Source organism: Sphingobium fluminis (assembly GCF_037723805.1).
Classification (GTDB): domain Bacteria; phylum Pseudomonadota; class Alphaproteobacteria; order Sphingomonadales; family Sphingomonadaceae; genus Sphingobium.
The window spans coordinates 113211-226237 of record NZ_JBBJUK010000004.1 but is presented as its reverse complement, the minus strand read 5'-3'; the positions used below and the strand labels follow the sequence as shown (position 1 = coordinate 226237).

Genomic DNA, 113027 nt, shown 5'->3' with positions numbered 1-113027 from the left:
GCCGCGCCATTTCCTGAGTGACGGCGCGCTGCGGCCTGAATATCCGATCCTGATCCTGTTTTCGGCGATCGGCATGGGCATGATGGTGTCCGCCGGCGATCTGCTGACACTCTATGTCGGGCTGGAGATGCAGAGCCTTGCCGCCTATGTGCTGGCGAGCTTCATGCGGCAGGATGAGCGCTCCTCCGAGGCTGGCCTCAAATATTTCGTGCTGGGTTCGCTCGCGAGCGGCATTCTGCTCTACGGCGTGTCGCTGCTCTACGGCTTCACCGGCACGACCAGCTTCGATGGGATTGCGGTCGCACTCGGCGACGGGGTCGGCAAGGGCGAATTGTTCGGCATGGTGTTCCTGCTGTCGGGCCTCGCCTTCAAGATGAGCGCCGTGCCGTTCCATATGTGGACGCCCGACGTGTATGAAGGCGCGCCGACGCCGGTCACGACCTTCTTCGGTTCCGCGCCCAAAGTCGCGGCGATGGGCCTGACCATCCGGGTCGCGATCGAGGCACTGGGTCCCGCGGGCCTCGACTGGCAGCAGATCGTGATCTTCGTCGCACTCGCCTCGATCCTGTTCGGCGCGGTCGCCGCGATCGGCCAGACCAATATCAAGCGGCTGATGGCCTATTCGTCGATCAACAATGTCGGCTTCGCGCTGATCGGTCTCGCCTGCGGCACGCCGGCGGGCGTCGCGGCGACGCTCAGCTACCTCGCCATATACGTCGTGATGACGATCGGCGGGTTCGCCTGCATATTGCAGATGCGCGATTCCGACGGCAAGCCGGTCGAAACGATCGCGAGCCTCGGCGGCTTGTCGCAGTCGCGCAAGGGGCTGGCAGCCGCCTTCGCGATCACGATGTTCTCGATGGCGGGCATTCCGCCGCTGTTCGGCTTCTGGGCCAAATTCCTGGTGTTCGATGCGGCAGTCGCGGCGAATCTAACCGCGCTTGCTGCCTTCGGCATCGCGATGTCGGTGATCGGCGCCTATTATTATCTCAAGATCATCAAGACGATCTATTTCGATGAGCCGGCGCAACCCTATGAGGCGAAGGGCGGTGCGGTCGAGAATATCATCATGGCGGCCTGTTCCGTGGTGCTGGTCTTTGGCTATCTGCTCAATCCACTGCTCGACAGGGCCAGCGCGGCGGCGGCGGCGTCGCTATTCTGACTCATCTCCTGTTCGTCGAGGAGACCGGCTCCACCAACGCCGACATGCTGGCGCTGGCGGAGGAGGGGGCGGCTGAAGGAAGCTGGCTGCGAGCGGGCCACCAGACCGGCGGCCGGGGACGGATGGGGCGGCACTGGGAAAGTCCGCCCGGCAACCTCTATTGTTCGACGCTGGTACGGCTGCGCGCAGGCGATCCCCCGGCCCACAGTCTCGCGCTGGTGGCCGCCAATGCGGTTCACGCGCTGGTCGCGCCGCTCTGCGCGGGGCAGGTGCGGATCAAATGGCCTAATGACATACTGGTCGATGGCGCGAAGATCGCGGGCATATTGCTGGAGCGGACGGGCGACGCGGTAGTCGTGGGCATGGGCGTTAACGTGACCGGGCATCCCACGGGACTCGATCGCCCCGTGACAAGCTTATATGCGCAAGGCGCGGACGACGCCGAGGCCGGCCGGCTATTGGAGCGGCTGGCCAGTCTATTTGCCCATTGGCTGTCGATCTGGCGGGCACAGGGGCTGGAACCGGTGCGGATGCACTGGCTGGCCAACGCCCACCCGTCCGGCGCGCCGATGCGGGTCAACCTGCCCGATGGCGCTACGGTCGAGGGCCGATTCGACACGCTCGACCGGCAGGGCATGCTGATCCTGCGCTTGGAGAATGGCGACAGCCGTGCCATTCATGCCGGCGACATCCTTCTCATTTGAATCCGGGGGAGCCGGCCATGCTTCTCGCTATCGACGCGGGCAACACCAATGTCGTTTTTGCGCTGCTCGACGGGCGGGACATCCGCGCGCGTTGGCGCATCGCGACCGATCCGCGCCGGACGGCGGATGAATATGCGGTGTGGCTGAACCAGCTGCTGATGCTGGAAGGCTATGCGCTGGCCCAGGTCGATGCGGTGATCATCGCCACGGTCGTGCCCAAGGCGCTGCATAATCTTCAGGTCTTGTCCGAGAAATATTTCAAGGTCGTTCCGCAGGTCGCGGGGCAGGGTGCGGTCGAATGGGGCATCGATCTGGACGTGCAGGAGCCGGCATCGGTCGGCGCCGATCGGGTTGTAAACGTCATCGCCGCGCACCATCTTTACGAGGGCGATCTGATCGTCATCGATTTCGGCACGGCAACGACCTTCGACGTGGTCGATTATCGCGGCGCTTACAAAGGCGGCATTATTGCGCCGGGTATCAACCTCTCGCTCGATGCGCTTGTGGCGGCAGCGGCGAAACTTCCCCGGATCGCGATCGCTCCGCCCGAGAGCCGCTCGGTCATCGGCCGGACGACCGAATCGCAGATGCTGATCGGCGTATTCTGGGGCTATGTGGCGATGATGGAGGGGCTGGTCGCGCGGATGCGGAGCGAGATCGGCCGTCCGACCAAGGTAATTTCGACGGGGGGCCTCGCGGTCCTCTTCAACGACAACAGCGATATTTTCGATGCGATCGCGCCGGACCTGACGATCCAGGGTCTCGCGTTGCTGCACGAACGGAGTTTGAAAATATAATGACACCCGGAAATGAGTTGCTCTTCCTGGCCCTTGGCGGGTCGGGCGAGATCGGCATGAACGTCAATCTGTACGGTTGCCAGGGCAAATGGGTCATGGTCGACCTTGGCCTGACCTTTGCCGATCCGACCTATCCCGGCGTGGACCTGATCCTGCCCGACCTCTCGTTCATCGAGGAGCGGCGCAAGGATCTGCTTGGCATCGTCCTGACCCACGGTCATGAGGACCATATCGGCGCCATTCCGTACCTCGCCGCCGACCTTGGCGTGCCGCTTTACGCGACGCCCTTCACCGCCGGACTGATCCGGTTGAAGCTGGAAGAAGAGGGACTGAGCAAGGACGTCAAGCTGCACGTCATCCCGAATGAAGGCAGTTTCGCGCTTGGCCCGTTCGGCTTTCGCTATTTTCCGCTGGCGCATTCGATCCCCGAGGGCAATGCGCTGCTGATCGATACGCCTTATGGCCGCATTTTTCATACCGGCGACTGGAAGCTGGACGACCGGCCGCTACTGGGCGTGCCATCGACCCCGGCGCAGTTGACGGCGCTGGGTGATGAGGGCGTGCTGGCGCTGGTGTGCGATAGTACGAACGTCTTCAACGAACAGGCGAGTGGCTCCGAAGGCGATGTCCGCGAAGGGTTGATGCAAACGGTTGCGGGGGCCAAGGGGCGCGTGCTCGTCACCACCTTCGCCTCCAACGCCGCGAGGGTGCAGACATTGGGCGAGGTCGCGGCAGCGTGCGGACGGCAGGTCTGCGTCGCAGGGCGCTCGCTCGATCGCATCATCAAGACGGCGAAGGCGGCGGGCTACCTTAAGGATTTTCCGCCTACAGTGGACTGGGACGACGCCATGGCGCTGCCCCGCGACGAAGTGATGATCATCGCGACCGGTGGGCAGGGCGAGGCGCGGGCAGCGCTTGCGCGTGTCGCGTTTAACTCCCATCCGATAAAGCTCGTCGAGGGCGACCTCGTCGTCTTTTCATCCAAGCAGATACCGGGCAACGAGATCGCCATCGGCAACATCCAGAACGCGCTGGCAACCAAAGGCGTGCTGATGGTCACGGACCGGCAGGCCGAAGTCCATGTATCGGGGCATCCTGGTCGCCCCGAATTGCAGGCGATGTACGGCTGGATCCGGCCGGAGATATTGCTGCCCGTGCATGGCGAGCGGCGGCATATGGCGGAACAGGCGCGGCTTGGCCTTGCCAGCGGCATCGGCCAGGCGGTGGTTCAGTCCAACGGTGATCTGCTACGGCTCGCGCCCGGCCGGGCGGCGATCATCGGTCATCAAGAATCGGGGCGGCTGGTGCTGGACGGCGACGTCATCCTGCCGGCGGACGGGGCGACGATGAACGAGCGGCGCAAGGTCGGACTCCACGGGCAGATCAGCGTGGCGCTGGCGGTCGACGGCAAGGGCAAGCTGATCGGCCGACCGACGCTGCGCACGCTGGGCGTGCCGGTCGAGGAGGATAAGGACGCCTTTCTGAAGGAAGCGGCGACCGATGCTGCTGGCGTGGTCGGCAAGGGATCGCTGGAGGATGAGGCATTGCGCGAGCGGGTACGGCTGGCTGTGCGTCGCACGGCGACCCGCTGGACCGGCAAGAAGCCAATCGTCGACGTTCTGCTGATTCGCGCCTGAAAGGAAGCGCCGCCGAACCTGCCCGATTAGATCGCGGCAAGTTTCGGCATGGGCACACGGGTTTTGCTTCAATTGGCGGGCAATCCGCTTTACGGGGCATCTTATGAACTGGTACGCCATCTTCGCCATTTATGTGCTGTTCTGGACGATCAGCGCGTTCGTCGTCCTGCCCTTTGGCATTCGCACGCCCGATGAGACGGGCGAGCTGTTGCTCCGGGGGCAGGCGGACAGTGCGCCCAGCAATTTCCAGCCTGTCCGCGTGATGATCCGTGCGACGATCCTTTCGACCATCTTCTTTGGCCTTTATTACGCCAATTATGTCGAAGGATGGATCACGGTCGAAAATCTGCCGGGATATCACGCCGCAGACTAAGGACTGTATCGGATGGTTTGCGACCCGGGGATCGTATCGCTAGAGCATCGCGCCTCAAATCGAGATCGCTTTTTCTCCGTTCGGGCTGAGCGAAGTCGAAGCCTTCCACTGACCCCGGACTTGATCCGGGGGAAGTGCGCATCGCGTCCGCTCAGCAGGGCCCCCTTCGACTGCCTGCTTGCAGCAGGCGCTCAGGACAGGCTTCGACTTCGCTCAGGGCGAACGGCTCACATTTTACGCACGGTGCTCTAAACGAAAAACGGCGCCCGAGGGCGCCGTCTTCCTGTTCATCGCAATTCGTTCAGCGCTGCGTCAACGGCACATAGTCGCGCTGGCTGGGGCCGGTATAGAGCTGACGCGGGCGACCGATCTTTTGCGCGGGGTCCGATATCATTTCGTTCCATTGTGCCACCCAGCCGACGGTGCGAGCGAGCGCGAACAGCACGGTGAACATTTCGGTCGGGAAGCCGATCGCCGACAGGATGACGCCCGAATAGAAATCGACGTTCGGGAACAGCTTCTTTTCGATGAAGTAGGGATCGCTGAGCGCGATCCGTTCCAGCTCGCGTGCCACGTCGAACACGGGATCGGTGACGCCCATGGTCTTGAGCACGTCTTCGGCAGTCTTCTGCATGACGGTCGCGCGCGGATCGTAATTTTTATAGACGCGATGACCAAAGCCCATCAGGCGGAACGGATCGTCCTTGTTCTTGGCGCGGGCGATATATTCCGGAATGCGATCGACCGTGCCGATCTCGCGCAGCATGTTGAGCGCGGCCTCGTTCGCCCCGCCATGCGCGGGCCCCCACAGGCATGCGATGCCTGCCGCGATGCACGCGAACGGATTGGCGCCCGAAGACCCGGCGAGACGTACGGTCGACGTCGAGGCATTCTGTTCGTGGTCGGCGTGGAGAATGAAGATCTTGTCCATCGCGTCCACGATCACCGGATCGGGCACATATTCCTCGGCAGGCACGCCAAAGGTCATGCGCAGGAAATTGGCGGTGTAGGACAAATCGTTACGCGGGTAGAGGAAGGGCTGACCGACCGAATATTTAAAGGCCATGGCCGCGATCGTCGGCATCTTCGCGATCAGGCGATGGCTGGCGATCCGGCGCTGATCGGGATCGTTGATGTCGGTCGAATCGTGATAGAAGGATGACAAGGCACCGACCACGCCGCACATGATCGCCATGGGATGCGCGTCCCGGCGGAAGCCGCGATAAAAGGCTGTCAGTTGCTCATTCACCATGGTGTGGCGCGTGATCGTGTAAGTAAAGTCGTCCAGCTGCGCCTTGGACGGCAGTTCGCCGTTCAGCAGCAAATAGCTGACTTCCATGAAGCTAGACTGTTCGGCCAGCTGACCGATGGGATAGCCGCGATGCAGCAGTACGCCTTCGTCGCCGTCGATATAGGTGAGGCCGGAATCGCAACTGGCGGTCGAGGTGAAGCCCGGATCATAGGTGAACATGCCAGTATTCGCATAAAGCTTACGAATATCGATGACCTGAGGCCCGACAGTGCCGCTGAGCACCGCATAATCTTTCGTTTCTTCCCCCACGGTCACGGTGACATTAGTGTCGGACATCATGTTCTCCCTTACTGCCCTCGGCCAATGAAGGCCGCATGGCGATCGTCAGCCGATTTAAGCTCTCCTCTTTCCCCAAAAGGAAAAGCACATCGAAAATTCCTGGCGAGGTTGTTCGCCCCGTGAGCGCCGCGCGCAACGGTTGCGCCACCTTGCCCAGTCCCAAACTGGCATCCTCCGCCACGCGACGTATTGCGTCTTCGATCGCTTCGGCCGTCCAGGACTGGACAGCGACAAGAGCGTCGGCTGTCGTTCCCAGCAGCGCGCGCGCGGAGTCGTCTAGCAGAGCCAATGCCTTCTCGTCAAAATCCAACGGGCAATTTTTGAACAGAAATTCGGCACCCTCGGCAATTTCGTTAAGCGTCTTCGCGCGCGGTTTTAGCGACGGCATAGCGAGTGTCAGCAACGCATCGGCATTATCGGGCAGCGGCTCGTTCAGGCGATCCGCCACGCGCGGGGCGACAAGCGCCGCAAGGCGGGCATCGTCCGCTTCGCGCAGATAATGGCCGTTCAGATTTTCCAGTTTCCTGATGTCGAAACGCGAAGGCGACCGGCCAACCCCGCCAATGTCGAACAGTTCGACGGCGCGATCCCGGCTGATCATTTCCTCATCGCCATGGCCCCAGCCGAGGCGGAGCAGATAATTGATCACCGCTTCGGGCAGCATTCCCATCTCGTCGCGATAGGCGTCGACGCCGAGCGCCCCGTGCCGCTTGGAAAGCTTGGCACCGTCCGATCCGTGAATTAGCGGAATATGGGCGTAAACGGGCTCATCCCAACCCATTGCCCTGATGATCGCCAACTGGCGAAATGCGTTGTTCAGATGATCGTCGCCCCTGATCACGTGGGTGACGCCCATGTCATGATCGTCAACGACGACGGCGAGCATATAGGTGGGCGTGCCGTCCGAACGCAGCAGGATCATGTCGTCCAGTTCGGCATTCTGAACGACGACGCGGCCCTGCACCGCATCCTCGATCACCGTTTCGCCGGTGCGGGGCGCCTTGATCCGGATGACGAATGGCGCGCCGTCGGGCGCCTCCGCCGGATCGCGATCGCGCCAGCGGCCATCATAGCGCATCGGCTGCTTGGCGGCGCGCTGTTCCTCGCGCAGAGCGGCAAGCTCCTCGGTCGTCGCATAGCAGCGATAGGCGTGGCCGCCCGTGAGCAAATGATTGGCGACTTCGGCGTGACGCGGCGTACGGGCGAACTGGAAAACCGGCTCTTCATCGCCGCCAAGCCCGAGCCAGTCCAGGCCGTCGAAGATCGCGGCCACGGCATCATCGGTCGAACGGGCGCGATCGGTGTCTTCGATGCGCAGCAAGAACTTGCCACCATGGTGGCGCGCGAACAGCCAGTTGAACAAAGCCGTGCGCGCGCCACCGATGTGCAGATAGCCTGTCGGTGATGGCGCAAAACGGGTCACGACCTGCTTGTTCAATCCCGTTGCACTCACTCAGTTATTCCCCGACATTCGTCGCTGCGACCATGGATGCGACGCCCCCTAGCATGGCTTTTCGGCCACGACAAACCTACGTTCCGGCGGGGGTAAAGACGCTTGTCCGTGACATCGCCGCACGGGTGGAGAAGTGGCTGGAGATCGAGCGCGAACAGGCCGCGCTGTGGGTGCCCGTAGCGCTCGGCGTCGGGATCGCGGCGTGGTTCATGCTGCCCGATCGCAATGCCTGGCTTGGATTCGCCTGCGGGTCGCTGGCGCTGGTTTTTTGCGGCGTCATGCTGCCCGCTGGCATGCGGCTAAGGCACATGATCGTCGCCGGAGGACTGCTCGCATGCATGGGGTGTCTGCTCGTCTGGGGAAAGGCGATGCTGGTCGGCGAACCGCCCCTGGCACGAGCCATATTCTCGCAGGTTTCGGGAGAGGTGCGGTCGGTAAGCGAAATACCCGCGCAGGGGATAGTCCGTGTGCTGCTTCGGCCGGTGGGAGATCCGGCCTTGCCGTCAACGATCAGGGTCAATATCGCGACCGCAGACGTGCCCAAAGGCCTGGGCAAAGGCGCGCTGATCCGATTTCGGGTACGGTTGATGCCGCCTGCTCCCGCAAACGTGCCGGGCGGCTATGATTTCGCGCGCCGCGCCTATTTTCTGGGGATCGGCGCGACCGGCAAGGCGCTGAAACCTGTTGTCGTGCTGCGCGCGGCGACGGTCGGGCCATCGCTTCGCGCGCGACTGCTGGCGCATATTCGCGAGCGGATCGATGGCCCGCCCGCAGGTATCGCCATGGCCCTGGCAACCGGGGATCAGGGATCGATTTCGCAAGCGGATGCAAACGCCATGCGGCGAAGCGGCCTTGCCCATCTGCTGTCGATCAGCGGCCTGCATGTCACAGCCCTCATCGGGGCAGTCATCTTCCTGCTGTTGCGCGTGATGGCGATCAGCCGACAAGCGACACTGGGCCTGCCGTTGATGATGATCGCGGCGGCCGGCGGCGCACTGGCCGGGATCGGTTATACGCTGCTGACCGGGGCGGAGGTGCCGACGGTACGATCGTGCGTCGCGGCGCTGCTCGTACTGGCGGGGCTGGCGCTGGGGCGCGACGCGATCACGCTGCGCCTCGTTGCGGCGGGCGCTTTGGTGGTGCTGGCGTTGTGGCCCGATGCGCTGGTCGGCCCCAGTTTCCAGATGAGTTTCGCCGCGGTAATCGCGATCGTCGCGCTCGGCGAACATCCCCGCTATCGGGCGTTCGTTGCCGCGCGCGACGAAAGCGTATCGCGCCGCATCGGTAGGGCGCTGTTGGCGCTGCTCGCGACGGGCTTCGCGGTCGAACTGGTCTTGGCGCCGATCGCCCTGTTTCATTTCCACAAAGCGGGATTGCTCGGCGCCTTTGCCAACCTGATCGCCATCCCGCTGACGACGTTCGTCGTGATGCCGCTGGAGGCGCTCGCGCTTCTGCTCGATATCGCAGGGCTGGGCGCGCCGGTGTGGTGGCTGACCGGCCAAGCACTGCGGCTGCTGCTGTTCATTGCCCACAGTGTCGCAGCGAGCCCGATGGCGGTAATGCTCGCGCCAGCCACCTCGCCTTGGCTCTACGGGATCATGGTGATGGGCGGGCTTTGGGTGCTGTTGTGGCGTACAAGCCTGCGCTGGCTGGGTCTGCTCGCCATCCTGCCGGGGCTAATCGCGATTTTTACTGCTTCTCCGCCCGACATATTGGTGACTGGCGACGGGGGCCATGTTGCGGTCCGGACGGCTGGCGGCGGCATGGCGATCCTGCGTGATCGAGCGGGCGATTATGTGCGCGACTCTCTATCGGAGAGCGCTGGTTTCGACGGCGCACTGGCCGCTATTGCGGCGCTTCCCGAAGCCCGTTGTTCCGCCGACATGTGCGCGTTGCGCATGGTTGCGGGTGGGCGCCCGTGGCGCATTCTGGTCACTCGATCCGATATGCTGGTCGACAGGGCAGCCATGGAGCGCGACTGCGCGGCGGCGGATATCGTTCTGAGCAACCGCCGCTTGCCTAACTGGTGTCGGGCACGCTGGTTGAAAGCCGACCGTGCCTTGCTGCGCCGCACCGGCGGGATTGCGATCAACCTTGAGAGCGCCACCATCCAGACGGTCCGGTCCCCCGGCGACGCGCATCCCTGGGTTCCGGTCCCACCCCGCAGCCGGCCACCGTATCAATTATATCGGCGCAGCAGCCCCGCAAGCTTACCTTGAATCCGCACCTGCCCGGTATCGTAGATTTGCGGCTGATAGGCGCTATTGGCGGGGTCGAGCCGGACCTTTGGCCCCTCTCTACGGAAATATTTGAGCGTCGCTTCATGCTCGTCGATCAACGCCACGACGATTTGCCCGTCGCGTGCCACCTCGGTGCGCTGGATGAGGGCAAAGTCGCCATCGAGAATACCGGCCTCGACCATCGAATCGCCGGATACTTCAAGCGCATAATGGTCGCCTGTTCCAAGCAGCGCGGCGGGGACGGATAGCATAGTCTGCCCCTCCATTGCCTCGATCGGTACGCCGGCCGCAATCCGCCCGTGCAGCGGAATTTCGATGACGTCATTCGCCGCGACCGGCAAGCTCGGCGCAAGCTGGGGCTTGGCAAATGGCGGCTTGACGCTTCGGCCAACGGCCTCGGGAAATTTAAGAACCTCGAGCGCCCGCGCGCGGTTGGGCAGTCGTCGAATGAATCCCCGTTCCTCGAGCGCGTTGATCAACCGGTGAATGCCGGATTTCGAACGCAGATCGAGCGCGTCCTTCATTTCCTCGAACGAGGGGGATACACCACCCTCTTCGAGCCGGCTGTGAATGAAGTTCAGCAGTTCCTGCTGTTTGGGCGTCAACATGCCACTTGCCTCCATGGAACGGATGGAGAACACTTAGGAAACGAATTGAGGCAAGTCAAGCGGCACCGACATCCCCGGTGGGCAGGATCACTCGCTAAATCGGAAGGATCGTTACGCTCTCGCCCGGTTGGCCGACAGGCGAACCGGCCGGGCGCAGGATCAGGCAGTCGGCCGCCGCCAGCGAAACCATGGCGGCACTATCCTGCGAGGTGACCGATACGACGCCCGCATCGCTTCGAAACGCCCGCAGATATTCGTCGCGCTCGCCGGTGGCTGGCAAGATGGAACCCAGATTTGCACGGATGGTGGGCGGCCCCGGAGCAGCAGCGCCGGCCATGCTCCGGACCAGCGGCAACAGAAAGAGCGTCGCCGTAACGAAAGCCGAAACGGGATTGCCGGGCAAACCGAGGAATATTGCCTGCCCGATGGTGCCTGCCATTAACGGCTTGCCTGGCCGCATGCGGATTTTCCAGAAATCGAGCGTGCCCCCTGCTGCGAGAAAGGCGGGGCGCACCAGATCATGGTCGCCGACCGATGCGCCGCCGGTCGAGACGATTATATCCGCCCCGGCGGCGCGAGCAAAAGCGTCGGTTTGGGCGGGAAGATCATCCGGAACGATGCCTAGGTCGATGACATCGCAGGGCAGCGCGGACAACATCGCCGCAAGCATCGGTGCGTTCGAACTGGGCAGCCTGCCGGGCGGGGTAAGGGCGCCCGGCGGCACCAACTCGTTACCTGTGGATAGCAGGGCGACGCGCGGCCTTCCGCCCACGGGGAGACAGCCGTGCCCGGCCAGAACGGCCAGCGCGATTTGCGGGGGGCCGAGCCACGAGCCGGCCGGGAGCAGCGAATCGCCTGTCCTGAAATCCGACCCGGCGGGCCGGACGTGACGGCCTGGCGTCAACGCATCGTCAAGGCCCGACAACCGGCCGTCCTCAACCCGTGCATTTTCCTGAATGAGGATGGCGTCGGCACCAATAGGCATCGGCGCGCCGGTGAAGATGCGGCAAGCGGTGCCCTGAACAAGCGGATCAGGCACGCCCCCGCCAGCAGCGCTCGTCGCCGTGACCGTCCAGGGGCCGGGCCATTCCGACGCGCGGACGGCATAGCCGTCCATGGCGGACAGGTCGACCCAGGGTTGATCGCGTAAGGCGTGGAGATCGCGCGCAAGCCAGCGCCCGGCGCAATCGACGGCCGCCAGTTCTTCAGCCGGCAGTGAGGATGCGAGTGCGAACAGGCGCGCTTGCGCTTCGTTCACGGGGATCAGACTCATGATGCGCGCCAGTCACCCGATTTGCCGCCAGACTTGGCGAGCAGACGGACGTTACCGATGATCATGCCCTTATCCAACGCTTTGGCCATATCGTAAATGGTGAGCAGCGCGACGCTGGCTGCGGTAAGCGCTTCCATCTCGACGCCCGTCCGACCGGCGCTCCGCGCTGTCGCGGTGACGTCGACTCCATCGACGTCGAGCGTGAAATCGATCGTGACTGCGCTGAGCGCGACCGGATGACAGAGCGGAATGAGGTCGGCGGTGCGTTTCGCGGCCATGATGCCTGCCACGCGGGCGACAGCGAGCACGTCGCCCTTTTTGACCAGCCCTTGCCCGATCGCGGCGGCGGCCTCCTGCGCCATGGAGATGCGACCGGCGGCGATCGCTTGCCGTACCGTCGTCGCCTTGGCCGAGACATCGACCATGCGCGCTGCGCCATCTTCGTCCAGATGCGTAAGGCCGCTCATGCGCCGGTAAGCAGGGCGCGAGTCGCCGCTTCGACATCGGCCTGCCGCATTAGCGATTCCCCCACCAGGAAGCAGCGTACGCCGTGGTCCGCCATCGCCACGAGATCGGCATGGGAGCCAAGGCCGCTCTCGGCGACGAAGGTGCAGCCTGCGGGCGCGCTGCCCACGAGTTCATATGTGCGAGCAAAATCGACGGAGAAGTCCCTGAGATCGCGATTATTTACCCCGATAAGTCGCGAGCGCAGATTAAGCGCGCGCTCCAGCTCATGGGCATCATGGACCTCCACCAGCACATCCATCCCAAGGCCGATCGCCGCATCCTCGATCTCGACCATCTGCGCATCATCGAGCGCGGCCACGATGATCAGTATGGCATCGGCGCCAAGCGCCCGGCTTTCCAGTATCTGCCAGGGATCGACCATGAAATCCTTGCGCAGCACCGGCAGTGCGCAGGCCGAACGCGCCGCCATAAGAAAATCATCATGTCCCTGAAAATAGGGCTTGTCGGTCAGCACCGACAGGCATGCGGCACCGGCGGCGGCATAGGCCTGCGCATGGGCAGGGGGATCGAAATCGGCACGGATCAGGCCTTTGGAGGGGCTCGCCTTCTTGATTTCGGCGATCAGGCCGTAACCGGAGCGGGCGGCGGCGTCGAGCGCCTGACGAAAACCGCGCGGCGGCGTCTGTTCGGCGGCGCGGGCATGGAGCGATGAAATGGTGGCCGCTGCCCTGCGCCGGGCTACATCTTCGCGCTTGGCGTCCAAAATCTCGGTCAATTTATTGGTCATGTATAGGCAATCCAGCGGTTTAGGAGCGCATTGGCAAGGCCGTAGTCGATGGTTTCCGCGGCTAATCCTGCCCCTTCGCGCAGATCGGCCGTCTTACCGGCGACGAAAAGGGCGGCGGCGGCGTTCAGCAGCACGGCGTCGCGATAGGCGCCAGACTTGCCTTGCAGCAGGGCGCGCAGGGCGGCGGCGTTGTGCGCCGGGTTGCCACCCCGAATCGCGTCGATGGGATGCGCGGGGAGGCCGGCGTCGGCGGCGGTGATACGCCGCATCGCCACCAGTCCGTCGGCATTCAGTTCAGCCACATCATTGCCGCCGGCGAGCGACAGTTCGTCCAGCCCTTCATCGCCCGATACGATCATCGCCCGGTCGACGCTCAGGTCGGAAAGCGCCTGAGCATAGATGGGAACATAGGAAGGTCTTGCAATTCCAACCAGTTGCCGCCGAACATTGGCAGGGTTTGCGAGTGGGCCCATCAGGTTGAAGATGGTTCGCTGGCCAATCGTCCTGCGGATGGGACCGAGCCTTTTAAGCGCCGGGTGATGGTTCTGCGCGAACAGAAAGCAGATGCCGAGGTCGGCGAGCGTTGCTTCCGCAGTGGTAGCGGCGCGATCGAGGTCGAGACCGAGCGCTTCGAGCGTGTCCGCCGCACCCGCTTTTGAGGAGGCGGCGCGATTGCCATGTTTGGCGACCGGCACGCCGCTTGCGGCCACGACCAGACTGACGGCGGTGGAAACATTGAGGGTGTGATGGCCATCGCCACCCGTGCCGCATACGTCGATCGCGCCCGGTGGGGCGGCGATGGGGATCATGCGCGCGCGCATGGCGCGGGCGGCGGCGGCGATCTCGACCGCACTCTCGCCGCGTTTTGCCATGGCGACCAGAAATGCAGCGATCTCGTCCTCGGGCAGATCGGCATCGAACAGCAGATCGAACGCGCGAGCGGCGTCTTCGGGAGAAAGCGGCAGGGACGGGTCGGGGAGGCGAGACATGGTTGCCGCCTTAATCATGCGGGCCGTCCCGAGTCGAGGCCCTCTTATCCAAGGCGTCCGGTAAGACCCTATTCTTCGTCATCCTCAAATCTTGCCATAGGAGGATGCAGCCGCAGCCGGGACACTCGACGCCCGTCGCTTGCCAATATTTCCAGCTTCCAGCCGCTTTGCCGATGTTCCAATATTTCGCCCGGTTCCGGTACGCGGCCGGCCAGCACGAAGGCGAGGCCACCAAGCGTGTCGACATCTTCCTCGACATCGGCCAGCTTCTCGTCGATTTCTTCGGCGACATCGTCCAGTTCGGCGCGGGCATCGGCCTCCCACATGCCACCCTCCAGCAGCGTCAGCATCGCTTCGGGCGCATCGTCATGTTCGTCCTCGACCTCGCCGACGATTTCCTCGACCAGATCCTCGAACGTCAGAAGCCCCTCGGTGCCCGAATATTCGTCCAGCACGATCGCCAGATGGGTGCGCTTGGCGCGCATTTCGGCGAGCAGGTCGAGCGCGCCCATGCTTTCAGGCACGAACAAAGGCTGACGGATCAGCGGCTCCAGCGAATCCGGCACCGGGGCCGCGCCGGCGAGGATCGCGAAGGCATCGCGGATATGGACCATGCCGATGATGGTATCGAGCGTGTCGCGATAAACGGGAATCCGGCTGTGTCCGGCTTCGGCAAACAGCGCGGCGAGCTCCGCGAAGCTGGCCTTCTCCTCGATCGCAATGATGTCGGCGCGCGGTACGGCCACGTCATCGACGGTATGTTCGGAAAAATGCAGAAGATTGCGGACCATCTGGCGCTCGATCGCTGAGAGGTCGCCCTTGGTCGGTGCAGCGGCGCCCTCTTCTTCGGCGTCCTCGTCATATTCATCGAGCGCCTCTTCCAACTCCTTGCGGAGACTATGGCCCTCATCTTCGCCGAAGAGCAGCGCCTTGATGCCGCTCCATAAACCGCCTTCGTGGCCGCTACTGTCCGATTCTTTCGAACCGGCACTGTCCTTCGGGCTGCCTTCAGCCATGTCGCGTCCTATTCCCCTGTTCGTCGATCCCCATAGGGATCGGGAAGGCCAAGCATGCCCAGCGCGCGAATTTCCAGCGCTTCCATGGCCTCGGCCTCATTGTCGTCCATATGATCATATCCGAGCAAATGAAAAGTGCCATGCACGATCAGATGCGCCGCATGATCGGCGACGGAAATGCCTTTTTCCGCCGCTTCCGACGCGCAGACGCCTTCCGCCAGCACGATATCACCCAGCAACACCTCGCCATCGTCAGTATTGGCGGTCGCTTCCAGCAAGTCGTGCTGGACCATGGGGAAGGACAGGACGTTGGTGGGCTTGTCCTTCTGGCGATAGGCACGGTTCAGTTGGTGCACTTCCTCATCGGACGTCAGTTTCACCGCGACTTCGTACAGGGTCTGGTCGGTGGTGAAGCCGACATAGGGACTGTGCGTGATCGCAGCCACGACCGCTCGCTCGGCGAGCGACTGCCAGTCTGTCCCGGGCCAGCCCGTATCATGCAGAACAGCGACCTCAATCACCGCCGACAATCCGGCTGCAGCTCGTTCTGATTAATAGTGTCACGCATCAGGTCCTTCATAAGCCTGAACAATCCGCCCAACCACCGGATGACGAACTACGTCCCCGATCCCGAACGGCACCATGGCGATGCCCTCCACGCCGGTCAGCCGCCCGACGGCGTCTGCCAGACCCGATGCGCCCGGCTGGGGGAGATCGACCTGTTTGGGATCACCGCAAATCACCATGCGGCTGCCTTCGCCAAAGCGGGTGAGGAACATCTTCATCTGGGCGATGGTCGTATTCTGGGCCTCGTCCAGCACGATGAAGGCGTTGGCCAGCGTGCGTCCGCGCATGAAGGCGAGCGGCGCGATCTCGATCTCGCCGCTGGCGATGCGGCGTTCGACCTGCTCGGCGGGCAACGTATCGTAGAGCGCGTCATAGATCGGGCGGAGATAGGGGTCGACCTTCTCCTTCATATCGCCAGGCAGGAACCCGAGCCGTTCACCCGCCTCGACTGCGGGGCGGGACAGGATCAGCTTGTCGACCGTTCCTGTGATAAGCTGCGCGACCGCCTGTGCCACGGCAAGATAGGTTTTGCCGGTGCCTGCCGGGCCAAGCGCAAAGATGATGTCATTGCGGGTCAGCGCTTCCATATAGGTGACCTGGGTCGCGGAGCGCGGCACGATCGTCTTCTTGCGCGTGCGGATCATCACCTTGGGCGGTTCGGCGACGTCGTGACGAATGATGCCGTCGAGCATCGGCTCCGACGACATGGCGATGACCGCCTCGACCGCGCCGGTGTCGATTTCCTGGCCTGCGACGATTCGGTTGTAGAGGCCGGTCAGCACGTCCCGGGCACGGGCGGCGGCGTGAGCCTCGCCCTCAATCTGAAGCTTGCCGCCGCGCGCGGCGATATAGACGCCCAGGCGATTTTCGATAGCGACGAGATTCTGGTCATATTGTCCGAATAACGCGCCCAGAAGATGGGGCTTTTCAAATGTGACTTCCAGCCGGGCGCGCTCGGCAGTGTCGATACGGGATTGCGGTTTCTTGCCCATTTTCAGCAACTCCCCCCGCTCACCGTCCATTTCCTGCCAATTATGTCCGGCGGGGATTGGCAGAGATGGCTTCCCGACGATGCGGGAATGACGAGGCGTTGGTTCAAGCGGCTTTCCTCCTGCTGGGCTGTCCGGCGAGACTGTTCGGGCCGGCGCTGACGATATCGACATCGACCATATCGCCGATCGAAAGTTCCGGCGCGGTAATATGGACGGACTGGAGCCAGGGCGTCTTGCCGATCAATTGCCCCGCATGGCGACCCTTGCGTTCGAGCAGAATATCGGTTTGCCGACCGACGGTGGCCGCGTTGAACTCCTGCTGGTGCGCGTTGATGAGCGTTTGCAGGCGAGCCAGCCGCTCATCCATGATGGCAGAGTCGATCTGGCCGTCCATGCCGGCGGCGGGCGTGCCGGGGCGGGGGCTGTATTTGAAGGAATAACATTGCGAATAACGAACTTGCGCGACGATCTTCAGCGTGTCTTCGAACTCCGCGTCCGTTTCGCCAGGGAAGCCGACGATGAAGTCACCCGACACGGCGATGTCGGGGCGGACGGCGCGAACGCGCTCAATGACGCGCAAATAGCTGTCGACGTCATGGCTGCGGTTCATGGCCTTGAGAATCCGGTCATTGCCCGACTGTACCGGCAGATGCAGGAAAGGCATCAGCTTTTCGACATCGCCATGCGCGGCGATCAGCCCCTCGCTCATGTCGTTGGGATGGCTGGTGGTGTAGCGAATACGTTTGAGGTCGGGAATCGCGGCCAGTGAACGGACGAGGCCCTCCATACCCTGAAGACGCCCCTTGTCGTCCTCGCCGGTCCAGGCGTTGACGTTCTGACCCAGCAGGGTGATTTCGCGGACGCCGCCATCGACCAGCGCCTTCGCCTCGTCGATGATCGCGCACCAACTGCGGCTGATCTCCGCCCCCCTTGTATAGGGCACCACGCAATAGGTGCAGAATTTGTCGCACCCTTCCATGATGGTGAGGAAAGCGGTCGGTCGCGCCTGCTTCGTGCGGCCGGGCAGGGCGTCGAATTTCGAGAAGGCGGGCATGTCGGTGTCGACTGCTTCCTCGCCCCGCACGGCCTTGCTGATAAGGGCAGGCAAGCGATGATAGGCCTGCGGGCCGACGACGATGTCGACGCTTTTCGCGCGGCGGCTGATCTCCTCGCCTTCCGCCTGAGCGACGCAGCCGGCGACCGCGATCATGGGTCGCGTGCCGTCGTCGCGGACCATGCGGCCGATGTCGGAATAAACCTTGTCCACCGCCTTTTCGCGGATGTGACAGGTGTTGAGGATAACGAGATCGGCCTGCGCGCCGTCCGTCGAGGCGGTCATGCCTTGACCGGCCAGCATTTCCGCCATCCGCTCGCCATCATAGACGTTCATCTGGCATCCGAAAGATTTGACGTGGAAGGTTTCGGGGGTCTTGCTGGGGACGTCTTTTCGATTCATGCCGACCAGCTATATAGACGGCGGCCCGCCAGCGGAAGATGGCTGCTGCGCCCTTATGCTTGCCGCGATCTTTTCACGCGCCTCGGCCGAAATCGCCTTGCGATCCGGGTGGCGGGCGGGATCGAACGGTTCGAGGAAGCGCAGGGTGACGGGCAGCGTGCCCTTGCGGGCGAAGATGCGGGCGGCGTTCGCGCCGGCGGATTCGTCGCCGTGCCAGGCGATCTCCGCTGTCGCCGCGCCATAATCAATATGAACCGGTTGGACCATCACCGCGCGGGGCGGGGGAAGCAGGACCGAGAACAGGGTCGGCTTGAAGGGGAGGAGGCTGCGCCCGTTACTGGTCGTGCCTTCGGGGAAGAGCGCGACCGGCTGATTCCCGGCCATGGCGGCACGCAGGCCGTCGATCTGACCGCCAAGTGCGCCGCGCCGGTCACGGGCGATGAACAGCGTATTATTCTGCGCAGCGAGCCAGCCTATGATGGGCCAGCGAGCGATGCCGTCATGCGCGACGAAAGCGGCTCCGGTCGCGCCGCCCAGCGCCAATATGTCTATCCAACTGACATGATTGGCAATGATGAACATGTCTCCTTGCGATGGCCGCCCCTCGATCCGAACGCGTGCCCCCACCGAGCGCGCGGCGAGGCCGAGGAAATGGTGCGGCCAGGGCGATGGGCGGCGCATAAGGCGCCAGAGAAGATGAAATGGGAGGCACAGGAAAAGGCTCAGCGCGAGCGCGGAAACGCGCCTCAACTGGCGGATCGCAGCCAGCCGGTCAGCCCTTCCGATCGAGCGAGACGCCGTATAGTTCCATCCGATGGTCTACGAGCCGGAAGCCGAGTTTTTCGGCGATCTGCTTCTGCAACTGTTCGAGTTCGGGATCGACGAATTCGATGACGTTGCCGGTTTCGACATCGATCAGATGATCGTGATGCGCCTCGGGCGCCGCTTCGTAACGCGCGCGGCCGTCGCCGAAATCATGCCGTTCGAGAATGCCGGCTTCTTCGAACAGTCTAACGGTGCGGTATACCGTGGCAATGGAGATGCCCGGATCGATCGTGGCGGACCGGCTGTGCAGTTCCTCGACATCGGGATGGTCCGACGCGTCGCTGAGCACCTGAGCGATGACCCTGCGCTGTTCTGTGATACGCAGCCCCTTTTCATGACACAGGGCTTCAATATCGATCTTGCGGTTCATGCAGACGTGCTCGCTGATGGCGGGATAAAGATGGTAGACTAGACGCTTTTCCGCGCATGCGAAAGGGGCGCATCAGCGATGCGCCCCTGTCTCATTTTTTTCGGCAGGCTATTTGGCGGCGCGCGTCGTGCGGCGGCGCTTGGTGCCCAGGCCGATTTTTTTCGCCAGCGAGCGACGCTGTTCAGCGTAGTTCGGCGCGACCATCGGGTAATCCGCAGGCAGAGCCCATTTGGCGCGATAGTCATCAGGCGTCATCTGATAGTGGGTCATAAGATGCCGCTTGAGCATCTTGAGTTTTTTGCCGTCTTCCAAGCAGATGATATAGTCCGGCTTGATCGATGAGCGGACGGATACTGCCGGTTCCGGCTTTGCTTCTGGCGCGGCCGCCGGTGCGTTCAGACCGGCAAGAGCGGCATGAACATTTTGGATCAGTGACGAGACGTCGGAGACCGCTACGCTGTTGTTGGAGACATGAGCTGCAACAATGTCAGACGTCAAAGTGATGAGCAATTCGCTCTGCGCCGATTCAATTTCCATATTTCTTGTTTCCTGCGAAGGCTTTATCTTAGTGCGACCCGCCCAAGGAAAGTCATTTCACAGGCGGTTTGAAACCGCTATACCCGTAATGCAAGATTAGCAAGCGCCTAATTCCGTTATAACAGCATATCCAGTCGGAAACTTAGGGCATCGTGAAGTTGACCATCATTACCGCGATAGTAACCGGGACGCCGATGAACATATTCAAAGCCGGCATCCTCGTATAATTTGACCGCACCATTGGACGCTCGCACTTCCAGGTTCATGGAAGTAATGCCCCGGCGTCGCGCCACCGCCAGGCTGTGATCCAGTAACTGCCGCCCGATCCCCCGGCCGCGCCACAAGGGGTCGACCGCAAGTAGCAGAAGCTCGCATTCGTCCAGTACCGACCGCACCAGCGCGAAGCCCAATATGGCCGCGTCGATCCGCGCGACGGTCAACCATGTGCCAGGCATCAGCATGACGCCGCCCAATTGCCCCAGCGTCCATGCTTCACCGAACAGGGGATCGAAGGCGCGGGTCATGACCTGCATCGCGTCGGACAGGGCGTTGCGATCCCCATCGTCATAAGTGGCAAGCGTCAGCCCCGGGATCATGGCTGCGCCTGGGGTCGCAGCGGGCGCGCGTCGGCCCCGCGTCCGTAGATGGGGGTGGCGGGCAGGGTGTCGAGATCCGCGATCCAAGGATAATCGGCGGCATCGGGATACAGGCTGATGGCGGAACCATGGCCGCGCGCGGTCACAAACGCTTCCGCCCCGGTGCCATATAATAGTGGGACATCCAACTGCAGCGCAAGCAACGGGATCGGCGTCGATGCGATCGGCGTGGTCGCGACGCGGCCATCGGCGGTGAAGCATTGCCAGAAAAGTTCACCATGGCCGCCGGTGATGGTAACGGCGATCGGTCCCTCGCCATGATTGCGCGCGGCCGCCGCGGCGATGATGGCTGGCGCACTGTAGCCGCTCACGGGAATGGCCCAGGCGAGGGCGAGCCCCCGCGCGGCGGCGACACCGATGCGAACGCCGGTAAAGCTGCCAGGCCCGACATCGACCGCGATCGCGTCGGCGCGACCGCCGTCCGGCAGTGAAGCGATCGCGGGCAGCAGCGCTTCGGCATGACCCCGTCCTACGATTTCATGGAACCGGCCGACCGGAACGCCATCGTCCAGCAGCGCCACGGACAGCGCCTGGGTAGCCGTGTCGATAACCAGTAAACGCAATCAGACCCCCGTCAGCCGCCCGCGCAAAGCGCGATTCCAGCGGCGGTTAGTCGATCCGCTGCGAATTGCCAAATGTCACGCGATATGTGGGAAATGCCGGCGAGATTTGCCCGACGCCAGGCCACTTCAGACCGCGCGAACCTCGGTCACTTCCGGAACATAATGTTTGAGCAGTTGCTCGATGCCGTTCTTGAGCGTGGCCGTCGAGGAGGGGCATCCGGCGCAGGCGCCCTGCATCTTGAGATAGACCGTGCCCTTGTCGAAACCGCGATAGATGATGTCGCCGCCGTCATTGGCGACGGCCGGCCGAACGCGGGTGTCGATGAGATCACGGATCTGCTCAACGATTTCCGCATCCTGCGGGTCATCGGCAAATTCCTCTTCAGCGGCGGGCACGCTGATCCCGGCCGCCGATCCCGATGCGAACAGGGGCATGTTCGCGGAAAAATGTTCGAGCAGCAGGGCCAATATGTCGGGCTTTACATCGGTCCATTGCGCGCCGGGAGCAATCGTCACGGAAATGAAGTCGCTACCGAAAAACACGCCAGTAACGTCGCCCAGGTCGAACAGGGCCTCGGCCAATGGTGAGGCCTGGGCTTCCTCGGGAGAAGCGAAATCCCGCGTGCCGGCGTCCATCACGATGCGGCCGGGCAGGAATTTTACGGTCGCCGGGTTGGGTGTGTTTTCGGTCTCGATCAGCATGGCTGCTATGTGGCGTGAAGCGGGGCCGATATCAAGCCGCGCGTCGCCTTTTGCGGAACTTCCCCTTGTTCCAGCGATTGACGGCGGGAGAGTGAAGGAGATCATCGATGAGCACCGAAACCGACATCCGTGACCGCTTTTGGACGCAATTGTCGCAAAGCCCCTTTCTGATGGTGGGCCTGAACGGCGCGTCCGGCCACAGCCTGCCGATGACGGCACAGCTCGATCCTGACGCCAACCATGCTTTCTGGTTCTACACCAGCCGCGACAACCGTCTTGCGCCGGGCGGCCCGGCCATGGCCCAGTTTGCTGCCAAGGATCATGATCTGTTCGCTTGCATCGCTGGGACGCTGGTGACGGAAACCGACCCGGCCCTGATCGACCGTTACTGGTCGAAGGAGGTGGAAGCCTGGTACCCCGGTGGTCGCAATGATCCCAATCTTTTGATGCTGCGCTTCGATTTGGGGACGGCCGAAATCTGGCGGGCGGACATGTCGCTGACCGGGGTTTTCAAACAATTGTTCGGCGGCGATGTCACCGAAGAAATGAAGGGCAAGCACGCGGAAATATCGCTTTAACGCAATCCTCATACGGATTCCCCCCAAGCGATCCGTGCCATGGTGTACGGATCGCTTGCCTTTTGCGTGCATCTGCGCCATACGCGCCGCAGCGCAGCAAGCGGACCCATGTCCCCCTCAGCGATTGGCAGCGTGATCGTCCCGACCTCCGAAGGGTTCTGGACCGGCCAATGACAGCCTGCGCAAGCTTTTGAGGCTTCCCTATTCACGCGGGTCGTTTCGTAACCCGCCTTGCGCCCGAACTGCGTCTTGCAGCTGTCCGGCGTCGTGGCCAGACATGTGAGTTTTTCATGCAGTTTACCGACTTCGGCCTCGCCGAACCTATCGTCAAAGCCCTTATCGCCAAAAAATATGTCGATCCTACCCCCATTCAGCAGCAGGCGATCCCCGAACTGATGAAGGGCCGCGACCTGTGCGGCATCGCTCAGACCGGCACGGGCAAGACGGCGGCGTTCGCCTTGCCCAGCCTCGACTATTTCGCCCGCAATCCTAGGGAACCGGCGCTCAAGGGCTGCCGGATGCTGGTTCTCTCGCCGACGCGCGAACTCGCCGCGCAGATCGCCCAGAGCTTCCGCGACTATGGTCGCTTCATGAAGCTGTCGGTCGAAGTCGTATTCGGCGGCGTGCCGATCAACAAGCAGATCCGCGCGCTGAGCCGCGGCGTCGACATCGTCGTCGCAACCCCGGGCCGGCTGCTCGACCTGATCGACCAGCGCGCTTTCACCATCAAGGACACGGAAATCTTCGTTTTGGACGAAGCCGACCAGATGATGGACATGGGATTCATCCAGCCGTTGAAGCGGGTCGCGAAGATGTTGCCGGCACAGCGCCAGAACCTCTTTTTCTCTGCCACCATGCCAAAGGAAATCGAGGCGCTCGCCGCCCAGTTCCTCAACGATCCGGTCAAGGTCAGCGTCGCGCCGCAGGCGACCACCGCCGAGCGCATCCGTCAGCAGGCGATCTTCGTCAATCAGGTGGAAAAGCAGGCGCTGTTGACCATCACGGTCAAGGATGAGGCGATCAACCGCGCACTCATCTTCACGCGGACCAAGCACGGTGCCGACAGGGTCGTGCGTTTCCTCGAAGGCGCGGGCATTCAGGCGTTCGCCATTCATGGCAACAAGAGCCAGGGACAGCGCACCACCGCGTTGCAGGCATTCCGCGATGGCCGCGTCAAGCTGCTCGTTGCGACCGATATCGCAGCGCGCGGTATCGACGTGTCGGGCGTCAGCCATGTCATCAATTTCGAACTACCCAATGTGCCTGAACAATATGTCCATCGTATCGGCCGTACGGCGCGTGCCGGGGCAGAGGGCATCGCGATCAGCTTCGTGGCGGATGACGAGCGGCCCTTCCTTAAGGCGATCGAGCGGACGACGCGGGTGAAGCTCGACATTGCGCCGCTCCCTGAGAATTTCATGGAGGCGGTACGCAATCTTCCCAAGCCCGCCGCGCCGCGCAAGCCCAAGGAGCAGTCGCCCGATCAAAAGGCGAAGCGCGCCGATGGTCAGCGTCGCTATCAGGATGGGCAAAAGCAGCAGCGCGGTACGCCCGACCGCGCCCACCGCCCCGATGGCGATGCGCCGGCGAAACGGCCGTTCCACCGCAAGCGCAGCGGGAGTGTGGGTGCGCACAAGGGCGCGGTCCAGCGCACTGGCGCGCCGCGCGGCTGAATAGCTTCGCAGAGGATAAGGCCGGGCCGCACGCGCGCCCGGCCTTTTTCGTGGCCGCGATTGTCAGTGGCCATTCAGGAAAAGGGCGCTAGGCTGCATCGCCTATGAGCCTTTTATTTCGGCGCTCCGCCGCTTCGCTGCCTGTCCTTGCGCTTCTGCTGGCCGGCTCCTCCACCATAGTATGGGCGAGGACGGCGCCAGCGACGGCGTCCGTCACGCCTGCATCGAGCGAGACGCAGGGCCGGCCCTGGCTTTACGAAAATAGCGATGTGCCGATCGACGCCGCCTGGCGTTTTGGGACATTGCCCAATGGCCTGCGCTATGCGGTCCGTCGCAACGGCGTGCCGCCGGGGCAGGTGTCGGTGCGCCTGCGCATGGATGCAGGATCGTTGATGGAGCGGCCCGATGAACTAGGCTACGCGCATTTCATGGAGCATCTGACCTTCCGGGGTTCGCGCCATGTGCCCGACGGCGAGTCCAAGCGGATATGGCAGCGGCTCGGCGTGACCTTTGGCAGCGACAGCAACGCGCAGACGACGCCGACCGGTACGACCTATGCCCTCGATTTGCCGCAGACCACGCCTGCGGGCCTGGGCGAGAGCCTCAAGATACTGGCCGGCATGATGGCCGAGCCCAATATCGTCGATGGCGCGGTTGCGGCGGAGCGCGCCGTGGTGCTCGCCGAACGACGCGAAGGGGACGGGCCGCAGATGCGGATATCCGACGCCAGCCGCCTGCATTTTTTTGCTGGTCAGCCGCTTGCGGATAGAAGCCCCATCGGTACTGTAGCGACGCTGAACGCGGCGACCGCCGCCAAAATGGAGGCGTTTCACGACCGCTGGTACCGGCCGGAAAACGCCGTGATCGCGATCGCCGGCGATATCGATCCGGCTGCGGCTGAGCAACTCATCAGAGATAATTTCGGCGCATGGACGGTGCCGGGCAAGGGCGCGCAATTGCCGGACTTCGGCATGCCGGACCCTAAATTGCCGGCGACCCGGGTCGCTGTGGAAGCGGGCGTTCCCACCGGGCTGACCATGGCCTGGCTGCGGCCGTGGAAGCCGCACGCCGACACGATCGTCTATAATCAGGATAAGCTGACGGACATGCTGGCGTTGCAGATCATCAGCCGGCGGCTGGAGCAGGCGGCGCGGGGCGGGGGGAGCTTCCTCCAGGCGAGCGTAGACCAGCAGGATGTCAGCCGCTCCGCCGACGGGACGTTCGTGACCATCGTACCGACTGGCGAGAATTGGGACAAGGCGTTGCAGGATGTGCGCGCGATCATCGAGGACGCGAAGAGCACCCCGCCCAGCCAGCAGGAAATCGACCGCGAATATGCGCAGATCGATACGGCGCTCGCGATCCAGATGGAAAATGCCGATACCGAACCAGGGTCCAAGCAGGCGAGCGATCTGGTGAGCGCCGTCGACATTCGCGAGACCACGGTCAGCCCGCAAGCGGCCGTCGAAATTTTCCGGTCGGGCAAACCAGCGATGACGCCCCAGAAGATCATGGATTCGACCCGGCGGCTGTTTTCGGCCGGGGTGTTCCGCGCATTATTGGTCACGGGCAAGGCTCTGCCGGGGCAGGACAAAAAGCTCGCATCGGCCGTCGCCGCGCCGGTGCGGGCCGCAGCCAACGCCAGGCTCGCGAGCGGGACCGTGACCATGGACAGCCTTCCCGCGCTGGGCGCGCCCGGCAAAATCGTGTCGAGGTCGCCGGTGGGTTTGCCGGGGATGGAGACCGTCACCTTTGCCAACGGCGTGAAACTCACATTGTTCGCGAACGATGCCGAGACGGAGAAGGTCCGCATCAACGTGCGTTTCGGGCATGGCCAGCAGAGTTTTTCGCCGACCAGACCGGCGCCGAGCTGGGCAGCCGATTATGCTCTGGTGGCGAGCGGTATCGGCAAGCTCGGGCAGCGGGAGTTGGACGACCTCACCAATGGCCGCCGCATGGGCATGAATTTTTCCATCGACGACGATGCGTTCGAAATGCAGGCGGTGACCCGACCCGCCGATTATAAGGACCAGTTGCGCCTGTTTGCGACCAAACTCGCTGCGCCGGGGTGGGACCCGGCACCGATCGCGCGGGTCAAAACGGGTGCGATGGTCGCTTATGACGCCATGTCGCGATCGCCCGATTCGGTGCTGGGGCGTGATCTGGGCTGGCTGCTCCATGACAAGGATGTGCGTTTCCGCACGCCGTCGCGGCCGGAGATCGAGGCGCTGACGCCGCAGGCCTTCCGCGCGACATGGGAGCCGATACTGGCTTCCGGCCCGATCGAAGTGCAGATCTTCGGACAGGTGAAAGCCGACGATGCGATCCAGGCGGTTGCGGCGACGTTCGGCGCTCTGTCTCCGCGCGCCGATGAGCCGGTGCCTGCGGCCAATCGCATCATGCGGTTTCCCGCTCATGTCGAAACGCCCGTGATCCTTCGCCATGACGGCGACAAGGAGCAGGCGGCGGCTGTCATGGCCTGGCCCACGTCCGGGGGTTTCGATGCGCTTAAGGAAGCGCGTCAGTTGGAAATACTGACGCAGATCTTCAACGATCGGCTGTTCGACAAATTGCGATCGACCGAAGGCGCGGCCTATTCGCCGAGCGTGTCGAACAACTGGCCTTTTTCCTATGTCAGTGGCGGCTATGTGCTCGTGTCGAGCCAGGTCCGGCCGGATCGGGTCCGCTTCTTCTACGACGTGGTCAGGGACACCGCGGCCGACCTCGCGAAAACGCCGGTCAGCGAGGATGAACTGCAACGCGCGGTCGCTCCCATGCGCCAGATGCTGATGCGTGCGAGTACAGGCAATGCGTTCTGGATGAACCAGATGGAAGGGGCGACCCATGATGCGCGCTATGTAAAGGCCATGCAGACCATGGCGCAGGACATGCTGACCGTGACGCCTGCCGATATTCGGGCGTTGGCCGCCAAATATCTGGTTCCCGCCAAAAGCTGGTCGGCGGTCGTGCTCCCGCAGGGGGTGAACGCCAAATAGCGTCGGCCGCAGACGCATCTGGCAGTTGGCGACGTCGCGCGTTATAACCGTACTATGTAGCCGGACAGCGGGGGTAATATCTCGCCATCCGCTGCATCGTCCAGCGCGACGAGCATGGATGCCTTATCCCTCGGTCGGGCGGCTTGCAAAGGCCGGTCGGTCAGGTTGAACACGCATAGCAGGGTTTCGGCATCTGCTTTGCGTTCGAACATCAGCAGATCGGCAGGACCGTCGATAATGCTGATCGCGCCGTGGCGCAGCGCCTTGCTCGCGCGCCGGATCGACAGCAGGTTTTGCGTCCAATGCAGCATGGACGCGGCGTCGTGCTTCTGCTCCGCGACGGAAAGCGGCAGATGCGCTGGGTCTATTGGCAGCCATGGGTCGCCGGTTGAAAATCCGCCGTTAGGCACTTCGGCTGTCCATGGCATCGGCGTGCGCGCGCCATCGCGCCCCAGCGTTTGCGGCCAGTTCGCGATCGCCTCCGGATCTAGCAATCGCTCGAACGGAACATGCGCCTGCGGCAAGCCCAGTTCCTCGCCTTGATACAGGAAGATGTTGCCGCGCAACGCGACCAGCAATAACATGGTGAGGCGGGCGAGCCGGTCGCGATTGCCCGCCTTCCCCCAGCGGGTCACATGGCGCGGGGCATCATGGTTGGAAAAGGCCCAACTGGGCCATCCTTCGCCCGGTTTGCCCGCCCATTCGCGGATCGCCGCGCGAACGACGTCGGCGGTCAGTTTGGGCGCATAAAGATAGGTGAAACCATAGGCGCTGTTCAGCCGGTGAGGCGGCATGGTGAAAAGCTTCATTTCGCGATCCGCATCCTCGCCACCGATTTCGGCCACGGTGAAATACACGCCATGGGCATCGATCGTGGATTGCAGCGATTCGATGAATGTCACGACATCGGCATGCCCCTGATTATAGAGCCGGCGCTGAAAATCGAACGGGCGGGTGCGCGGGCCGGGCTTTGTTTCCGGTGGATTGTCGCGCAACGCCGGATCGTGCATCGCGAAATTGAGCGCGTCCAGCCGGAAGCCGTCGACGCCCCGATCCAGCCAGAAGCGGGCGGTGTCGAGCAGTTCCGCCTGCACGGCGGGATTATGGACATTGAGTTGCGGCTGTTCCTTCAGGAAATTGTGCAGATAATATTGGCCGCGTCGCGCATCCCATGTCCATGCCGGGCCGCCGAACACCGATTGCCAGTTGCTTGGCGGTGATCCCTCTGATCTGGCGTCCGCCCAGACATACCAGTCGGCATAGGCATTGCTCCTGCTCGCACGGCTTTGTTTGAACCAGTCGTGCTGGTCCGACGTGTGGGCGTAGACCTGATCGATGATGACTTTGAGGCCGAGGGCATGGGCATGGGCCACCAGCGCGTCGAAATCGGCGAGTGTCCCGAAGATCGGGTCGACATCGCGATAATCGGCCACGTCATAGCCGAAATCCGCCATCGGTGAGGTGAAGAAGGGTGATAGCCAGATCGCATCTACGCCAAGGCGCGCGACATGATCCAGCTTGGCTGTAATACCGGGCAGATCCCCGATGCCGTCGCCATCGGCATCGCCAAAGCTGCGCGGGTAAATCTGGTAGATGACGGCACCACGCCACCAGGGTGTTTCGATATCGGCAATGCTGTCGGGCATGACAATTCCCATTGAATATGGTGGCGGCTTCGAGGGGGAGAGGACCGGCAAATCGCGCAACAAACTCTAAAGACCTATCAGCTTTTTTCCCCTACGCCAGCACCGGCCGATATTCGCTTTCAGTCGCACCGGCGTGAAAGCCGGCCGCGAATGGAGGATGACGACGAATGAGGTTGGCAGTCGGGCAGGTACGGCAAGCCTGCGTGGGAAGCCGTCGGTGACGCTGAAGGTCATCCTTTCCGTCGAAGCGCTGGAGCCGCAACTATCGGGCATCGGCCGTTACAGCTGGGAGCTTGCTTCACGACTTGGACGCGACATGGGCGTCGACGCACTGCGCTTTTATCGCAACGGCCATTGGGTTGCCGACCCTGCGACGCTTCTTCGTCCCTTATCGATGCATCCGTTGAGCAGGACAAGCCGGTGGTTTCAGCGCAGGACACGGCCCCCTCAGTGGTTGCGCGAATGGTGGGATCGTCCCGTCTGGCGGAGCCATATCTTCCACGGTCCCAATTATTTCCTGCCCGAAGAGGGTGAGGGTGGCGTCATTACGGTCCATGACCTGTCGATATTCCGCTATCCCGAAACCCATCCGGCCGAGCGACTGCGCTATTTCGAGCGCCATCTCGCCCAGTCGATTGCGCGCGCCTCGCATATCATCACCGACAGCGAAAAAATCCGGACCGAGGTTGTCGCGGACCTGAATGTCGATCCGGCGCGGGTCACGAAAATACCGCTGGGTGTGAGCCCATCCTATTTTCCGCGCCCCGATGCGGAGCTTGCAACCGCCCTTGATCGCTACGGCCTGACCCCGCGAGGCTATGCCCTCTGCGTGTCGACCGTCGAACCGCGCAAACGGATCGCCGAATTGTTGCAAGCGTGGGAAAAGCTCCCGGTCGCGATCCGCCGGCGCTGGCCGCTCATGGTGACCGGGGGGGGCGGCTGGCTGAGCGGCGCGGTCACCGACCGGATGGCAAAGGGTGCCCGGGAAGGCTGGGTTCGGTATCTCGGCTTCGTGCCGGAACAGGATTTGTCCCTGCTTTATGCGGGGGCGAGCCTGTTCGTCTATCCGTCTGTTTACGAAGGGTTTGGCCTTCCGCCGGTGGAAGCCATGGCGAGCGGCGTTCCGGTCGTCGTTGCAAATGCCTCCTGCCTGCCCGAAATCACGGGTGGAGCGGCGATGCTCACTACGCCCGAAGATGTGGATGACTTCACATATCGGCTTGAGCAAGCCTTGACCGACGAGGCGTGGCGCTCCACGGCGCGGCAGGCAGGGCTGTCCGTAGCAGCAGGATATAGTTGGGATCGATGCGCTCGGGAGACTGCTGCCCTGTATCGCCAGGTCCGGGGGGAAGCGACCCGCAAGCCGCACCCAGCCTGTTCAACCAACTGAAATCCGGGTATGCTGCGCTGCAACGATTTTGCCGCGCTTGCGACCAACGTCGCCTTGAACAACCCGTTGCAGATTACTACTTGCATGCGAACGGGACCAGATGGTCATTCCTGGCGCATGGCGTCGATTTTCAGAAGCGGACTTGATGATGCATAAGGGGAAATCCGCCGGCCTGCTGTTGTATGTTGCGACCGGCATGCTGACGGGATGTGGTAAGAGCGCCCCCGAAGCGCCCCCGCCTGCGGCCGTTGGCGTCGTCCCGATAAAATATGAATCGGCGGTGTTGACGATAGATCTGCCGGGCCGGATTACCGCCTCCGAGACGGCCGAAGTCCGGCCTCAGATCAACGGCGTGATCCGTCGCCGGCTGTTCGCGGAGGGTGGTTTTGTCCACGCCGGCCAACTGCTTTATGAGATCGAGGATGCGCCTTATCGGGCCGCGCTGGCACAGGCACGGGGCGCCCTTGCACGGGCGCAGGCATCCATTCGGGCGACTGGTCTTCAGGCGCAGCGTTATCGCGATCTCGTGGCGATAAACGCGGTCAGCCGGCAGGAATCTGACAATGCATCCGCCGCCGCGCAGCAGGCTCGCGCCGATGTTGCAGCGCAAGGTGCTGCGGTCCAGGCGGCTCAGGTCAGCCAGGGTTTTACCCGCGTGCGCGCACCGATTTCAGGCCGGATAGGCCGTTCGCTGTTCACGCCCGGCGCGCTGGTACAAGCAGGACAGCCCGATCCGCTGGCGACTATCCAGCGGACGGATATGGTCTATGTCGATGTGACCCAATCCGCCGCGCAAATCCTTGATCTCAAACAGGCAATGCGCAGCGGCGGCGTAAGCGAGGCGTCTGGTGCCCGGGTGCAATTGCTGCTGCCAAATGGCACCATATACCCGGTAGAAGGGCGGCTGCAATTTTCCGAAGTGACCGTGGACCCGAGTTCAGGCGCGGTCACGCTGCGTGCGACCTTCGCGAACCCTGACGGATTATTGCTCCCTGGCATGTTCGTGCGGGCACGACTGATAGAGGGGCAGCGCAATCAGGCGATCCTCGCGCCACAGCAGGGCATCACGCGCGACCCGCGCGGGCGTGCGACCGCCATGGTGGTCAATGCGCGGAACAAGGTCGAGCTTCGCCAGGTCGTTACGGATCGTGCGGTCGGCGACAAGTGGATAGTCACCCGCGGCCTCAAGCCGGGCGATCGCCTGATCGTCGAAGGTCTGGTGAACCTCAAGCCCGGCGCAGTCGTACGGCCGGGACCGCCCCAGCAGGTGACAGCCGAGCCCGGCGCTACACAAGAGGCGACCGCGTCCGGCGGGGCGAAGTAGACTATGGCGCGCTATTTCATCGACCGACCCATCTTCGCATGGGTCATCGCCATCGTCATGATGCTCGCAGGCCTGCTGGCGATCCGATCCTTGCCGGTCGCGCAATTTCCGGAAATCGCGCCGCCTTCGGTCATCATTTCGACCAGCTATCCAGGCGCGAATGCGCAAACGCTGGAAAGCACGACGACCCAGATTATCGAACAGCAGCTCAAGGGCATCGACAATCTCCGGTACTTCGCTTCGAGCAGCGACAGTGCCGGCAACTTGACGATCACGCTGACGTTCGAACAGGGAACGAATGCCGATATCGCGCAGGTACAGGTGCAGAACAAGCTGGCGCAAGCGACGCCGCTATTGCCGCAGGAAGTGCAGCAGCAGGGCCTTCGCGTCACGAAATCGACGTCCAGCTTCCTGATGGTGGTAGCCGTTTATGCCGATGACGGCATCCACGATCAGCAGGACGCCGGCGATTTCATCGCATCGACGCTCGCAGATCCCCTCAGCCGCGTGCCGGGCGTCGGTGACACCCAATTGCTGGGTGCGCAATATGCGATGCGCATCTGGCTCGACCCGTACAAGATGGCGACGCTCGGCGTCACGACTGGCGATGTGAAGGCCGCTATCCGGGCGCAGAATGCCCAGGTTTCTGCCGGTCAGATCGGAGGTACGCCCTCGCCCAAGGGGCAGGCGCTAAACGCAACGGTCACGGCACAGTCCCGGTTGCGCACGCCCGAAGAGTTTCGCGCCATCCGTTTGCGCAGTGGCGGCGATGGTTCGGTGGTGCAACTTTCCGATGTTGCCCGGGTGGAACTTGGATCGGAAAATTACAGTTTTTCGGCGCGCTTCGTTGGCCATCCGGCGGCTGGTTTCGGAATCAAACTCGCGCCCGGCGCAAATGCGCTCGACACTGTAAAGGGCGTCAAGGATCAGCTGAAGGCATCGTCGAAAAATTTCCCCAGTTGGGCGAAATATGATTTCCCGGTTGATAACTCCACATTCGTAAAACTGTCCGTCGAACAGGTGATCCATACGCTGGTAGAGGCCGTTCTGCTCGTCTTCGTCGTCATGTTCCTGTTTCTGCAAAATTGGCGCGCGACGTTGATCCCGACGATCGCCGTGCCGGTGGTGCTTTTGGGATCGCTCGCGATTCTCCACGCCGCGGGCTTCACCATCAATACGCTGACGCTATTCGGCATGGTGCTGGCGATCGGTTTGCTTGTCGACGACGCGATCGTCGTCGTGGAAAATGTGGAACGGCTGATCCAGGACGAGGGCCTCAGCCCGAAGGACGCAGCGAAAAAATCGATGGACGAGATCAGCGGCGCCCTGATCGGCATCGGGCTGGTCCTGTCCGCTGTGTTCCTGCCCATGGCGTTTTTCGGCGGATCGACCGGGGTGATATTCCGGCAGTTTTCGATCACCATCGTGTCGGCGATGATCCTTTCGGTCCTCGTTGCCCTCATCCTGACGCCAGCCTTGTGCGCTACGATCCTGAAACCATCGCATCAGGGTCATGCGGATCGGAAGGGCTTTTTCGGCTGGTTTAACCGGACCTTCGACAAGGGTGTCGAGCGTTATGGCGAGCGCGTAGAGAAGATCGAGCGAAGCTGGGGCCGGACCATGATCGTCTATGGCCTGCTCGCGATCGGCATGGCTGTCATCTTCCTGCGTCTGCCGTCGGGTTTTCTTCCCGAGGAAGATCAGGGCCGCATTCTTAATCAGGTGTCGCTGCCCGCCGGTTCCACGATCGAAGAGACACAGCGCAGCCTGGAGAAAATGCGCAATATCTATATGACCCAGGAAAAGGATAATGTGTCGGTTCTGTTCACCATTTCGGGCTTCGGCTTCGTGGGGCAGGGTCAAAATGTCGGCATCATGTTCGTGCGCCTGAAGGACTGGAAAGAGCGCAAAGGGAAGGAGAATACAGCCACGGCGATCGCTCAGCGAGTCAACAAGGCCTATCGCAAAATCTCCGCGGGGATGGCGATTTCGCTGGTGCCGCCGGCGGTGCAGGAACTGGGGAACGCGTCCGGCTTCGATTTCCAGCTGCTCGATAATGGCGGTGTGGGTCATGACAGGCTGCTCGCCGCGCGCAACCAGTTGCTGGGGATGGCAGCGGCCGACAAGCGGCTGGCGCAGGTCAGGCCCAATGGCCTTGAAGACACGGCGCAACTCAAGCTGGATGTCGACCAAACGGCCGCCGGCGCGCTGGGCATCGCCCAGACGGACGTCAACGATACCATCAGCACGGCGATGGGCAGTGCCTATGTCAATGATTTCATCGATCGCGATCGCGTGAAAAAGGTGTTCGTCCAGGCAGACCAGGCGTTTCGCACGTCCCCCGAGTCGATCGGCGCGCTTCATGTGCGGGGCAGTACCGGCGTCATGGCGCCCCTGTCGGCCTTTTCGACTACGGAGTGGATCAAGGCCCCGTCGAAACTGGAGCGGTTCAACGGCGTGCCGTCCATGAACATTCAGGGGTCGCCCGCGCCGGGCGTCAGCAGCGGCACCGCGATGCTGGCGATGGAAGAACTGGCGGCGAAGCTGCCAGCGGGTGTCGGCTTCAGCTGGAGCGGCATTTCCTATGAGGAAAGAACGTCCGGCGGTCAGGCACCCTATGTCTATGCGCTGTCGATGCTGATCGTCTTCCTGTGCCTCGCGGCCCTGTATGAAAGCTGGTCCGTACCGATTGCCGTGATGCTTGTCGTGCCGCTGGGCGTGCTCGGCGCGGTGATCGCGGCGACGCTGGCGGGGCTCAACAACGACATCTATCTTCAGGTCGGCCTGATCACGACTATCGGTGTATCCGCCAAAAATGCGATCCTGATCGTGGAATTCGCCGAAGAACGGATGCGCGAAGGCATGTCTGCGCCACAGGCCGCGCTGGAGGCGGGCAAGTTGCGTTTGCGTCCGATCATCATGACGTCCTTCGCTTTCATCTTCGGCGTTTTGCCGCTGGCGACGTCCACTGGCGCGGGTGCTGGCGGGCAGAATGCCATCGGCTGGGCCGTCGTGGGCGGTATGCTGTCGGCGACCGTTCTTGCGATCTTCTTCGTGCCGGTATTCTTCACCGTCGTGAAGCGGCTGTTCCGCCAGCATGGACGGAGCAGCGATCCGGCAGGGCATCATGCAACGCCGCAGGCGCAGGAAGGGTAATCCAGATGCCGCGTTTGTTTGTAAAATCTGCTGCTGCGTTGGGTCTGGCGTTTACGCTAGCGGCCTGTGACATGGCCCCCAAATATGTGCGTCCCATGCCTCCTGTGCCGTCGTCCAGTCCACAGGGGCCGTCCTATCTCGAATCAGGCGGCGGGGCAGCGATCGTTTCGGCCGATACGGCCTGGCGCGATTTCTTCGTCGATGTTCGGCTCGCTCGGGTCATCGATACGGCGCTCGCCAACAATCGGGACCTGCGTCTGGCGGTCGCCAATGTCGAGCGCGCGCGGGCCCAATATCGCGTGCAGCGCGCGGATCAGTTGCCGACCGTCGCCGCGAATGGCGGGGCGACCTTTCAGAAGTCGCCCTTTGCGGCCTTCGGCGGGGCGGGGGCTGGCGGAAGCGGGCGGACCGATATCTACTCCGCTTCTCTCGGGGTCTCCGCCTGGGAGATCGATCTGTTCGGGCGTGTACGAAACCTTACCAAAGCGGCGGAGGAGCAATATTTCGCTTCGGTGGACAACCGCAATGCGGCCCAAACAGCGTTGATCGCCGAGGTCGCTACGACCTGGCTGACCATGGCCGCCGATCAGGAACGGCTTCGCATCGCGCGGGATCTGGAGGGTGCGTTCAGTAAGACGCTGGAGCTCACGCGGGCGCGCTTCACGCGAGGCATCGCGTCGGAACTGGAAGTCCGGCAGGCGCAGACCAGCCATGATCAGGCCCGCTCCGACATAGCACAGGCAACAACGCTTGTGGCGCAGGATCAGAATGCGCTCAACCTGCTGGCCGGCACGACCGTGGGTGCGGCGGACCTGCCGGGCGCGATGCCCGATAGCGACGTGACGATCGCCAACCTGCCCTCGGACCTGTCCTCGGACCTGCTGCTGCGCCGTCCCGATATCGCCGCAGCCGAACATGATCTGCGCGCGGCCAATGCCAATATCGGCGCGGCTCGCGCCGCATTCTTTCCGACGATTTCACTCACCGCTGCTTTGGGCACATTGAGTCAGGGCCTTTCCAACCTGTTCGCTTCCGGCAGCGGCACCTGGTCGGTCGCGCCATCGGCAAGCGTGTCGATCTTTGATTTCGGGCGCAATAAGGGCAATCTGCGTTTCGCCAGAGCGAGTTACGACGCCATGCTCGCGACTTACGAAAAGAGCGTTCAGACCGGCTTTCGCGAAGTCGCGGACGCGCTGGCGCGCCGGGGCACGATGACGGATCAGCTTGAGGCGCAGACGTCGCTTCGTGCGTCAGCGCGCATTGCCTATACCCTTGCGCACGCACGGTTCAGGGCGGGGATCGATCCGTTTCTGACGACGCTCGACGCGCAGCGCACGCTTTATAGCGCGGAGCAGAGTCTGTTGGCGACGCGTCTTACGCGCGCTGCCAATATGGTCGAACTGTATCGGGCGATGGGCGGCGGATTGCGCTGAGGCAGGGCTTTGGCCGCAAGGGTCGGGAAGTCGTGGCTGCTATTCCCGCTTAAGTCTCGCCCGACAATGGAGGAAACGGCTCATGACCCTTGCATACAGAATGTTCGCGTCACCGGTCGGCGAACTGACGCTGGTGACAAGCGATTCCGGGCTGGTTGCGATACTTTGGGAGGATGATGATCCGGGGCGGGTTCTGCTCGGGACACGGATTGAGGCGCTCGATCATCCGGTGCTGGTGTCGACGCGCTTGCAACTGACTGAGTATTTTGCTGGCGAGCGACATAGCTTCGATCTGCCGCTCGATTTTCGCGGCACGGATTTTCAGAGGCAGGTTGGTCCGCGCTGCTGGCGATCCCGTTCGGCGAAACCCGCAGCTATGCACAGATCGCGCATGCTATCGGCCGACCTATGGCCTGTCGTGCCGTCGGCGCAGCCAACGGCCGCAACCCGATTTCGATCGTCGCGCCATGCCACCGCGTCGTTGGCGCTAACGGCGCGCTGACGGGTTTTGCGGGCGGGCTGAGCGCCAAACAGCATTTGCTGGCGCTGGAACGTCGTCATTCCGATGCGTGGCGGTCATCACTGGCCGCCACGCAGGAATATCAATTGAACTTGTAGGCGAAGCTGACACCAAACGTGGCCGGCATGCCGGTGAAGCGCGTTACGGTGTCGGCGAACTTCACGACATTGGTCCAATAATATTTATTGGTGATATTGTTGCCAAAGACCCATGCTTTCCACCGTCCGTCGCTGTCCTCGACGCCGAGCTGGGCGTTGACCAGCGTATAGGCATCGATATCGTAGAGCGAAGATGCGGCAAGCTGCGCCGTCGTCTTGCTGCGATAAGCCAGGCCCGCGCCTCCGAATAATTTGAGGTTCGACGTGATTGGCGTGGCATAGTTGGCGTCGAGATTAACGCTCCATTTGGGCGAGAAATTGAGCGGCAGGCCCGCCATGTTCACCAACGGCCCCTCGATGCTATATCCTGTATAGCTCTTGATCTTCGTGTCGATATAGACCGCCGATCCCGACAGCGTCAGGCCTTCGACAGGGCGAAGTCCGACGGACAATTCCGCGCCGTCGATCCGGGATTTGGGAATGTTCACCTGGGTCGCCACCAGTCCGAACGGGAAGCCGGTATCCTTGCGTCCGCGCTGCTGCTTGTCGGTATAGTCATAGCGGAAAAGCGCGCCTTCGATGGACAGGCCTTCGATCGCGTTGGAACGGAACCCCATCTCATAGGCCAGCAGCGCTTCTTGCGACACCGGGGTGAAGGAAGCATTGTTGCCCGCACTCAATGACGGATAATTGCCCGCCTTAAAGCCTCGGCTGACACGGGCATAGAACAGGGTGCGGTTGAAGGGCTTGAGGTTTATGTTGATGTTCCAGGGCGTATTGGACTGTTCCAGACGATCGACCTTGAAACCGGGAATGAGATCCGCGTTGGATGTCAAGCATCCGCCGGGGGCGATGCGTTGCGAGGCAGGCAGAGGCGACAGGCCTCTGCCGGCCCGCAGGAAGTTGGTGAAATTATTGTACCCGGCGGCGGCGTTGCCGTTGCCGGCGTCGGCACTGCATCCTTTGAAATCGCGCGTCTCATTATTGATGCGCAAGCCGCCCGACACCGTCAGAAAATCCGTCAGATCGGCCTCGAGGTTTGCGAACACGCCATAGCTGCGGACCCGTTGATGATTAATATTGCGGGTTGTGTTGATATCCACGCCGAAGAAGTTCGAAATGACTGAGAAGTCATCGAAATGGCCCAGCTGAAAATCATCCACATTGTCGCGCTGGTAATTGGCGCCCAGGACGAAATTGATGTTCGAAAATCGGGCCGACAGGCGCACTTCCTGCGTGAAGCTGTTGGCGGCCGAGGCAAGGTCGTAACGCCCGTCGATTATGTCCCTACCCAGTGCGGGAGAAAAGCCGATGCCGTCCGCCTCATGCGCGGAGCGGTTGTGGAATTTGGAATAGGCCGTGAGCGAGGTCAGCGTCACATCGTCGGCGATATCATATTCCAGGCGGAGCGAGCTTTGATAGAACCAGGCATTCTGGTCGAAATCGGTATCCCTATCCCAATCTGCCGACCGGTCGTTCCCCGAGGCAAATGGTGCCGAGGTCACGAACGGAAAGGGAAGTACGGCAGGATTGCCAGCCACGATCTTGATGAGCTGCGGCGCCTGCGTGTCCGACCGATCCTTCCAGCCATTGACGTTCAACAGCGCGCGGAAATTGTCGCCGGGCTCCCATTCGAGCATCGCCCGTCCGGCCAATTTACGCACCTTGCCGAGGTTGTCGTCTCGTGTGAAGCTCTTTTGCCATCCGTCGCCGCGTTCGCCACGCACCGCGATGCGGCCCTTGAGCGAATCCGACAGGGGTCCGCTGACGAAGCCTTCCAGCGATGCGGTGTTGAACCGGCCATAGCTGCCCTTGATGCCGGCCTTGAAGCTGTCCGTCGGCTTGGCCGCGATATAGTTGATCGCGCCGCCGGTGGCGTTCTGGCCGTACAGTGTGCCCTGGGGGCCTTTGACGACTTCGACCCGATCCAGATCGAATGACGCGCCACGCGTGAAAATGGGCAGGGTCAGCGGGACTTCGTCAACATAGACGGTTACGCTCGACCCGGCCCCGACGGTCGGTTCGTTCACGCCGACGCCGCGCAAGCTGTAGATCGGTGTGGCGTAGCCGCTGTTGCCGATGGACAGGCCAGGCACCAGGGCGGCAAGATCGTTAACGCTGGAAACCTGGCGGTTTTCAAGCTGCGAATTGTCGAGAACGCTGATCGCCAGACCGACATCCGTAAGCGCCTGCGCTCTTCGATTAGCGGTGACCACGATTTCAGCGCCCTCATCCGCTGGTGACACGTCGCTGGCTTGAACGGCTGCGGCGCCGTTTCCCCCACTCAAAGGCGCTTGCGCCGCCGCCGCAGCCGTGATCATCGTGGCACTGCATGCCGACGTCAGCCAAATCAAGCGAACCATTTTGGTCAAGCTATCCCCTCCCAGGATTGATATTCACGATTATTTGTTCCAACCGACCTATTGATTTTAGTATCAATTTCCTAGCTGGTGCCAGTTTGCCTATCATCTGGTCAGGAAACGGTCAATACGAGCGGTAGGGCCGTAATCTTTTCGGAGTTGCGGCGATCTGGCTGGTGCAATGATCCAATAATCGGCAATAGCGATCATAAGGAATTGCGGGCTTGTGCCCGTCCGCGAAGCGGGGAGGGACTGAATGGACACCGACACAGCGGCACGCCGGGACGATCGCACTCTGGGCACTGCCTATCGGATGCTGGGCGTGCTCGTGCTCGCCTATATCATTGCCTTCCTGGACCGTCAGATCATCGCCTTGCTGGTGGCGCCGATAAAGGCGACGCTTCAGATCAGTGATTTCGAGATCGGACTATTGCAGGGGCCAGCCTTTTCGCTGGCCTTTTGCTTGGCGACGATCCCGGCAGGAATCATCGTTAGCAGGTACAACCGACGCAATGTGCTGATCTGTGGCATTCTATTTTGGAGCATCGGGACGATATTGTGCGGACTGGCGAATAATTTTCAGATGCTGTTCGCGGCGCGCGTGATTGTGGGGCTTGGCGAGGCGATCCTGTCTCCCGCAGCCTATACGATGATTACCGACGCTTTTCCTAAGGAAAGGGTCGTCCGCGCCCTTTCGATCTTTACGATGGCGGCGACCCTGGGGGTAGGCGCTGCCTTTGTGGCCGGCGGCGCGGTCATCCATCTTGTCAACAATCTGCCAACGATCATCGCAGGATATGAACGCTGGCAAGTGGCCTTCTGGATCATCAGCCTGCCGGGTTTCGCCGTCGCCATGCTGCTGCCGTTGATCAAGGAGCCTCGCAGGGCTGGCGTTGCCACAGATGCCCCAGCGCGGCTTAGGGATGCACTTGCTTTGCTCTGGCACCGTGCGGGCGCATTCGCGCCTGTCTTCCTCTGCTCGGGATTGCTGGGCATCGTCTATTATGCTGGCTTTGTTTGGTATGCGACGCATCTCATCCGCGCATTTGATTTCTCCCCGAGCCAGGCAGGATATCTCCTAGGTATTCTGTATCTCTGTTCCAGCAGCACGGGAACGATATTGGGCGTGGCCCTGGCCGAGCAGCTGCAACGGCGCGGCTTTACCGATGCACCGCTCATTGCCGTAGCGCTTTTCTCCTGCATTGCTTTGGTGATGAGTCCCTATGGATCGGTGGACAATCTGTACCTGTCGCTTTGCATGTTGATTTTGCAGTCTCTCGCTCTGGCGTCCTTTTACGGTAATCTCGTCGCGGCGCTCCAGCTGATCACGCCGCCAGCGCTTCGTGGCGTGAATTCCGCGATCTTCATACTGTGGAACAACATCATTTCCCTGTCCGCAGGAGCCACCATCATCGGCGCGCTTTCGACGACGCTGTTCGCGGGGGACGCGATGGGGCTGGGGCACAGCATAACGCTCGTCTGCCTGATTTGTTCGGCCGCGTCTCTGCTGGTGGCGGTCCTAGGACGAGCGCGATATCGGGCGGCCGTGTCCGGCCGGTAGTGGATACGTGGGCGCAAGGCCGCCGAATGCCGGTCACCAAGGGCGGCATTCGCATTCTGAGGATAAATTGAAAAACTGGTGCACCCAAGTGGATTCGAACCACTGGCCTTTGCCTTCGGAGGGCAACGCTCTATCCAGCTGAGCTATGGGTGCATGTCGCCAGTGCGAAGGGCCGCTTAGCAAAGGCGGTTCGCAGGCGCCAGCGCAAATGAGCCGGGCTCAGCTCTTATTTGGGCGTTTTTTGCATCGGCTGGAATTTGCCAAGGCCGCAACTAGCCCCACGCGAGAGACCGGGGCCGCCTTGAAGCACGGTTATGATATCCACCGAACAAAGCTGTGAAATGCTGGTTTTGTAGAGGAAGCGCTTTTCAAAGCCTAGGCTGGGACAGCTGTTGGGAAGGGTGTTACGATAGATCCGGCTCGCACCGGTGACAAAGTCTATGGTTCTATCGTCGCGGACATTGGTCGATCGAATAGTGCTGGTCTGGATGCAGTTCACCGCTTTGCCGGCGGGGACATAAGGATCGGGCGCGGCTTTTGCGAGCGCGGGGGAGGCAGCGCAGCAAAGCGTCGACAGGATGGCGAGACGAAGACTGGTCTGGGCGGCGGACATTTTACTCTCCTATTCTACAGTGAAAGGACGACGAGCGGGCGCGATATCCGTTCCATGCCAGTAGCCCTGTCTGAATAGCAGAAGAATCGTTGATATCAGGGGGTCGTTTCAGGTGCCGGCGTCTTGGGCTTGTAGCGGCACAGATCCGCGACCGCGCAGCGCCAGCATTCAGGCCGGCGCGCTTTGCAGATATAGCGGCCGTGCAGAATCAGCCAGTGATGCGCATCGCGGCGAAAGGGGCCCGGGACCCGCCTTTCGAGTTTGAGTTCGACCGCCAGCGGTGTTTTGCCCGGCGCGAGGCCGGTGCGGTTGCCGACCCGGAAAATATGGGTATCCACCGCGAAGGTTTCCTGACCGAAAGCCGTGTTCATGACGACATTGGCGGTCTTGCGACCGACTCCGGGCAGAGTTGTCAGCACGTCACGATCCTCCGGCACCTCGCCGCCGAAATCACGGACCAGAATCTCGGACAGGGCGATGACGTTCTTTGCCTTCCCGTTGAACAGGCCGATCGTCCTGATATGCTGTTTCAGGCCGTCTTCGCCGAGGTCGATCATCTGCTGTGGCGTCATGACGTCATGGAAAAGGGTGCGGGTTGCCTTGTTGACGCCCACATCGGTCGCTTGCGCCGACAGCACGACCGCGACGAGCAATTGGTAATCATTGCCATAATCCAGTTCCGTGCGCGGCGCGGGATTGGCTTCGGCAAGGCGGCTGAAGAAATCGAATATCTGAGCCTTGTTCATCGTGTCAAAGGCCGAGCACGCCCTTCATATCGTAGCGGCCGGCGGGCTGGCCGATCAGCCAGGTCGCGCCTTTGACTGCGCCGCGTGCGAAAATCGAGCGGTTCTCGGCCCGATGGCCGATTTCGATCCTCTCGCCGTCGGAGGCGAAAATCACCTGATGGTCACCCGGGACGGAGCCGCCACGCAGTGCGGCAAAACCGATTGCGCCTTGCGCCCTCGCACCGGTGATGCCGTCCCGACCGCGCTCGCTATGCTCATCAAGAGCGATACCCCGCCCCCGTGCTGCGGCCTCACCCAACAAAAGAGCGGTGCCCGAAGGCGCATCGACCTTGTGCCGGTGGTGCATTTCGACGATTTCGATGTCCCATTCATCACCGAGCCCCGCAGCCGCCTGCTCGACCAGCGCCGCGAGCAGATTGATGCCAAGCGAGGTGTTGCCCGTTTGAAGGATGGGGATAAACGCCGCTGCCTCGTCGATCAGCGCATGGTGCGCGGCTTCGAGCCCGGTGGTGCCGATCAAGATCGGCTTGCGGGCGGCGAGGCACGCGTCGAGATGACCGGAAAGGGCACCGGGAACCGAAAAGTCGATAAGAATGTCCGCGGCCTGAGCAAGCGCCAGCGGGTCGGCCGAAATAGCGACGCCGGGAGCGATGTGGCCGCTGCCCTGTCGGTCGGTGCCCCCCGCTATTGCCAGACCGGCATCTATCGAAACCTCAGCAATCGCGCGGCCCATGCGGCCCGCTGCTCCGAAAATGCCGATGCTGGTCATGTCGTTGGAACGTCCCTCAACTCGCGATTTCAGGCCGATGCCAGAATGGGCGGTCATTGTCATCCCCACTGGCCCTTTTCGCGCCCTACCGCTACGCACTACATATGGCCGATATCCGCAACATCGTGATCCTGACGGGCGCCGGCGTCTCCGCCGAAAGCGGCCTTGCGACCTTTCGCGGGCCTGATGGATTGTGGGAAGGGCACAGGGTGGAGGATGTCTGCACGCCCGAAGCATTGGTTCACGATCCCATGATGGTTCACCGCTTCTACGACGAGCGGCGGGCAAAGCTGGCGCTCGTGAAGCCGAATGCCGCGCATGCGGCATTGGCCGCGCTCGATCGCGCATGGCCCGGAGCGTTGCTGGTCGTTACTCAGAATGTCGATGATCTGCATGAACGGGCCGGATCGAAGCGGCTGATCCACATGCATGGCGAACTCAAATCGGCGCTGTGTGCTGCCTGTGGTAGCACGGCCGCCTGGCAGGCCGCATTGCCTCCGGGAAGCAAATGTGCAGGGTGCGGTCAGCCGAAACTGCGCCCCGCCATCGTATTTTTCGGCGAAATGCCCTATGAGATGGACGTGATCGAAGCCGCCCTGGATGAGGCAGATCTGTTCGTGTCGATCGGTACGTCGGGCGTGGTCTATCCGGCGGCCGGTTTCGTCCAGATCGCGCGAGCCAGGGGCGCGCGCACGCTCGAGCTTAATCTCGATCGATCGGCGGGCCGTTCTTATTTTCAGGAGTGCAGGGTTGGTCCCGCTAGTCTGCTGGTTCCCGAATTGGTGCGCGAACTAACGGGGCGGCAAGCCATCGACTGACCGGGCGGCCGATTGCTCTTCGTCACGATAGAGCAGCATGACCGACCCGTCCTCGCCCATGACGGCGCGAACCGGCAGGCTCAGTTGCAAGGCCGTCAGAAATTCCTTGCTATCGCTGGTCCGGAAGCGGCCTCCAACGCGCAGCGACGACACCCTGTTGTCCCCGATCAAAATCGGGGTCGAGCGATAGCGGTTGAACTCGTCGGCAGCCTGCGCGATCGTTTCGCCGTCCAGTTCCACCATCTGTGCGCGCCAGGCGATGCGCTGATCGATCAGCCTGGGACCGAGCCGCGTAAGCGCCACGGCGCGTGGCCGGATCACCGCGCCGTTGCCGGCACTGACCTTTTGCTGGGCAATGTCGCCCGATCGGACGGAGACTGTGCCCTGGGTTACAGTGAGCTCAACGAGCGAGGGGCGCATGCGAACATTGAATGCGGTGCCGACCGCGCGGATCACCGCAGAGCGGGCCTCCACGTCAAAGGGGCGGCTCTTGTCATGCGCGACCTCAAAATTCGCTTCACCCTTCATTATCCGCACCCTGCGGCCATTGTCGGTGAAGCGCACCTCCGCCTCGCTGTCGCTGTTGAGGTGCATCGTCGATCCGTCGGCAAGCGCGATGTCGCGAATTTCGCCGATTTGCGTTTCGTAGCGATCCACCCCGGTGAACGTGCGGACCGTGACGATCGCCGCGACTATGAACAGCAAGACCGAAATGGCCGCCGCAATCATGATGTTGCGCGACAGGCGGCGCTGGTCGATTTCGCTGATGATCGCCGCAAGGGGCGGAAGAGTGATTTTGGCTGCGCCGCTTTTCAGGCGGTCGGTCGCTTCCCATGCCGCTTCTGCGCGGGCGAAGGCGACAGCGTGGCGAGGATCGGCCTCAATCCACCGGCACGCATCCTGTTCATCCTGGGTCGTCGGGTCGCAGTTAAGCCTGGCCAGCAGGCGCGCTGCTTCTGCTTCGATCGCGTCCCTGTCCCCGCAATTTGAACCTGGTTCCGCCGCCTGCACGCTCGAAGTCCGTTTCCTCACGTTCTGCCCAGGCCCGCATAACTATCGCGACGGCTTTGGCCAGATGTTTTTCAACTGTAGAAACGGACAGGGACATCTCCTCCGCTATTTCAAACATCGATTTTTCGTGAATACGGCGCAGAATGAAGACGCGCTTGCATTGGACGGGCAGGGTATCGACGATGGCCTGCACCTGACGCAGCGCTTCGCGCGCGTGTAACTGTGTCTCCAGATTACTTTCGCCCTGAAGAAGTTCGAGATCGGCAATGGTCTCAAAACTGACGATCTTGTTGCGCCGGGCGGTGTCGATCACCAGATTGCGGGCGATGGTGAACAAATAGGCGCGCCCGGTTGTGACGTTCTCCCAGTTTTCGGTTGCATAGGCCCGAGTCAAAACCTCGGCCACCATATCTTCGAGTTCATGGGTCGACGGAAGTATCCGTCGCAGGCGCCCGCGCAAGGCGGCTTCCTGAGGCAGGATAACGGTTTTGAACCATTCTAACTTGGCGCGAACCCTTTGCACGTCGACCCCCTTAATGTCAGTCGTGCCTCTCCCGCGTCCATCTTTTGTTTGTCACATTTCAATCATGGAATCACGGGTGTGTCCAGCGGCCGCGACCGATAATTTAATCGACACGGTGCAGCGGAATGGCGACGCTACGGAAAGGCCGACGCGTCAGGCAACGAAACGAATATATCCGTTCAGTTGGAGGGTATTTCGGCGGGGGCGCTGTCGGGCTGGTCGAAATCCGGGCCCTGTGGCACGATTTCGGGTGGCTGACCGGCGGGCGTTTCGTCCGGAGTCGCCGGCGGTGGAACTTCGGACGGGGATTGCGGCTCGATAATATCGGGCGAAGGCACTTGGTCGGGGGAGGAATCTGGTCGGGTCGCCATGAACATTCTCCTGTGTCAGACGGAAGAGACGCTTCGGAGGATGGCACGGTTCCGGCCCATGTCTGGTATCCCTTGCCTCTCATAGAGCTTTTCTCTATGCCGCGCCGACCGGCGACCGATGCGGGCGTGGCGAAACTGGTAGACGCGCCAGATTTAGGTTCTGGTATCGCAAGATGTGGGGGTTCGAGTCCCTTCGCCCGCACCAGTCGGCGTCAGGCCCTATATCGCGGATGCCATCCAAATTCAGCTGAAGAAAGCGTTTGAGAGAAGAGATGCAGACTGTCGAAACGTTGAACGAGGGCCTCAAGCGCGCCTACACCGTAACCATCGCGTCGAAGGACATCGACGCTCGCGTGGAGAAGGAAGTCAAGGCGATCGCGCCGCAGATGCGGATGCCCGGCTTCCGTCCCGGCAAGGTGCCCGCCAATCTCGTCAAGAAGATGCACGGCGAATCGTTGCAGCGCGACGCACTCAACAGCTCCATTCAGGAGAGCATCCAGCAATTGATCGCCGACCAGAAGCTGCGTCCCGCAATGCAGCCTTCGGTCGAGCTTGATGAAGGTTTCGAGTTCGGCAAGGACGCCGAGATCAAGGTCGCGCTCGAGGTGCTGCCTGAAATCGCGGCGCCGAGCATCGAGGGTCTCAAGCTAGAACGCCTGACGATCCCGGTCAGCGAAGAGCAAGTCTATGAGCAGGCTGGCCGCATCGCCAGCCAGCAGGGCGCGCTGGAAGAATATGACGCCGACCATGTCGCCGTGGACGGCGATACGCTGGTCATCGACTTTCTCGGTAAGGTCGATGGCGAAGCGTTTGAAGGCGGTTCGGCGCAAGACGTTAAGCTGAAGCTCGGTGCGGGTCAGTTCATCCCCGGCTTCGAAGAGCAGCTGGGCGGCGTCAAGCAGGGGGAAGAGAAAGTCATCGACGTGACATTCCCGGCCGATTATGGCGCATCGCACCTTGCCGGCAAGGCCGCGACATTCGATATCACGGTCAAGTCAGTGCTCAACGCCGACAAGCCCAAGGTGGACGATGAGTTCGCAAAGTCGCTGGGCCTCGAAGGCCTCGACCAGCTCAAGGAACTGCTCAAGGGGCAGATCGAGCAGGAGCATAACGGTCTTACCCGCACCCATATGAAGCGCAAGCTGCTCGATCAGCTCGCAAAAGCCCATGATTTCGACGTGCCGCCCAGCATGGTCGACGCCGAATTCGAGCAGATCTGGAGTCAGCTCCAGCATGAAGCGACCCATGAGGAAGACCCCGAGGCAGCGCTCGCCGAGATGGAAGCGGAAAAGGATGATTATCGCGCCATCGCGGTTCGTCGCGTGCGTCTGGGCCTGCTGCTTTCCGAAATTGGTCAGGCCAATGGCGTCGTGGTTAGCGATCAGGAAATGAACCGTCTCGTCATGCAGGCGGCGCAGCAATATGGTCCGCAGGATCGCGATCGTTTCATCGAATATGTGCGTCAAGACCCCATGGCCGCCGCACAGCTGCGCGCACCGCTTTATGAGGACAAGGTCGTCGATTTCCTGTTCGACAAGGCCGAGATCACCGAACGCGAAGTGGCTCGCGAAGAACTCGAAGCGGCGATCGAAGCGGAAGATGGCGACATCAAGCCGCACGTCCACGGCCCCGATTGCGGGCATGACCATAGCCATGACGAAAAGCCTAAGGCGAAGAAGGCAGCCAAGAAGGCAGCTAGCGAGCCTGGGGCAGAAGAAGTGAAGGCCGAGGACGCCGCCGAGGCGCCTGCCAAGCCGAAAAAGGCGCCTGCAAAAAAGGCCGTGGCCGAGGGTGATGTCGATGCATCGGCCGACGCCAAGCCCAAGAAGGCCGCGCCGAAAAAGGCAGCTGCCAAGGCCGAATAAGTCGGCTGGCCAGTTGCCCGAAAGCGCCCGGTTTCCGTCAGGAAGCGCGGGCGCTTTTCATTTCGAAGCCGGTATGGCAGACGAAATATTAATCCTGCCGCGCCATGGCGTAAGCTGGAAAAGATAGCGGGATCTGGGGCGAATGAAGGAATTTCCGGCCGTGGAACAAGAGGGCGCATTGGCGCAGCCGCGCATCGCCGTCATCCTGCCCTGCTATAATGAAGCAGGTGCGATCGTCCAGACCGTGGCGGACTTCCGCCGCGCGCTGCCCCATGCCGACATCTATGTGTTCGATAATAACAGCACCGACGGCAGCCGCGAACTGGCCGCAGGGGCAGGGGCGATCGTCCGGCGGGTGACCCAGCAGGGCAAGGGCCATGTCGTGCGCCGGATGTTCGCCGACGTAGACGCCGACATCTATATCATGGCCGATGGCGACGCGACCTATGAGGCCGCGGCTGCGCCAAATATGGTGGCGGCCATGCTGCAAGATAATCTCGACATGGTCGTGGGCGCGCGCCGAAGCGAGGTGGAGGAAGCCTATCGTCGCGGCCATCGCCTCGGCAACGCGGCTTTGACGGGCCTGCTCAAGCAGCTGTTCGGTCGCAGTTTTACAGACATCCTGTCGGGTTATCGCGTATTTTCGCGACGGTTCGTGAAAAGCTTTCCCGTGCTTTCGGCCGGGTTCGAGATAGAGACAGAAATCAGCGTCCATGCGCTGGAACTGGTCATGCCGGTGGCGGAAGTCGTCACCGCCTATGGCGCGCGGCCTGAAGGGTCGGTTAGCAAGCTGTCGACCTACCGCGATGGCTGGCGAATCCTGCGTACCATCATCACCCTGTATCGCATCGAGCGGCCGATCCTTTTTTTCGGTATCATCGCAGCCATCCTGGCGCTGGCCGGCCTTACGCTCGCTGCGCCGCTTGTCCTGACCTACGCTGAAACCGGCCTGGTCCCGCGCTTTCCGACGGCAATCGTCGTTACGGGACTGATTATCCTGTCTACGCTCAGCGGCATGTGCGGGCTCATTCTGGACACGGTCGTGCGTGGACGGCGCGAGGTGCGGCGCCTCGCCTATCTTGCCTTTACCGCCCCTAGCGACTTCGCAAGGGATCGCTGACGCGGGCGTCAACCCGATACTGAGAGGGGTCAAGCCCCTTGAACCCGCCTGGCTTTGCTCCGATGTAGGGTCGGGCAAAAGCACTTACCTGAAAGAGCATCATGCAGAATCACTTCGATCCAATGTCCGCGCTGGTTCCCATCGTTATCGAACAGTCGAACCGGGGCGAGCGCAGTTTCGATATTTTCTCGCGCCTGCTGCGCGAGCGCATCATCTTCCTGACCGGGCAGGTCGAGGATCACATGGCCTCGCTGATCGTCGCGCAGCTGTTGTTTCTTGAGTCGGAAAATCCGAAGAAAGACATCTGGATGTACATCAACTCACCCGGTGGCGTGGTAACGGCGGGCATGGCGATCCACGACACGATGAAATATATCCGTCCGCAGGTCGGCACCGTCTGCATCGGGCAGGCCGCCTCGATGGGCAGCTTTCTGCTGGCGGCTGGCGAGCCGGGCAAGCGGATCGCGCTGAGCAACGCGCGGATCATGGTGCATCAGCCGTCGGGCGGCGCACAGGGCATGGCGAGCGACATCGAGATTCAGGCCAAGGAAATCCTGCGCATTCGGCAGCGGTTGAACGGTCTATATTCTGCCTATACAGGCAAGCCGCTGGAAGAAATCGAGAAGGCGATGGACCGCGACACCTTCCTCGAGGCGGATGAGGCCAAGGCGTTTGGCCTGGTGGATGAAGTGTTCGACCGCCGGCCAGCGTTGCCGGAAGCATCCGACGCCTGAAGGATCTTAGCCGGGGCGCGCGACTTTCCCCCCTTGTGAAACACGCGCGCCACGGTCTAGAATGATCTTTGGACCAGAATATCCCTCGCCATAACCGGCATGTCGCCGACGGCAGGGAGGAAAGACATGGCGAATGACTAAGCTTACGGGCTCCGATTCCAAAAGCACGCTTTACTGCTCCTTCTGCGGCAAGTCCCAGCATGAGGTGCGCAAGCTGATCGCGGGGCCGACGGTATTCATCTGCGATGAGTGCGTGGAACTGTGCAACGACATCATCCGCGAAGAGACCAAGGGCGGTCTCGTCGGCAAGAAGGATGGCGGCGTTCCGACCCCGCAGGAAATCTGCGATGTGCTGGACGATTATGTGATCGGCCAGAACCGGGCGAAGCGCGTTCTTTCGGTCGCGGTGCATAACCATTATAAGCGGCTGAACCACGGTTCGAAGCCGGGCGAGGTCGAGCTGGCCAAGTCCAATATCCTGCTCGTTGGCCCCACCGGCTGCGGCAAGACCCTGCTCGCGCAAACGCTTGCCAAGACGTTCGACGTACCCTTCACCATGGCCGATGCGACGACTTTGACCGAAGCCGGCTATGTCGGCGAGGATGTCGAGAATATCATCCTCAAGCTGCTTCAGGCGTCGGACTATAATGTCGAAAAGGCGCAGCGCGGCATCGTCTATATCGACGAGATCGACAAAATCAGCCGCAAGGCCGAAAATCCTTCGATTACGCGTGACGTGTCGGGTGAGGGCGTGCAGCAGGCGTTGCTCAAACTGATGGAAGGTACGACGGCTTCGGTTCCGCCGCAGGGCGGGCGCAAACATCCCCAGCAGGAATTCCTTCAGGTCGATACGACCAACATCCTGTTTATATGCGGCGGGGCGTTTGCGGGGCTGGAAAAGATCATCGGTGACCGCCTGGAAGCCAAGTCGATCGGGTTCGGTGCCTATGTCGCGGCACCTGAAGAGCGCAAGACAGGCGAACTGCTGCGGTCGAGCGAGCCCGAGGATCTGCTGAAGTTCGGCCTGATCCCCGAGTTCGTCGGTCGCCTGCCGGTCATCGCGACGCTGGAGGACCTCGACGTGTCTGCTCTGGTGAAGATTCTCGTCGAGCCCAAGAACGCGCTGGTCAAGCAATATGGCAAGCTCTTTGACATGGAGAATGTGGAGTTGAGCTTCACCGACGACGCATTGACCGCCATCGCCAAGCGCGCGATCGAGCGCAAGACCGGCGCGCGCGGTCTGCGGTCGATCCTGGAATCGATCCTGCTCGACACGATGTTCGACCTGCCGTCGATGCAGGGCGTTGGCGAAGTGGTGGTCGACAAGGATGTCGTCGGCGGCAAGAAGGAACCGGTTCGCGTATTCAGCGAAAAGGAAAAGCGCGCCGAAGACGCGGCCTGACCTTTCCATATTTTTGCCGATCGAAATCCCATCCGGTTATTCGGGTGGGATTTTTTGTCCCGCAACGAACTCGGCTATAAGGCGCCACGTGGCGGTGCGCGCTTCGAAATGCTGACAGATTTGCGTTAATCGCCGGATACTCCACATGTCCCGCGGTGAAAGCCGGGGCCAAGAGGTCTCGACGCCGTATTTATGACTCTGGAACCCAGCTGTCGCCAGGGAACCAGAGGTATCGTCGTGTCGGCCGTAGTGCTTCAGCGCAGGCAGCGGTCCAGCCCGTCGCGCTGTACGATGCCGATCCGCGCAGAAATGCTGTTGCCGTAGCGCCTTGTAAAACCCTTGGGTGCCACCGCGCCGCGCTTTTTAGGTAGTGGCAAAATGGCGGCGAGGCGAGCAGCTTCGATTCGGCTGAGAGACCGGGCACCGTGATGGAAATAGCGGATCGCGCCCGCCTGAACGCCGTAGGTGCCGATGCCGGTTTCGGCGACGTTCAAATACACTTCCATGATCCGCTGCTTGCCCCAGATCGCCTCGATCAACAGGGTGAACCACGCCTCCAGTCCCTTGCGCACGAACCCGCCACTCTGAAAGAGGAACACGTTCTTCGCTGTTTGCTGGCTGATTGTAGAGCCGCCCCGCACGCGACCGCCACTGGCATTATGGATCGCCGCTTTCGCGATTGCGTCCACATCGAAGCCATGATGGGCGCAGAATTTACTGTCTTCCGCCGCGATGGCTGCGCGCGCCATGTCGGGGTCGATGTCGTCGAGGCTCGTCCAATCTTTGGTGATGCCATTGGGGTCGAACAACATCGTCAGCGTAACGGGGACGGGAACGAAACGATAGATGGTCACCATCGCCAACGATATCAGCACGAAGCCAGCGAGGATTTTGAACGGCAGGATGATCCATCGGGAATGGCGTTGTACGGTAGCGTGGGTGGCAGGCATGGCGCAAATCTAGCGTGGTCACGCCATCGCGCAAGTCAGGCGACAGCCAGTTTCTCCGATGGCGCGCGACCGATCAGCAACACGAGGCCCGCGCCGATCAGGCACAATATTCCCGCCCCGATGAAGGCCGGCATATAGCTGTGCCACAGGCTACGCGAGAGGCCGCCGCCCAGGGCAGCGCTGGCGGCCCCCAGCTGATGCCCGGCGAATATCCAGCCCAAGACGATGTTGGCCTTTTCCGGTCCAAAGCGCTGCGCCGTCAGCTTGACGGTCGGCGGCACCGTCGCGACCCAGTCAAGGCCGTAGAAGACCGCGAAGATCGAGAGGCTGTAGAAAGAAAAGTCGCTGAACGGCAGATAGAGGAGGGACAGGCCGCGCAGCCCATAATAGAAAAAGAGCAGCCAGCGATTGTCGAACCGGTCGCTCAGCCAGCCCGACGCCAACGTTCCTGCGAAATCGAACAGACCCATCATCGCCAGCATGGACGCCGCGCCGACCGCCGCCAGCCCATAGTCGCCACACATCGAAATGAAGTGCGTCTGGACAAGGCCATTGGTGCTGGCCCCGCAAATGAAGAAGGAGAAAAAAAGGATCCAGAAGGTCGGAATGCCGGCAGCCTCGCGCAATATCGTCAAGGGCGTCATCAGCAGTGCCGCAAAACTCGCTGGCTGGAGCAGCGTAGGCTGGACGGTGCGATCGCCGTAAGGCGGCAAACCGAGATCTGCGGGACGGTCGCGCATTAAAACAAAAGCGACGACGGCAACAACGACGATCGCGCCGCAGACCAGTAGCATGGCGGCCCGCCAGCCGTAGCTGCCCGTCATCCCGGCGAGCAGCGGAAGGAAGGCGAGTTGGCCGGTCGCGGTGCTGGCCGAAAGCAAGCCCATGACGAGTCCGCGCCTGTCCGAGAACCAGCGCGTTGCGACGGTCGCCCCGAGCACCATGGCAGTCAGCCCGGTGCCAAGTCCGATGACCACGCCCCAGAGCAGGAAGAGCTGCCACAGTTCCGTCATGGCTAAAGACAGCAGCAGTCCGCCGGCAACGATAGTCAATGATATCAGCATCATGCGACGGACACCGAACCGGTTCATAAAGGCGGCAGCGAAGGGCCCCATGCATCCGAACAGCACGAAACGGATGGCCAAGGCTGCCGAAATATCGGCCGCACTCCAGCCATATTCCTTTTCCAGGGGCACGATGAACACGCCCGGCGCCCCGACCGCCCCCGCCACGGCCAGCATGGTGAGAAAGGTCGCTCCCGCGACCGCCCAGCCATAGTGGATGTTGCGCGCAGCAAGGCGACTGGCAAGCAGATTGGATAGCATCTGACCCCCGGAAAACTCGGACTTGATCCTTAGATGATAACTATCATATATGACGTCAAGGGCCGGTCGGCGAAGAGGTGGATATGAAAGTCAGTCGGGAACGGGCAGCGCATAATCGCGATGCTGTCGTTGAGGCGGCTTCGCGCCTGTTCCGTAGCCATGGGGTTGATGGCGTCAGCATCGGTGAGATCATGCAGGAAAGTGGGCTCACGCATGGCGGCTTCTACAAACAGTTCGGCTCGAAGGAGGCGCTGGCTGCCGAAGCCTGTGCGCGGGCGCTGGAGCGAGGTGCCGAGCGTTGGCGAGGCATCATCGATGCAGCCGCGCCGGGAGACGAGGTCAAGGCGCTGACGCAGGATTATCTGAGCGCGCGCAATCGCGATGCCGCGGAAACGGGCTGTGCGCTGGTGGCGGTAGGGACGGATTCCGCGCGTAAGGGCGGTGCGCTTGCCACGGCATTTAGAGGCGGGATGGAGGGGCTGGCCGACATTCTGACCGAGCGGACCGGCGATCGCTCGCGGGCGCTCGCGCATTTGTCGCAAATGGTCGGCGCGATGGTGCTGGCGCGGGCGGTCGGCGATCCGGCGCTGTCGGAAGAGATTTTGGAAGCAGCACGTGGTGCGCTTGATGCCGGACCAGATTAGTCGGACAACCAGCGTCGAGTGTCGAATGGACCAGCCACAAAAAAGCCCCGGATCGCTCCGGGGCTTTTCCTGCTAGTCACGCCTCAAGCCAGTGCGAAGCGGCCCATCTTGCTGATCTTGTCGCCGGCAATCCGCATCATTGCCTTTTGCAGCTTTTCGAAGGCGCGCACCTCGATCTGGCGAACCCGTTCACGCGAGACACCATAGACCTGGCTGAGTTCTTCCAGTGTTTTGGGCTCTTCGGCCAAACGTCGCTCGGCGAGGATATGCTTTTCGCGATCGTTGAGATCGCCCATCGCATCGACCAGCATGTCGTGGCGCAGGCTCTTCTCCTGCTCGTCCGCAACGCGCTCGTCCTGCAGGGGGTCATTGTCCTGCAACCAGTCCTGCCACTGACCGTCGCCATCCTCGCGCATAGGGACATTGAGCGACGTATCGCCACCCATGGCCATCCGGCGATTCATCGAGACGACATCATCTTCTGACACGCCAAGATCGGTAGCGATCTTCGTGACATCAGCAGGCTTGAGGTCGCCATCCTCGAATGCGTCGATGCTGTTCTTCATCCGGCGCAGGTTGAAAAAAAGCTTCTTCTGCGATGCGGTGGTGCCCATTTTAACGAGGCTCCAGCTGCGCAGGATGAATTCCTGGATCGAGGCGCGAATCCACCACATGGCATAGGTCGCGAGGCGGAATCCGCGATCGGGCTCGAACTTCTTCACACCCTGCATCAGGCCGATATTGCCCTCCGAAATCAGTTCGCTGACCGGTAGGCCATAACCGCGATACCCCATCGCGATTTTCGCGACGAGACGCAGATGCGACGTAACCAATTGGGCCGCAGCTTCGGGGTCCTGATGCTCGGAATAACGCTTGGCGAGCATATATTCCTGCTCGGGCGTCAATAGCGGAAATTTACGGATTTCCGAAAGATAGCGGTTGAGGCTGGCTTCACCGCCCAGCGCCGGAACCGCGGGGACATTGCTCTTGGCCATGTCACTTTCCTTCCCTTTTCATGTGCGGCGGGACCCAGAAGTGGCATCCAGAACGCCGCAGCAAACTTGACTCATTCATACACGAAGCTGACTTAACAGTTCCTGCATATCGGCTGGCAATGGGCTCTCGAACCGCAGTGTTTCGCCGCTAATGGGGTGTATGAACCCCAGTCGTTTGGCGTGCAATGCCTGCCTTTTGAAACCCACAGTTTCCAGTATTGATTTGAAACCTTTTCTATCCCTACCGTAAACCTGGTCGCCTATCAAGGGGTGCCCGATATGCGCCATATGCACGCGGACCTGATGCGTACGCCCGGTTTCCAGCCGACATTCGACCAAAGTGGTCCCATATAGCCGCTCGATCGACCGGTAATGTGTCATCGCACGCTTGCCTCGCCCTTCTCTATGAACGGCCATCTTCTTTCGATCGGCATCCGACCTGCCCATCCAGGTTTCGATCGTGCCGGCCGCAGGCATCGGAACGCCATAGGCGATAGCGGCATAGAGCCGATCGATCGAATGGTCTCGAAATTGGACGGCCAGGCCCTCATGCGCTTTGTCGGATTTAGCAACGACCAAAAGCCCGGAAGTATCCTTGTCGATGCGATGAACGATACCAGGCCGCGCCACGCCGCCGATCCCGGACAATTGGCCGCGACAATGGTGCAAAAGCGCGTTGACCAGAGTCCCGTCCAGATTACCGGCCGCCGGGTGAACCACGAGACCCGCCGGCTTGTCGATGACGATCAGGTCCGCATCTTCATGCACGATATTCAGGGGGATATCCTGCGGAGTTGCTTCGGCAGCCGCGAGGGCGGGAAAGGCGACGGCGTAAGTTTCGCCCAGGGCAACTTTCATCGACGGATTGAGCGCAGCAGCCGTGTTGCCTGGTATGACATGGCCGCTCAAAATAAGCGCTTTGAGCCGTTCGCGCGATATATCGGGAAACAGGTCCGCCAGGGCGCGATCGAGCCTCAAACCCGACTGCGATTCGCCGATCGTCGCTTCAATGATGGAAACCCCCGGACCCATTGGCTACGAAGTAGGCATGAGAGTGGAAATTTCAAGGTTGTTGCTCGAAGTGATAGTAAGCCGGGCGGCGGAGGACAGCGCCGAAATCTGTGGCCTTTTATTCGGGGCGTCCACGAGGATCGCGGGGGAGCAACCAACTGCCAATGTCGCGGCAAACCCCGCGAGGCACTTTGAAATCGACCCGGCGGCACTGATTGCCGCTCATCGGGCAGCACGGTTCGGCGGTCCCGTTATCATCGGCCACTACCACTCCCATCCGGGCGGGCTCGCCATGCCATCGGCGGTAGACACTGCCAGTGCTCGGCCAGACGGCAGCCTTTGGCTGATCGTGGCAGGTGGGGACGCCCGGCTATGGGTGGCGCGGGCGGGAAGCGGGGGCGTTGCATTCGAAGAAGCGCAGCTTGCCATCCTATGATCGCGACCGGCGCGATGGCGGGGTTGCATCGCTCGCCGGGGCAGCGCATTAGCCGGGGAGGTTTCCTCAAAATCAAAGCGACGACAGCGAGCTTCATGACCCATCCGATCGACAGCACCGAATTTGCGAGCCTGCTCTGTTCGCGTCTCTGCCATGACTTGCTCAGCCCGGTGGGTGCGCTGAACAATGGCCTTGAGCTGATGGCCGATGAGACGGACCCGGATATGCGGCAACGCTGCCTCGATCTGCTGGCGGACAGCGCGCGGACGTCGGCCAACAAGCTCAAATTTTTTCGCCTGGCTTTCGGGTCGGCGGGTGGCTTTGGCGATGCCGTGCCTACCCATGAAGCGCGGGTGGCGATCGAGGGCATGTTCGCGCAGACGGGCCGGGTCAAAGTCGGGTGGATGGTCGGCGATGACATGCTTAACAAGCTGGCGGTCAAGGTGCTGCTTAATCTTTCGCTGATCGCCGGTGACGCGCTGGTGCGCGGTGGGCAACTGGATGTGGGCGCTGAAAAGCGTCCCGGCGTTACAGAGATCGTGGTGCGGGCCGAGGGTCCCAAGCTCGTGCTCGACCCGGAATTGCGCGCGGCGCTGGCAGGCGCCCTGCCGCCCGAGGGGCTGGCATCACGTACGGCGGCCGCCTGGATGGTGCGGTCGCTCGTGACGGGGCGAGGCGGGGAGATCGTACTGTCCGCACCAGGCGAGCCCATGCTGCTATTCGGGGCGTCGATTCCCGGTTGACCCTTGATCGGCTATTGCCGTGTCGAGGAGGGCGAAACATTTCCGCTGCTCGCATAGTATAGCGGTGCGCCCTATCCATTCCATCGCACATATGATTTGTCTTCTGCGCTTCAGAAGCATGTCATCCATCATCACTCATGCCGGATATCCCCGGGGCATAGATCGATGCGTTGACCCCGTTTGACGCGAAAGGCCCGGCTGCTTTCGCAACCGGGCCTTTGCTCATGTCAGTCTGAATAGAATCAGCCGCTATAATACATGTCGAATTCGACCGGCGACGGGGCCATTTCCCAACGATACACTTCGGGCCATTTCAGTTCGATATAGGCGTCGATCTGGTCCTTGGTGAACACGCCGCCCTTCAGCAGGAAGTCATGATCGGCGATCAGGCTGTCGAGAGCCTCGCGGAGCGAACCGCAGACGGTCGGCACCTGCGCCAGCTCGGCCGGCGGCAGGTCATAGAGATTCTTATCCATCGGACCGCCAGGGTGGATCTTGTTCTCGATGCCGTCGATGCCCGCCATCAGCAGCGCCGAAGTAGCCAGATAGGAGTTGGCGAGCGGATCGGGGAAGCGGAACTCGACGCGCTTCGCTTTGGTCCCCGCGCCGTAGGGGATGCGGCACGACGCCGACCGGTTGCGTGCCGAATAGGCGAGCAGCACGGGCGCTTCGAAGCCCGGCACAAGGCGCTTGTAGCTGTTGGTCGTCGGGTTGGTGAAGGCGTTGATCGCCTTGGCGTGCTTGATGACGCCGCCGATGAAGTAGAGGCAGGTTTCGGAGAGACCGGCATAGCCGTCGCCCGCGAACGTGTTCTTGCCCTCGTTCCAGATCGAGATGTGGGTATGCATGCCCGACCCGTTATCGGCCTTGATTGGCTTGGGCATGAAGGTCGCGGTCTTGCCATAGGCTTGGGCGACCATTTTCACGACATATTTGTAGATCTGGATGCGGTCGCAGGTTTCGACGAGCTTGCCGAAGGTCAGGCCCAGTTCGTGCTGGGAGCCGGCGACTTCATGATGATGCTTGTCCATGGGCAGGCCCATTTCAAGCAACGTCGTTACCATTTCGGCACGAATGTCGGTGGTGACATCGACCGGGCCAACCGGGAAATAACCGCCCTTGGCGCGCGGGCGGTGGCCCATATTGCCGCCTTCATAGGTGGTGCCGGTGTTGGTCGGCAGTTCGACATCGTCCAGCTTGTAATAGGACGAGTTGTAGGTGTTATCGAACTTCACATCGTCGAACATGAAGAATTCAGGTTCCGGGCCGATATAGACGGTGTCGCCAAGGCCGGTGGACTTAAGGAAGGCTTCGGCGCGCTTGGCGGTCGAACGGGGATCGCGCGAATAGAGCGAGCCATCTTCGGGTTCGACAATATCGCATACGAGGATCAGCATCGGCGTCGCGCTGAACGGGTCGACATAGACCGCGTCCAGATCCGGCTTGAGGATCATATCGGACTCGTTGATTTCCTTCCAGCCCTCGATCGAGGAGCCGTCGAACATCAGGCCATCCGTCAGCTCATCCTCGCCGATGACGCTGGCGCACATGGTGAGGTGATGCCAGGCGCCCTTGGTATCGGTGAAACGGACATCGACCCACTCGATCTCCTTTTCTTCGATCATCTTCAGGATGTCTTTAGGCGTGTTGGCCATGTGCATTTGCCCTTCTCATTGATTACCCCCCCGAAGGGGCAAGGTGGATGGTCTTGTTCGCCTGCCCCCTGTAGCCGGCGTGAACCTCTTGTCAGATCGCGTCGCTATCGCGTTCGCCGGTACGGATGCGGACGGCGCCCTCGATCGCGGAGATGAAGATCTTGCCATCGCCGATCCGGCCGGTTTGGGCGGCTGCCGAGATCGCCTCGACTACCCGGTCGGCCAGCGCATCGTCGACGACGACTTCCAGCTTAACCTTGGGCAGGAAGTCGACCACATATTCCGCGCCCCGATATAGTTCGGTATGGCCTTTCTGGCGGCCGAAACCCTTGGCCTCCGTCACGGTGATGCCCGAAACGCCGACCTCGTGAAGCGCTTCCTTCACTTCGTCGAGCTTGAAAGGTTTGATGATCGCTTCGATCTTCTTCATCACTAAATCCCAACCCAATAGCATCCGCGGTTTGCGGTGAAATCCCGCGCCCCTTGTCTCCCCGAGCCACAACGCGAATGCCCTTCAAGGCACTGCGACGGCTCTTAACAAACAATTACCGTGCCAACTGACGAATCGTCAAACATGCTTTCGGCGATGCAGCAATATTTGTCCATATTGCCCGGAATTCGGGCAAAAATCGCATCGGCTGCCCGTTTTTTAAGCAGTGTGCGGCGAGGCTTCAGCCACCGTAGGGCGGCGCATCCAGACCGGATGGACTCTTGGTGAAAATTTCACATCCGGTTTCGGTGATGCCGATGCTGTGTTCGAACTGGGCCGACAGGGTGCGGTCGCGCGTGACGGCCGTCCAGCCGTCGTCCAGCATCCTGACGCCCGGCTTGCCGATGTTGATCATCGGTTCGATGGTGAAGAACATGCCGGGGCGCAATTCCGGTCCGGTGCCGGGGCGTCCGACATGGACCACCTCCGGGCTGTCGTGGAACACCCGACCGAGACCATGGCCGCAGAAATCGCGGACGACGCCGTAGCGATGCTTTTCGGCATGGGTCTGGATCGCGTGGCCGATGTCGCCCAGATGATTGCCGGGCCTGGCCTGCTCGATCCCCAGCATCAGGCACTCATAGGTAACCTCGACCAGGCGGCGCGCTTTGATGGGCGCCTCGCCCGCGATGTACATGCGGCTCGAATCGCCGTGCCAGCCGTCGACAAGGGGAGTCACGTCGATATTCAATATGTCGCCGTCGCGCAGCGTCTGCTCGCCGGGAATGCCATGGCAGATGACATTGTTGAGCGAGATGCAGCAGCTATGCGTGTAGCCGCGATAACCGAGCGTCGCGGGGACGCCGCCGCCATCCAGCGACATGCGGCGCACGATGTCGTCAAGCTCGCCGGTGGTGACGCCTGGGACGACATGCGGGACGAGCGCATCGAGTATTTCGGCAGCCAGCCGGCCCGCGCGGCGCATGCCTTCGAATCCGTCCGCGTCGTGGAGCTTGATCGCGGTCGAGCGGGAAACCGGCGCGTCCGCCGTCATCGTCATATATTCGGTCATGTGCCCGATTATAGGGGCTTGTCCGCGATAATGCGAGAGGGGGCGGCTAGGCAGATGCGCCGGCACAGGCTATGGGCGGCGCATGGCCGATCTCAACCGCATCTGGACCGCAGCTCTGATCGTCATCGGCGATGAAATCCTGTCGGGGAGGACGCAGGACAAGAATATCGCGCAGATTGCGAGCTGGCTCAATGTGCAGGGGATTCGCCTGCGCGAAGTGCGGGTCGTACCCGATGTCGAGGCGGCGATCGTCGAGGCTGTAAACGCGTTGCGGGCGCGCAACGACTATTTGTTCACGACGGGCGGTATCGGTCCGACGCATGACGATATCACTGTGGACGCGATCGCGGCTGCGCTCGGAGTCGAGGTCGAGGTGCATAGCGAGGCGCGGGCCGTGCTCGAGGGCTATTATGCGACGCGCGGCGGGCTGACCGAGGCGCGGTTGCGGATGGCGCGGGTGCCCGCCGGGTCCAGCCTGATCGAAAACCGGATGTCGGGCGCGCCGGGCATACGGCATGGCAATGTCTTCATCATGGCCGGCGTACCGCATATCACGGCGGGGATGCTCGACAGTTTGACGGGGACGCTGGAGGGCGGGCTGCCTTTATTGTCCGCGCAGATCGGATGCTGGGTAGCGGAAAGCGAGATTTCGGACCTGCTGGGGCGCACCGAGAAGGATCATGAAGGATGCCAGATCGGCAGCTATCCCTTTTTCCGCGAGGGCAGGACCGGCGCGAACTTCGTTATCCGGTCGACCGATGCCGAAGGTCTGGAGCGGTGCATCGCCGATCTGAGCGCGCGTCTGGAAGCGGGTGGATGGCCAGTGGTCGCGGGCGGTATCTGAGCGTCTCACCGGGCTTAACTTCACATATTTCCCGCATATTTCGCCCATTTATTGCGTGGCATTGAAATTTTCGGAAAGTCGACGGCGCAGGGGTGAACGATGTGAAAGAGCCGGCAGGGCGTCTTATCGCATATCCGGCGGGTTGTAGGACAGCAGAACCTGCGCCTTGCTGATGCGGCGACCTAAGTTGCTCCTCCGCTGATCGGCCGCCCTATGAAGCCGCGTCTATTTCCTTCGATACGCCATTTCGACAAGCTCAATGGCTACTCAGGACGAACGGTTCTTCCTAAATCCTAAATTCTAGGCGTCGACCAGATGGCGGGCGCGCATGAGCGCGGCTGGGTCGGGTTCGCGGCCGAGGAAGGCGGTGAAGGAGTCCATCGGGTCGCGGCTGTCGCCGACGCTCAATATCTCGTCGCGAAAGCGCTGGGCGAGGGCGGGGTCGAAGATGTCGCCTTTCGCGGTAAAGGCTTCGAACGCATCGGCGTCGAGCGCTTCGGACCAGACATAGCTGTAATAGGCGCTGGCATAGCCGCCGTCGAAAATATGCGTGAAATACGGCATGCGATGGCGCAGGCCAATGGCGTCGGGCATGCCGATTCGCGCCAGTTCCGCCTCGACAAAGGCGCGGGGGTCGGCAGCGGCGGCTTGTCCCGCGCGATGCAAAGCGAGATCGACCAGGGCGCAACTGATAAGTTCGACGGTGGCGAAGCCCTGCCCGTAGCCGTCGGCCGCGCGGATCGCGGCGATGAGGTCGTCGGGTACGCCGAAGCCGGACAGAACCTGCCGGCTGATGATCCAGTTCTCCATGAATTTGCTCGGAAATTCGACGAAGTCGCGGGCCACGGCGGTGCCCGACTGGCTCGGATAGGTGACCCGCGATAACAGGCCGTGAAGCGCATGGCCGAATTCGTGGAAGAGCGTGCGCGCCTCGTCGATCGACAGGCGGGTCGCCGCGGTATCGGGAGGCGGCGCGGCGGCGAAATTGGCGACGAGATAAACGACCGGAAGAACATCGCCGTCGAGCCGTTCCTGCACGCGCAGGCTGCCCATCCAGGCGCCGCCATGTTTTTCGGGGCGGGCGAGATAGTCGGTAAAGAGGAGGCCAACCGGTTCCCCGGCTGAATCGTCGACCTGCCATGCCCAGACATCGGGATGATAGCCGGCAATGTCGGCACGGCGCGTAAAGCGGAGGCCATAAAGGCGGCCCGCAGTGTCGAACGCGGCCTGTCGCACGGCGTCGAGACGGAGGTGCCGGGAGACCGCCGCACCGTCGAGCGCATAGCGATCCCGCCGCACCTTTTCCGCATAGAAACGCCAGTCCCAGGGCGCGAGCGTAAAACCGCCGCCGTCCGCGTCGATCAGCGCCTGAAGCTCCGCCGCCTCCTGCGCGGCGCGGCGCTTGCCCGGTTCCCAAAGCTGTTCGAGCAGCGCCTGTGCGGCCTCGGGAACATGCGCCATACTGTCTTCCAGCGCATAATGCGCGTGATCGCGATAGCCGAGCAGGGTCGCCCGCTCGTGGCGCAGCGCCAGCATCTCGGCGATGACCGGCCAATTGTCCTGCGTGCCGCCGTCGCAGCGAGCGGTGAAGGCGCGCCAGAGCCGCTCGCGCAGATCGCGGCGTTGCGAAAAGGCGAGGAAATTTTCATAGTCGGTTCGGTCGAGACCGACATGGAACCGGCCCGCCGCGCCCTTGGCGGCGGCGCGCCCGGCGGCGGCGTCCCGCATGGCGGGGGGCAGGCCGTCTAGATCGTCCGGGCCAAGGTCCATCACCCAGTCCGCCGTCGCGGCCATGACATGATGGCCGAACGCGACCGAGAGCGCGGACAAGCGCGCGTCAATGGCGGCGAAGCGCGCCTTGGCGGCGGCGTCGAGCGCCGATCCGCCGCGCAGGAAACCGGCATGAGAGGTTTCGACCAGCCGGATCTGTTCGGGCGCAAGGCCGCAATCGTGCCGCGAGGCGTGAACGGAGGCGACCCGCGCGGCGAGCGCGGCGTCGTGGCCGATCGCTGTGGCATGCGCGCTCATCAGCGCCGAAACGTCGCCCTCGATCGCGCGAATATCCGGTGTCGCCTGCGCCGATGACAGCGTCCAGAACAGCCGCCGGACGCGCGCGAGCGCCGAACCCGCGCGCTCCAGCGCGACGATCACATTGTCGAAAGTGGCAGGTTCGGGGTTGGTGGCGATGGCGGCGATTTCATCGCGGTGCCATCCGATCGCGATATTCAGCGCCGGTATGATATCGCCTGTCCGCACCAGCGCGAAGGGCGGCGCGCCGAGTGGCCCGTCCCAGGATTCCAGCAGCGGGTTGGCCGCGATGTCAGTCAATCTGGTTTACCTCGTCGGTGTGAACGTCGAACCGCGCCAATGTCGTCCGGCCAAAGGCGGTGGTCAAGGCGACATCGGTGGCGTCGCGGCCTCGCGCCATCAGGATGCGGCCGATGCGCGGCTGATTGTGGCGCGCGTCATAGGTGAACCAGTCGCCCGCGACATAGACGTCGAACCAGGCGCTGAAATCCATCGGCGCGTCGACCGGCGGGATGCCGATATCGCCGAGATAGCCGGTGCAATAACGCGCCGGAATATTCATGCAGCGGCAGAGCGTCACTGCGAGATGGGCGAAGTCGCGGCACACGCCCCGCCGCTCCTGATAAGCGTTCCAGGCCGTCTTGTCGCTGCGGGCGTGATGATAGCCGAATTCGATATGATTGTGAACGAAGTGGACGATCGCCTCCACCCGCTCGCGCGCGTCGCTGATATAGCCGAAATTCGACCAGGCGACGTCCATCAGCCGGTCGGTTTCGCAATAGCGGCTGCCGAGCAGAAAGGGCATGACCGCATCGGGCAGATCTTCGACGGGCATTTGCGGACCGGCGGGTGCGCGGCGGTCCAGCTCGCCGCTATCGGCGATGGTAAAATCGCAGGACAGGGTCACGCCGCCGCGCGGGATGGTGAGCCGGGTCGCGACATTGCCGAACCCGTCCTCGAACTGATAGAGCGGCACGTCGGGATCGGCCATCAGCCGTTGTGGCGTCTGAAGATCGTGATGGCGCGAGGGATGGATGCTGAGCAGCGCCATCATCGCGGTCGGTTCGTCGGTTTCGAAGCGAATGTCGTAGCCGCAGCGAATCAGCATGGATCTTTACTTCCCTGTTGCGCCGGCACGCCGGCTGTTGATGGCGCCATGATCGGTCAAGGCAAATTGGCTGGGGTCGGCGCGATGGACGTCGACGGTGACGTCCATGCCGAGGAAACTGGCGGGCGGCCCGAACCAGGTGCCCGACAGCGGCAGCGCCTGATAGGGATCGCGGGCGACGGCGACGCGGATGAGGCCGCGATTGCCGATGATGCCGTTGGTCGGATCGAATTCGACCCAGCCCGATCCCGGCAGGAAGATGCGGACCCAGGCATGGGTATTGCCGCCGCCGAGCACGCCTTCGGAACGCGAGGGGTTGTAGACATAGCCCGATACGAACCGGGCGGCGAACCCCAGGGCGCGAACCGCCTCGATCATCAGCACGGCGAAGTCGCGGCAGGTGCCCTGCCGCTGGTTCAGCGTCTCGATCGGCGTCTGGGTGCCCTTTTCATGGCGCGGCACATAGGTGAAATCGCGGCGGATGCTGGTCGCCATGTCGGTGAGCATCGCGACGGTGTCTGTCGAGGCATCGTCCCGGACGAAGCTGCGTGCCCAATTGTCGACGATCCGTTCGGGATCATGATGTTGCCGCTCGATCGAGCGCAGCAGGTCGGGCATGTCTTCCGACGAATAGATGAAGGGAAACCGGCGGGCATAGGGTTCGACATCGACCTGGCCCTGGGCCAGCGGGGCATGTTCGAGCGTCGCTTCGCTGGACACGACCAGTTCGTCGGCGCGGCGATCGAACAGGGCGATGGCGACCGAATTGCCGAACACGTCGTGCAGCCAGCGCAATTCGCGCGGTTCGGGGGTGATATCGAGGCGAGCGGACAGGAGGCGCTGGTCAAAGGCTTCGCGCGGGCGCATCATGATGCGATGCTCACCAATCGACACGGGTTGCCGGTAGCGGTAGCAGGTAACATGACGGATCGTCAGCAACGGCATGGGGGCGGGTCCTGATGGCCGGGCGCGCGCCGGGGCGGCTGCTGGGGCCGGACGATCCGGCTCCATTTGCGCTGCATAACGCTGAAGGGGCCGCACCGTTCCTTTTGACCGGCGATCATGCGGGAAATGCGGTGCCGGCGGTGCTCGGCGGGCTGGGCGTGGCGAGCGGCGAGCTGTCGCGTCACATCGGGATCGATATCGGGGTGCGCGGCCTGGGCGAGGCGCTGTCGGGGCTGCTCGATGCGCCCTTCATCCATCAGCCCTATTCGCGGCTGGTGATCGACTGCAATCGCGATCCGGCGTTGGACGAGGCGATACCGGGGGTTTCCGATGCTACGCGGATACCGGGCAATGAAGCGCTGAGCGCCGCGGACAGGGCGGCGCGGATCGCCGAGATTCATGCGCCCTATCATGGAGAGATCGCGGCCATGCTGGAGGCGCGCGCGTCGCGGGGACGGCCGACGATATTGCTGGCGCTGCACAGCTTTACGCCGGTGCTCGGCGGGGAGCGGCGGCCCTGGGATGCGGGGGTGCTGCACTGGCAGGGCGATGTGATCTTCGCGCTGCGGTTGTTGCGGGCGTTGCGCGAGGAATCCGGGCTGACCATCGGCGACAATGCGCCCTATGCGATGGATGCGACCGATCACAGCGTGCCGCGCCACGCCTTTGCGCGGGCCATACCCTATGCCGAGATAGAGGTGCGGCAGGACCTGATCGGTAATGCTGCAGGGCAGGCGCATTGGGCGGAACTGCTCGCCCATGCGGCCCGGCGGGCGAGCGTTGCGGACTGAGCGTATGCCTCAGGCGATGAGGTTGATTGCCACGATGATCAGGATGGAGGCGAGGATCGGGCGGAGGATCGACTCGCGCACATGGGAGGCAAGCATGCTGCCGAGCGCGATGCCGGGCACCGATCCGACCAGCAACGCGCCGAGCAGCGCGAAATCGACCGTGCCCAGCCACCAGTGGCCAATACCGGCGACGAAGGTCAGCGGGACGGCATGGGCAACATCGCTGCCGACGATGCGCGCAATGGGCTTGCGCGGGTAGAGGACCAGCAGGGCGGTCGCGCCGATCGCGCCCGCGCCGACCGACGTGATGGATACGGCCGCGCCGACCACCGCGCCGAGCAGAACGGTAAGGTTGCGCGTGGTAACCGGGTTGCGATCATCGCCATGGCTGCGCGACCAGGACAGGATCCTGTTCTTGGCCAGCAGGGCGACGCCGGTCAGCAGCAGCATGACGCCAAGCGTGACCTTGATCGGATCGACAATGTCCGCCGAGGGTGGCCCCGCCGCCGCGAGCAGCCCAAGGGCGACGATCGCGGCCGGCAAGCTGCCAAGCGCCAGCCAGCCGACGATCGACCAGTCGACCGACCGCTTCCAGTTGTGGACGAAGCTGCCCACGCTTTTCGTGATGCAGGCGTAGAGCAGGTCGGTGCCGACGGCGGAGGCGGGATGGAAGTTGAACACGAGCACGAGGATCGGCGTCATCAGCGATCCGCCGCCAACGCCCGTCAGCCCGACCAGCGTGCCGACGCCAAAGCCCGCCAGCGAATAAAGCAGGTTCGCGCTCATTGCGCGACGACAACGTAAGTGGCGCGGAGCGGGTCAATGGGATGAGAGTGAGGCAGGACACGCGCTCCGTTTGGGTCGACTTTGCGCGGTTTGTAGGCGAGGTCATGGGCTGCGGCGACAAAAAAAACTTGAGCAAGGGAATAGCAGAACGTCATCCCGTCTCATTTTGCTACCCAGTTTCGATTGACAATATGGGCGTCTGCGTGACACGAGCCGCAATCGCCTGCCGCCGGTTCACGCCGTGATTCAGGCGCGGGATATCAGTGAGCAGGAGCAGAATGTGAGCGAAGACTATCAGGGGACGATCGCGGTGATCGGCGGCACCGGCGATCTTGGCGCGGCGATCGCCCGGCGGCTGGCGAAGGCGGGCCGCAAGGTCATCATCGGATCGCGGGGCCTTGAAGGCGCGGTCGCCGCTGCCGAACGCCTCGGCTTCGGTCTGACCGGCCTTGCAAACCCTGACGCGGCTGCAGCAGCCGACCTCGTGATCGTCACCGTGCCTTTCGCCGCGCAGGAAGGCACGCTCCAGAGCATCGCCGGTCATGTCGCAGGCAAGATTGTGGTCGACACCACCGTGCCGCTGGTGCCGCCGCGCGTGATGCGCGTGCAATTGCCGGCCGAAGGCAGCGCCGCGGTCAAGGCGCAGGGCCTGCTGGGCGAAGATGTGACGGTCGTGTCCGCATTCCACAGCGTCGCCGCGCACAAGCTGATCACCGACGAGGAGGTCGCCTGCGACGTGCTGGTGTTCGGCGATGACAAGGCGGCGCGCGCCACCGTGGTCGGTCTTGCACGCGATTGCGGCCTTCGTGGTCTGCACGGCGGCGCGCTCGCCAATTCGGCGGCGGCCGAGGCGCTGACGTCGGTGCTCATCTTCCTCAACAAGACCTATAAGGTCGACGGGGCCGGCGTCGTGATCACCGGGACGCTGGTCGAACCGGAATGAGCGGACGCGTCGTCGTACTGACGGGCGGCGTCGGCGGGGCCAAGCTGGTGCTTGGCCTCCAGCAGTTGCTGGAACCGGCGAACGTGACCGCTATCGTCAATACCGGCGACGATTTCACGCATCTGGGCCTGCATGTGTCGCCCGATATCGACACATTGCTCTATACGTTGAGCGGCAAGTCCAACGCCGCGCAGGGATGGGGACGCGAGGGGGAAAGCTGGAATTTCCTCGACGCGCTCCGGTCACTGGGCGGCGAGGACTGGTTCATGCTGGGCGATGGCGATCTGGCGCTGCATGTGTTGCGATCGATGCGGCTTGCGCGCGGCGAAAGCCTGTCGGCGATCACCGCCGATTTCGCCCGGTCCTGGGGGATCGCCATCGACGTGCTGCCGATGAGCGACCAGCTGGTCGCGACTCATCTCGACACGGACGAGGGCGTGCTGCCGTTCCAGCGCTATTTCGTCGGGCGGCGCTGCCAGCCCGTCGTGCGGCAGGTGATGTTCGAAGGCGCGGCGCAGGCGAAGCCGGCGCCCGGCGTGTGCGAAGCCATATTGGCGGACGATACCACCGCCATCCTGATCGCGCCGTCCAATCCCTATCTGAGCGTCGATCCCATATTTGCCGTGCCGGGCATTCGCGACGCCTTGCTAGCGGCGCGCGCGCCTGTCGTCGCGGTCTCGCCCATCGTCGGCGGGGACGCCGTTAAGGGGCCGACCGCCAAGCTGATGCGGGAATTGGGCAGCGTCGTGACCCCACAGGCGGTCGCCGCCCATTATGGCGATGTCCTGGACGGCATGCTGGTCGACGAGCGCGACGCGCGGGTGAACCTGGGGATCGCGTCGGTGCACGTCGACACGTTGATGACATCGCTCGATGATCGGGTGCGGGTCGCGCAAGCGGCGCTGGCACTCGCTGCCGGGATTCGCTGAACAGGCGGCATTCGGGGGGTCGTTTCCGTTGCCCAACTGCGGCGACTTGAAAATTACTTAGGCGCATCGCCTGTGTCGGGGGGCTATAAGGGCCAAGGCGGCGTCGGATGCCGCGCGACCGGAGCAGGCCATGGCGATACATTTAGCGGATGAACAGATCGAGGTCGGATGTGGCGCGATCCCGCCCGCCGCCGCGCAAGCGCTCGCCTTGCTGCTGGGCGACCGGTTCACGACGGTCCGCGCGATCAGGGACCAATATGGCCGGGGTGAGGCCTATCCCACGCTGCTGCCGCCCGATGCGGTCGCCTTTCCGCAGACGACCGTGGAGGTTAGCGCGATTGCGGCGATCTGCTTCGCGCATGGCGTGCCGATGGTGCCGAGCGGCGCCGCGACATCGCTGGAGGGCAATATCACCGCGCCCATGGGTGGGCTTGGCATCAATCTGGCGCGGATGGACCGCATCCTGGAGGTGAACGAGGCGGACCTCGATTGCGTCGTGGAGGCGGGCGTCACGCGCGAGCAGCTCAACCATGAGTTGCGGGCGGCGGGGCTGTTCTTTCCGATCGATCCGGGCGCGAATGCGACGCTGGGCGGCATGGCCTCCACCCGCGCGTCGGGCACCAATGCGGTGCGATACGGGACGATGGCGCATAATGCGCTCGGCCTGACCGTGGTGCAGCCCGATGGCACCGTGATTCACACCGGCGGGCGGGCGCGCAAGTCGGCGGCGGGTTACGATCTGACCCGGCTTTATGTGGGGTCGGAAGGGACGCTGGGGATCATTACCGAGGTGCGGCTGCGGCTGTACGGCATTCCCGAGACGATGGCGGCGGCGACCTGCGCGTTCGAGGATCTGGCCGGGGCGGTCAACACGGTCACGCAATTGATCCAGATCGGCGTGCCGGTGGCGCGGGTCGAACTGCTCGACGAGATGCAGGTGCGCGCCTGCAACGCCTATTCGGCGCTGAACCTGCCGGAAAAACCGCATCTTTTCTTCGAATTTCACGGGTCGAAACTGGCGACGCAGGAGGATGCCGAGACGGCGCTCGCCATTGCGACGGGCGAGGGCGGCTCCGGCTTTGAATGGGCCACCGCCACCGAGGATCGCAACCGGTTGTGGAAGGCGCGGCATAACGCCTATTTCGCGGCGGTGGCACTCAGGCCGGGCGCGCAGGTGTGGTCGTCCGACGTGTGCGTGCCGGTGTCGCATCTGGCGGACGCGGTGCTGGCGGTGCGCGCCGATATCGATCGCAACCGCCTGACCGCGCCGATCGTCGGCCATGTCGGCGACGGCAATTTCCATGTGCTGTTCGCGATCGACCCCGCCGACCCCGCCGAACGGACGCGCGCCGAAGCGGTCTATGCCGCGATGATCGAGCGGGCGATCGCGGTCGGGGGAAGCTGTACCGGCGAACATGGCGTCGGCATGGTCAAGGGCAAGCATCTCGTCAGCGAACATGGCGCGCCGGGCGTGGCGACGATGCGGGCGATCAAGCATGCGCTCGATCCGCTGGGCCTGATGAACCCCGGCAAGATTTTCGTTGATTAGGATGCGCCGCGGTCGGCAGACATGGTGAGCCGGGACTTGCCTCGCGCATGCAACCCGATCATCGGGGGCATCGTCGCTTGCATATTGGGGGGGCTGACGGTCCTTTCCACCGACGCGATGGCGCGGGTGCAGGCCAGCAGCGCCAGCGCGTCGCGCCAGTCGCAGATTCGATGCGACGGGAGCGACGAAACAGCGCAGTGGCGCAAGCTTCTGGCCATGACGAAATCGGGACAGGTCATAACGCTCCCCGTCGGCAAGACCTGTGTCTATTCGACGATCATCGTGCCGGACAATGTGACGATAGATGGAGGTAACCGGAACGCCACGGTGTTGATGACCAATTCCCCGGTCGCGGACGGCATCACGCTGGGCGACGGGTCGGTACTCCGGAACGTCAAGCTGACATCGTCCGTGCCCCGCACGGGAGGCTATTTCGTTCGGACGGCGGCAAACGGCACCGTGGTCGAGAATATCGTCTGCGCCCGCTATTTCATCTGTTACGGGGCGATCGGCGCAAAGGCGGAACTGCGGGCGATCGCGCCGGTGCTTCGTAATGTGCTCGCCTTCAACCCGGCCATCGGGCGCGGCGCCGGGTTTGCGGTGTTTCACAATTTCGGCAATGCGCAGGTCGCGTCGCTTTCCGTTTCCGGACCGGGCGGTGGGCAGCAGCCCGATTTTGGACTGAAGTTCCTGAACGGCGACACGGCGTCGGTCAGCGACGTCAACATCACGCAGCATGGGGCCGCACTGGACCTCGCCGTGCCGGCGCATAATAATCTATATGCCCTGCATGTTCAAAACAGCCTGTTCGACAGCGCCGGGAAGGTCAGCGGGGCCTTTAATGCACCAAGCTGCTGGCTGCGGCCCGGAGGCGGGCTGTATGAGACCGTGATGACGAATGTCTGGTGCGGGCTTTCGGCGGGATCGGATGGCATGCTGATCGCGCCCCGGCCCCCGGGCGTGATCGAAGGTCTTCACATTCACAACGGGCAGTTCAGCGGCAACCGGGGCAACGGAGTCCATATCGCCACATCGGGCCTGTCGGACTTCACCTTCACTGGCGGCAGTGCGGGAGGCAATAACGGATCTGGCGTGCTGGTGGACGCGTCATGCCGATTCGGCGTGATATCCGGCATGATGCTGCGCAAGAACCACCGGGGTGATAATGGCGACCATGGAATGGACGTTCGCGCCGGGGCGGACCTGACCTTTCGGAGCAATTTTTATTCAGGGGCAAAGGGCGCGTATCGCGTGCAGCCCGGCCTCAAGGCCGTGATTGTCCAGCCATGATGTTCAGGCACCGGGCGTTGGGTAAGTGATGACAAACGAGAGAGGGAGAGGACAGCATGGATTATCATATTGAAAAGGATCGGACGGCCGAGGACGTGCTGGGCGACATGGACCTTAGCGGCAAGCGCGTGCTGATTACAGGCGCGGGCGCGGGTCTGGGGCTCGAGACATGCCGGGCTATCGCGGCTCGCGGCGCGCATGTGATCGGCACCGTGCGCGATCTGGCGAAAGGTCGCGAGGCGATAGCGGCGTTTGCAGGCAGCGCCCCCGGCGGCGTCGAGCTTGTCGAGTTGGACCTGGCGTCGCTCGAGAGCGTACGCCAATGTGCCGACGCCCTGCGGGCGAAGGGCGAGCCGTTCGATGTCATCATAGGCAATGCCGGGATCATGGCGGCGCCGAGGGAGACGACCAAGGATGGCTTTGAAAGCCAGTTCGGTGTCAATCATCTGGGACATTTCCTGCTGGTCAATCGCCTCGTTCCGCTGCTGCGATCCGGTTCGCGGGTCATCATCCTGTCGTCCATGGCGCATCGCATGGCCGATCTCGATCTGGACGACCCCAATTTCGAGCGGCGACCCTATGATGAATGGGCATCCTATGGCGGCGCCAAGACCGCGAATGTCCTGTATGTCGTGGAACTCGACAAGCGTCTGCGCGCACGCGGCGTGCGTGCGACCGCCGTTCATCCCGGCGTCGTCACCGACACCGCCCTGACGCGCCATATGAGCCCGGATGATTTCCAAGCATTCGTCAATTCCGAGCGCGATGTCCATCATCGCAACAAATCGATCCCGGAAGGCGCGGCGACAACCGTATGGAGCGCTTTTGTGGCGCCTGCCGATGCTGTCGGAGGCCGCTATTGCCAGGATTGTCGCGTGTCCGAGGTCAATGACTCGCCGATCGTGTCCAATCACGGCCCGCGTGCCTATGCGATCAATCCCGATCGTGCGACGAAGCTGTGGGCGATCAGCGAAAAGCTGGTCGGCGAACAGTTCGACTTTTAGCGAAAAGCGCCCTGGCGGTGGGCGAAATGATGGTGAGTCCAGCTGGGTTCGAACCAGCGACCTACTGATTAAAAGTCAGTTGCTCTACCGACTGAGCTATGGACCCCCGTGCCGAGGTCCGCTCGCCCTAATGGGGGGAGGGGCGCGGGTCAACCTCTGGCGGGGGGCTTTGGCCGGGCTTTTTTGAGGCGCGACTCAAGCTGGCGGATGGTGAGGCCGGTGGCGGGATCGCGCCAGTCGGCGGCGATCGTCAGGATCGGGCGGAGCACGAAATCGCGCTGGCGAAAGACGAGGTGGGGGATGGTGAGCGCGCGCGAGCGCCATCGGCCACCCGACCACAGGATGATGTCGATATCCATGCTGCGCGCGCCCCAGCGGCGATGGCGGCGGCGGCCGAGGCTGCGCTCGATCTGCTGGAGGCGGACGAGCAGCCGATCGGGCGGGAGGGCCGATTCAAGCAGCAGCGCGGCATTGGCGAACCGGCGCGCGGAGGGGCCGAGCGGCGGCGTCGACAGCGTCGGCGAGCATGCGATGACCCGGCCCAGCCCGGCAATGGCGAGCGCCGCGGCGTCGATCAGCCTGCGGGGCGTGAGAGAAGCGGACAGCGCCCGATTTGAACCGAGTGCCAGCGCATACACGGCAGGCCGCTGGACCATTTAGCGGGTTTCACCCTGCGCCAGACGCTTCACGGCCGCATAGGCTGTGTCGCGGGCATCAAGGGGTAGCGAGAGGAGAAAGCGCGACGCATCCCGATAGGTCAGCAAGGCCGTTTTTTCCACGACGATCGGGATATTCCGGTTATGGAATATCCGCCGCAATAGCCGGCGCTGGGGTCGGGTGAGCGCGTCGGACTGCTCTTCGGTGCCGACGCCTTCATCCATGCGCGTGTGCCCGATGCGGCATGATCATATATCCTGCGCGATGCGGGCGTAGAGATCGGGGCGGCGGTCGCGGAAAAAGCCCATGCCCGCGCGATGCTTGCGCGCCCGTTTCAGATCGAGCGTCGCCACCAGCGCGCCATGATCCTTCGCATCGGCTTCGGCGGCGAAATCGCCCCATTCGTCGGTGATGAAACTGTGGCCGTAGAATAGCTGGCCGTCCTCGTCCCCGATGCGGTTGGCGGCGATGACGGGCATGCAGTTGCTGACCGCATGGCCGAGCATCGCGCGCCGCCACATGCGGCTGGTGTCGAAATCGGCATCATAGGGTTCGGACCCGATCGCCGTCGGATAGAATAGCAGTTCCGCGCCCATCAGCGCCATCACCCGCGCGGTTTCGGGATACCATTGGTCCCAGCAGATGCCGACGCCGATCGTGCCATAGCGGGTCGGCCAGACCTTGAAGCCCGAATTGCCGGGACGGAAATAATATTTTTCCTCATAGCCGGGGCCGTCGGGAATGTGGCTCTTGCGGTAGACGCCCATGATTTCGCCCTGATCGTCGATCATCGCGAGCGAGTTGTAATGATGGTGGCCGTCGCGTTCGAAGAAGCTGGTCGGGATGTAGACGCCAAGGTCCTTGGCCAGCTTGCGCATTTCCTGCACCGCCGGGTGCATGTCGGTTGGCTGCGCGGTGGCGAACAGGGCTTCGTCCTCGACGCGGCAGAAATAGGGGCCCTCGAACAGTTCGGGCGGCAGGATGATCTTCGCGCCACGGATCGCGGCCTTTTTCACATGGTCGGCGACCTTGGCGATATTCGCGCTCATATCGTCGGTGAACGAGAGCTGGAGCGCGGCAACGGTGACTTTGGTCATGGCAGTCCCGATAGTTCAGACGGAGGGCATTTGCTGGCTGCAACAGTGGAAGCTGCCGCCGCCGGATACTATGGCGTCGCTGGGCAGTCCTACAATGTCGCGACCGGGAAAAAACGGGCGGAGCGTGTCGAGTGCGGCCCGATCGTTGGGCTGGCCATAGACGGGGACGATGACGGCGGCGTTGCCGATGTAGAAATTCATGTAGCTGGCGGGGATCGCTTCGCCATCGACGAGCACGAGACCGGGTGAGGGCATATCTGCCACCGCTACCCCATGCGCTTTTGCCCGTGAACGCGCGTCGGCGTAGAGCGCGGCGTTGGGGTCGTCGTCGGTCGTGGCGAGCGGTATGGCCAGCACGCCCGGCGCGACGAAGCGGGCGAGATTGTCAACATGGCCGTCGGTATGGTCGCCGAGCAACCCGTCGCCCAGCCACAACATGTCGGACAGGCCGAGGCTGCCGGCGAGCAGCGTTTCGATCTTGCCGCGATCGAGATCCGGGTTGCGATTGGGGTTGAGCAGACATTGTTCGGTGGTGACGAACAGGCCGGTGCCGTCGGTGTCGACCGCGCCGCCCTCGAAAATCCAGTTCTGGGTCGAGGTGGGGAATCCTGTCATCGCGGCGAGGCGCGCGCCGATATCCTCGTCGCCCGGCATTCGATATTTCCCGCCCCAGCCGTTGAAGCCGAAATCGACCAGAGCACGGCCGTCCGGGCCGGTGACGGCGATCGGCGCGGTGTCGCGCAGCCAGACGTCGCCCAATGGCTGGACGATGATGGTCACGCCAGGATCGACCAGAGCGCGGGCCGCCAATGCGTCGGCTTCGTTGGCGACGACGAGGCGAACCTCCTCGCCCCGTCCATCGGCGTGGACCGCGCTCGCGAAGTCGGCGATCTGCCGCCGCGCGCCGTCAAAGGCGCCAGGCCATTCGGCGGGGTTGGTGGGGAAGCCGATCCAGACCCAGTCATGGGACGCCCATTCGGCGGGCATGCGGTAGGTCATGGGGAATCCTCGGGCAGTCTGGGAGCCGCCTCCCTAGCAGCGCGCCATCGCCAGGGGGAGGGCCGTTTTACAGTCCCGCCCGGTCCTTGTCGCGGATTGCGCGAAATTCGTCGGCCGGAGTCCAGTTGGGCCAGTCGGTCGTGTTGGCGAGCGCGCGGCCGACATCATGATAGAGGTTGAGGTCCGCCTGCACCCCGCTCCAGTCCCATTTGGGATCATATTCATCCTTGGGGCCGTGGTAACGATGCTCCTCATAATCCTTGTAGGCGACCGCGCCCGCCGCCTGCCCGCCGGTCACCAGGTCCTGGCCGGTTTCGAAATAGAGCATCGGCACGCCATGTTTGGCGAAGCTGAAATGATCAGAGCGGTAGTAGAAGCCCTTTTCGGGCGTCGGTTCGTCGCTGGCGACGCGGCCTTGTGTCGCCAGCGCGCGATCGAGATAGGCGTCGAGGGCCGACTTGCCGCGCCCGATCACGATGACGTTATGCGCGGGCCCCCAGATCTGCATCGCGTCGATATTGACCCCGCCGACCGTGCGATTGAGCGGGAACAGCGGATGGTCGCCATAATAGGCCGACCCCAGCAGTCCCGATTCCTCGGCCGTCACTGCAAGAAACACCTGGCTGCGATCGCTCGGTCCTGCGCGGACATTGGCCTCTGCGATGGCGACGAGCGCAGCGACGCCCGTGGCATTGTCGACCGCACCGTTGCAGATATCGTCGCCGTCCGGGGCCTTTTCACAGTGGCCCAGATGGTCCCAATGGGCGCTGTAGAGAATATAGTCGTCGGGCCGGGTCTTGCCGGGGAGCAGGGCGACGACATTTTTCGAGCTATGTTTGCGGATCATATTGTCGAACGAGACCGCCGCCTTGATGCCGGGCAGCGGCACGGCCCTGAAGCCCCGCTTCTTCGCGGCAGCGGTCAGCGAATCGAGGTTCAGGCCCGCGCTGGCCATGAGGGCGGCGGCCTTGTCCTTCTGAATCCAGCCGATCGCTGCGGACTTGTCGGCATTGCCATTCGCGCTGTCGGCGACATGCTGCGCGCCGGTCCAGCTCGACTGCACGACGTTCCAGCCATAGGCGGCAGGGACGGTGTCATGGACGATGATCGCAGCGGCCGCACCCTGACGCGCGGCTTCTTCATATTTATAGGTCCAGCGGCCATAATAGGTCATCGCCCGGCCATTGAACGGGCCAGTCAGCGATGCGGTCTCATAGTCGGGATCGTTGACCAGGATGAGGACGGTTTTGTCCTTCACGTCGAGCCCGGCATAATCATTCCAGCCCTTTTCGGGCGCGTTGATGCCATAGCCGACGAACACGACCGGGCTGTCTTTTATTACAATATGCGGCTGAGCCGTGCGGTAGGTGCCGATCACCATTTCGCGCCCATAGGCGGCGGCTACCGGTGTCTTGCCGCCGGTGAAGGTCAGCAGCGAGACATTCTTTGCAGCGATCTCGACCAGGGGCACGTCCTGAAACCAGCTGCCCTTGTTGCCCGGCTGGAGGCCGAGGGCGGAAAAGCGCTGTACCAGATAAGCGAGCGTCTTGTCTTCGCCCGCAGAGCCGGGTGCGCGGCCCTCATAGGAATCGGCGGAAATTTCCCGCACGACCGATTTCATCGTGTCGATCGAAGGGGGGGCTGCCGGGGTGAAGCCGGAGTCGAGCGCGGTGGCGCAGGCCGACAGGGCAAGAGCGAGCGACAGGAGGGAGAATGACCGGCGCATCGTAAGCCCCTTTTCTACAGAAGGCGTTGTGATGCCAACTCAACTCGCGGCCCGCAAGATCGTTGCGGCAACGAAAAAGGGCGGCCCCGCAAGGCCGCCCTTCTTTCGTGTCGCCGAGGCGAAACCCGTTTAGCGCGAATAGAATTCGACGACCAGATTGGGTTCCATCTTCACCGGATAAGGCACTTCGTCCAGCGTGGGCACGCGGACATAGGTGACCTTGGTCGCGCCATCGGGCGCCACATAGTCGGGGATGTCGCGCTCGGCGAGGCTCTGCGCTTCGAGAACCAGCGCCATTTCCTGCGCCTTCTTGCCGAGCGTGATCTCGTCGCCCGGCTTCACCAGACGCGACGCGATGTTGCACTTGACGCCGTTCACATAGATGTGACCGTGCGAAACGATCTGGCGGGCCGAAAAGATGGTAGGCGCGAACTTGGCGCGATAGATGACCGCGTCGAGACGGCGCTCGAGCAGGCCGATCAGGTTCTGGCCGGTGTCGCCCTTCATGCGGCTCGCCTCGAAATAGTTCTTCTTGAACTGCTTCTCGGTGATGTCGCCATAATAGCCCTTGAGCTTCTGTTTGGCGCGCAGCTGAATGCCGTAGTCGGAAACCTTGCCCTTGCGGCGCTGGCCGTGCTGGCCGGGGCCATATTCACGCTTGTTGACCGGGCTCTTGGGACGACCCCAGATATTCTCGCCCATACGGCGGTCGAGCTTATGCTTGGCGCTGGTGCGCTTCGTCATGATATGTCCTTACAATTGCTAACAACGTTTGTTCACCCCCCTGATCCGAAAACCGGTTCCCACTTTTCGGGGAGGGTGAATGTTATCCCGGTATCGCCTACGTCCGTATTGCGTCACGCGCTCAGGGGCAGGGCCACCGCTTCACCGGGATGCGGGACCAATCGCGAAGGCGCGCCTATGAGGAAGGTCGAGCTTTATGTCAACCCTCGACACGGCGGCGGCGGCGGCTTAGTCGGACAGCCATGAATCCTGAAAGCTATTCCACGATGACGCAGGTGCGCGCCGGCGTCGACAATCTCGACCGCCAGATCGTCGGCCTGCTGGCGCAGCGTTTCGCGCATATGCGCGCCGCCGCACGGATCAAGACCGATCGCGATCAGGTACGCGACGAGGCGCGCAAGGCGGAAGTGATCGCCAATGCCTGTGCCGAGGCGGAGCAGCTGGGCGTGCCTTGCGATCTGATCGCGGACATCTGGGAGCAACTGGTCGAGGCGTCGATCACCTATGAAATGGCGGAGTTTGATCGGACGCGGGGTTAATGTGCAGCTCAGCTACGCTTCGACCGCCTGCTTGCGGTCGCCGCTCGGAATAAACTTCGGTCAGGGCTGAAGGCCTGAATATCGACGTGCAGTTTGAAGACTCCTGGACCCCGGCTTTCGCCGGGGAACACATCATTATTTAGCGTTCGCGCGGCCGATTGAGGTGCGAGAGCACGCCGCGCAGGGTGCGTACCTCGAAATGGTTCCAGCCCGGTTTCGTCAACAGGTTGCGCAACGTCAGCCGGGTCGCGGTCGCGCGGTCGGGTGGGAAGAAATAGCCGACTTTCTCAAGCAGCGTGGTGAACTGGCCGATCATGCCTTCCAGTTCCTCCTGCGGCGCGGGTTCGCCAAGGTCGGTGAGCGTCGGCTGTTCGAGCGTCGCCTGTTTCGACCATTCATAAGCGCACAGGACGACCGCCTGCGCGAGGTTGAGCGAGCCGAATTCCGGGTTGATCGGCACGGTCAGGATCTTGCGGGCGAGCGCGACATCCTCGGTCTCCAGCCCCGAACGCTCAGGGCCGAAGACGAAGGCGCTGCGTCCCTTTGCGACGCGGATTTCCTGTGCGGCCTGTTCGGGCGTTACCACTGGTTTAGTCACGCCGCGCTTGCGCACCGTGGTGGCATAGATATGGGCGCAGTCGGCCACGGCGTCGGCGAGCGAATCAAAGACCTGCGCCTGTTCCAGCACGATGTCGGCACCGGCGGCCGAGGGACCGGCATCTGGATTGGGCCAGCCGTCACGGGGGGACACGAGGCGCATTTCCGTGAGGCCGAAATTGAGCATGGCGCGCGCGGCCTTGCCGATATTTTCGCCCAGTTGCGGGCGGACGAGGATGATGAGGGGGGGAAGGGAGGGTTCATCTTCCCCGTTCGTCCTGAGTAGGGGCTGAGCCTGTCGAAGACCCGTATCGAAGGATTTTCGCGCCAACTGGCCGACCATGTCCCAGTCGCCCGCGATCAACGCTTCCTTCTTTTTGCGAGACCAGCCCTTTATCTGCCGCTCGGCAGAGATAGCTTCCTCGCGAGTCGTGAAATCCTGCTGCCACATGAGAGTAAGCGGCCGACGGCCTTGTGTATAACCGGCAAGCTCGCCCGAATGATGCTGCGCCAGGCGCTGTTCCAGATTATCCGTGTGGCCCAGATAATAGCTGCTATCGGCGCAGCGCAGCATATAGACATGGAACGTCATTGCATGATCCTTCGATACGCCATTTCGACTTCGCTCAATGGCTACTCAGGACGAACGGGGATGAGTGACCCTGTTTTTTTAGCAGCTGGTGGGGTTGGACGAAATTCCTCCGTCTGGAACGAACAGGTAAAGCCATCGCTTCGCTCGGGGCGAACGGGGATGAGCGTCCTGTCACCTCACTCACTGCCCACCTCTTTCACCGACCCGGCAAAATCCTCGAAATCCCTGGCGTCGGTGAAATCCTTATAGACGCTGGCGAAGCGGATATAGGCGACGCTGTCGAGGCCCTTGAGGCCCTGCATCACCATCTCGCCGATCGCGCGGGCGGGGATTTCGCTGTCGCCGCCGGTTTCGAGCTGGCGCTGGATGCCCGAGATCAGCTTTTCGAGGCGATCCGGCGCGATCGGGCGCTTGCGGCAGGCGATGTCGATCGAGCGGGTCAGCTTGTCGCGATCGAACGCTTCCTTGCGGCCCTCGCTCTTGACCACCCACATGTCGCGCAACTGGATCCGCTCGAACGTGGTGAAGCGCGCGCCGCACGCCTCGCACTGGCGGCGGCGGCGGATCGCGGCGCCATCCTCCGTCGGCCGGCTGTCCTTCACCTGGCTGTCTTCATGGGTGCAGAAGGGGCAGCGCATGAGAGATTATAACTCCGTTCGTCCTGAGTAGCCATTGAGCGAAGTCGAAATGGCGTATCGAAGGACAGGTGGCGCATGACCCTTCGATACGGGTCTTCGATAAACTCAGCCCCTACTCAGGGCGAACGGGTAAAGGCAAGGCTGGCGCGACTTTACCCCTCGTAGATCGGGAATCGCGCCGTCAGCGCCAGCACCTTTTCGCGCACATGCGCCTCGACCTGGCCATCGCCTTCGTCGCCATTGCGCCTGAGGCCCTCGACGACCTCGGCGATCAATCCGCCGATCTCACGGAATTCCGCCTCGCCAAAGCCGCGCGTGGTGCCGGCGGGGGTGCCAAGGCGCACGCCCGAGGTGACGAAGGGCTTGGCGGTGTCGAACGGCACATTATTCTTGTTGCAGGTGATGTAGGCGCGATCGAGCGCCTTTTCCGCCGCCTTGCCGGTGGTGTTCTTGGGACGCAGGTCGACGAGCATCAGGTGATTGTCGGTGCCGCCGGACGCGATCTGCAATCCTGCTTCTGCCAGCGTAGCGGCCAGCGCCTTGGCATTGGCGACGACCTGATGGGCGTAGGCCTTGAACTCGGGCGTCATCGCTTCCTTGAACGCCACCGCCTTGGCGGCGATGATGTGCATCAGCGGGCCACCCTGAAGCCCCGGGAAGATCGCGCTGTTGATCTTCTTGGCGATCGCTTCATCATTCGTCAGGATGATGCCAGAGCGGGGCCCGCGCAGCGATTTGTGGGTCGTGGTCGTCGTGACATGGGCGTGCGGCACCGGCGAGGGGTGCGCGCCACCGGCGACCAGGCCGGAGAAATGCGACATGTCGGCGAGCAGATATGCGCCGACCTCGTCCGCGATCTCGCGGAAACGCTTGAAGTCCCAGACGCGCGAATAGGCGGTGCCGCCGCAGATGATGAGCTTTGGCTTACAGTCGCGCGCGATGCGGGCGACCTCGTCCATGTCGATCCGGTGGTCGTCCTCGCGAACGCCATAGGGGACGGGGTTGAACCATTTGCCCGACATGTTGACCGGCGATCCGTGAGTCAAATGCCCGCCCGACGACAGGTCGAGGCCCATGAAAGTGTCGCCCGGTGCAAGCAGGGCGAGAAATACGGCCTGGTTCATCTGGCTGCCGCTGTTGGGCTGGACGTTGGCGAATTGCGCCCCGAACAGGGCCTTGGCGCGCTCGATCGCCAACGTTTCGACCACATCGGCATATTCGCAGCCGCCATAATAGCGCTTGCCCGGATAGCCTTCGGCATATTTGTTGGTGAAGATCGAGCCGGCGGCTTCCAGCACGGCCTTCGACACGATGTTTTCGGACGCGATCAGCTCGATCTTGTCCTGCTGGCGCTTGAGCTCATTGCCGATCGCGCCGAAAATTTCGGGATCGGCGCTGGCGAGATTCTCGCTGAAGAAACCGGCCTGGCGGACGGGCTGGGAAAGGGTGGTGGTGCTCATGATCGGTCCTTTCAGAGCGCGGGGTTCGACAATTTCTCGACCCGGCCGGCATGGCGGCCACCGCCGAAATCGGTTGAGAGGAAAGCGGTGAGACAGGCCTTGGCCATGTCCACGCCGGTGAGGCGCGCGCCCATGGCGATGACATTGGCGTCATTATGTTCGCGCGCGAGCGTGGCGGACAGCGGTTCGGACACGAGCGCGGCGCGGCAGGCCGGGTTGCGGTTGACGGCGATCGAGATGCCGATGCCTGAGCCGCACAGTGCGACGCCGCGATCCGCGCTGCCCGCTGCGACCGCCTGGCCAAGGTTGTAGCCATAGTCGGGATAGTCGACGCGGTCGGCGGTTTCGGGGCCAAGGTCGACCACCTCATGCCCTTCCTCGCGCAGCCACTGGGCGAGTTCCGCCTTGAGGTCTACGGCGGCATGATCGGATGCGATGGCGATTTTCATGGGGCTGCCCCTGCGTCCATGGGCGAATGTCCATGGGGTGATTCGTTCCCGCGCCTCTTAGGATGTGCGCGGCCCAATTGCCACCGTCCAGCTTGGCGCTTATGGCCTCATCATGACGGGCACGATTTTATCCATATTGATGCTGGCCGGGCTGGCGCTGACCGGCGGCGGCATATTCACGATGGTCCGGCGGCGGGAGCGCAAGCGCGGGATGTTGATGATCGCGGCCGGTCTCGTCATGTTCGCCAATGTCGCGATTGCTGTCATTCCCTACGGCTGATTCACGCGCGCTCGACGCTTCGGGGCATGCTGCGACGCAGCAATATTATGTAACGGCCGGATCGTGGACAGGCAAAATAACCGACCCATATCGTCCTTCCCATCACAAGGAGGTCGTTTATGAGTCAGTTCAAGCATCACGATAGCGCAACCGCAGGATCGGTGCGTGCGGCGGTGATGATGATCGCCTTTGGAATCGCTGTTCTCGCCTTTCTCGTATCGATCGAACATCCCGAATGGTTTCGCCTTCGTCCGATGACGGGCGCGGCGGTCGGCATGTCGCATGCGTCGGATAGCGTTGCCGGCAGCGAGGGGGATGGGCATGACACGCGCAATGGCAACATTTCGGAATAAAGCTATTCTATGATCGTCACCGCCGCGCCCAGCATGAAGCATATCGTTCGGGAGGTCTGGAAGCCCCTGACCCTGTTGTTCGTGTGGGACGTGATCGTCACCGCCACCTATTATCTGCTGCCGTTCAGGGCGCCGGAGCTGCCGCTGACCCTGTTCGGGTCGGCGGTGGCGCTGTTCCTGGGCTTTCGCACCAACTCCGCCTATCAGCGTTGGTGGGAAGGGCGCGGCCTGTGGGGGCTGATGATCAACGCCAGCCGCAGCCTTGCGCGTGCAGTGCGCAATTTCATGCCGGACCCGGAGGCCAGCGAACTCAAGCGCATCATCGTCATGCGCCAGATCGCCTATGTGAACGCGCTGCGATGCCAGTTGCGGCGGCAGTCGGCCGATGCCGAGGTGAAGCGCTTCCTCAACAAGGGGGACGCCGATCTGGCGCTGGCACGGACCAATATCGCCAATGGCATATTGGACGGGACCGGGCGAAGGATCGACACGGCGCGGCGGAGCGGGTGGATCGATACGATCCAGCAGTCGCGGATGGAGAGCGTCCTCATCGATATCGCCAATGCGCAGGGTGGGATGGAGCGGCTGAAGAACACGCCGCTACCCAATCATTTCCGCTTCTTCCCGACTTTGTTCGTGCATCTGTTCTGCATATTGCTGCCTTTTGGCCTCGTCGAGACGCTGGGGTTCGCGACGCCGCTGGGGTCGACCATCGCGGGCCTGATGTTCCTCGCCGTGCTGGCGATCGGCGACGATCTGGTCGATCCGTTCGCTGACAGCGTGCATGACGTGCCGCTGACGGCGATGTGCCGGACGATCGAGATCGACCTGCTTCAGGCGATCGGGAGGGATGCGCCCGAGCCGGTCGTGCCCGACCGCAATGGCGTGCTGTGGTGAGGCAGATATGAAAAGGGCCGCCTTTCGGCAGCCCCTTATCGTTTGGCGATGGCCGACCGGTTAGCGGATCGGCGAATCCGGGCTGAGCCGCATGTCGAGATAATTGTCGACCGACTTCATCAGCTGGTCGAGCTCATGTTCGAAAAAGTGGTTTGCGCCACGGATTTCGTCATGATGGATGGTGATGCCCTTTTGCGTGCGCAGCTTGTCGACGAGCTTTTGCACAGCGCTGGCGGTCACGACTTCGTCGCCCGTGCCCTGCACGATGATCCCGGAGGACGGGCAGGGCGCGAGGAAGGAGAAATCATACATGTTGGCGGGCGGCGCGACCGAGATGAAGCCGCGGATTTCGGGCCGGCGCATCAAAAGCTGCATGCCGATCCATGCGCCGAAGGAAAAGCCCGCGATCCACGTGGTCTGCGCTTCGGGATGGAAGCTCTGCACCCAGTCGAGCGCGGACGCGGCGTCGGACAGTTCGCCGATGCCATTGTCGAACGTGCCCTGGCTGCGGCCGACGCCCCGAAAGTTGAAGCGCAGGACGGCGAAGCCGCGCTTCACGAAGGTCTTGTAAAGCGCCTGGGTGATGCGGTCGTTCATCGTGCCGCCGCCCTGCGGATGGGGATGCAGGATCATCGCGACTGGCGCGCGCGGGCGGGGCGGAGGGCTGAAGCGGCCTTCGAGGCGACCTTCGGGACCGGGGAAAATGACGTCGGGCATGGCACCTATTATCTTTTCTTGGCTGCCGGTTCGCCAGGGAACTGACAGCAAATGAATGCGGGAGCGGGGTCCAAGGCAAAGCTGGCGCCACGCGGCAGATCGCCTATATAGAAGTCAACGCCGTTTCCGCAACGAATGAGTGAAATAGTCCTTGGCCGCCGCCAAACGTCTCTATCTCGACCATGCCGCGACCACGCCGATACTGCCCGCCGCGCAGGCCGCGATGGTCGATGCGATGGCCAACTGGGCCAATCCGTCGAGCCCCCATGCCGATGGCCGTGCGGCGCGCGCGGTGCTGGAAGATGCGCGGCGCAGGATCGCGGGGGCGCTTGGCTGGGGCGGGCATGTGATTTTTACCTCGGGCGCGAGCGAGGCGATCGCCATCGGGCTGGGCCGGTCGAAGGCGGGGCGGGTCGTGACATCGACGGTCGAGCATGATGCGGTGTTGCGGGTGACGCCGGGCGCGGCGCGGATCGGGGTGGATGGGCTGGGTGGCGTGAACTTGCCCGTTCATCTTCGCGAGTCTGGGGATATGTTGTCTGTCGGAGCGGATGGAAGCGTGGGAGGCCCGATGGATCCCCGCCTTCGCGGGGATGACGAAGAGAGGGCAGGGGATGATAGTGCGTGGTGCAAAGGGGGAGACGGAGCGGTCCTTCTCGCCATCCAGCATGTAAATAACGAGACCGGGGTGATTCAGCCGCTCGACCGGATCGAGCGCGCCGGTGCGATCCTGTTTGCCGATTGCGCGCAGAGCGCGGGGAAGCTGCCACTGCCCGATGCTGATCTGATTGCGATCAGCGCGCATAAATTCGGCGGGCCGCCGGGTATCGGTGCGCTGCTGGTGCGTGATCTGGCGCTGCTGCATCCGAGTGGCGGGCAGGAGCAGGGCTATCGCGCGGGGACCGAGAATGTGCCCGCCATCATGGGCATGGCGGCGGCGCTGGAACAGGGATTCGGCTGGGTGGCGACGGCGGCGCTGCTTCGGGCACGGCTGGACGCGGGGATCGAGGCGACGGGCGGAGTGATCGTCGCGCGGGATGCGCCGCGCCTCGCCACTATCGCCAGCTATCGGATGCCGGGGCTTTCGGCGCGGGCGCAACTCATCCAGTTCGATCTCGCCGGGATTTCCGTGTCGGCGGGCAGCGCCTGCTCGTCGGGATCGCTCAAGACCAGCCATGTGCTTGGCGCTATGGGTTGGGACGAGGCGGCGGCGGGCGAAGTCGTCCGGGTGAGCTTCGGCGCGACAACGAGCGAGGCGGATGTCGACCGCTTCCTGCTTGCCTGGACGGCCATGGTCGGGCGTGTGGCGCGATGATCTATCTCGATTATCAGGCCACGACGCCGTTGGCGCCCGAAGCGTTCGACGTGATGGTCCCGCTGTTGCGCGACCAGTTCGCCAATCCGCATAGCGCCCATAGGGCGGGACGGGCGGTCGCCGCACATGTCGAGGTCGCGCGTGAGGAGATCGGCCGGTTGCTGCCCGAGGGCGGGCGGCTGCTGTTCACCTCCGGCGCGACCGAGGCGCTGAACATCGCGATCCAGGGGGCGCCGCCGGGAGGCATCGTCACCATCGCGACCGAACATGCGGCCGTGCTGGATACGGCGCTGGCGCTTGGCCGGACGGGGCGCGCTGTCACCGTGCTACCGGTGGACGCCGACGGGCTGGTCGATCTGGATGCGGCGGCGCGAGCGATCGTGCCGGGTGTGGCCCTCGTCACGGCGATGCTGGTCAATAATGAGGTCGGATCGATCCAGCCCGTCGCGGCGCTCGCCGACCTTGCCTATCGGGCGGGTGCGCTGTTCCTGTGCGATGCGGTGCAGGGCTATGGTCGAGTGCCGATCCCGGCGCAGTGCGACATGGTCGCGATCAGCGCGCACAAGATTTACGGACCAAAGGGCGTCGGCGCGCTGTGGTTGCGTGACGGGCTGGCGATCGCGCCGCTGATCCATGGGGGCGGGCAGGAAGGCGGCTTGCGGTCCGGCACATTGTCGCCCGCGCTGTGCGCCGGGTTCGGTGCGGCGGCGCGGCTGATGCGCGAGCGGGCCGAGATGGACGCCGCGCATGTCGAGTCGCTCTGGGCGCTGGCACATGATCTTTTCGCCGGCTGGACGCTCAATGGTGGTGTGGAGGCGCGTTATCATGGTAATCTCAACCTCCGACGGGATGGGATCGACGGCGCGCGGCTGTTGTCGGAGTGCCGGAATGTCGCTTTTTCGCTTGGAAGCGCTTGCGCGAGCGGCTCGGGCAGGCCTAGCCATGTGTTGCGCGCGCTGGGTCTTTTGGACAGGCAGGCGCGGGGATCGATCCGGATCGGCTTTGGCCGGTATACGACGTCGGCCGAACTGGAGGATGCAGCAGGGATTATCAACGATGCGAGTGCCGCGCAGACGGCGCCGTTCATGAGCTAAATTGGCAAGGAGGCGTCGCAGCCATGACCCACATAACCTTCATCAGTGCCGATGGCGAGCGCCGACAGGAAGTGCAGGCGGCTGCGGGTGCCGTCCTGCTGGAAATCGCGCAGGCGGCCGGGCAACCGCTCGAAGGGACGTGCGAGGGTCAGATGGCCTGTTCCACCTGTCATGTGATCATCGACGCCGCCGACTTTCCCAAGCTCGGCAAGGCGAGCGAAGCGGAGGAGGATATGCTCGATCTTGCCGCCGCGGCAACGCGCACCAGCCGCCTGTCCTGCCAGATCGTGCTGGATGACAAGGTGGCGAGCCTGACCGTGCGGGTGCCCGGCGAATGCCATAATATGCAGGGCATGTGATGCCGGGTACTGTCAGTCGCCTGGGAGCGGCCCTGGTTTCGGTCGCGCTCTTGCTGGGTGGACCCGTTATGGGTGCGCCAAAGAAAGCCAGGAAGGCGAAGACGCAAGAGGCCGCGCCGCGCGCGTCCGTGTTGCCGCCGGCGCCGCGTTACCTGGTGCCGCAATCGGTGATGGCTTCGGTGCGCAATCCCAAGGCGATCGAGGAAGAGACGGGCGGCCGGCTCGGCATCGCGCTGGTCGATGACAAGGGCGCGCTGATCCTTGGGTTCAACCGCGACGAGCGATTTCCCATATGTTCGACGTTCAAGGCCCCGCTCGCCGCCGCCGTGCTGATCGGTGCGCAGGGTGGCAAGTTCGGGCTGGAGGGTCAGATCCCCTTCGACAAGGACGACATCATCGATAATTCGCCTGTGGTGAAGAAAAACCGGAAAAACGGCCGCATGGCGATGGGGGAACTGGCGGAGGCGGCGGTCGAGGTGAGCGACAATGCCGCGGCCAATCTGCTGTTGCCGATGCTCGGCGGGCCCGACGGGCTGACGGCGTTTTTCCGGGCGCACGGCGACACGGTGACCCGGCTCGACCGGACAGAGCCGACGCTCAACGAAAATGCGCCGGACGATCCGCGCGATTCGACGAGCCCGGCGGCGATGGCGGGATTGATGCAGCGCCTGCTGTTCCGGGACATGGAGCGAGCGGACGCCGACCGGTTGCGCGGCTGGCTCAACGCCAGCACGATGGGCGACAAACGGATCAAGGCAGGACTGCCCGAGGGATGGACATCGGGCAGCAAGACGGGGACATGCGGCACAGCTTATAATGACGTGGCGCTGGTGAAATCGCCTGCGGGTGAGGAATATTGGCTTGCCGTCTATCTCGACCGGCCCACCGTCGACGGGAAGAAGGCGGAAGCGGCGATCGCCGAAGTCGCCGCCGCCGCGCTCGAATTTTTGAGCAAGGCGCAGCGCAGCGGGCTGAACTGACGGCGCGCCCTTGCCAGCGCGCGCGCTTTTCGTCATATGCCGCGCCGGGAGTCGGGCGGACGTGGTCGTCGCCAACCTGGTCAGGTCCTGACGGAAGCAGCCACAACGATTTTGCCGCGGGTCGTTCCGGCTCCCACCTTTTTGCACAGCATGAACGCACCAACGCGGCCCGCCCGGGCTTCGACAAGCCCCCGGTGAACGGCTGGAGCATTCTGAAGTCGGCTGGAACAGCCGATGGCTCGCAGAATGCGGACGATACAAGAAAATAGAGCATGATCCGATTCAATCTAATCGGATAATGCTCTAGGAAACAGGCATGTCCGATTCCCCTCAGCCCTATCGCGTCCTTGCGCGCAAATACCGGCCGCGCAATTTTCGCGAATTGATCGGGCAGGACGCCATGGTCCAGACGCTGGGCAATGCCATCAAGCGAGGGCGGCTGGCGCACGCCTTTCTGATGACCGGGGTGCGCGGGGTCGGCAAGACATCGACGGCGCGGCTGATCGCGAAGGCGCTGAACTGCGTTGGGGCAGACGGTCAGGGTGGGCCGACGATCGAACCGTGCGGTGTGTGCGAACCGTGCGTGGCCATTGCCGAGGGCCGACATATCGACGTGATCGAAATGGACGCCGCCAGCCATACCGGCGTCGACGATGTGCGCGAGATCATCGAGGCGGTGCGCTATGCCGCGGTGTCGGCGCGCTATAAGGTCTACATCATCGATGAAGTCCATATGCTGTCGAAGAACGCGTTCAATGCGCTGTTGAAGACGCTCGAAGAGCCGCCGGCGCATGTGAAATTCCTGTTCGCGACGACCGAGGTCAACAAGGTGCCGGTGACGGTGCTGTCGCGGTGCCAGCGGTTCGACCTGCGCCGCATCCCGGCGGAGTTGCTGGCGGCGCATTTCGCGCATGTGGTCGAGGCCGAAGGGGTAGCCGCCGAAGCCGATGCCCTCGCGCTGATCGCGCAGGCGTCGGAAGGATCGGCCCGTGACGGGCTGTCGATCCTCGATCAGGCGATCGCCCATGCCGAGATGGCCCCCGACTCCCAGGGAAATGGCGCGCCGGTCGTCGCCGCCGCTCAGGTGCGCGAGATGCTGGGCCTGTCGGATCGCGGGTCGGTCCGGCGATTGCTCGGCCTGCTGCTGGAAGGCGAGACGAGCGCGCTGCTGGCGGCGGTGCGCGATCATTATGCGCTGGGGGTCGAGCCGCTGGCGCTGATGCGCGGGCTGTTGGAACTGATCCACGCCGTCACATTGGTCAAGGCAGGGCGCGATATCGCCAGCCCGGGGCAGTCGACCGAAGAGCGCGAGGCGCTGAGCGAATGGGCTGCGCAACTTGGCTTCGGGCCGCTGCATCGGCTGTGGCAATTGCTGCTCAAGGGGCATGACGAGGTGGCGAGCGCGGTGCTGCCGATCGAGGCGTGCGAGATGGCGCTGCTGCGCGTGATGCACGCGGCCACCATGCCCGATCCGGGCGAGATCGCGCGGATGCTGCGCGAGGGTGTGGCGGCGTCGACGCCGGCCGGAACCGCCGGGGCGGGCTCGACCGAAGGTATCTCCGCTGCGTTGCCTGCGACCTTCGAGGCGCTGATCGAGGCGCTCTGGCAGCGGGGCAAGGGACAGCTCGCGCAGGAATTGCATGATTGCGTCGGCCTGATCCGTTATGCGCCGCCCGAGTTGGACTATCGTCCCGCGCCGGCTTTGCCCGCCGACTTCATCGCCCGGATCACGCCTGTGCTGCGGGACGTGACGGGTGTCGCCTGGAAGGTCAGCGCACAAGACGGCGTCGCCGCACCGACGCTGATGGAGCAGGAGCAGGCGGGCAAGGCGCGCGAGCGCGCCCGGATTTTGGAGACCCCGGTGATCAAGGCGGCGATGGCGGCTTTCCCCGACGCCGAACTTGGCCATGAACTGGAACAATGGAGCGCTGAGCAATGAAGGATTTGAACGAGATATTGGGCATGGCGAGCCGTGTTCAGGAGGAGTTGACGCGCGCGCAGGAAAATCTCGACAAGATCGAGGTCGAAGGCGCGGCGGGTGGCGGGCTGGTCAAGGTCCGGGCTTCGGCCAAGGGACGCATTCTGGGCGTGTCGATCGACGAGACGCTGCTCGCGCCTTCCGAAAAGCAGATATTGGAGGATCTCGTCACGGCCGCGTTCAACGATGCACGCAAGAAGGCCGACGAGGTCAGCAACGCGGAAATGGGCAAGATGACCGCCGGGCTGCCGCTGCCCCCCGGTTTCAAGCTGCCGTTCTGAACGGATAATCCCCGGTTCATCCTTGCAGCTTAGAGTCGCGGATGATTGATTGATGCGACGGTCATCCCCATAATGGCGATGAACCGCATGCAGGGCCGCCTCCGGCCCCGGAGAGTGAATGACTACGCAATACCCGCTTTTGCCCCTGCGCGACATCGTCGTCTTCCCGCAGATGATCGTTCCCTTGTTCGTCGGGCGGGACAAGAGCGTCGCCGCGCTCGAATCGGCGATGGAGGGAAGCAAGGAAATCTTCCTGGTCTCGCAACTCGACCCCGCCGAGGACGATCCGGGCCGGGATTCGCTGTACGACACGGGCGTGGTCGCGGTCGTTCTCCAGCTGCTCAAGCTGCCCGACGGCACGGTGCGCGTGCTGGTGGAAGGCAAGCATCGGGCGCAGCTTGAATCGCTCGACGCCGAGGGCGATCATCTCGTCGCGCAGGTCAGCGATGTCGAGGATGTTCCGGCCGAGGGGCCCGAAGCCGCCGCGCTGATGCGCTCCGTTGCCGAGCAGTTCGAAAATTACGCCAAGCTCAACAAGAAGCTGCCGGCCGAAACGCCGGTGCAGTTGCGCGAGATCGAGGATGCCGGCCGGCTGGCCGATGCGGTGGCCGCGAACATCAACGTCAAGGTATCCGACAAACAGTCGTTGCTGGTTGAGGCCGATCCGGTCAAGCGGCTCGAAATGGTGTTCGCTTTCATGGAAGGCGAGCTGGGCGTGCTCCAGGTCGAAAAGAAGATCCGTGGCCGCGTGAAGCGCCAGATGGAAAAGACCCAGCGCGAATATTATCTGAACGAGCAGTTGAAGGCGATCCAGCGCGAGCTGGGCAATGGCGAAGGCGAAGAGGGCGATGAGCTTGCCGAACTGGCCGAGAAGATCGCCAAGACCAAGCTCAGCAAGGAAGCGCGCGCCAAGGCTACGGGCGAGCTGAAAAAGCTCAAGGGCATGCAACCCATGTCGGCCGAGGCGACGGTCGTGCGCAATTATCTCGACGTGCTGCTGGGCCTGCCCTGGGGCAAGAAGGGCAAGGTCAAGAACGACCTCAAGCGCGCGCAGGATGTCCTGGACGAGGATCATTTCGCGCTCGACAAGGTCAAGGACCGTATCATCGAATATCTTGCCGTGCAGGCGCGCACCAACAAGCTCAAGGGGCCGATCCTGTGCCTCGTGGGGCCGCCGGGCGTAGGCAAGACGTCGCTCGGCCGCTCGATCGCGAAGGCGACGGGCCGCGAATTCGTGCGCCAGTCGCTGGGCGGCGTGCGCGACGAAGCGGAGATTCGGGGGCACAGGCGCACCTATATCGGATCCCTGCCGGGTAAGATCGTGACGAACCTGAAAAAGGCCGGCACGATGAACCCTCTGTTCCTGCTCGACGAGATCGACAAGCTCGGCCAGGATTTCCGGGGCGACCCGGCGTCGGCCCTGCTCGAAGTGCTCGACCCCGAACAGAACAGCAAGTTTCAGGATCATTATCTGGAGATCGATGTCGACCTGTCCGACATCATGTTCGTGACGACGGCGAACTCGCTCAACCTGCCCCAGCCGCTGCTCGACCGGATGGAGATCATCCGGCTGGAAGGCTATACCGAGGACGAGAAGGTCGAGATCGCACAGCGCCATCTGGTCGCCAAGCAGGTCGACGCCCATGGCCTCAAGGGCGACGAGTTCGTCGTGACCGAGGAAGCGGTGCGCGACCTGATCCGCTATTATACGCGGGAGGCCGGCGTCCGCACATTGGAGCGCGAGATTGCGCGTCTCGCCCGCAAGGCGCTGCGCAAGATCCTTGAGGGCGTCTATCAGAAGGTGGTGATCACGCCTGAGAACCTGTCCGACTATGCCGGGGTGCGGAAATTCCGCCATGGCGTGGGCGAAGAGGAGAATCAGATCGGTGCCGTCACCGGACTGGCCTGGACCGAGGTCGGCGGTGAGTTGCTGACGATCGAGGCGGTGACCGTGCCCGGCAAGGGCGCGATCCGCACGACCGGCAAGCTGGGCGATGTGATGACGGAATCGATCCAGGCCGCCTTCTCCTATGTGAAGGCGCGCTCGCCGGGTTACGGCATCAAGCCGAGCATCTTCAATCGCAAGGATATCCATATCCATCTGCCGGAAGGCGCGGTGCCCAAGGACGGGCCGTCGGCGGGCATCGGCATGGTCACGTCGATCGTGTCGACACTGACCGGCATTCCCGTTCTTAAGGATGTGGCGATGACGGGCGAAGTCACTCTTCGCGGTCGCGTTCTGCCGATCGGCGGCCTGAAGGAGAAGCTGCTGGCTGCCTTGCGGGGCGGAATCAAGACGGTTTTGATCCCGGCAGAGAATGAAAAGGACCTGGCGGAAATTCCGGCGAATATCCGCGAAGGCCTTGAGATCGTGCCGGTTGCCCATGTGGACGAGGTGTTGGCCCGGGCGCTGGTTTCGGTGCCCGAAGCGATCGCCTGGACGGAAGAGGATGACCTTGCCGCCCAACCGAGCCCAGCCTCCGGTCGCGATGGGGATGCTGCACTGCGGCATTAATTCGGCTTGTCTTATTGGTTATCGCGCTTAGCCCAAATTTCCTGCTTGCTCCTTTCTTCGTCGCTTTCCCTTTGACAGGTGATGAAAGCTAAGCCTTATTGCGCCGCCTACGCCGTGATTCCTAAAAACCATCAAATAGCTAAAAAGGGGGTTCTTGAGGCATGAACAAACAGGATTTGATCAGTGCGGTCGCCGAGACGAGCGGGCTCAGCAAGAGTGACGCAAGCAAAGCTGTGGAGGGGGTTTTCGAGGCGATCTCGGGCGCGCTCAAGAAGGGTGACGAAGTTCGGCTGGTCGGCTTTGGGACTTTCTCGGTCTCGCAGCGCAAGGCGTCTACCGGCCGTAATCCGCGCACCGGCGAGACTATGACGATCAAGGCGTCAACGCAGCCCAAGTTCAAGGCCGGCAAAGGCCTGAAAGATTCGGTCAACTAAAATAAGGCCCGGTGATCGAGGAGGGTGCTGCATCCTGGACGGGTGCGGGCCTCAACGCCGCCGGCTTCAGGAGAGTGGCGCGAAAGAGGGGATAACGGCTCGTCGCGCATGAATGCCGAAGTCAAAAGGGGCGGGATCATCAGGTCCCGCCCCTTTCTGTTTTCCGTGGAGTGATGCGCATTTGGTCGCTTGACGGGCAGGGGCGCGACGCATATGTGCCGCTTCTCTTCTGGACCTCAGGGTCCTGTGGCGATCGTAGCTCAGTTGGTTAGAGCGCCGGTTTGTGGTACCGGAGGTCGGGGGTTCAAGACCCCTCGATCGCCCCATTTTATGATCAGGCCTGATAAAGCCGCCTGTATTGGGCGCCTTACGCGATAAGGGCTTCGCAGCGCGCTGATTGCCAATTATAGGCGCAGGCATGCAGGATGCGCGCGAGACGGGGCTGGCCCTCGATCCAAAATTCGATACGAACGGGCTGATCACCGCCGTAGTCACCGATGTGGCGACGGGCGACGTGTTGATGGTGGCCCATATGAACCAACAGGCGCTGGCGCTGACGATCGAAACCGGCTGGGCGCATTTCTGGTCGCGCAGTCGGCAGGCGCTATGGAAGAAGGGCGAGTCTTCGGGGCATATGCTGGAGGTTCGCGACATTCGCATCGATTGCGATCAGGACGCGGTCTGGGTGAAAGCCGCGCCCGCTGGCCCGACATGCCACACCGGCGCGCGGTCCTGTTTTTATCGCCGGGTAGGACCCGAGGGGCTGAGCAGGATTGATCCGGCGGACTAGCCTTGCCGCATTGCTGCTTCTGGCCGCATGCCAGCGGGACGCAGCGCCGAGCGGTGGCGTGGCCGACGCTGGCGCGCCATCAGGATCGGGGTTGGAGCGCGCGGCTATTGCGGCAGGGGTGGTCGCCGACGTCTCGCGCGTTTCGCCCGTCGGCCTGTATCAGCGGCGGCATGAGGCGGGCCGCGATCTGTTGTGTGTTCTGCCCGGCAAGAATGGGGAATTCCGCTTCGGCGCGGAGGCGATCTTTGGCGCGCAGGAGCGATGCCGTGGCCATGGTTCGGCGCGGCGGACCGGCGACAAGCTGATCCTGAGCTTTGCCCGCAGCGACAGGTGCATCATCGTGGCGCAATATGACGGGGACCAGATCGCCTTGCCCGGCGTCGTGGACCTGAAATGCGCGGACTTATGCGAGGGGCGCGGATCGTTGGAGGGGGTCAGCTTCCCCCGGATCGCTGCAGACGCGGGCGCTGCGTTGAAAGCGCGGGACCGAGACGGCGAGGTGATTTGCGGAAGCGAGTGACGAACGCGCAGTTCGAGCGGCACCGATCGAGTGTCAGCCTTCTGCCTTGGCGTGGCTGGTGTCGAGCATCTTGCCGTCGGTGATGACGACAATGTCGCCGACCTTGGTCGCGTCGAACAGTTTCTTTGCAAAGGGCGTCGGCACGCCGATGCAGCCATGGGTCGCGTTGCCCCATTTGACGTTGCTGCCGTGAATATAGACGCCGTCGCTGGTCAGCCGCTGGGCGAAGGGCATGGGCGCATTATTATAGGTGCGCGAAAAATGGTCGGCGTCCTTTTCGGTGATCGGAAAGGCGCCGAGTGGGCTGGGCTTGTCGGTGGCACCATACAGGATCACGGCAGCGCCGATCTCGTAGCCGGCGCGGAAGATCGACAGGGTCTGCGCCCTCAGGTCCACGGTGATGACGACAGGCCCTGCGGGGACGCCGGCATCGTCCCACTTATAGTCGCCATGGCGGAATGGCCCGTCGATCTTGAGCACGCGCCTGACGATCAGCGTGTGGGGATCGACCGCCATCCCCTGCGCGCTGGTGCGTTCGACGGGTTTTGCCGGTGCCGGTCCGGGCTGGGAGGCGGCAGGCGGTGCGGGCTTGACGGGTGGTGGCGCGGCGGGGGCGAGGTCGCGGCCTCTTTCAAGATTGGCGGTGACCAGCAAGGCGACGGCGGCCAGACCGCCGGCGATCACCAGCTTTGGACCGGCCATCCTGATCAGGGCTGCAATAAATCGCGGCACGTCGCCCTCGCTTTGGTTGGAATGCCGGGATCATGGCGCAAAAAGGTTAAGGTCAGCCTTCGCGTTGGACTTCGGCGGCGGCGATGGCGGTCAGGTTCAGGATGCCGCGCGAGGTGACGCCGGGCGTCAGCACATGGATCGGCTGGGCAAGACCCATCAGCATCGGCCCCACGGTCGGCGAACTGGAGGAAGCGGCCAGCGCCGTGAGCGCGATGTTGGCCGCGTCCAGATTGGGCATGACGAGCAGGTTGGCGGGCCCCTCGAACCGCGAATCAGGCACGAGCCGTTCGCGCAGCGCCTGGCTGAGTGCGGCATCGGCGTGCATTTCGCCATCGATCAGCAGGTCGGGCGCGGCTTCGCGCACCAGTTTGAGCGCGGTGCGCATCTTGCGTGCGCTCGGCGAGTGCGATGCGCCGAAATTGGAGTGAGAGAGCAGGGCCACGCGCGGTTGCAGCCCGAATCGGCGGATTTCGGTCGCCGCCAGCACCGCCATTTCGGCGATCTGCTCCGGTGTCGGGTCCGGCACCATATGCGTGTCGGTAATGAACAGCGCGCCGGCCTCCAGGATCAGCCCCGCCAGCGCATAGACGCGGCTGGCACCCGGTGCGCGATCGATGATGCGCAGCACATGTTCGACCTGACCCCAATATTCCGAATTACCGCCGACAAGGGCGGCGTCGACGCGGCCGGTGCGGAGCAGCATGGCAGCGGTGACGGTGGGTCGGCGATAGACGTGGCGGATCACTTCGGCGGCGGGCACGCCCTTGCGCGCGGCGACGGCGCGATATTCCTGAACCAGCGATTCCATCAGCGCATGGTCGGTTTCCGGGTCGACGACGGTGACGTCCCGATCCAGTTCGAAGCCAAGGCCAAGGCCCGGCAGGCGGTCCTTGAGGATGCGCCGGCGCGCAACGATGGTCGGCCGCACGATACCTTCGTCCAGTGCATCCTGAATCGCGCGCAGCACGCGCTCATCCTCGCCCTCGGCATAGACGATTCGCTGGCCGCTGCCGCGCGCGGCCTCGAATACCGGCATCATGAGCTGGCCCGAGCGGCTATTCTGCTGCGCAAGCGTGCGCGCATAGGCGTCCAGGTCGATCGGGCGGCGAGCGACGCCGCTGTCCATCGCGGCCTTGGCGACGGCGGGCGCGATCTCGACGATCAGGCGGGGGTCGAACGGGGTCGGGATGATATAGTCCGGGCCGAAACTGAGTTTGCGGCCGCCATAGGCCTGCGCCACGCTGCTATGCGCGGGCAGGCGGGCGAGCGCGGCGATGGCTTCGGCGGCGGCGACCTTCATCGCCTCGTTGATTTCGGTCGCGCCGACATCGAGCGCGCCGCGGAAGATATAGGGGAAGCACAGGACGTTATTGACCTGGTTGGGGAAGTCCGACCGGCCCGTGGCGACGATCGCGTCGGGGCGCGCGGCGCGGGCGACATCGGGGAGGATTTCCGGCTCTGGATTGGCGAGCGCGAAGATCAGCGGCTTGTCCGCCAGCAGCGGCAGCCATTCGGCCTTCAGCACGCCTGGCGCGGACAGGCCCAGGAAGATGTTCGCGCCGGGCAGCACCTCGGGCAGCGTGCGGGCGTTGGTGGTGCGGGCATAACGGGCCATGTTGGGCAGCATGCCCTGTCGTCCCGAATGGATGACGCCATCCTTGTCGGTCATGGTCACATGCTCGACCGGCAGGCCCATGGACACGAGCAGGTCGACGCAGGCCAGCGCCGCCGCGCCAGCGCCGGACGTCACGAGCCGCGCTTCGGCCAGCGTCTTGCCCTGCAACACCAGCGCGTTGCGCACCGCCGCCGCCACGACGATGGCCGTACCATGCTGATCGTCATGGAAGACGGGGATTTTCATCCGCTTTTTGAGTTCCGCCTCGATCGCGAAACATTCGGGCGCCTTGATGTCTTCGAGGTTGATGCCGCCGAACGTCGGTTCCAGCAGGGCGACCGCTTCGATGAATTTCTCTGGATCGATGGTGTCGACTTCGATGTCGAACACGTCGATTCCGGCGAATTTCTTGAACAGGACCGCCTTGCCCTCCATCACCGGCTTGGAGGCGAGCGCGCCGATCGGGCCGAGACCCAGCACGGCAGTACCGTTGGTGATGACCGCGACCAGATTGCCCCGGGCGGTATAGTCGAGCGCCTTGTCGGGATCCGCAGCGATTTCCAGGCAGGGCGCGGCGACGCCGGGCGAATAGGCAAGCGCCAGATCGCGCTGGTTGACCATGCGCTTGGTCGGTTCGATCCGCAGCTTTCCCGGATGGGGCAGGCGGTGATAGTCGAGGGCGGCTCTGCGCGTGTTATCGTCCATGGTCCGGCCTTAGAAGGCTGGCGCGTCGGGGGCAATGGCTGCCCTCTCCCAAGGCGGCTCGGGTACGAAAACCTCGGTCAGATAGTCGATGAAGGCCGTGACGGCGCGGGGAGGGTTTGGTTGCGACGGGTAGACCGCGAACAGGCCCACGTCGCGCGACCCCTCATAGGCGGGTAGTATCTGGTGCAAGGCCCCCAGCGCCAGCGCGTCGCTGACGTCCCAGAGCGAGCGCAGCGCGATGCCCGCGCCGCTGCGCGCCAGTTCGCGAACCACTTCGCTGCTGTTGGTGCGGACATGGCTTTTGCCGTCGATGGATTCCTGTCCGGTCGGGCCGGTCAGCCGCCAGGGGAACTGGCCGTCAGCCGCGAGCAGGCGATGGCCGGCGAGATCGGCGATGGTTTCGGGCGTGCCGAAACGGTCCAGATAGTTGGGCGCGGCGCACAGAATGCGCCGGTTGGTGGCGATCCGGCGGGCGGCGAGGCCGGGTCCGGGGTCAGTGGCAATGCGGATCGCGAGATCGACACGGGCCGCGAACAGATCTGTGAAATCGTCGGACAGGTCGATGTGCAGGGCGATGCCGGGGTGGCGATCGAGAAAGCCGGCGAGGTAGGGGACGATGTGCATGCGCCCGAAGGAGGTGGGCGCGGTAATGCGCAGCGGTTCGTTGATGTCCGGCGATGCGCCTGATACGCGCCGCTCGGCCTGCGCAATTGCCGCCAATATATGTCGCAGATCGGCATGAAGCCGCTCGCCGGCGGGGGAGAGCGACAGGCGACGCGTCGTGCGATGGATCAGCCGCGCGCCAAGTCGGGCCTCCAGCCGCATCAACCGTTTGGAGACCATGGCGGGCGAAATGTTCAGCCGCCGGCCGGCGCTTGCCAGTCCGCCTTCCTCGACGATGGTCGCGAACAGCTCATAATCGGGGTCCATCATTCATGCACCACAGGAAATACTCTATTGATATAATGCCGTCTATCGCGAGGAATGGCGGGCGTCTATGGCGTCATCCAAAGGAGACCATCATGATCGACAGAGCAGGGCTGAACGTCGCGGAGCCGCTGGCGGATTTCATCGAGGCGCAGGCACTGCCCGGCACCGGCATTGCGTCCGACGCGTTCTGGACCGGCATCGCCGATATCTTCGCCCGTTTCGCACCCGATAATGCCGCGCTGCTGGAAACGCGCGATGGTTTTCAAGCGCGGATCGACGCCTGGCATGGCGAGCGCGCCGGGCAGCCGCTGGACATGGAAGCCTATCAGGCGTTCCTGCGCGAGATCGGCTATCTGGTGCCCGAACCCGCGCCCTTCGCGATCGGCAGCGAAAATGTCGACGATGAAGTCGCGCGGCTCGCCGGGCCGCAGCTCGTGGTGCCCATCCTCAATGCCCGATTCCTGCTCAATGCCGCCAATGCGCGCTGGGGCAGTCTGTATGATGCGCTGTACGGCACCGATGCCATCAGCGGCGCAGCGGCTGGCAAGGGCTATGATGCCGACCGCGGCGCGCAGGTCATCGCCTGGGCGAAAGCGTTTCTGGATGACGCAATCCCGCTTGCCGAGGGACGCTGGGCCGATCTGGCGAGCGACGAGATCGTCCTGCGTGATCCGTCGCAATATCGTGGCCGGAGCGAGAAAGGCCGGCTGTTCCGCCACAACGGCCTGCATATCGAGGTGATGTTCGATTCAGGCCATCCGATCGGCGCGACCGATCCGGCCGGCATCGCCGACGTCATCCTCGAATCCGCGCTGACCGCGATTTGCGATCTGGAGGATTCGATCGCGGCCGTCGATGCGCAAGACAAGGTTGCGGCCTATGCCAACTGGCTGGGCCTGATGCGCGGCGATTTGAGCGATACCTTCGAAAAGGGCGGCGCGATGATGACGCGCGCGCTCAACCCCGATCGCCGATATAGCGCGCCGGATGGCAGCAGCTTCACGCTGCCGGGCCGTAGCCTGTTGTTCGTGCGCAATGTCGGCCATCTGATGACGACACCCGCGATCCGGCTCGCCAATGGCGGTGATGCGCCCGAGGGCATTCTCGACGCCATCGTTACCAGCCTGATCGCGATGCATGATCTGAAGCGCGATGGCGGCAACAGCCGGGCTGGCAGCATCTATATCGTCAAGCCCAAGATGCACGGTCCGGAAGAGGCAGCCTTTTCCGACCGCTTGTTCGATGCTGTCGAAGATCTGCTGGGGCTGGCCCGGCACACGATCAAGATCGGCGTCATGGACGAGGAGCGGCGGACGTCCGCGAATCTCGCCGCCTGCATCCATGCGGTGCGCGACCGCATCGTCTTCATCAACACCGGCTTCCTCGACCGCACCGGTGACGAGATGCACACGTCGATGCGCGCCGGGCCGATGATCCGCAAGGGCGAGATGAAGGCAAGCGCGTGGATCACCGCCTATGAGGATCGCAATGTGCAGATCGGCCTCGCCTGCGGCCTGTCGGGTCACGCGCAGATCGGCAAGGGCATGTGGGCCGCGCCCGATCGCATGGCGGACATGCTCGACCAGAAGATGGGCCATCCGAACAGCGGCGCGAATACCGCCTGGGTGCCGTCGCCCACCGCCGCTACGCTGCATGCGACCCATTATCACCGGATCGACGTGTTCACGCGGCAGGCGGAGCGCATGGCCGAGCCGGTCTCGCCGCTGGAGTCGCTGTTGACCATTCCCGTCGCCATCGGGCGCAACTGGTCGCCCGACGAGATCGCGCAGGAACTCGACAATAATGCGCAAGGCATATTGGGCTATGTCGTGCGCTGGATCGACCAGGGGATCGGCTGTTCCAAGGTGCCGGACATTCATGATGTCGGCCTGATGGAAGACCGGGCGACGCTGCGCATTTCCTCGCAGCATATGGCGAACTGGCTGCTGCATGGCGTCTGCACGCCGCAGGAGGCCGATGCGGCGTTGCGACGCATGGCGGCCAAGGTCGACACGCAGAATGCCGGCGATCCGCTTTACCGGCCGATGAGCGGGCGGGAGGAGAGCAGCCTCGCTTTTCAAGCCGCGCGTGCGCTCGTGTTCGAAGGCTGCGTCCAGCCCAATGGCTATACCGAGCCGTTGCTGCATCGTTACCGGGCGCTCGCCAAGTCGGCGGGCTGATCTGCATCGGGGCGAGCTGGCCTGGCCGCTCGCCCCGATTGATTACCCCACTGGCCCAAGCGCCGAAAAGCCCCGCTTGTGCGCCGAAGCGCTCTCGCTTACATCGCGCTCATGACCTCGACCAACGACATTCGCCGCTCGTTCCTCGACTATTTCGGAGCCGCCGGCCACACCATTGTCCCTTCCGCGCCACTGGTGCCGCATAACGACCCGACCCTGATGTTCGTCAATGCGGGCATGGTGCCGTTCAAGAACGTGTTCACCGGCCTTGAGACGCGTCCCTACAAGACCGCGACATCGAGCCAGAAGTCGGTGCGAGCAGGCGGCAAGCATAATGATCTCGACAATGTCGGCTACACTGCGCGGCACCACACCTTCTTTGAAATGCTGGGCAATTTCAGCTTCGGCGATTATTTCAAGGAACAGGCGATCACCCACGCCTGGACCCTCCTGACCAAGGAATGGGGTCTGTCGCCGGACAGGCTGACGGCGACCGTCTATCATACCGACGACGAGGCGTTCGACCTGTGGCGCAAGATTGCTGGGCTACCCGAGAGCCGCATCATCCGCATTCCGACGAAGGATAATTTCTGGGCCATGGGCGATAGTGGCCCGTGCGGTCCCTGTTCGGAAATCTTCTACGATCATGGCGACCATATCTGGGGTGGTCCTCCCGGATCGCCGGAAGAGGATGGCGACCGGTTCGTCGAAATCTGGAACCTCGTCTTCATGCAATATGAGCAGGAAGCCAACGAGATCGTGAGCGAACTGCCCCGGCCGAGCATCGACACCGGCATGGGGCTGGAGCGCATTGCAGCAGTCATGCAGGGCGTCCATAATAATTACGATACCGATACGTTCCGGGCGCTGATCGAGGCGTCGGGCGCGCTGACGAAGACGGCGACCGGCGGCGAGTTTCAGGCAAGCCACCGCGTCATCGCCGATCATCTTCGTTCGACCAGCTTCCTGATGGCCGACGGGGTGCTGCCGGCGAGTGAAGGGCGCGGCTATGTGTTGCGCCGGATCATGCGTCGGGCGATGCGGCACGCGCATATCATCGGCGCGAAGGACCCGCTGATGCACCGGCTCGTCGGCAGCCTCGTGTCGGAGATGGGCGCGGCCTATCCCGAACTGGTGCGGGCCCAGCCGCTGATCGAGGAAACCCTGCTGCGCGAGGAAACCCGTTTCCGCCGCACGCTGGAAAACGGCCTGCGCCTGCTGGACGAGGCGACCGCCGATCTTGGCGAGGGCGGTACATTGCCGGGCGAAACGGCGTTCAAGCTGTATGACACTTATGGCTTCCCCTATGATCTTACCGAGGACGCGCTGCGGTCGCAGGGGCTTGGCGTGGACCGCGCGGGTTTCGACGCAGCGATGGCCGAACAGAAGGCGGCCGCCCGCGCCGCGTGGAAGGGCTCTGGCGAAAAGGCATCGGACGAGATCTGGTTCGACATCGCCGAAACTTTCGGCACGTCGGAGTTCACCGGCTATAGCGGCACGGTGGGCGAGGGCGAGGTGCAGGCGATCGTCAGGGACGGCGTCCGCGTCGACAGCGCCACCGTGGGCGACAAGGTGGCGATCATTACCAACCAGACGCCCTTTTATGGCGAGAGCGGTGGCCAGAATGGCGATGCCGGCACCATCACGTCGCTTGGGGGCCTTGTCGCCGATGTGGCGGACACGTCCAAGCCGCTGGGCCGGCTGCATGCGCATCAGGCGACGATCGGTGCCGGGAGCGTCAAGGTGGGCGATACTGTCCTGCTCACCGTGGACGTCGAGCGGCGCGACCGGCTGCGCGCCAATCATAGCGCCACCCATTTGCTGCACGCGGCGCTGCGCAACCTGCTGGGGCCGCATGTCACGCAAAAGGGCAGCATGGTCGCGCCCGAACGGCTGCGTTTCGATTTCTCGCACCCGGAGGCGCTGACCCATAGTCAGATCGCGCAGGTCGAAGCCGATGTGAATGCGCAGATTCGCCATAATGAAGAGGTCACGACCCGTCTGATGACGCCCGACGATGCGATCGGGGCGGGGGCGATGGCGCTGTTCGGCGAAAAATATGGCGACGAGGTCCGCGTGCTTTCGATGGGGCGCGGTTCGGAGAACAGCTATTCGGTCGAACTGTGCGGCGGCACCCATGTCCGGGCGACCGGCGATATTGCGCTGTTCAAGATCGTCGCGGAAAGCGCCGTGTCTTCGGGCGTACGCCGGATCGAGGCGCTGACCGGCGAGGCCGCACGGCTGTGGCTGTCTGATCGCGAGGACCGGCTGCGCCAGTCGGCGGCTGCGCTGAAGACGACGCCCGACGAAGTGCCGGCGCGCATCGCGGCGCTGGTCGAGCAGAGCCGCAAGCTGGAACGCGAACTGGCCGAGGCGAAGAAGGCGCTGGCGCTGGGCGGCGGCGGGTCCGGGGCAGCAGTCGCCGGTCCCGAGCAGGTGGGCAGCATCAGCTTCCTCGCACAGGTGATCGACGGGCTCGACCCCAAGGAATTGCGCGGCATCGTCGATGGCAACAAGAAGACGCTGGGTAGTGGCGTTTCGGCGGTGCTGGCGCTGGTGGACGGCCGGGCGACGATTGCCGTGGGCGTGACCGACGATCTCACGGCGTCGATCAGCGCGGTCGATCTCGTGCGCGCGGGTGTCGAGGCGCTGGGCGGCAAGGGCGGCGGCGGGCGGCCGGACATGGCGCAGGGCGGCGGGCCTGATGGCGACAAGGCGGCGGCGGCGATCGAGGCGGTGAAGACTGCACTGGCGTCGGTGGACGCCTGAAGCGCCGCGGTCCTTCAGCGTCGTGCGAGGGATAGATCGATGGACCTGAGCCAGATCGTCGAGGAGATCGTCGCTGCCATGCGCGACGCGGACGACCGGGGGACGGTCGCCAACTATATCCCCGAGCTTGCCGGGATCGATCCTGCGCAATTCGGGATAGCGATCGTCATGGCCGATGGCCGGATGATCGCGGGCGGCGACGCCGATACCGGATTTTCGATCCAGTCGATATCCAAGGTTTTCGCGTTGACGCTGGCGCTCGGCAAGGTCGGCGATCAGTTGTGGGAGCGGGTGGGGCGTGAGCCATCGGGCAACGCGTTCAATTCGATCGTCCAACTGGAGCAGGAAAAGGGCGTTCCTCGCAACCCTTTCATCAATGCCGGCGCGATCGTCGTCGCCGACGTCAATCTGGGCGGCCACCAGCCGCGCGTCGCCATTGGCGAGATGCTGCGCTTCATCCGCTATCTGGCGGAGGATGATGGCATCGCCATCAACGAAGCCGTGGCGGCATCGGAAACGGCGACCGGCTTTCGCAACATCGCGCTCGCCAACTATATGCGTGCTTTCGGCACTGTGCGTCACGCCGCTGATCTGGTGCTGGGCACCTATATCCACCAGTGCGCGATCGAGATGAGTTGTCGGCAACTGGCGCTTGCGGGGCGCTATCTGATGCTGGATGGCATGCATCCAGCCGGGGGCAGGGTGATCCCCCCGGCGCGCGCGCGGCGTATCAATGCGCTGATGCTGACCTGTGGGCATTATGATGCGTCGGGCGACTTCGCCTTTCGCGTCGGTATTCCGGGGAAGTCCGGCGTCGGCGGCGGCATATTGGCGATCGTGCCGGGGCGCGCTTCGATTGCTGCCTGGTCGCCCGGCCTTAATGCCAATGGTAACAGCCAGCTTGGCACACGCGCGCTGGAGGAACTCGCCCGCCGCACGGGCTGGTCGGTGTTCAGCCCGACAGAAGGTGACGCTTAAGCGACCTCGTCGGGGCGCAGCCGGCGCAGTTTGGGCGCGACGTCCATCTGCGCGGCGTCCTTGATGCCGAGGCGCAGGTCCTCGCGGGTCTGGTGGATCGAAGCGATCACCGGTCCCATCGCGACACCGAGGTCGACCAGCGCGGTTTCCGCCAGTTGCAGTGAGCTTTCGAGCGTCTCGGGCACGGCGTCGCTCGCCCCTGCGCGATAGAGTTGCGCCGCATGATCGGCATCGCGGGCGCGGGCGATGATCGGCAGGTCGGGCACCCAGCCGCGCACCCGGCCGGTAACGCGGACCGAAAGCACGGGATCGTCCATGGTCAGGATCAGGGCACGGGCATGCCCCAGGCGTAGCTTGTCGAGCATCTCGACGCGCGCGACGTCGCCGAAGCGGATCGGATAGCCGGCTCGCCGCGCCTCGGCGACGACGTCGGGATCGGATTCGACGATGATGAACCGCTGGCCGTGCACCTTGAGCAGGTCGCACACCATGCGCCCGACGCGGCCGAAGCCGATCACCACGGCGGCGGCCTCGGTCGCCTCCTCCTCGCGGTCGGGCGCTTCCTCCCCCAGCGCCATTTCCAGGCGGCGGGCGATATCATGGCCGATACGGGCGAGCAGGGGCGTGATGGTCAGGCCGATGGCGGTCACGATCTGCCAGAAAGCGGCGGTCGAGGGCAGGATGAGCTTGGCGGCCGTCGCGGCGGTCAGGACGATGAGAGTGGTTTCCGACGGACTGGACATCAGCACGCCGACTTCCAGCGCCACGCCCTTGCGCGCGCCCGAGAAGTAAAGCAGCGCCGCCGTCACGAGCGTCTTGACGAGGACGACGCCGAGCACGGCGAGCAACAGGCCCGGCCAGTTGGCGAGGATGACGCGGATGTCGAGGCTCATGCCCACGGTGATCAGGAACACGCCGAGCGCAAGCCCCTTGAAGGGCGCGGTCATCACCTCGACCTCGCCATGATAGTCGGTTTCGGCGATCAGGATGCCGGCGAGCAGCGCGCCCACGATCGGCGACAAGCCGGCGATCGATGTGGCGAGGCTGGAGACGATGACGACCAGCAGACTGGCGGCGAGGAAGACCTCCGGGCTTTTCGTGCGCGCGGCCTGGCTGAAGATATGAGGCAGGAAGAAGCGGCCGAGTACCAGCATGACGATGATGGTGAGGCCACCCCTCATCAGTGTGCCGGCGAGATCGGCCCACGCGCCATCGGGGCTGACCGCGATCGACGGAGCGAGTGCACCCAGCAGGAAGATGATGGGGACAAGCGCCAGATCCTCGAAGAGCAGCATGGAAAAGGCCGCGCGTCCGACGGCGCTTTGCGTACCCACCATCGGTAGCACCACGGCGGTCGACGAAAGGGCCAGCGCAAGGCCCAGTCCGATCGAGCCGGACATTGACTGGCCAAGAATATAGAGCCCGCAGCCGATCAGGGCGCTGCTGCCAAGCAATTCAGCCGCGCCAACGCCGAACACCTGGGTGCGCATGGTCCATAGGCGCCGGAAGCTCAGTTCGAGCCCGATCGAGAACAGTAATAATATGACGCCAAGTTCCGCAAAGGGCTGGATCGCGGCGCGATCCGAAATAGTGATATGGTAGAGCCAGGGATATTGGCCGACGAGCGATCCGAGCCCGGCCGGCCCCACAGCCAGCCCGACAAGGATAAAACCGATGACCGGGCTGATGCGGAAGCGGGCGAATCCGGGAATGACCAGCCCGGCCGCGCCTAGAATGACGAGAGAATCGCTGAAGCTATGCGGATTGATCACGTCGGCCATATGCCATCATTGCGGGCGTGGCACGTTATGGCCAGTCATTTACGCCATGTCATGGCAACTGGTGCGGACGGCGGGACTTGAACCCGCATTTCCAGGGGAAGGCGGATTTTAAGTCCGCTGCGTCTACCGATTTCGCCACGTCCGCATGCCGTCATTCCCTGACCTCTGGCGCGCGGTTGGTCAAGCGTCGGAACAGGGCGACATCAGGCTTCCGGTTTGACGTTCAGCCGCTCGCGCATTTCCTTGCCCGGCTTGAAATAGGGTACGCGCTTGGCCGAGACGGGGACCTGTTCCCCGGTGCGGGGGTTGCGCCCCGTCCGGGCATCCCGTGCGCGCGTGGTAAATGCCCCGAATCCCCGAAGCTCGACGCGTCCGCCCGATGACAGGCGATCAACGATTTCCTTGAAGAAAAGATCGACGATCTTTTCGACCTCCGGCCCGGTCAAGCCCGGATTTTCCTCCGCGAGTTTCAGGATCAGTTCCGAGCGGATCATCGTGCCTCCCAAGCAACATAGATTGCTGATCCTTGCATAGAGAATCGGCAAGCCGTTGACAATCGGGCAATAGAGACATGCCCCGCATGGGACAGGCCACGAAAAAGCCCGCCGGACCAAGTGGGCCGGCGGGCTGATTTCAGCTCAGGTCAGAGAGGGCCGATCAACCCTCGCTCTTGGCCTTGAGCGCTTCGCCGAGAATGTCGCCCAGCGACGCGCCGCTATCGGACGAACCATATTGCGCCACGGCCTGCTTCTCTTCGGAGATCTGCATCGCCTTGATCGAGAAGGTCGGCTTTTTCGCCCGGTCGAAACCGGTGATCATCGCATCGAACTTCTGGCCGATCTGGAAACGCTCCGACCGCTGCTCGTCGCGGTCGCGGCCAAGGTCGCTACGCTTGATGAAGCCGGTCGCGCCATCGTCGCCGGCCTGGACTTCCAGACCGCCATCGCGGACTTCCAGAACGGTGACGGTGACGACCGCGTTCTTGTTGAGGCCAGCCGAAGCCGCCGCCGTGCCGCCGGCCGCCGGGCCGCCGCGCTCAAGCTGCTTCATGCCGAGGCTGATGCGCTCCTTTTCGATGTCGATGTCGAGCACGACCGCCTGCACGGTCTCACCCTTGCGGTGCAGCGCCAGCGCGTCTTCGCCCGAAATGCCCCAGGCAATGTCGGACATGTGGACCATGCCGTCGACGTCGCCGTCCAGACCGATGAACAGGCCGAATTCGGTGGCGTTCTTGACTTCGCCCTCGACGGTCGAACCGACGGGATGACGATCAGCGAAGCTGTCCCAGGGATTGGAAATCGCCTGCTTGAGGCCAAGGCTGATGCGGCGCTTCTCGGGATCGACCTCGAGCACGATGACTTCGACTTCCTGGCTGGTCGAAACGATCTTGCCGGGGTGGACGTTCTTCTTGGTCCAGGACATTTCCGAAACATGGACGAGGCCTTCGATGCCCGGCTCCAGTTCGACGAACGCACCATATTCGGTGATGTTCGTGACGCGGCCCGACAGCTTGGCGCCGATCGGATATTTGGCCGATGCGCCTTCCCACGGATCGCTCTCAAGCTGCTTCATGCCGAGCGAGATGCGCTGCGTGTCGCGGTTGATGCGGATGATCTGCACGCGGACGGTGTCGCCGATGTTGATCATCTCGTTGGGGTGGTTGATGCGCTTGTAGCTGAGGTCGGTGACATGCAGCAGGCCATCAATGCCGCCCAGGTCGACGAACGCACCATAGTCGGTGATGTTCTTGACGACGCCCTCGATGATCTGGCCTTCGGCCAGCGTCAGGATAAGGCCGCTGCGCTGTTCGGCGCGGGTCTCTTCCAATATGGCGCGGCGCGACACGACGATATTGCCGCGGCGGCGATCCATTTTGAGGATCTGGAAAGGCTGTGGGATATCCATCAGCGGGGTGACGTCGCGCACGGGGCGGATGTCGACCTGGCTGCCGGGCAGGAAGGCCACGGCGCCGTCGAGATCGACGGTGAAGCCGCCCTTGACGCGGCCGAAGATGACGCCTTCGACGCGGGCGCTTTCGGAAAATTCGCTTTCCAGCTTGTCCCATGCGGCTTCGCGGCGGGCGCGGTCGCGCGACAGCATCGCTTCGCCATGGGCGTTTTCGACGCGGTCGACATAGACTTCGACTTCGTCACCGACCTTGAGATCAGCCTTCTGGCCCGGCGCTGCAAATTCGCGCAACGGCACGCGGCCTTCGCTCTTGAGGCCTACGTCGATGACGGCGAGGTCGTTTTCGATGGCGGTAACGGTGCCCTTTACGACGCGGCCTTCAAAGCCGCCATCTTCGCCACCGAGAGAATCATTGAGAAGCGCGGCGAAATCGTCGCGCGAGGGGAATGCCACTGAGGCCATGCCTAGTCCTTTTTCGTCGTTGCTGGCCAACCGGTTGTGTCCGGTGGTCTTTAAACGCAGCCCCGATTCCCGTCCTTGTCGAACGACCGGGGCTGTGGCCAAACCGCCCGCGACGCCGCATGCGGCACGGACATCCAAAAAGCGGACGATTACGAACGCTCGGCCGAGAAATGCGAAAAGGGCGCGCGGAAATCCGCGCACCTTGACGGGTCAGCCTGTCCCGTTTCAGGGGCGGAGGCGACCTTCCAGCTGGGCGTCCACAAGCGCGATCGCTCGCTGGACGGCCTGCTCTATAGTCAGGTCGCTGGTATCTAGCAAGTCCGCGCCTTCCGCCATGCGTAACGGGGCATGATCGCGGCTCATATCGCGCGTGTCGCGCGCCTGAATGTCGGCGATGAGGCTGTCCATGTCAGGATGGCCGCCCTGTGCTATCCCGTCGCTGAAGCGCCGCTGGGCGCGGATATGGACGCTGGCGGTCACGAAGATCTTAGCGTCGGCGTCGGGCGCGATAACGGTGGCGATATCGCGGCCGTCGAGGATTGCGCCGCCGGGCTGGCTGGCGAAGACGCGCTGGCGGGCGACAAGCGCCTCGCGGACACTTTGGTGGATGGACACCCGCGATGCGAGACTGCCGACGGCTTCGCTGCGCAGGGCGGGTTCGTCCAGCAGCGAGTCTTGGAAGGTGCAGGCCGCCAGCGCGTCGCTTTCCCGGTCGGGATCGCCGCCCGCCTTGAGCACCGACAGGCCGACCGCCCGGTACAGCAGGCCGGTGTCGAGGCAGGGCAGGGCATAATGGCGGCCGAGCGCTCTGGCGATGGTACCCTTGCCCGACGCGGCGGGTCCGTCGACGGCAATGATCATCGCGATGCTCTTTTCCTGAATGTGTTGAGCAGGCCAAGGATCGCGATCAGCGCCCAGACGATTTCCAGCGTCATCGAGGCCAGGTTGAAATGGACGGTCAGCGATCCGATCAGCAGCAGCGAGCCGATGAGGTTGAGCAGGTTGAAGACCGTCAGATTCATCTGTTTGGCGACATTGCTATAGGCATAGGCGACGACCATGAGCGCGCTGCCCGCCAACCCTATGATATTAGCAAGATCGAAGGTCATGGCAGCGCGCCGAGCGATCGCAGCATGGCGACAAAGCCGGGAAAGCTCGTCGCGACCGGGCGCATGTCATCCACGGTCAGGCCGCCACGGGTGGCGAGCCCGGCTACCGCGAAACTCATGGCGATGCGGTGATCGAGCGATGCCGTGATCAGCGGCGGCGAATCTGCGCCGGGGAGGGGCGCGCCGTCGGTGCCCTCGATGACGAGGCCATCCTCCGTTTCGATGACTCGCGCGCCGATCCGGGCGAGTCCGGTCGCCATCAGCGTGAGCCGATCGGATTCCTTTACCCGCAATTCGTCGAGCCCGCTGGTGCGGGTCCGCCCTTTGGCGAAGGCGGCCGCCACGAATAGGATCGGAAATTCATCGATCATGCTGGGGGCGACATCAGGCGGCACGTCGATACCGGTCAGCGGGCCATAGCGCGCGGTGATATCGGCGACCGGTTCTCCGCCCACCTCGCGACGGTTGGAGAAGCTCAGGTCTGCGCCCATCGATAGCAACACATCGAAAAGCCCCGCGCGGGTCGGGTTGAGGCCGACATTGGTAACCGTGACGTGCGACCCCGGCGTGATGAGCGCGGCGACGATGGGAAAGGCGGCGGACGAGGGGTCGCCCGGCACCACGATCTGCTGCGGGTGCAGTTCCGCTTCGCCGGTGAGAGTGATGATCCGCGTACCGTCCGGTTCGATATCGACGTTGAGGTCCGCGCCGAATCCGCGCAGCATCCGCTCGCTATGGTCGCGGGTGGGGATCGGTTCGACGATCCGGGTGATGCCCGGCGTGTTGAGGCCCGCTAGCAGGATCGCCGACTTGACCTGCGCCGACGCGACCGGCAGCCGGTAGTCGAGCGGCACCGCAGGGCACGTGCCGCGCATGGTGAGCGGCAGCCGATCTCCCGGACTGGCGGTGAAGCTTGCGCCCATGAGCGACAGTGGCTGCGTGACCCGCGCCATCGGCCGCTTGCTGAGCGAAGCGTCGCCGGTGAAGGTCGCGGTGATAGCGTGGGACGCAATCAGGCCCATGAGCAGGCGGGTGGAGGTGCCGCTATTGCCCATGTCCAAAGCGGTTTCCGGCTGGAGCAGCCCGCCGACGCCGACGCCGTGAATGTGCCAGATTCCCGCTTCATCCCGCTCTATGGTCGCGCCCATCGCCCGCATGGCGGTTGCCGTCGCGAGGACGTCCTCCCCCTCCAGCAGCCCTTCGACCCGGCTTTCACCCACCGCCAGCGCCGACAGCATCAGCGATCGGTGGGAGATGCTTTTATCACCCGGCACGCCGACCGTTCCCGAAAGCGCGGGCGCGGGCGTGAAGGTCATGGGAAGGGCAGGGTCGGACGAAGCGTTCAAGATCATATCCGCAAATGGCAGGAGGAATCGGTCGATGAGGAACCGAAAAATCGCGCCCGGCTTTTGACAGCGCGGTTTGCCTATGGCAAGGCGCGCGACGCTTCGCGGGCGACGACAGGTTGCGCCGCGTGATTTCTGTTTAGAGTTGAAAAGGACGAGCCCGGACATGGTCAAGGCTGAATGGGGCACGAAGCGGACTTGCCCGAAATGCGCCACGCGCTTCTACGATCTTGGCAATGACAGCCCGGTTGTCTGCATCAGCTGTAACAGCAGCTGGGAGCCCGAGCCGGTGCTCAAGTCCAAGCAGCCGCTGCCTTATGAGGAAGCACCCAAGAAGGTGATCGAGACCGCGGATGGCGCGCTGGAAGCGGCGGACGACGATCTCGACATCGATGTCGACGAGGACGATGATTCGCCGGACAATGACGTCGATCTGGGCGGCGATGACGACCTGGGCGTCGAGGCGGCCGGGGACGATGGCGACGACGATAACTGAGTGAATTTTCCGCTTGCAAAGGGGGGTGCCGCCACCTAATGGCTGCGCCTCCGACGCCGACCCAAGCGGCGTCGCGGAATATGGGGCCTTAGCTCAGCTGGGAGAGCGCCTGCATGGCATGCAGGAGGTCAGCGGTTCGATCCCGCTAGGCTCCACCATTTTACGAAATTCTCCTTCCTCCGACGTCGCGCGGGTTTGCCATGCGCACCGCTTGCGTCCCGTTCGCCTTACGCACATGGCCGACGCAGGATATCCGGTAATGAAGGATGATTTTGCGCGCGAGGTTGCCGCACAGGGCGATGATGATGCGATCCGGGCCATATTGATGGATGTCTGCGCGCTCGCGCATATGGGCTTTGCCGCCGTCGCTCGCGGCACCGAAGAACGCTGGATCGCCTGCCAGCTTCTCGACCGGATCGAGTTCGGTCTGGAGCCGGGCGCCGAACTGGAGATCAAGACGACGATCTGCGAGGATATCCGGCAGAGCGGGCAGCGCGGGGTCATGACAATGTCGACGCCGACATCGAATGGCAGACGCATCACACGCCCATGCTTTACGGCTTCAAGAGCTATGCATCTTTTCCGATCGTGCTAGCCGATGGGACTTTCCACGGGACATTGTGCGCGATCGATCCCGCCCGGCGATCGATCAGCGGCGGCGAGGTGATTGCCGCGATGGAAGTCCATGCAAAGCGCGTCGGCGAAATCCTGTCGGGTAAGCCGACCGTCCTGCCCTAAGCCCAATAGACACTGGCGCGGTTCAGGCCACCGATACAAAGCTATCCATGACCCGCTTGCGGCCGGCGGTTTCGAAGTCGATTTCAAGCTTATTGCCTTCGATCTGCGCCACCAGGCCATAGCCGAATTTCTGGTGGAAGATGCGCAGACCGACGCTCATGTCGTCGCGGCCCTTATTGCCGAGCGACACCGCAGACGCGCGCGCCTCGACGATGCGGACGGGTTCGCGGTTGAACTGGCCCGACTGCTGCGCGCGCTGCCATCCGGGGCCGCGGCCGCCGCCGCGTTGGACATCGGCGAACGGGTCGGCGCGTTCGGACCAGTTGGCGCGCCACAGCGATGCGCCGCCGGTCATGCTGCTTTCCTCCTCGACATGTTCGGGCGGCAATTCCCCGACGAAGCGCGAGGGGATCGAGCTGGTCCACTGGCCATAAATGCGCCGGTTCGCGGCGTGCAGGATGATGCAGGTGCGTCTGGCGCGGGTGATCGCGACATAGGCAAGCCGCCGCTCTTCTTCCAGACTGTTGAGACCACCTTCGTCGAGCGCGCGCTGCGAGGGAAAGATGCCTTCTTCCCAGCCGGCGAGGAAGACCGTGCCGAACTCCAGCCCCTTGGCCGCGTGGATGGTCATGATCGTGATCTTGCTCTCATCCTGCTGTGCTTCATTATCCATGACGAGGCTGACATGCTCAAGAAATGCGCCGAGCGTGTCATATTCCTCCATGGCGCGCGCCAGTTCGGACAGGTTTTCCAGGCGACCAGCGCTTTCGACGGTGCGATCGGCTTGGAGCATCGCGGTATAGCCGCTCTCGTCCAATATCTGGCGCGCGAGTTCGGCATGGGGCAACTGCCCGGACCGGTCGCGCCAGCGGGCGAGATCGCCGATGAAGGCCCCTAACGCGCGGCGCGCCTGCGGCGTCAGTTCATCGGTATCGAGGATGCGCGCGGCGGCCAGCGCCAGCGGAATGCCCTCCGCCCGCGCGAGCCGGTGCAGCTTTTCCACCGCCTTGTCGCCAAGGCCGCGCTTGGGGATGTTGACGATGCGTTCGAACGCCAGATCGTCCGCAGGCTGGTTGACCAGCCGAAGATAGGCCAGCGCGTCGCGGATTTCGGCGCGCTCGTAGAAGCGGAAGCCGCCGATGATGCGGTAGGGCAGGCCGATCTGGATGAAGCGGTCCTCGAATTCACGGGTCTGATGCTGCGCCCGCACGAGAATGGCGATGTCGTCCAGCGATCCGCCCGTGCGCTGGATCGCCTCGATCTCCTCGCTGACCCGTCGCGCTTCCTCCGGCCCGTCCCACACGCCCAGCACGCGC

At 63.1% G+C, this 113027-nt stretch carries 106 protein-coding genes, 6 tRNA genes, 1 other RNA gene and 1 pseudogene (2 of these 114 cut by a window edge); 54 read left to right on the top strand and 60 right to left on the bottom strand.

Annotated elements, in window-relative coordinates; genetic code table 11:
• From nuoN to WG907_RS13130, 5 genes are all read left to right on the top strand, one after another.
• Positions 1 to 1162 carry the 3' portion of an NADH-quinone oxidoreductase subunit NuoN gene (nuoN, locus tag WG907_RS13150; RefSeq protein ID WP_340233401.1) on the top strand. 275 nt of this gene lie to the left of the window's left edge, so only the last 1162 of its 1437 coding nucleotides appear in the window; its start codon lies beyond the left edge, outside the window; the stop codon is at positions 1160 to 1162.
• An 8-nt stretch (positions 1163 to 1170) separates the two neighbouring features.
• Positions 1171 to 1866, top strand: a complete 696-nt coding sequence (locus tag WG907_RS13145) for a biotin--[acetyl-CoA-carboxylase] ligase (protein WP_340233540.1) — start codon at positions 1171 to 1173, stop codon at positions 1864 to 1866.
• A 17-nt stretch (positions 1867 to 1883) separates the two neighbouring features.
• Positions 1884 to 2663: a type III pantothenate kinase gene (locus WG907_RS13140; RefSeq protein ID WP_340233400.1), complete on the top strand. Its 780-nt coding sequence runs from the start codon at positions 1884 to 1886 to the stop codon at positions 2661 to 2663.
• Positions 2663 to 4300, top strand: a complete 1638-nt coding sequence (locus WG907_RS13135; RefSeq protein WP_340233399.1) for a ribonuclease J — start codon at positions 2663 to 2665, stop codon at positions 4298 to 4300. The genes WG907_RS13140 and WG907_RS13135 overlap by 1 nt, the downstream gene beginning before the upstream one ends.
• Before the next feature lie 103 nt (positions 4301 to 4403).
• The gene (locus tag WG907_RS13130; RefSeq protein ID WP_340233398.1) at positions 4404 to 4673 is read left to right on the top strand and encodes a DUF1467 family protein; all 270 of its coding nucleotides are present in this window, start codon (positions 4404 to 4406) and stop codon (positions 4671 to 4673) included.
• 301 nt (positions 4674 to 4974) lie between these two features.
• Here the strand turns inward: WG907_RS13130 and WG907_RS13125 are convergent, their stop codons facing one another.
• Positions 4975 to 6261, bottom strand: coding sequence for a citrate synthase (locus WG907_RS13125; protein ID WP_340233396.1), 1287 nt, complete (start codon positions 6259 to 6261; stop codon positions 4975 to 4977).
• On the bottom strand, positions 6248 to 7717 hold the full coding sequence (gltX, locus tag WG907_RS13120) for a glutamate--tRNA ligase (protein ID WP_340233393.1): 1470 nt from the start codon (positions 7715 to 7717) through the stop codon (positions 6248 to 6250). The genes WG907_RS13125 and gltX overlap by 14 nt, the downstream gene beginning before the upstream one ends.
• Before the next feature lie 53 nt (positions 7718 to 7770).
• Between gltX and WG907_RS13115 the strand changes: the two genes are divergently transcribed.
• On the top strand, positions 7771 to 9936 hold the full coding sequence (locus tag WG907_RS13115) for a ComEC/Rec2 family competence protein (RefSeq protein WP_340233391.1): 2166 nt from the start codon (positions 7771 to 7773) through the stop codon (positions 9934 to 9936).
• Here the strand turns inward: WG907_RS13115 and lexA are convergent.
• The 15 genes from lexA to WG907_RS13040 form a co-directional block, all read right to left on the bottom strand.
• Positions 9897 to 10565: a transcriptional repressor LexA gene (lexA, locus tag WG907_RS13110; RefSeq protein WP_340233389.1), complete on the bottom strand. Its 669-nt coding sequence runs from the start codon at positions 10563 to 10565 to the stop codon at positions 9897 to 9899. The two genes, WG907_RS13115 and lexA, sit on opposite strands and share 40 nt — an antisense overlap.
• 94 nt (positions 10566 to 10659) lie before the next feature.
• A complete protein-coding gene (locus WG907_RS13105) occupies positions 10660 to 11838 on the bottom strand; it encodes a molybdopterin molybdotransferase MoeA (RefSeq protein ID WP_340233387.1) in 1179 nt (392 codons plus the stop codon).
• Positions 11835 to 12305 (bottom strand): cyclic pyranopterin monophosphate synthase MoaC, encoded by a 471-nt coding sequence (moaC, locus tag WG907_RS13100; protein WP_340233385.1) that lies wholly within the window; start codon positions 12303 to 12305, stop codon positions 11835 to 11837. Before moaC ends, WG907_RS13105 begins: the two co-directional genes overlap by 4 nt.
• Positions 12302 to 13093, bottom strand: coding sequence for an indole-3-glycerol phosphate synthase TrpC (trpC, locus tag WG907_RS13095; RefSeq protein ID WP_340233383.1), 792 nt, complete (start codon positions 13091 to 13093; stop codon positions 12302 to 12304). The genes moaC and trpC overlap by 4 nt, the downstream gene beginning before the upstream one ends.
• Positions 13090 to 14082, bottom strand: a complete 993-nt coding sequence (gene trpD / locus WG907_RS13090) for an anthranilate phosphoribosyltransferase (RefSeq protein ID WP_340233381.1) — start codon at positions 14080 to 14082, stop codon at positions 13090 to 13092. The genes trpC and trpD overlap by 4 nt, the downstream gene beginning before the upstream one ends.
• Before the next feature lie 68 nt (positions 14083 to 14150).
• Entirely contained in the window at positions 14151 to 15098 is a 948-nt protein-coding gene (locus tag WG907_RS13085) for a hemolysin family protein (protein ID WP_340233379.1), read from the bottom strand.
• An 8-nt stretch (positions 15099 to 15106) separates the two neighbouring features.
• Complete coding sequence (ybeY, locus tag WG907_RS13080) at positions 15107 to 15619, bottom strand: rRNA maturation RNase YbeY (RefSeq protein ID WP_340233377.1); 513 nt, start codon at positions 15617 to 15619, stop codon at positions 15107 to 15109.
• Positions 15620 to 15658: 39 nt separating this feature from the next.
• Complete coding sequence (locus WG907_RS13075) at positions 15659 to 16657, bottom strand: PhoH family protein (RefSeq protein WP_340233376.1); 999 nt, start codon at positions 16655 to 16657, stop codon at positions 15659 to 15661.
• Between the two features lie 103 nt (positions 16658 to 16760).
• On the bottom strand, positions 16761 to 18113 hold the full coding sequence (gene miaB / locus WG907_RS13070) for a tRNA (N6-isopentenyl adenosine(37)-C2)-methylthiotransferase MiaB (protein ID WP_340233374.1): 1353 nt from the start codon (positions 18111 to 18113) through the stop codon (positions 16761 to 16763).
• Between the two features lie 9 nt (positions 18114 to 18122).
• Positions 18123 to 18881 (bottom strand): lysophospholipid acyltransferase family protein, encoded by a 759-nt coding sequence (locus WG907_RS13065; RefSeq protein WP_340233539.1) that lies wholly within the window; start codon positions 18879 to 18881, stop codon positions 18123 to 18125.
• A 4-nt stretch (positions 18882 to 18885) separates the two neighbouring features.
• Entirely contained in the window at positions 18886 to 19308 is a 423-nt protein-coding gene (locus WG907_RS13060) for a Fur family transcriptional regulator (RefSeq protein ID WP_340233372.1), read from the bottom strand.
• A 108-nt stretch (positions 19309 to 19416) separates the two neighbouring features.
• Positions 19417 to 19845, bottom strand: coding sequence for a Ros/MucR family transcriptional regulator (locus WG907_RS13055; RefSeq protein WP_340233370.1), 429 nt, complete (start codon positions 19843 to 19845; stop codon positions 19417 to 19419).
• Between the two features lie 116 nt (positions 19846 to 19961).
• Positions 19962 to 20441 (bottom strand): GNAT family N-acetyltransferase, encoded by a 480-nt coding sequence (locus tag WG907_RS13050; protein ID WP_340233369.1) that lies wholly within the window; start codon positions 20439 to 20441, stop codon positions 19962 to 19964.
• Positions 20438 to 21064, bottom strand: a complete 627-nt coding sequence (tsaB, locus tag WG907_RS13045) for a tRNA (adenosine(37)-N6)-threonylcarbamoyltransferase complex dimerization subunit type 1 TsaB (protein WP_340233367.1) — start codon at positions 21062 to 21064, stop codon at positions 20438 to 20440. The genes WG907_RS13050 and tsaB overlap by 4 nt, the downstream gene beginning before the upstream one ends.
• A gap of 126 nt (positions 21065 to 21190) precedes the next feature.
• Complete coding sequence (locus WG907_RS13040; RefSeq protein ID WP_340233365.1) at positions 21191 to 21766, bottom strand: NifU family protein; 576 nt, start codon at positions 21764 to 21766, stop codon at positions 21191 to 21193.
• A gap of 107 nt (positions 21767 to 21873) precedes the next feature.
• Here WG907_RS13040 and WG907_RS13035 point away from each other — a divergent pair, with 107 nt between their 5' ends.
• The 3 genes from WG907_RS13035 (at position 21874) to WG907_RS13025 (ending at position 27013) form a co-directional block, all read left to right on the top strand.
• Entirely contained in the window at positions 21874 to 22344 is a 471-nt protein-coding gene (locus WG907_RS13035) for a pyridoxamine 5'-phosphate oxidase family protein (protein WP_340233363.1), read from the top strand.
• A gap of 290 nt (positions 22345 to 22634) precedes the next feature.
• Positions 22635 to 24017, top strand: a complete 1383-nt coding sequence (locus tag WG907_RS13030) for a DEAD/DEAH box helicase (RefSeq protein ID WP_340233361.1) — start codon at positions 22635 to 22637, stop codon at positions 24015 to 24017.
• Positions 24018 to 24121: 104 nt separating this feature from the next.
• Positions 24122 to 27013, top strand: coding sequence for a M16 family metallopeptidase (locus WG907_RS13025; RefSeq protein WP_340233359.1), 2892 nt, complete (start codon positions 24122 to 24124; stop codon positions 27011 to 27013).
• 41 nt (positions 27014 to 27054) lie between these two features.
• Here WG907_RS13025 and WG907_RS13020 read toward each other — a convergent pair whose 3' ends face one another.
• Positions 27055 to 28659: an alpha-amylase family glycosyl hydrolase gene (locus WG907_RS13020; RefSeq protein WP_340233357.1), complete on the bottom strand. Its 1605-nt coding sequence runs from the start codon at positions 28657 to 28659 to the stop codon at positions 27055 to 27057.
• A gap of 157 nt (positions 28660 to 28816) precedes the next feature.
• Between WG907_RS13020 and WG907_RS13015 the strand changes: the two genes are divergently transcribed.
• The 5 genes and pseudogenes from WG907_RS13015 to WG907_RS12995 all read left to right on the top strand — a co-directional run bounded on the left by WG907_RS13015 (position 28817) and on the right by WG907_RS12995 (position 36580).
• Positions 28817 to 30049 carry a glycosyltransferase family 4 protein gene (locus tag WG907_RS13015; RefSeq protein ID WP_340233355.1) on the top strand — a complete coding sequence of 411 codons (1233 nt, stop codon included), beginning with the start codon at positions 28817 to 28819 and terminating at the stop codon, positions 30047 to 30049.
• A 148-nt stretch (positions 30050 to 30197) separates the two neighbouring features.
• Positions 30198 to 31373, top strand: coding sequence for an efflux RND transporter periplasmic adaptor subunit (locus WG907_RS13010; RefSeq protein WP_340233537.1), 1176 nt, complete (start codon positions 30198 to 30200; stop codon positions 31371 to 31373).
• 3 nt (positions 31374 to 31376) lie between these two features.
• Positions 31377 to 34529: an efflux RND transporter permease subunit gene (locus tag WG907_RS13005; protein ID WP_340233353.1), complete on the top strand. Its 3153-nt coding sequence runs from the start codon at positions 31377 to 31379 to the stop codon at positions 34527 to 34529.
• 5 nt (positions 34530 to 34534) lie between these two features.
• Positions 34535 to 35962, top strand: coding sequence for an efflux transporter outer membrane subunit (locus tag WG907_RS13000; RefSeq protein ID WP_340233351.1), 1428 nt, complete (start codon positions 34535 to 34537; stop codon positions 35960 to 35962).
• Positions 35963 to 36044: 82 nt separating this feature from the next.
• Positions 36045 to 36580 (top strand): annotated as a pseudogene (locus WG907_RS12995) (methylated-DNA--[protein]-cysteine S-methyltransferase).
• Here WG907_RS12995 and WG907_RS12990 read toward each other — a convergent pair.
• Positions 36565 to 38901: a TonB-dependent receptor gene (locus WG907_RS12990; RefSeq protein ID WP_340233350.1), complete on the bottom strand. Its 2337-nt coding sequence runs from the start codon at positions 38899 to 38901 to the stop codon at positions 36565 to 36567. The pseudogene WG907_RS12995 and the gene WG907_RS12990 overlap by 16 nt on opposite strands.
• Positions 38902 to 39196: 295 nt before the next feature.
• Here WG907_RS12990 and WG907_RS12985 point away from each other — a divergent pair, with 295 nt between their 5' ends.
• Positions 39197 to 40501, top strand: a complete 1305-nt coding sequence (locus tag WG907_RS12985) for an MFS transporter (protein WP_340233349.1) — start codon at positions 39197 to 39199, stop codon at positions 40499 to 40501.
• A gap of 76 nt (positions 40502 to 40577) precedes the next feature.
• On the opposite strand, the gene WG907_RS12980 is transcribed toward WG907_RS12985, so the two are convergent.
• The 4 genes from WG907_RS12980 to dapB form a co-directional block, all read right to left on the bottom strand.
• A tRNA-Arg gene (locus tag WG907_RS12980) sits at positions 40578 to 40654 on the bottom strand.
• Positions 40655 to 40727: 73 nt separating this feature from the next.
• Positions 40728 to 41114: a hypothetical protein gene (locus WG907_RS12975; protein ID WP_340233348.1), complete on the bottom strand. Its 387-nt coding sequence runs from the start codon at positions 41112 to 41114 to the stop codon at positions 40728 to 40730.
• A gap of 95 nt (positions 41115 to 41209) precedes the next feature.
• A complete protein-coding gene (gene nth, locus WG907_RS12970; protein WP_340233347.1) occupies positions 41210 to 41860 on the bottom strand; it encodes an endonuclease III in 651 nt (216 codons plus the stop codon).
• 4 nt (positions 41861 to 41864) lie between these two features.
• Positions 41865 to 42629: a 4-hydroxy-tetrahydrodipicolinate reductase gene (dapB, locus tag WG907_RS12965; RefSeq protein ID WP_340233535.1), complete on the bottom strand. Its 765-nt coding sequence runs from the start codon at positions 42627 to 42629 to the stop codon at positions 41865 to 41867.
• A gap of 104 nt (positions 42630 to 42733) precedes the next feature.
• Here dapB and WG907_RS12960 point away from each other — a divergent pair, with 104 nt between their 5' ends.
• Positions 42734 to 43447, top strand: coding sequence for an NAD-dependent deacylase (locus tag WG907_RS12960; protein ID WP_340233533.1), 714 nt, complete (start codon positions 42734 to 42736; stop codon positions 43445 to 43447).
• Here the strand turns inward: WG907_RS12960 and WG907_RS12955 are convergent.
• From WG907_RS12955 to WG907_RS12945, 3 genes are all read right to left on the bottom strand, one after another.
• A complete protein-coding gene (locus tag WG907_RS12955; RefSeq protein WP_340233346.1) occupies positions 43421 to 44458 on the bottom strand; it encodes a FecR family protein in 1038 nt (345 codons plus the stop codon). The two genes, WG907_RS12960 and WG907_RS12955, sit on opposite strands and share 27 nt — an antisense overlap.
• Positions 44376 to 44981 carry an RNA polymerase sigma factor gene (locus WG907_RS12950; protein WP_340233345.1) on the bottom strand — a complete coding sequence of 202 codons (606 nt, stop codon included), beginning with the start codon at positions 44979 to 44981 and terminating at the stop codon, positions 44376 to 44378. The genes WG907_RS12955 and WG907_RS12950 overlap by 83 nt, the downstream gene beginning before the upstream one ends.
• Before the next feature lie 179 nt (positions 44982 to 45160).
• Complete coding sequence (locus tag WG907_RS12945; protein WP_340233344.1) at positions 45161 to 45352, bottom strand: hypothetical protein; 192 nt, start codon at positions 45350 to 45352, stop codon at positions 45161 to 45163.
• 120 nt (positions 45353 to 45472) lie between these two features.
• Here WG907_RS12945 and WG907_RS12940 point away from each other — a divergent pair.
• The 5 genes from WG907_RS12940 (at position 45473) to clpX (ending at position 50473) form a co-directional block, all read left to right on the top strand.
• Positions 45473 to 45557: transfer RNA gene (locus WG907_RS12940), tRNA-Leu, on the top strand.
• A 67-nt stretch (positions 45558 to 45624) separates the two neighbouring features.
• Complete coding sequence (gene tig / locus WG907_RS12935; RefSeq protein WP_340233343.1) at positions 45625 to 47217, top strand: trigger factor; 1593 nt, start codon at positions 45625 to 45627, stop codon at positions 47215 to 47217.
• A 142-nt stretch (positions 47218 to 47359) separates the two neighbouring features.
• Complete coding sequence (locus WG907_RS12930; RefSeq protein WP_340233342.1) at positions 47360 to 48337, top strand: glycosyltransferase family 2 protein; 978 nt, start codon at positions 47360 to 47362, stop codon at positions 48335 to 48337.
• A 101-nt stretch (positions 48338 to 48438) separates the two neighbouring features.
• Positions 48439 to 49071, top strand: coding sequence for an ATP-dependent Clp endopeptidase proteolytic subunit ClpP (clpP, locus tag WG907_RS12925; protein WP_340233341.1), 633 nt, complete (start codon positions 48439 to 48441; stop codon positions 49069 to 49071).
• A 133-nt stretch (positions 49072 to 49204) separates the two neighbouring features.
• Entirely contained in the window at positions 49205 to 50473 is a 1269-nt protein-coding gene (gene clpX / locus WG907_RS12920; RefSeq protein ID WP_340233339.1) for an ATP-dependent Clp protease ATP-binding subunit ClpX, read from the top strand.
• A gap of 254 nt (positions 50474 to 50727) precedes the next feature.
• Here clpX and mtgA read toward each other — a convergent pair whose 3' ends face one another.
• Positions 50728 to 51423, bottom strand: a complete 696-nt coding sequence (gene mtgA, locus WG907_RS12915; RefSeq protein ID WP_340233337.1) for a monofunctional biosynthetic peptidoglycan transglycosylase — start codon at positions 51421 to 51423, stop codon at positions 50728 to 50730.
• 35 nt (positions 51424 to 51458) lie between these two features.
• Positions 51459 to 52748, bottom strand: a complete 1290-nt coding sequence (locus WG907_RS12910) for an MFS transporter (RefSeq protein WP_340233335.1) — start codon at positions 52746 to 52748, stop codon at positions 51459 to 51461.
• An 83-nt stretch (positions 52749 to 52831) separates the two neighbouring features.
• Here WG907_RS12910 and WG907_RS12905 point away from each other — a divergent pair, with 83 nt between their 5' ends.
• Positions 52832 to 53392, top strand: coding sequence for a TetR/AcrR family transcriptional regulator (locus tag WG907_RS12905; protein WP_340233333.1), 561 nt, complete (start codon positions 52832 to 52834; stop codon positions 53390 to 53392).
• Between the two features lie 83 nt (positions 53393 to 53475).
• On the opposite strand, the gene rpoH is transcribed toward WG907_RS12905, so the two are convergent.
• On the bottom strand, positions 53476 to 54387 hold the full coding sequence (gene rpoH / locus WG907_RS12900; protein ID WP_340233332.1) for an RNA polymerase sigma factor RpoH: 912 nt from the start codon (positions 54385 to 54387) through the stop codon (positions 53476 to 53478).
• A 75-nt stretch (positions 54388 to 54462) separates the two neighbouring features.
• Positions 54463 to 55419, bottom strand: a complete 957-nt coding sequence (locus WG907_RS12895) for an RluA family pseudouridine synthase (protein WP_340233330.1) — start codon at positions 55417 to 55419, stop codon at positions 54463 to 54465.
• 16 nt (positions 55420 to 55435) lie between these two features.
• Here WG907_RS12895 and WG907_RS12890 point away from each other — a divergent pair, with 16 nt between their 5' ends.
• Together WG907_RS12890 and WG907_RS12885 are read left to right on the top strand one after the other, a co-directional pair.
• Positions 55436 to 55834, top strand: a complete 399-nt coding sequence (locus tag WG907_RS12890) for a M67 family metallopeptidase (RefSeq protein ID WP_340233328.1) — start codon at positions 55436 to 55438, stop codon at positions 55832 to 55834.
• A gap of 95 nt (positions 55835 to 55929) precedes the next feature.
• A complete protein-coding gene (locus WG907_RS12885; RefSeq protein WP_340233327.1) occupies positions 55930 to 56577 on the top strand; it encodes a histidine phosphotransferase family protein in 648 nt (215 codons plus the stop codon).
• 242 nt (positions 56578 to 56819) lie between these two features.
• Here the strand turns inward: WG907_RS12885 and glnA are convergent, their stop codons facing one another.
• The 3 genes from glnA to map all read right to left on the bottom strand — a co-directional run bounded on the left by glnA (position 56820) and on the right by map (position 59734).
• Positions 56820 to 58232 carry a type I glutamate--ammonia ligase gene (gene glnA / locus WG907_RS12880; RefSeq protein ID WP_340233325.1) on the bottom strand — a complete coding sequence of 471 codons (1413 nt, stop codon included), beginning with the start codon at positions 58230 to 58232 and terminating at the stop codon, positions 56820 to 56822.
• A 91-nt stretch (positions 58233 to 58323) separates the two neighbouring features.
• Positions 58324 to 58662: a P-II family nitrogen regulator gene (locus WG907_RS12875; protein ID WP_196225956.1), complete on the bottom strand. Its 339-nt coding sequence runs from the start codon at positions 58660 to 58662 to the stop codon at positions 58324 to 58326.
• A gap of 241 nt (positions 58663 to 58903) precedes the next feature.
• Positions 58904 to 59734 carry a type I methionyl aminopeptidase gene (gene map / locus WG907_RS12870; protein ID WP_340233322.1) on the bottom strand — a complete coding sequence of 277 codons (831 nt, stop codon included), beginning with the start codon at positions 59732 to 59734 and terminating at the stop codon, positions 58904 to 58906.
• A gap of 82 nt (positions 59735 to 59816) precedes the next feature.
• Between map and WG907_RS12865 the strand changes: the two genes are divergently transcribed.
• Entirely contained in the window at positions 59817 to 60578 is a 762-nt protein-coding gene (locus tag WG907_RS12865; protein ID WP_340233320.1) for a competence/damage-inducible protein A, read from the top strand.
• Between the two features lie 300 nt (positions 60579 to 60878).
• Here WG907_RS12865 and WG907_RS12860 read toward each other — a convergent pair whose 3' ends face one another.
• From WG907_RS12860 to WG907_RS12850, 3 genes are read right to left on the bottom strand one after another with little or no spacing between them, the layout of a single operon-like run.
• The gene (locus WG907_RS12860; RefSeq protein ID WP_340233319.1) at positions 60879 to 62906 is read right to left on the bottom strand and encodes a M3 family metallopeptidase; all 2028 of its coding nucleotides are present in this window, start codon (positions 62904 to 62906) and stop codon (positions 60879 to 60881) included.
• Positions 62899 to 63714 carry a transglutaminase-like domain-containing protein gene (locus WG907_RS12855; RefSeq protein WP_340233317.1) on the bottom strand — a complete coding sequence of 272 codons (816 nt, stop codon included), beginning with the start codon at positions 63712 to 63714 and terminating at the stop codon, positions 62899 to 62901. The genes WG907_RS12860 and WG907_RS12855 overlap by 8 nt, the downstream gene beginning before the upstream one ends.
• 6 nt (positions 63715 to 63720) lie before the next feature.
• Entirely contained in the window at positions 63721 to 64659 is a 939-nt protein-coding gene (locus WG907_RS12850; RefSeq protein ID WP_340233316.1) for a transglutaminase family protein, read from the bottom strand.
• A 14-nt stretch (positions 64660 to 64673) separates the two neighbouring features.
• Between WG907_RS12850 and WG907_RS12845 the strand changes: the two genes are divergently transcribed.
• Positions 64674 to 65450, top strand: coding sequence for an N-formylglutamate amidohydrolase (locus WG907_RS12845; protein WP_340233315.1), 777 nt, complete (start codon positions 64674 to 64676; stop codon positions 65448 to 65450).
• A 9-nt stretch (positions 65451 to 65459) separates the two neighbouring features.
• Here the strand turns inward: WG907_RS12845 and WG907_RS12840 are convergent, their stop codons facing one another.
• The gene (locus WG907_RS12840; RefSeq protein WP_340233313.1) at positions 65460 to 66236 is read right to left on the bottom strand and encodes a sulfite exporter TauE/SafE family protein; all 777 of its coding nucleotides are present in this window, start codon (positions 66234 to 66236) and stop codon (positions 65460 to 65462) included.
• 280 nt (positions 66237 to 66516) lie between these two features.
• On the opposite strand from WG907_RS12840, the gene npdG reads away from it, so the two are divergent.
• The 5 genes from npdG (at position 66517) to WG907_RS12815 (ending at position 71951) form a co-directional block, all read left to right on the top strand.
• Entirely contained in the window at positions 66517 to 67179 is a 663-nt protein-coding gene (npdG, locus tag WG907_RS12835; RefSeq protein ID WP_340233311.1) for an NADPH-dependent F420 reductase, read from the top strand.
• A complete protein-coding gene (gene cofD, locus WG907_RS12830) occupies positions 67176 to 68108 on the top strand; it encodes a 2-phospho-L-lactate transferase (RefSeq protein ID WP_340233310.1) in 933 nt (310 codons plus the stop codon). The genes npdG and cofD overlap by 4 nt, the downstream gene beginning before the upstream one ends.
• A gap of 130 nt (positions 68109 to 68238) precedes the next feature.
• Positions 68239 to 69657 carry an FAD-binding oxidoreductase gene (locus WG907_RS12825; protein ID WP_340233309.1) on the top strand — a complete coding sequence of 473 codons (1419 nt, stop codon included), beginning with the start codon at positions 68239 to 68241 and terminating at the stop codon, positions 69655 to 69657.
• A gap of 36 nt (positions 69658 to 69693) precedes the next feature.
• The gene (locus WG907_RS12820; protein WP_340233308.1) at positions 69694 to 70947 is read left to right on the top strand and encodes a hypothetical protein; all 1254 of its coding nucleotides are present in this window, start codon (positions 69694 to 69696) and stop codon (positions 70945 to 70947) included.
• 56 nt (positions 70948 to 71003) lie between these two features.
• A complete protein-coding gene (locus tag WG907_RS12815) occupies positions 71004 to 71951 on the top strand; it encodes an SDR family NAD(P)-dependent oxidoreductase (RefSeq protein WP_340233307.1) in 948 nt (315 codons plus the stop codon).
• A 30-nt stretch (positions 71952 to 71981) separates the two neighbouring features.
• Here WG907_RS12815 and WG907_RS12810 read toward each other — a convergent pair.
• The 7 genes from WG907_RS12810 to rpsD all read right to left on the bottom strand — a co-directional run bounded on the left by WG907_RS12810 (position 71982) and on the right by rpsD (position 77174).
• Positions 71982 to 72057: transfer RNA gene (locus WG907_RS12810), tRNA-Lys, on the bottom strand.
• 43 nt (positions 72058 to 72100) lie between these two features.
• Entirely contained in the window at positions 72101 to 72607 is a 507-nt protein-coding gene (gene folK, locus WG907_RS12805; protein ID WP_340233305.1) for a 2-amino-4-hydroxy-6-hydroxymethyldihydropteridine diphosphokinase, read from the bottom strand.
• Positions 72608 to 72832: a hypothetical protein gene (locus WG907_RS12800; protein WP_340233303.1), complete on the bottom strand. Its 225-nt coding sequence runs from the start codon at positions 72830 to 72832 to the stop codon at positions 72608 to 72610.
• A gap of 24 nt (positions 72833 to 72856) precedes the next feature.
• The gene (gene aguB, locus WG907_RS12795; protein ID WP_340233301.1) at positions 72857 to 73705 is read right to left on the bottom strand and encodes an N-carbamoylputrescine amidase; all 849 of its coding nucleotides are present in this window, start codon (positions 73703 to 73705) and stop codon (positions 72857 to 72859) included.
• A 15-nt stretch (positions 73706 to 73720) separates the two neighbouring features.
• On the bottom strand, positions 73721 to 74704 hold the full coding sequence (locus tag WG907_RS12790) for an agmatine deiminase family protein (protein WP_340233299.1): 984 nt from the start codon (positions 74702 to 74704) through the stop codon (positions 73721 to 73723).
• A gap of 67 nt (positions 74705 to 74771) precedes the next feature.
• Complete coding sequence (locus WG907_RS12785; protein ID WP_340233298.1) at positions 74772 to 76430, bottom strand: M28 family peptidase; 1659 nt, start codon at positions 76428 to 76430, stop codon at positions 74772 to 74774.
• 129 nt (positions 76431 to 76559) lie between these two features.
• Positions 76560 to 77174 carry a 30S ribosomal protein S4 gene (gene rpsD, locus WG907_RS12780; protein WP_340233296.1) on the bottom strand — a complete coding sequence of 205 codons (615 nt, stop codon included), beginning with the start codon at positions 77172 to 77174 and terminating at the stop codon, positions 76560 to 76562.
• A 242-nt stretch (positions 77175 to 77416) separates the two neighbouring features.
• Between rpsD and WG907_RS12775 the strand changes: the two genes are divergently transcribed.
• Positions 77417 to 77713 carry a chorismate mutase gene (locus tag WG907_RS12775; protein WP_340233294.1) on the top strand — a complete coding sequence of 99 codons (297 nt, stop codon included), beginning with the start codon at positions 77417 to 77419 and terminating at the stop codon, positions 77711 to 77713.
• Positions 77714 to 77852: 139 nt separating this feature from the next.
• Here the strand turns inward: WG907_RS12775 and WG907_RS12770 are convergent, their stop codons facing one another.
• The 4 genes from WG907_RS12770 to rpiB form a co-directional block, all read right to left on the bottom strand.
• A complete protein-coding gene (locus tag WG907_RS12770) occupies positions 77853 to 78902 on the bottom strand; it encodes a TrmJ/YjtD family RNA methyltransferase (RefSeq protein WP_340233292.1) in 1050 nt (349 codons plus the stop codon).
• Positions 78903 to 79078: 176 nt separating this feature from the next.
• Positions 79079 to 79540 (bottom strand): transcriptional regulator NrdR, encoded by a 462-nt coding sequence (nrdR, locus tag WG907_RS12765; protein ID WP_340233290.1) that lies wholly within the window; start codon positions 79538 to 79540, stop codon positions 79079 to 79081.
• Between the two features lie 152 nt (positions 79541 to 79692).
• On the bottom strand, positions 79693 to 81000 hold the full coding sequence (gene glyA, locus WG907_RS12760; RefSeq protein WP_340233288.1) for a serine hydroxymethyltransferase: 1308 nt from the start codon (positions 80998 to 81000) through the stop codon (positions 79693 to 79695).
• An 11-nt stretch (positions 81001 to 81011) separates the two neighbouring features.
• On the bottom strand, positions 81012 to 81449 hold the full coding sequence (rpiB, locus tag WG907_RS12755) for a ribose 5-phosphate isomerase B (protein WP_340233286.1): 438 nt from the start codon (positions 81447 to 81449) through the stop codon (positions 81012 to 81014).
• A 112-nt stretch (positions 81450 to 81561) separates the two neighbouring features.
• Here rpiB and WG907_RS12750 point away from each other — a divergent pair, with 112 nt between their 5' ends.
• From WG907_RS12750 to WG907_RS12740, 3 genes are all read left to right on the top strand, one after another.
• Positions 81562 to 81729 (top strand): LPXTG cell wall anchor domain-containing protein, encoded by a 168-nt coding sequence (locus WG907_RS12750; RefSeq protein WP_340233531.1) that lies wholly within the window; start codon positions 81562 to 81564, stop codon positions 81727 to 81729.
• A 119-nt stretch (positions 81730 to 81848) separates the two neighbouring features.
• Entirely contained in the window at positions 81849 to 82082 is a 234-nt protein-coding gene (locus WG907_RS12745) for a hypothetical protein (protein ID WP_340233284.1), read from the top strand.
• Between the two features lie 9 nt (positions 82083 to 82091).
• Positions 82092 to 82979, top strand: coding sequence for a bestrophin family protein (locus WG907_RS12740; RefSeq protein WP_340233282.1), 888 nt, complete (start codon positions 82092 to 82094; stop codon positions 82977 to 82979).
• A gap of 60 nt (positions 82980 to 83039) precedes the next feature.
• Here the strand turns inward: WG907_RS12740 and WG907_RS12735 are convergent, their stop codons facing one another.
• A complete protein-coding gene (locus tag WG907_RS12735; protein WP_340233281.1) occupies positions 83040 to 83696 on the bottom strand; it encodes an alpha/beta hydrolase in 657 nt (218 codons plus the stop codon).
• Between the two features lie 151 nt (positions 83697 to 83847).
• Here WG907_RS12735 and WG907_RS12730 point away from each other — a divergent pair, with 151 nt between their 5' ends.
• From WG907_RS12730 to WG907_RS12675, 12 genes are all read left to right on the top strand, one after another.
• A complete protein-coding gene (locus WG907_RS12730; RefSeq protein ID WP_340233279.1) occupies positions 83848 to 85011 on the top strand; it encodes a cysteine desulfurase family protein in 1164 nt (387 codons plus the stop codon).
• Positions 85008 to 86105 carry a cysteine desulfurase family protein gene (locus WG907_RS12725; RefSeq protein WP_340233278.1) on the top strand — a complete coding sequence of 366 codons (1098 nt, stop codon included), beginning with the start codon at positions 85008 to 85010 and terminating at the stop codon, positions 86103 to 86105. Before WG907_RS12730 ends, WG907_RS12725 begins: the two co-directional genes overlap by 4 nt.
• 23 nt (positions 86106 to 86128) lie before the next feature.
• On the top strand, positions 86129 to 86464 hold the full coding sequence (locus WG907_RS12720) for a 2Fe-2S iron-sulfur cluster-binding protein (protein WP_340233276.1): 336 nt from the start codon (positions 86129 to 86131) through the stop codon (positions 86462 to 86464).
• Between the two features lie 68 nt (positions 86465 to 86532).
• Positions 86533 to 87444 (top strand): SGM family class A beta-lactamase, encoded by a 912-nt coding sequence (blaSGM, locus tag WG907_RS12715; protein WP_340233529.1) that lies wholly within the window; start codon positions 86533 to 86535, stop codon positions 87442 to 87444.
• A 43-nt stretch (positions 87445 to 87487) separates the two neighbouring features.
• An RNA gene (ffs, locus tag WG907_RS12710) (signal recognition particle sRNA small type) lies at positions 87488 to 87585 on the top strand.
• Positions 87586 to 87760: 175 nt separating this feature from the next.
• The gene (locus WG907_RS12705; protein WP_340233274.1) at positions 87761 to 89383 is read left to right on the top strand and encodes a DNA polymerase III subunit gamma/tau; all 1623 of its coding nucleotides are present in this window, start codon (positions 87761 to 87763) and stop codon (positions 89381 to 89383) included.
• Positions 89380 to 89703, top strand: a complete 324-nt coding sequence (locus tag WG907_RS12700) for a YbaB/EbfC family nucleoid-associated protein (protein WP_340233272.1) — start codon at positions 89380 to 89382, stop codon at positions 89701 to 89703. The genes WG907_RS12705 and WG907_RS12700 overlap by 4 nt, the downstream gene beginning before the upstream one ends.
• A gap of 118 nt (positions 89704 to 89821) precedes the next feature.
• Complete coding sequence (lon, locus tag WG907_RS12695) at positions 89822 to 92218, top strand: endopeptidase La (RefSeq protein WP_340233270.1); 2397 nt, start codon at positions 89822 to 89824, stop codon at positions 92216 to 92218.
• Positions 92219 to 92379: 161 nt separating this feature from the next.
• Positions 92380 to 92652, top strand: a complete 273-nt coding sequence (locus WG907_RS12690) for an HU family DNA-binding protein (RefSeq protein WP_340233268.1) — start codon at positions 92380 to 92382, stop codon at positions 92650 to 92652.
• A gap of 249 nt (positions 92653 to 92901) precedes the next feature.
• Positions 92902 to 92978: transfer RNA gene (locus WG907_RS12685), tRNA-His, on the top strand.
• Positions 92979 to 93070: 92 nt separating this feature from the next.
• Complete coding sequence (gene hisI / locus WG907_RS12680) at positions 93071 to 93442, top strand: phosphoribosyl-AMP cyclohydrolase (protein ID WP_340233266.1); 372 nt, start codon at positions 93071 to 93073, stop codon at positions 93440 to 93442.
• Positions 93429 to 93962 carry a hypothetical protein gene (locus tag WG907_RS12675; protein ID WP_340233527.1) on the top strand — a complete coding sequence of 178 codons (534 nt, stop codon included), beginning with the start codon at positions 93429 to 93431 and terminating at the stop codon, positions 93960 to 93962. The genes hisI and WG907_RS12675 overlap by 14 nt, the downstream gene beginning before the upstream one ends.
• Positions 93963 to 93995: 33 nt before the next feature.
• Here the strand turns inward: WG907_RS12675 and WG907_RS12670 are convergent, their stop codons facing one another.
• From WG907_RS12670 to WG907_RS12660, 3 genes are read right to left on the bottom strand one after another with little or no spacing between them, the layout of a single operon-like run.
• Complete coding sequence (locus tag WG907_RS12670; RefSeq protein ID WP_445326816.1) at positions 93996 to 94694, bottom strand: L,D-transpeptidase family protein; 699 nt, start codon at positions 94692 to 94694, stop codon at positions 93996 to 93998.
• Positions 94695 to 94746: 52 nt separating this feature from the next.
• A complete protein-coding gene (locus WG907_RS12665) occupies positions 94747 to 97014 on the bottom strand; it encodes an NADP-dependent malic enzyme (protein ID WP_340233264.1) in 2268 nt (755 codons plus the stop codon).
• A 9-nt stretch (positions 97015 to 97023) separates the two neighbouring features.
• On the bottom strand, positions 97024 to 97947 hold the full coding sequence (locus WG907_RS12660) for a LysR family transcriptional regulator (RefSeq protein WP_340233262.1): 924 nt from the start codon (positions 97945 to 97947) through the stop codon (positions 97024 to 97026).
• 89 nt (positions 97948 to 98036) lie between these two features.
• On the opposite strand from WG907_RS12660, the gene WG907_RS12655 reads away from it, so the two are divergent.
• The 3 genes from WG907_RS12655 (at position 98037) to WG907_RS12645 (ending at position 103871) form a co-directional block, all read left to right on the top strand.
• Complete coding sequence (locus WG907_RS12655; protein WP_340233260.1) at positions 98037 to 100124, top strand: malate synthase G; 2088 nt, start codon at positions 98037 to 98039, stop codon at positions 100122 to 100124.
• A 111-nt stretch (positions 100125 to 100235) separates the two neighbouring features.
• Positions 100236 to 102893: an alanine--tRNA ligase gene (gene alaS, locus WG907_RS12650; protein ID WP_340233523.1), complete on the top strand. Its 2658-nt coding sequence runs from the start codon at positions 100236 to 100238 to the stop codon at positions 102891 to 102893.
• Positions 102894 to 102932: 39 nt separating this feature from the next.
• Positions 102933 to 103871 (top strand): glutaminase, encoded by a 939-nt coding sequence (locus WG907_RS12645; RefSeq protein WP_340233259.1) that lies wholly within the window; start codon positions 102933 to 102935, stop codon positions 103869 to 103871.
• Here WG907_RS12645 and WG907_RS12640 read toward each other — a convergent pair.
• The 7 genes from WG907_RS12640 to aroA all read right to left on the bottom strand — a co-directional run bounded on the left by WG907_RS12640 (position 103868) and on the right by aroA (position 110447).
• Complete coding sequence (locus WG907_RS12640) at positions 103868 to 105652, bottom strand: cation:proton antiporter domain-containing protein (RefSeq protein ID WP_340233258.1); 1785 nt, start codon at positions 105650 to 105652, stop codon at positions 103868 to 103870. The genes WG907_RS12645 and WG907_RS12640 overlap by 4 nt on opposite strands.
• A 59-nt stretch (positions 105653 to 105711) precedes the next feature.
• Positions 105712 to 105797: transfer RNA gene (locus WG907_RS12635), tRNA-Leu, on the bottom strand.
• A gap of 58 nt (positions 105798 to 105855) precedes the next feature.
• A complete protein-coding gene (locus WG907_RS12630) occupies positions 105856 to 106146 on the bottom strand; it encodes an integration host factor subunit beta (RefSeq protein WP_340233257.1) in 291 nt (96 codons plus the stop codon).
• Positions 106147 to 106309: 163 nt separating this feature from the next.
• Positions 106310 to 108022: a 30S ribosomal protein S1 gene (rpsA, locus tag WG907_RS12625; RefSeq protein WP_340233255.1), complete on the bottom strand. Its 1713-nt coding sequence runs from the start codon at positions 108020 to 108022 to the stop codon at positions 106310 to 106312.
• Between the two features lie 225 nt (positions 108023 to 108247).
• The gene (gene cmk / locus WG907_RS12620) at positions 108248 to 108883 is read right to left on the bottom strand and encodes a (d)CMP kinase (RefSeq protein ID WP_340233253.1); all 636 of its coding nucleotides are present in this window, start codon (positions 108881 to 108883) and stop codon (positions 108248 to 108250) included.
• A complete protein-coding gene (locus WG907_RS12615; RefSeq protein ID WP_340233251.1) occupies positions 108880 to 109131 on the bottom strand; it encodes a CBU_0592 family membrane protein in 252 nt (83 codons plus the stop codon). Before WG907_RS12615 ends, cmk begins: the two co-directional genes overlap by 4 nt.
• Positions 109128 to 110447, bottom strand: coding sequence for a 3-phosphoshikimate 1-carboxyvinyltransferase (aroA, locus tag WG907_RS12610; RefSeq protein WP_340233521.1), 1320 nt, complete (start codon positions 110445 to 110447; stop codon positions 109128 to 109130). Before aroA ends, WG907_RS12615 begins: the two co-directional genes overlap by 4 nt.
• Positions 110448 to 110643: 196 nt before the next feature.
• On the opposite strand from aroA, the gene WG907_RS12605 reads away from it, so the two are divergent.
• The 4 genes from WG907_RS12605 (at position 110644) to WG907_RS12590 (ending at position 111711) form a co-directional block, all read left to right on the top strand.
• Complete coding sequence (locus WG907_RS12605; RefSeq protein ID WP_340233250.1) at positions 110644 to 110973, top strand: TIGR02300 family protein; 330 nt, start codon at positions 110644 to 110646, stop codon at positions 110971 to 110973.
• An 82-nt stretch (positions 110974 to 111055) separates the two neighbouring features.
• Positions 111056 to 111131 (top strand) — tRNA-Ala (locus WG907_RS12600).
• A 101-nt stretch (positions 111132 to 111232) separates the two neighbouring features.
• Positions 111233 to 111568: a hypothetical protein gene (locus WG907_RS12595; RefSeq protein ID WP_340233249.1), complete on the top strand. Its 336-nt coding sequence runs from the start codon at positions 111233 to 111235 to the stop codon at positions 111566 to 111568.
• Complete coding sequence (locus tag WG907_RS12590; protein WP_340233248.1) at positions 111562 to 111711, top strand: hypothetical protein; 150 nt, start codon at positions 111562 to 111564, stop codon at positions 111709 to 111711. The genes WG907_RS12595 and WG907_RS12590 overlap by 7 nt, the downstream gene beginning before the upstream one ends.
• A gap of 22 nt (positions 111712 to 111733) precedes the next feature.
• On the opposite strand, the gene WG907_RS12585 is transcribed toward WG907_RS12590, so the two are convergent.
• Positions 111734 to 113027, bottom strand: the 3' portion of a protein-coding gene (locus WG907_RS12585) for an ATP-dependent helicase (protein WP_340233246.1). It continues 983 nt past the right edge of the window; the window shows 1294 of its 2277 coding nt (coding positions 984-2277); its start codon lies off the right edge, out of view; it ends in the stop codon at positions 111734 to 111736.

Coding starts and splice junctions, on each gene's coding strand:
- WG907_RS12910 (WP_340233335.1), bottom strand. CDS start 52,748: ATGCTATCCAATCTGCTTGCCAGTCGCCTTGCTGCGCGCAACATCCAC.
- WG907_RS12630 (WP_340233257.1), bottom strand. CDS start 106,146: ATGATCCGCTCGGAACTGATCCTGAAACTCGCGGAGGAAAATCCGGGC.
- moaC (WP_340233385.1), bottom strand. CDS start 12,305: ATGAGCGGCCTTACGCATCTGGACGAAGATGGCGCAGCGCGCATGGTC.
- WG907_RS12975 (WP_340233348.1), bottom strand. CDS start 41,114: ATGTCCGCCGCCCAGACCAGTCTTCGTCTCGCCATCCTGTCGACGCTT.
- WG907_RS12655 (WP_340233260.1), top strand. CDS start 98,037: ATGATCGACAGAGCAGGGCTGAACGTCGCGGAGCCGCTGGCGGATTTC.
- WG907_RS12960 (WP_340233533.1), top strand. CDS start 42,734: ATGGCCGATATCCGCAACATCGTGATCCTGACGGGCGCCGGCGTCTCC.
- WG907_RS13040 (WP_340233365.1), bottom strand. CDS start 21,766: ATGCTGATCGAGACCGAAAACACACCCAACCCGGCGACCGTAAAATTC.
- nth (WP_340233347.1), bottom strand. CDS start 41,860: ATGAACAAGGCTCAGATATTCGATTTCTTCAGCCGCCTTGCCGAAGCC.
- WG907_RS12595 (WP_340233249.1), top strand. CDS start 111,233: ATGAAGGATGATTTTGCGCGCGAGGTTGCCGCACAGGGCGATGATGAT.
- rpsA (WP_340233255.1), bottom strand. CDS start 108,022: ATGGCCTCAGTGGCATTCCCCTCGCGCGACGATTTCGCCGCGCTTCTC.
- WG907_RS13075 (WP_340233376.1), bottom strand. CDS start 16,657: ATGGGCAAGAAACCGCAATCCCGTATCGACACTGCCGAGCGCGCCCGG.
- WG907_RS13055 (WP_340233370.1), bottom strand. CDS start 19,845: ATGGAAATTGAATCGGCGCAGAGCGAATTGCTCATCACTTTGACGTCT.
- WG907_RS12840 (WP_340233313.1), bottom strand. CDS start 66,236: ATGAGCGCGAACCTGCTTTATTCGCTGGCGGGCTTTGGCGTCGGCACG.
- WG907_RS12785 (WP_340233298.1), bottom strand. CDS start 76,430: ATGCGCCGGTCATTCTCCCTCCTGTCGCTCGCTCTTGCCCTGTCGGCC.
- WG907_RS12740 (WP_340233282.1), top strand. CDS start 82,092: ATGATCGTCACCGCCGCGCCCAGCATGAAGCATATCGTTCGGGAGGTC.
- WG907_RS12855 (WP_340233317.1), bottom strand. CDS start 63,714: ATGCTGATTCGCTGCGGCTACGACATTCGCTTCGAAACCGACGAACCG.
- WG907_RS12725 (WP_340233278.1), top strand. CDS start 85,008: ATGATCTATCTCGATTATCAGGCCACGACGCCGTTGGCGCCCGAAGCG.
- WG907_RS12750 (WP_340233531.1), top strand. CDS start 81,562: ATGACGGGCACGATTTTATCCATATTGATGCTGGCCGGGCTGGCGCTG.
- WG907_RS12985 (WP_340233349.1), top strand. CDS start 39,197: ATGGACACCGACACAGCGGCACGCCGGGACGATCGCACTCTGGGCACT.
- nrdR (WP_340233290.1), bottom strand. CDS start 79,540: ATGCGCTGCCCCTTCTGCACCCATGAAGACAGCCAGGTGAAGGACAGC.
- folK (WP_340233305.1), bottom strand. CDS start 72,607: ATGGTCCAGCGGCCTGCCGTGTATGCGCTGGCACTCGGTTCAAATCGG.
- WG907_RS13030 (WP_340233361.1), top strand. CDS start 22,635: ATGCAGTTTACCGACTTCGGCCTCGCCGAACCTATCGTCAAAGCCCTT.
- WG907_RS13140 (WP_340233400.1), top strand. CDS start 1,884: ATGCTTCTCGCTATCGACGCGGGCAACACCAATGTCGTTTTTGCGCTG.
- WG907_RS12800 (WP_340233303.1), bottom strand. CDS start 72,832: ATGGATGAAGGCGTCGGCACCGAAGAGCAGTCCGACGCGCTCACCCGA.
- WG907_RS12615 (WP_340233251.1), bottom strand. CDS start 109,131: ATGACCTTCGATCTTGCTAATATCATAGGGTTGGCGGGCAGCGCGCTC.
- rpiB (WP_340233286.1), bottom strand. CDS start 81,449: ATGAAAATCGCCATCGCATCCGATCATGCCGCCGTAGACCTCAAGGCG.
- WG907_RS12815 (WP_340233307.1), top strand. CDS start 71,004: ATGGATTATCATATTGAAAAGGATCGGACGGCCGAGGACGTGCTGGGC.
- map (WP_340233322.1), bottom strand. CDS start 59,734: ATGACCGAATATATGACGATGACGGCGGACGCGCCGGTTTCCCGCTCG.
- WG907_RS12605 (WP_340233250.1), top strand. CDS start 110,644: ATGGTCAAGGCTGAATGGGGCACGAAGCGGACTTGCCCGAAATGCGCC.
- tig (WP_340233343.1), top strand. CDS start 45,625: ATGCAGACTGTCGAAACGTTGAACGAGGGCCTCAAGCGCGCCTACACC.
- aguB (WP_340233301.1), bottom strand. CDS start 73,705: ATGACCAAAGTCACCGTTGCCGCGCTCCAGCTCTCGTTCACCGACGAT.
- WG907_RS13105 (WP_340233387.1), bottom strand. CDS start 11,838: ATGAGTCTGATCCCCGTGAACGAAGCGCAAGCGCGCCTGTTCGCACTC.
- WG907_RS13025 (WP_340233359.1), top strand. CDS start 24,122: ATGAGCCTTTTATTTCGGCGCTCCGCCGCTTCGCTGCCTGTCCTTGCG.
- mtgA (WP_340233337.1), bottom strand. CDS start 51,423: ATGCCTGCCACCCACGCTACCGTACAACGCCATTCCCGATGGATCATC.
- cmk (WP_340233253.1), bottom strand. CDS start 108,883: ATGATCATTGCCGTCGACGGACCCGCCGCGTCGGGCAAGGGTACCATC.
- WG907_RS12640 (WP_340233258.1), bottom strand. CDS start 105,652: ATGGCCGACGTGATCAATCCGCATAGCTTCAGCGATTCTCTCGTCATT.
- trpC (WP_340233383.1), bottom strand. CDS start 13,093: ATGACCAATAAATTGACCGAGATTTTGGACGCCAAGCGCGAAGATGTA.
- clpX (WP_340233339.1), top strand. CDS start 49,205: ATGACTAAGCTTACGGGCTCCGATTCCAAAAGCACGCTTTACTGCTCC.
- alaS (WP_340233523.1), top strand. CDS start 100,236: ATGACCTCGACCAACGACATTCGCCGCTCGTTCCTCGACTATTTCGGA.
- WG907_RS12720 (WP_340233276.1), top strand. CDS start 86,129: ATGACCCACATAACCTTCATCAGTGCCGATGGCGAGCGCCGACAGGAA.
- WG907_RS12845 (WP_340233315.1), top strand. CDS start 64,674: ATGGCCGGGCGCGCGCCGGGGCGGCTGCTGGGGCCGGACGATCCGGCT.
- blaSGM (WP_340233529.1), top strand. CDS start 86,533: ATGGGTGCGCCAAAGAAAGCCAGGAAGGCGAAGACGCAAGAGGCCGCG.
- WG907_RS13035 (WP_340233363.1), top strand. CDS start 21,874: ATGAGCACCGAAACCGACATCCGTGACCGCTTTTGGACGCAATTGTCG.
- WG907_RS12770 (WP_340233292.1), bottom strand. CDS start 78,902: ATGACGTTCCATGTCTATATGCTGCGCTGCGCCGATAGCAGCTATTAT.
- WG907_RS12890 (WP_340233328.1), top strand. CDS start 55,436: ATGAGAGTGGAAATTTCAAGGTTGTTGCTCGAAGTGATAGTAAGCCGG.
- hisI (WP_340233266.1), top strand. CDS start 93,071: ATGCAGGATGCGCGCGAGACGGGGCTGGCCCTCGATCCAAAATTCGAT.
- clpP (WP_340233341.1), top strand. CDS start 48,439: ATGCAGAATCACTTCGATCCAATGTCCGCGCTGGTTCCCATCGTTATC.
- WG907_RS12660 (WP_340233262.1), bottom strand. CDS start 97,947: ATGATGGACCCCGATTATGAGCTGTTCGCGACCATCGTCGAGGAAGGC.
- miaB (WP_340233374.1), bottom strand. CDS start 18,113: ATGAATCGAAAAGACGTCCCCAGCAAGACCCCCGAAACCTTCCACGTC.
- trpD (WP_340233381.1), bottom strand. CDS start 14,082: ATGTCTCGCCTCCCCGACCCGTCCCTGCCGCTTTCTCCCGAAGACGCC.
- WG907_RS12790 (WP_340233299.1), bottom strand. CDS start 74,704: ATGACCTACCGCATGCCCGCCGAATGGGCGTCCCATGACTGGGTCTGG.
- WG907_RS12905 (WP_340233333.1), top strand. CDS start 52,832: ATGAAAGTCAGTCGGGAACGGGCAGCGCATAATCGCGATGCTGTCGTT.
- lon (WP_340233270.1), top strand. CDS start 89,822: ATGACTACGCAATACCCGCTTTTGCCCCTGCGCGACATCGTCGTCTTC.
- WG907_RS12875 (WP_196225956.1), bottom strand. CDS start 58,662: ATGAAGAAGATCGAAGCGATCATCAAACCTTTCAAGCTCGACGAAGTG.
- glnA (WP_340233325.1), bottom strand. CDS start 58,232: ATGGCCAACACGCCTAAAGACATCCTGAAGATGATCGAAGAAAAGGAG.
- WG907_RS12745 (WP_340233284.1), top strand. CDS start 81,849: ATGAGTCAGTTCAAGCATCACGATAGCGCAACCGCAGGATCGGTGCGT.
- WG907_RS12930 (WP_340233342.1), top strand. CDS start 47,360: ATGAAGGAATTTCCGGCCGTGGAACAAGAGGGCGCATTGGCGCAGCCG.
- WG907_RS13015 (WP_340233355.1), top strand. CDS start 28,817: ATGACGACGAATGAGGTTGGCAGTCGGGCAGGTACGGCAAGCCTGCGT.
- WG907_RS12775 (WP_340233294.1), top strand. CDS start 77,417: ATGAATCCTGAAAGCTATTCCACGATGACGCAGGTGCGCGCCGGCGTC.
- WG907_RS13115 (WP_340233391.1), top strand. CDS start 7,771: ATGGCTTTTCGGCCACGACAAACCTACGTTCCGGCGGGGGTAAAGACG.
- WG907_RS12700 (WP_340233272.1), top strand. CDS start 89,380: ATGAAGGATTTGAACGAGATATTGGGCATGGCGAGCCGTGTTCAGGAG.
- WG907_RS12850 (WP_340233316.1), bottom strand. CDS start 64,659: ATGCCGTTGCTGACGATCCGTCATGTTACCTGCTACCGCTACCGGCAA.
- WG907_RS13050 (WP_340233369.1), bottom strand. CDS start 20,441: ATGATCCCGGGGCTGACGCTTGCCACTTATGACGATGGGGATCGCAAC.
- rpsD (WP_340233296.1), bottom strand. CDS start 77,174: ATGACGAAGCGCACCAGCGCCAAGCATAAGCTCGACCGCCGTATGGGC.
- WG907_RS12885 (WP_340233327.1), top strand. CDS start 55,930: ATGACCCATCCGATCGACAGCACCGAATTTGCGAGCCTGCTCTGTTCG.
- WG907_RS12825 (WP_340233309.1), top strand. CDS start 68,239: ATGGCGATACATTTAGCGGATGAACAGATCGAGGTCGGATGTGGCGCG.
- glyA (WP_340233288.1), bottom strand. CDS start 81,000: ATGAGCACCACCACCCTTTCCCAGCCCGTCCGCCAGGCCGGTTTCTTC.
- WG907_RS13060 (WP_340233372.1), bottom strand. CDS start 19,308: ATGAACCGCAAGATCGATATTGAAGCCCTGTGTCATGAAAAGGGGCTG.
- WG907_RS13020 (WP_340233357.1), bottom strand. CDS start 28,659: ATGCCCGACAGCATTGCCGATATCGAAACACCCTGGTGGCGTGGTGCC.
- WG907_RS13135 (WP_340233399.1), top strand. CDS start 2,663: ATGACACCCGGAAATGAGTTGCTCTTCCTGGCCCTTGGCGGGTCGGGC.
- WG907_RS13000 (WP_340233351.1), top strand. CDS start 34,535: ATGCCGCGTTTGTTTGTAAAATCTGCTGCTGCGTTGGGTCTGGCGTTT.
- WG907_RS12705 (WP_340233274.1), top strand. CDS start 87,761: ATGTCCGATTCCCCTCAGCCCTATCGCGTCCTTGCGCGCAAATACCGG.
- WG907_RS12895 (WP_340233330.1), bottom strand. CDS start 55,419: ATGGGTCCGGGGGTTTCCATCATTGAAGCGACGATCGGCGAATCGCAG.
- WG907_RS12665 (WP_340233264.1), bottom strand. CDS start 97,014: ATGGACGATAACACGCGCAGAGCCGCCCTCGACTATCACCGCCTGCCC.
- WG907_RS12735 (WP_340233281.1), bottom strand. CDS start 83,696: ATGCCCGACGTCATTTTCCCCGGTCCCGAAGGTCGCCTCGAAGGCCGC.
- WG907_RS13085 (WP_340233379.1), bottom strand. CDS start 15,098: ATGGCTGAAGGCAGCCCGAAGGACAGTGCCGGTTCGAAAGAATCGGAC.
- WG907_RS13010 (WP_340233537.1), top strand. CDS start 30,198: ATGCATAAGGGGAAATCCGCCGGCCTGCTGTTGTATGTTGCGACCGGC.
- dapB (WP_340233535.1), bottom strand. CDS start 42,629: ATGACCAGCATCGGCATTTTCGGAGCAGCGGGCCGCATGGGCCGCGCG.
- WG907_RS13130 (WP_340233398.1), top strand. CDS start 4,404: ATGAACTGGTACGCCATCTTCGCCATTTATGTGCTGTTCTGGACGATC.
- WG907_RS12865 (WP_340233320.1), top strand. CDS start 59,817: ATGGCCGATCTCAACCGCATCTGGACCGCAGCTCTGATCGTCATCGGC.
- lexA (WP_340233389.1), bottom strand. CDS start 10,565: ATGTTGACGCCCAAACAGCAGGAACTGCTGAACTTCATTCACAGCCGG.
- WG907_RS12990 (WP_340233350.1), bottom strand. CDS start 38,901: ATGATCACGGCTGCGGCGGCGGCGCAAGCGCCTTTGAGTGGGGGAAAC.
- WG907_RS13125 (WP_340233396.1), bottom strand. CDS start 6,261: ATGTCCGACACTAATGTCACCGTGACCGTGGGGGAAGAAACGAAAGAT.
- WG907_RS12945 (WP_340233344.1), bottom strand. CDS start 45,352: ATGGCGACCCGACCAGATTCCTCCCCCGACCAAGTGCCTTCGCCCGAT.
- WG907_RS13005 (WP_340233353.1), top strand. CDS start 31,377: ATGGCGCGCTATTTCATCGACCGACCCATCTTCGCATGGGTCATCGCC.
- WG907_RS12645 (WP_340233259.1), top strand. CDS start 102,933: ATGGACCTGAGCCAGATCGTCGAGGAGATCGTCGCTGCCATGCGCGAC.
- cofD (WP_340233310.1), top strand. CDS start 67,176: ATGAGCGGACGCGTCGTCGTACTGACGGGCGGCGTCGGCGGGGCCAAG.
- WG907_RS12690 (WP_340233268.1), top strand. CDS start 92,380: ATGAACAAACAGGATTTGATCAGTGCGGTCGCCGAGACGAGCGGGCTC.
- rpoH (WP_340233332.1), bottom strand. CDS start 54,387: ATGGCCAAGAGCAATGTCCCCGCGGTTCCGGCGCTGGGCGGTGAAGCC.
- aroA (WP_340233521.1), bottom strand. CDS start 110,447: ATGACCTTCACGCCCGCGCCCGCGCTTTCGGGAACGGTCGGCGTGCCG.